This is a genomic window from Brevibacillus sp. Leaf182 (assembly GCF_001423865.2).
GTDB classification, from domain to species: domain Bacteria; phylum Bacillota; class Bacilli; order Brevibacillales; family Brevibacillaceae; genus Brevibacillus; species Brevibacillus brevis_C.
Map to the genome: position 1 here is coordinate 113,303 of NZ_LMPN02000023.1, position 115,343 is coordinate 228,645.

Consider the following 115,343-nt stretch of genomic DNA (forward strand, 5'->3'; position numbering starts at 1 on the left):
TCGGAATCTTTAATGAGTACCTCTTCTGTGGAAGAAAAGGGACGACTTAAGAAAATATCTGGGTCCATCTCCATAAAGTTTAATATTACCCTACAAGATGCAGTTTGTTTGTTTTCATGCGCGTATAAAGTCTCACGAACTTTGTTGCAATCAATTTTTTCACCAATGACAAAGCCTAGTCGCAGTTCGATTGTTACTCACTCCTTAAAGAAGAAGAGAAATCGGGCTACCACGATTTCCTATCCATTAATCTTCTCCCCAATGTTCTGGAAATTGATTTTTACTTTTAATTTTAATCTGACCGTGATGCCATTCAAAATTATCATCTTTTTTATGCCAATGGAAGTCAATACTTCTCCCATTATCTACTCTGTTCATGTGAAATCTTAATAAGTGTTTTTTGTTCCTCTTATTAATAATATTGAAAACTTTCTCACCTTGGTTAATGCCATTTATTTCGCCTTTATCCTCTGGCCCTTCATAATCGATATCACCATTATATTGTTCGTGCAAAGCTTCAACTTCTGCCCATATCTCAGGCTCTATTCTTTCTTCAAATTCGTCATAAGCCATTCTTTTTATTTTCTTCCCCATTTTTTTCTTAACCGCTTCTTTAAGAGCCAGTCTTAGGAGAATAGGTAATATAGTAGCTTGAACTTTATCTTCGCTTTTAATGCTTGAGTTACTTTGCAACAGCAGGACTTCTGTTATTTCGGGCAATACCGAATGATTTTCAGCTATTTGGTCTTTTACATCACGAATTAAATTGTTCAGCTCTTTTTCATCATCGTGATTAGCGGAGAAATATTCCTCCAAATTTCTTTTAACATCATCTTCAAGTGTAGTCTTTTCTAAAAATGTTTCTTGAAGATCCCTATCGGATTTCATACCTTTTAGAACAAGGTCTAGGTTGTCGAAAGTATCGGTAAGTGATTTTTCAAGAGTATCTTTGTCTTCTGACATGACCTCACTTGAAAATTCGTATTGAAGCATTTCATTCACGGATGATTTGGTTAATACATCTGTCTCAGCAGCAAAACTAGAGGTAAGAACAGTGCTGAATAGCATCATGGAGGCAAGAGAGGTTAAAAACAACTTTTTTCCTTTTTTGATAAAATCAATCATTTTAGTCCTCCCATTTCAAATATTTACCAATTAATAAGATAATATAAGTTCATGATTATATCAATTGCTTTTTGAAGATTTTGTTCGAAGCGAAATAAAAATCACTGGAAAAACTAGTAAATAGATATTGTCTCGAATACCATACTTAGTATATAATTATGTTGTGAAAGTTATTTTGGAAGGGAGAGATTTCTTTGTTTGATATCGTAATTATTGGAGCAGGCCCGGCAGGAGGAAGTGCAGCGTTGTTTGCTGCAAAAGCAGGTAAGAAGACGTTGCTGATTGATAATGACAAAAGCATGACCAAGCGCGCGTGGATGGAAAATCACTACGGCATCATGGAAATCTCAGGCCCAGACCTCATTGAAATCGGTAAAAAGCAAGCAGCGAAATTCGGTGCGGAGCTGGTAGCCGACCAAGTAAGCAACATTACCAAAACAGAGCAAGGCTTACTCGTAGAAACAGCGGAAAAAGGCAGCTTCGAGGCCAAGCATGTGATTCTTGCAACTGGAGCGCTCGTGACTTTGGCAGAAGCGATTGGGGTAAAAACCAAAGAAGGTACAGAGCCACGGATCAAAACTGTTGTCGATGTCGATGCACAAGGGAAGACGAACATCGAAGGAATTTGGGCAGCAGGTACGTGCGCAGGAGTAAGCGTACATACGATCATTACTTCTGGTGATGGCGCCAAGGTTGCAATCAATGTCATCAGCGAACTGAATGGCGAGCGTTATGTTGATCACGATGTTTTGAAAACGAACTAAATCAGGTCTGAAACACCTTCTTACCATTTTCAAGAAGGTGTTTTCTTTTTCCTTCCAATCGATGATACCTTGTATCGTGATCTTGTTTTTGACATAATGAAGAGCGTTCCTGTTGCTCTGGAGAATTGATATCGATTCTATTTTTATCTAGATTGCCCTATGTAAGAAGGGAGGGGGACAGGTAGCATGTTCGTTAATCATGTGGTGATAAGCGTGATCGTTTCTTCCTGCACGATCGCCCTTATTTTCTTGATTCGAAAAGTATTTCGCTCCCAGTTGTCGGCTAGATGGCAGTACAATTTGTGGTTTCTCTTGCTGGTCGCTTTGACGCCAGTTTTTATCCCGAATTCCTTTTTTGATTTTGGAAATCTGTTTGCTTCAGGAATGAATCAGCGCAATGAAGCAGGCAGCTCGATGCTCGCTGCGCAAGCTCCTGTGTTTGAAAATGCGAATTGGGTACAGGATTTAACGTTGTCGGTAAGTCGCTATACACCGGACTCCTTTCCTACGATTTTGGCCATCCTGTGGGTAGTCGGCATGATCGTTTGTGCTTCGATCACGTTATCAGCCTGGTTAAAAATCCAGCAGATCAAGCGATCGGCTTCTGTGATCACCAATCAAGAAATCATCGATATATTTGAACAATGCAAGAAGGAAGTAAAAATAAATCGGCACATCGTGTTGGCAGAATCCAAGCAGATCAAATCTCCGATGACGTTTGGCGTTTTTACGACGTATGTTGTCCTTCCCAGTCATTTTGACGAGTGGCTGTCAAACAGGGAAATAAAGTATATCTTTTTACATGAGCTCATGCACCAAAAAAACCATGATATCGTCACGAACTATGTGACCGTCATGTATCAGCTTTTGTATTGGTTCCATCCATTGGTTTGGCTGGCTTTTCGGGAAATGAGAGTAGACCGTGAAATTGCTTGTGATGTAGCTGTACTGAACCTTTTAGACAAGCGAAATTATCAGGAATATGGCCATACCATCATTAAGTTTTTGGATAAAGAAAGTCGGGTCGAAAATGTCGTTTTGGCGAGTCAGTTAAACGGTTCCAAGAAGGCAGTTAAAAAACGAATCGAGAAAATCGCTTCCCACAAGGCAGAATCAAAGCTGTTGCAGTTGAAAAGTACCGTCATTTTTTCCATGATGGGTGTCTTGGTTGCCAGTCAGGTTCTTGTTGGTTCCGCATTAGCCGACGATCGCAGTCGCTATCATTTTCAACATGATCGAACCATTTACGAGGATTTAGACAACTATTTCCGTGGCTTTGAAGGCAGTTTTGTCTTATATGATTTGAAAGCCGACCAGTATCGGATTTACAACGAGGCAGGAAGTACACAACGAGTTTCACCGAACTCGACCTACAAGATTTTTCTCTCCTTGTTTGGTTTGGAGGCCGGTGTGATTTCGAGAGAAGATTCCCTGTTAAAATGGGATGGAATCCACTATCCTTATGAGCAGTGGAACCGGGATCAAGATCTATTAACAGCGATGCGAAACTCCACAAATTGGTATTTTAAAGAGATGGATAAGAGCATCTCTCCGGATATGACGCAAGCTTTTCTGGAACAATTGAACTACGGGAATTCCAATACATCTGGTGAAATCGGCGAATATTGGATAGAATCTTCCTTGAAGATTTCTCCGGTGGAGCAGGTACAATTATTAAAAGCGTTCTATACGAACCAGTTTGGCTTTCAAGAAAACAATATCCTGGCGGTGAAAGACTCCATCCGGTTATCGGAAAAAGCGGGTTCGATTCTTTCCGGGAAAACAGGTACGGGCACCGTCAATCAAAAAGATGTGAACGGTTGGTTTGTCGGATATGTAGAGAACGAGGAAGGCACCTACTTCTTTGCTACAAATATACAAAGCGAAGACGACGCGAATGGACCTGCAGCAGCAGAAATCACCTTGTCTATTTTGAAAGCGAAAGGTCTTTACTAGCCTTTGTTCTTTCAGTCATGATTATCGAAAGGGGGAGACTTCATGTCTACATCCATGCCAAGTATTTCAGAAGCGGAATGGCGAGTGATGAATGTGCTATGGGAAAAGTCACCGCTAACGGCCAACGAAATTATTTCCTCCTTGGAAGGTCAAACGGATTGGAACCCAAAAACAGTACGTACTCTTTTGAATCGTTTGGTTCAAAAAAATGCTGTTGGAGTCAATCAAAACCAAAGAGTCTATACGTTTTATCCGTTGTACTCACAAAATGAATGCCAGCACGCCGAGGCACAGTCCTTTCTCGAGCGGATTTACAGCGGAGCTCTAAAATCGATGCTGGTTCAGTTTATCCAGAAGGAATCCTTATCCGACGAGGAGATTCAGGAGCTGCGTTCCATATTGGATGCGAAACAAGCATCGACTGATCATCCTAAAAAATAAAGCACGCCCTTTCAAGCTGACTTGGAGAACCCATTTACGGTTATCCAGTTTTATTGAAAGGGCGTCTTTTTTTCAAGAAAGGACGGATGCAGCTCTTTTTCTTGCATAAAAGGAGATTGACACAAGTGGATTACGCGTGTAATATTATCGTGAAATCAGTTGATTACAAGCGTAATATAATATTACGAATGTGATCCTTAGCTGTTATCTTCCCAGAAAGAGGTTCGTCATCTATGAAAGCTCACTATTCTAAACGAATCGGATTCACAGTGAAAACGATTTTACTCACGCTTTTCACGCTCACTGGTTGCTCTTCTCCAGAAGCCCCTGTCCAAAAAACGGAAACACAAGCATCTGCCATGGATCTAAAGTTCGATGCGCTGGAAAAGAAGTTTAATGTGAGGCTCGGCGTATATGCGATTGACACCGAAACAGATTTGGCAGTTGCTTATCGCGAAGATGAACGATTCGCTTTTGCCTCTACGTACAAGGCTTTAGCCGCAGGTGCAGTCTTGCATCAGAAGCCGTTGGAAGAGCTGGACAAAGTCATCACCTACACCAAGGACGATCTCGTTACTTATTCACCCGTCACAGAAAAACACGTAGCGACCGGAATGACTTTACGCGAGGTTGCAGATGCCGCGGTTCGCTATAGTGACAACACGGCGGGAAATCTGTTGTTCAAAGAATTGGGCGGACCTAAAGGCTTTGAATCAGCTCTGAGACAGATTGGGGATAGTGTGACGACATCCGAGCGCTATGAGACGGAATTGAATGAGGCTAAACCAGAAGATATTCGCGATACCAGCACACCGAAAGCACTTGCAACGAGCCTAAGAGCCTATACAGTAGGGGATGTGCTGTCGTCAGACAAGCAGACGATTCTTATCAAGTGGCTGCAAGGCAATACGACGGGAGACAAGCTGATTCGGGCGGGCGTCCCCAAAGACTGGAAGGTCGGAGATAAGACGGGAGCCGCAAGCTACGGAACGCGAAACGATATAGGTATCATATGGCCACCGAATAAAAAGCCCATTGTCATTGCAGTGCTGTCTAGCAGAGATAAGCAGGACGCTACTTATGATGATGCGCTCATTGCTGAAGCTACCAAGGTTGCTGTTGACGCACTGACGGCTGCAAAACCGTAATAGATCAACAAGTGAGGTGATCACCGGATGATAGACAACGGTGCGTACTTACTCGTAAAAAAAGGAGACCCCAACCCATTTTCCACACGCAAATATCTTACCAAGGATCGCTGTACAATCGGGCGGAGAGGGACTAGTTTTCAACTAGACATCACATTTTCCAGTCCGTACATTTCGAGAATGCATGCAGCCTTTCAAAGGCTCGGGAACGATTACAAGATTATCGATCTGGAAAGCAAGCATGGCACAGAGGTAAACGGGACGCCCCTTCATTCCTCTCACATTCTTCGTCACGGGGATCAAATAAGCTTGTCAAAAGGGGTGGCGGAGCTCGTCTTTTTACGAGAGGTCAATAGACTGGATGATACGGTGGAGCTCCCTTTCACGCAGCCAAAGAACACGTCGGTTTTGCCAGGTTTGGAGATTCATTTGGAGAGAAGAGAAGTTCGTCTCGACGGGAGTAGACTGCATATGACTGGAAAAGATATGGATTTGCTGAAGCTTCTCTACCAAAAGGCGAACAGGGCCGTTAGTTTTGAAGAAATTATGCTGACAGTCTGGCCAGAGCGAATGCTGCACGAGGACAATGTCCCAGATGTTGGACGAGTGGAAGTCAATGCGCTCGTCTATCGATTAAGAAAAAAGCTTCGGTGCTACGGGCAGCAAATCACGACGATTCCGCGATATGGATATCGCTTAGATGTTTGAAACAGCGAAAAGCAAAATCCACGGTTGAAAGGTGAGATTCGTTTGAAGAAACATAAGGGTTGGATAGTGAAAGCTGTATCTAGTTTGTTCCTGACAGTTGCCGTTGCCCTGACATCTTTTTCTGATCAAACGATTGCCCAAGCTCCATCATCAACTCCCACTCAGATTACCAATCCAGGGAAAAGCATTGTGTTAACAAAATTAAATGACAAAGTATGGTTACATACATCCTATCATGAATGGAATGGCATAACCTATGACCACAATGGCTTAATCGTTTCTACGTCCAAAGGAGTCGTCCTGATTGATACAGCATGGGGAGACACCCAAAAAACGGAAGAGCTATTGCAGATGATCAAGAAGCATTGGAAGAAAGACGTTGTTCTGGCGCTGATTACACATGCACATGATGACAGCATTTCAGGTATCCGTGCGCTACTCGATCAAAAAATAGATGTACGCAGTACACGTTTGACGGCAAAATTAGCGAAAGAATATGGATATCCTTCGCCCAATCCGACACTCGATGAAAAGCCAGTAATCAAGGTAGGCGACACCGTCTTAGAAGCCTATTATCCTGGGGAAGGGCATTCGACAGATAACATTACTGTTTGGCTTCCCCAATCCAAAATATTATTCGGTGGATGCTTCGTCAAAGAATTGGGTGCTCAGGACCTCGGAAATCTTTCAGATGCCAATGTAGAACAATGGGATGACTCCGTTCAGAAGGTAATCGAAAAATATCCACAGGTCGAAACCGTTGTACCTGGACATGGGAAATCGGGAGGCAAAAACTTGCTTGATCACACCATGGAACTAATCAAACAACATTCCCAGAAGCAAGAAGCTGCTCTGAAATGAATCTCCTTTAAAACAAACTCCTTCTCAAGACCAACCTGAGAAGGAGTTTGTTTATGTAAGGTGTTTTCTTTTTTCTTCCAATCGTCTAAACTTTTGATATAGGCCAGAAGTCATTGCTCTATTACCACAATCATTCAGTCATAGGAGTCCTTATTATGAAAAAAATCGTAGGTATTGCCTTGATGGTCGCATTACTAGGCTTCAACGCCTATTTGTGGCCGACACTGATTCATGCGGTAAAAACAGACGGACGAACGGATACGAAAAAAACGGCATCTCTCTCGCAAAAAGCAGGTACTGCAAAGCCAGCTATGGATTTGGCCAATCAAGGTCCACGCGCCGCAAACGTTTCCGCCTATCCGGTTGAAAAGTCTGTGGCTGTGTCAGCATCCGTACCAGCACCAGCGCAGAAACAAAGCGAAGGAAAGCCAAAAACAAAAGCGATAGCAACTGCTAAAACGAACACACCGAAGAAGAAAACACAAAAGACGAAAACCGCGACAAAACCAGTCAAGAAACAGACGGCACGTCCTCCGGTAAATAACGTACCGACGTATCCGGCCTGGGATGATAACGGCCTTTATGTCGTAGACGATGGGGGACCAGGAAGTAGTTGGGTGAGGCTGTCGGACGGTTCTTTGCTGCGTAAGAGCGACGGGACACGGACATTTAACATGCCCTATGATAAGAATCCATTCACCGGAGAGATTAAGCCGACAGTGGAGCCGATGTCAGAGGCGGCGTATAAAATGTGGAAGGGCAATCAAGCCCAGCAGCCATCGCCATTCAGCCCGTCACCGTTCGGACGATAATCGATTGCGAAAAATTGCTCCGCGAAATGGAGCAGTTTTTTTCGATAAGTAGTCAAATTTGAATATAATAACGTATAGTACTTTGATTTGACCACTCAGGAGGGTGAAGCAATGATTGCAAGAGAAAGTAAAGTGAATATGGTGGTAGCGGGGCTACTGCTTGGTCTCCTGATGGCTTCCATGGACAATACCATTGTTGCAACGGCGATGGCTACGATTGTCGGTGAGATGGGCGGCATGGATAAGTTCGTTTGGGTGACATCAGCGTACATGGTCGCTACGATGGCGGGGATGCCGATCTTCGGTAAACTCTCCGATATGTATGGGCGAAAACGTTTTTACGTATTTGGTCTCATTGTATTTTTGTTAGGGTCCATTTTATGCGGGACGGCAAACAGCATTGTAGAGTTGAGCATTTATCGGGCGATTCAAGGGATTGGCGGCGGAGCGCTGATGCCGATTGCCTTCACCATTATTTTTGACGTATTCCCGCCGGAGAAGCGTGGAAAGATGACGGGACTTTTCGGGGCTGTATTCGGTACGTCCAGCGTATTTGGACCTTTGCTGGGGGCGTATATTACCGAATATGTCAGCTGGCATTGGATCTTTTACATCAATGTACCGATTGGTGCTGTGTCCCTCTGGTTGATCTCGATGTATTACAAGGAGTCTCTGGAATACCGCAAGCAGAGCATTGACTGGTGGGGAGCGATTACGCTAGTCGGTGCTGTAGTGAGTCTGATGTTTGCACTGGAGCTGGGCGGCAATCAATACGCGTGGGATTCGATGCAGATTATTGGATTGTTCTCTTCCTTTTTCTTGTTGTTTGTGATTTTTCTATTTGTCGAGAAGCGGGCATCTGATCCGATTATTTCGTTCTCCATGTTCAAGAAGCGGTTATTTGCCACGACAAATGCGATTGCACTGTTGTACGGAGCTGCTTTCATTATCGCTACGGTGTACCTGCCGATTTTTATCCAAGGGGTATATGGCGGGTCAGCGACGAATGCAGGATTGCTGTTGACACCGATGATGCTCGGCTCTGTTGCTGGTAGCCAGCTAGGCGGATTTTTGACGACGAAGACCAGCTTCCGCAATATTATGCTTCTGTCCGCAGTCTTTTTCATACCAGGTATTTTCCTTTTGAGTACGCTGACGCCTGATATTCCACGTTCGATCGTTACGCTTTATATGGTGATTGCAGGGTTTGGTGTGGGTTTCTCTTTCTCCACCTTGGGAATTTCAGCGATTCATGGCTTTGATATGCGTCAAAGAGGATCGGCCAGTTCGACGAACTCTTTTTCTCGTTCCTTGGGGATGACATTGGGAATCACTGTGTTTGGTATTCTGCAACGGAATTCGTTTGAAAACGGCATGTTCTCAGCCTTCGGGGGTCAAGGGATGACGAATGCCATTACAGATCCGCGAGCGATTTTGACACCAGAAGCGCGCGAATCCATTCCGGCACCTGTCTTGGATCAAATGATCGATATTCTCGCTTCTTCCATTGCGAATACGTTTATGTGGGCGCTCGTTCCTGCTGTTCTTGCTCTCGTGTGCATTTTGCTGATGGGAAATGATCGGGCGCTGGGGAAATCGCCTTCCGCACCGAAACCGGAACGCGGGTAGAGGAGAATCGTCATGAGTCTAAAATTGCTTGTTCTGGGATTGCTGATGGAAGGGGAGAAGCATCCCTACGAGGTTCAGCAGCAGGTGAAGGCTAGAGGGATGGATTGTTACATGAAATACGCCAAAGGCTCCCTCTACTATGCTTTCGACCAACTGGAAAAGAGCGGGATGATTGAGGTCAAAGAAGTCATTCGTGAGACTAGCCGCCCAGATAAAACGTTGTATGGGATCACGCAAAAAGGCGAAGCGCAATTTCAACAGCTTCTCTTGGAAGAAATGCAAAAACCGATGCAGCTCACCAATCCGATCTACGCGGCTCTTACTTTTGCTTCGTACGGTGATCCAGAGAAAATGGATGAGGCCTTGGAAGGTAACATCCAGGAGGTAAGACGATTAGCTGGAGTATTGGAATCGATCCAGGAGGAAAAAAGAGAGAGGCTTAGCTGGGGAGCACGAACGATTTTGATCGGTGCCATTGAGCATTTGCACGCAGAGATGCGCTGGATGGAACGCATCCGAGAAGAAGCCTGGGGCCGTTGATTTTGAATATATTATGAACATTGGACTATTTTCATCATTATGATAGTTTTTCGTTTATAATAGTGGTAATTTCAATGGCAAGGATGGTACCCACACATGATGAATTCTGCCCTCGGACGCTTTCGTCTCATCGGCCTGATCGAAGGTATCTCGTATTTGGTACTTCTCGGGATTGCTATGCCGCTTAAGTATTTTTGGGATTATCCAGCTGCAGTAAAAATTGCCGGATCGCTTCATGGATTGTTTTTTGTCCTGTATATTTTGGCGTTGGCACATGTTACAATGACCAATAAGTGGTCCTTCTTGAAGGTAATCGGGGCATTTATCGCTTCATTACTGCCATTCGGCAACTTTGTTCTGGACGCACGTCTGAAAAAAGAGCAGTAAGTATACACATTACACATTAGGTAAGGCACTAGAAGGCGGGTCATTGTACCCGTCTTTCGTACATATTCAAAAGAGAAAAAAATGGAGGGGATCTGTGTGGAGACCAGAATTTTAGCAGGAATTCTTTTGTGGGACGAAGAGGAACAATACGTTCTTGAAACCGTGATGGAGGACCGTTACAAGCTGGTTCTGCCGCAGATTATCACGCTTGCGAGCACAGAAGAAAAGGTAGCGACAGATGAATTGAACGAGCAATATGTCGGTCAAAATGTGATTGCCAGATGCTTTGTCTAATGTGAACAGATAATTCGGAAAAAAGGTGTGGATAGGTGTGGAACTGCGTGACCGCTATGCGGGAAGTTTGCTAGGGTTGGCCATTGGAGATGCACTCGGCACTACTATAGAATTTCGCAAACCAGGTACCTTCGAGCCGCTTACAGAAATGGTCGGGGGAGGACCATTCGATTTAAAGCCGGGAGAATGGACGGATGATACGTCGATGGCGCTGTGTCTGGCTGAGAGCTTGATTACGAAAAATGGCTTCGATCCAGTTGATCAGATGAACCGATACGTAGCCTGGTTTCGAGAGGGGTATATGAGCTGCAAGGATCATTGCTTCGATATCGGGAATATCACCAAAGAAGCGCTGTGGCGTTTTGAGCAGACAAAAAATCCGTTCAGCGGATCTGACCATCCGATGTCGGCAGGGAATGGCTCCATTATGAGGCTAGCACCTGTCGCGCTCTATTATGCCAATCAACCGGAACTCGCTATTGATTACTGCGCGCAAAGTTCTCGTACTACACACGCGACGGCAAAGGCAGTAGACGGCTGTCGTTTTTTTGGGGCATTGATCCTGGGGGCTCTACAGGGTATTTCCAAAGAGGAGTTGCTTGATGATTCGTTCTCTCCTGTCGCCGATCTATGGGAAAAGCAACCACTTGATCCTGATATCGCCCGTGTCGCGAATGGCTCCTACAAAGAGAAAACAAGAAAAGAGATCAAAGGATCAGGGTATGTCGTCGATTCGCTTGAAGCGGCGCTTTGGGCTTTTTATTCCAGTAGTTCTTTTGAAGAAGGCTTGTTCCTAGCGGTAAACCTCGGAGATGATGCGGATACGACGGGAGCAGTCTACGGTCAATTGGCAGGTGCTTATTACGGAGTAGAGGGTTTGCCCAAACGGATGCTTGCGCTGTTGGCCAAGCGAGAATTGATGGAGGAGTTCGCGCGGAAATTGTACGAGCAAGCTATCCGCTAACCGACAAAATGGAACGTCTTATAAAAAACGATAAGCACTACCCATCAGGCAGTGCTTATCCTCAAGTTTAGGCATGGACAAGTTCTGGCGCTTGCATATGAAGGGGCGGCGGAACTAACCAGCCTTTTTCTTTTAAAATGCGCAGCAATCTGAGGCCAAATTGAGCTTTTGCAACATGGTACTGACCAAACAGCATCCCGATGTCTTCCCGGATGGATTGAGCCATTATTTGACTGCAAGAAAGCAGACCGGCTGCAATGTCCCTTGACACACCGGTAGCAATTTCGGGGTCGTTGATACGAGCACCGGCAGGAATGCTCTCCAAATTAGCTACAGGGCGATCCGGTGGTGTAGGAGGTAATCCAATGCCGTTGGCTTTGAGTAATTCCTCAAGCTGTTCCACTTCTTGTTTCATGCCTCGCGTAATGTCTTCGAGGAAGCTTTTCAGGTCATGATCACCAGTATGGTTGAGCGCTGTTTGGTAACTAGCAAGCAAGCCCTTTGTCGTTGCCAAATACATCCATACTCCAAATACCTCGCCATAATGCATGGGTTCATTTTGTGGATTGCCTGATAAAATACCCATTAGTGTCCTCCCGGTACTTAGTAAAGTTTTTAGATCCATTTGGGTTCTCCTAACTTTGTGATGTAACCCAAAGATAAGGTTAGCAAAGGGGGACGGATATATCCCCTTTTCGGAAGATACATATAAAGGGTGATCAGGTGTTATTTCCCAGGTTCCTTGTTAATGCGATTGTTGTCGTAAATCCCCAAAAAGCGATGGTACACAAGTTCTGCTACACCTAAAAGGGCTACCGTAATCATTAACTCTCCAAAGCTTAGTGGCCAATCCATCCATCTGGCAACTATCCATAAATAAAAACCAGCAATTACGGCATCTGCAATTGTAGCCGTAATATTATTGGTAGCGCGCAATATCAATTGATCTCCAATCAGGTAAGCGATAACGCTCAAGCCCAGCGCCGTTAAAATAGCGGAAGTCCAGGATGTATTTGCAAACCACCATAAACAAGCGACAACAATAATGCCGTTAACAGCAGCCTTGATTAAAAATCGAGTCATTTTTTATTCTCCTTTAGAAATACTCAGTATGTAAGAGTTCCTATGTGAAACAAGCTTACTGTTTTACAAAATAAAAAGGATTATACACGCAAGGCCCAAACAAATCAGACATCACATGAAAGAGCATTGAACTGTTTTTTTTATTTTTTCCTGTAGACCCGCATTTTACCGCTGTTATAAAAATACCTTCAATTATATGATTATCACGATTACAAAATCATCATGGTACCCGGTCTGGGTGGGGGTAGGAGAGCAATGGGCTTGGCGTTTGTTTTGATCATCATCGGGATCAACATTTTGTATGTTTCGTTTTTTACGCTGCGACTACTGATGGTGATCAAGGGCTATCGGGTGTTGGCATCCCTAGTGGCGATGGTGGAAGTATTCGTGTACTTGAAAGGGTTGGAGATTGTACTGGACAACCTGGACAATCCGATCAATCTCGCAGCCTACTGTATCGGTTGGGGAATGGGTGTATTCATCGGCAGTAAGATCGAGGAGTATTTGGCCTTGGGCTATGTCACACTGCAAGTCGTTGTGGATTCCGTTGACTTGGAGGTTCCTGCGAAGCTGCGTGAACACGGCTTTGGCGTTACTTCCTGGGTAGCAGAGGGACGCGACGGACATCGTCTCATGATGCAGGTGTTGACGAAGCGCAGCAACGAGAAAAAGCTGTGGAACCTCATTCATGAGATCGCACCAAAAGCATTCGTGATCTCTTTTGAGCCGAAACATTTGAAGGGCGGCTTCTGGGTGAACCGCCTGCGGGGATAATCTCTTCTGACGAAAACAAAAAAGCAGCCAGTCCTCTTTAGCGAAAACAAAGCAAGAGAGGACTGGCTTTTCGTATTGTTATTGCTGGCTTGCTTTTGCAGCTTGTAGCAGCATTTCTTTGGAAACGGTCGGCGAATCGGTAGCTACCCGATACATAATCGGTTGTTCTCCATCTTGATCCAACCAAGACAGCTCTTGATACTGACCGGATTCGCTAAACAAGAACTGGTCGTTTTTCGTGTAATGCGCTTTTTTTCCGCTGACAGTTACTGCGTCGTATTTCGTTGTTTCTGGCGTGCTCAATTGTACATCTAACTGTTCTTTCGGGAATTTCTCTACCGTGACAAAGATGCGTTCTTTTTGCTCGTTCTCATACAGGCTCGTATACGCCTTGATAGGTGACGTTTCTTGTGGAACGACTTTCCATACGACTTTTTTACCTGTTTCCTTGCTTTCTTCTTGAAGCTCATGCAGCCACTGCTGCCCTTCTTGGCCCATCATGACACCGTAGGGGGTACCTTGTTTACCCTCAAGGAATGAAAAGCTGTTAGGAAGCTCGTGTGGCATGACATGTGAGAGAGAAGCTTCTTCACTGAGGACGGCAGTCCATGCTTTCCAATCTTTCACGACATCCGGCTTTTCTAGACCGATCATGGGGTTTTGTTGAAAGAGAGGGTGTTTCTCTTTTTCCAGCGCTGCGAAATAGACGAGGGCGGTCTCGCCTGTTGCCAGTTTGTTCTCTACGTTTGCCAATTCCAGTCGTATTTCTTTAGGCGTGATTTGCGTCAATGTAAAATCCTTTCGTGCTTGAACTTCCATACGGACAGAGCCTTCATCAATTTTGTACAACAAGCTGTGTGTGGCATAGCCAAAACCGGTGAGCAGGGCGAATGCTGCTGCAACATGTACCAGCTTTGGACGAAAGCGCATGCCTTTATGCAAACGCCATTTGCCAGCCAACTCACTTTTGGCAATTCGTTCGATTTTGCTGTCCAGTGAAGGATTAATGTGTAGCCACCCTGCTGCCTGTTCGTATTCTTGTCTCAACTTTTTCTCAATGAACATGAAAAGATGCCTCCTCACGATTGATTCGTTGCTCAAAATGCTCTCTCAACTTTTTCATCGCCAAGTGATGTCTCGATTTCACCGTTCCAAGCGGGATTTGAAGAATCGCGGCAATTTCCTCCAAGGAACAGTTTTGATAGTAACGCAGTACGACGATTTCCTTGAGCTTGAAGGATAATTTCTCTACGGCGGGAATGACATCCAGCTCATCACTGATCGCCCGCAGCTTATCCTCCATCCCTGCGACAGGTGCTTCGTAGCCTTTTTCCTTTACCCGCTCCAGCAGGCGGAATCTTCGCCAGATGCTTCGATTCCAGTTGCGAACCTGCCGCACAATCAATCCGTTGAACCATGGGATAAAGCGCTGCTCCACATCGTACCTGTCGATGCTTCGAATCAACTCTACGTACACTTCACTCATCATGTCGTCTACATCCTGTTTGTGCGGCGCCAGAAAATAGATCAGGTTGTAGGCGTACGTACGAGTTGCTCGATAAATTTCTTGAAAAGCTTCTTCCTCTCCTTGGCGCATCCGGATGAGCCAAGGCTTTACATGTTCCTCTTTCATAGGCCGGCCTCCATTCAGGTCTTACATGATATATTGGCTCTCATTTGCCTGGTAGGTTCACTTCGTTTTTTATTGTGTGTTATTAGAAAATTGTAAACAGAAAAACTTTTCTTTGTCTTTTTCAGTAGTTTTGAGTAGTTCGACATTAGTATACAAAATAAGACATAGAGCAAGGGGGATTTAAGGTTGATTAGTTTTCATCAAGTAAATAAACATTACGGAAGCTTTCATGTCCTCAAGAACATCAACCTGCATATCAACCAGGGAGAAGTCGTCGTGGTCATTGGCCCGTCAGGATCGGGTAAAAGCACGATGGTTCGCTGCATCAACAGATTGGAAACGGTTACAAGTGGAGAGCTGGTGGTAGACGGGGTGAAAGTGAACGATAAAAACACCGATATCAACAAGCTGCGTCGGGACATCGGCATGGTGTTCCAGCACTTCAATCTATACCCGCACAAGACCGTACTGCAAAACATTACGCTGGCACCAACCAAGGTACTCGGTGTATCGCAAAAGGAAGCCGAAGAAACCGCTCTCTACTATTTGGAAAAGGTAGGGATTCCGGAAAAGGCAGAAATGTTCCCAACGCAACTATCTGGCGGTCAACAGCAACGCGTAGCGATCGCACGCGGACTGGCCATGCGACCAAAAATCATGCTGTTTGACGAACCGACCTCTGCACTTGACCCCGAGACGATTGGCGAAGTGCTCGACGTCATGAAGAAGCTGGCGAAGGAAGGTATGACGATGGTGGTCGTGACGCACGAAATGGGCTTTGCCCGCGAAGTGGCAGATCGCATCGTGTTTATGGATCAGGGAACGATTCTTGAAGATTCTACACCAGAGGAGTTTTTCGCAAGTCCGCGTGAAGAACGTGCGCGTTTGTTCTTGAGTCGGATTTTGAATCACTAAAAAAGAAAACGATAGAGAAAAGGGGAATTCAGATGAAAGCAAACAAGCTTTGGAAAAAAGTAGCAGGTATGGGTCTTGTTCTTATGCTGAGCGCAACGGCGTTGGCAGGCTGTGGTGGGGGTAGTACAGCAGAAGGCGGGGCAAAAGGTACACCAGCAGCAGGTACAGGCACATTGGCAAAAATCAAAGAAAGAGACAAATTCGTAGTCGGAGTGAAGTACGACCTGAACTTGTTCGGCTTGAAAGACCCGGCAACCGGAAATGTAGAAGGCTTCGATATCGATATTGCGAAGGCAATTGCGAAGAAAGTACTCGGGGACGAAAATAAAATCGAGTTGAAGGAAGTAACCTCCAAAACGCGTATCCCGATGCTGAAAAACGGAGAAATTGACGCGATCATCGCAACGATGACCATTACAGAAGACCGTAAAAAAGAAGTAGACTTCTCTGACGTGTACTTCCTGGCAGGTCAATCTCTCTTGGTGAAAAAGGACAGCTCAATCAACGGTCTGAAAGACATGCAAAAAGGCATGAAAATCGTGACCGCAAAAGGTTCTACTTCTGCGAAAAACATCAGAGCGAGTGCTCCTGACGTAGAAGTACTGGAATTCGAAAACTACGCGGAAGCCTTCACAGCACTCAAAGCTGGTCAAGGTGACGCGCTGACAACTGATAACGCTCTCCTGTACGGCATGGCGAAGCAAGATCCGAACTACCGTGTAACAGAAGAGACCTTCACCGAAGAACCATACGGTATTGCAATCAGCAAGGGTGACGCTGAATTCGTGAAAACCGTGAACGATCTGATAAAAGAAATGAAAGAAAACGGTGAATACGACAAGATTTATGAAAAATGGATCGGAACAAAACCTAAAAAATAATGCGGTTCGACTCCATAAAGAATGAGCGGTTTACTCTGCCGCTCATTCCCTTATATTCCTAACAGAATTTTGCACACAAGGGGGATCGCATAAGAGATGATCGATTTTTCTATCTTGTTTGATCACATGGATATGTATCTCGAAGGCTTTTGGAACACCTTGCAGGCGAGCCTGCTTGCTCTCGTCGGGAGCTTTGCACTGGGGACGCTCTTTGCGATCTTTCGGATTTCTCCGATTCGACCACTCAAGTGGATCGCTACGGCTTACGTTGAGTTTGTGCGTAATATCCCGCTGATTCTCGTTGTTTTCCTCTTTTTTGTGGGCTTACCGGCAATGGGTATCGTGCTGGAGCCTTTCATTGCAGGTACGCTCGGCTTGACAGTGTATACGGCAGCATTTATCGCGGAGACAATCCGTGCAGGTATTCTGGCGATTCCAAAAGGACAGACAGAAGCTGCTCGTTCCTCAGGATTGACGTACGGACAAACGATGCGCTATATCATTTTGCCGCAAGCGATCAAGGTCGTCATCCCGCCAATGGGCAACCAGTTTATCAATCTCGTAAAAAACTCCTCGGTATTAGGCGTGATTGCAGGTCTTGACCTGATGTACTTTGGAGACCTGATCGCCGCTGATACGTTTGTTACCTTTGATGTGTACATTTTTGTAGCTGTTTTCTATCTGATTCTGACCCTTCCGTTGAGCGCGTTCGTCAGTTATTTGGAGCGACGCTTGGCTGGAAGCCGCTAAGAAGGAGGGGACATCATGGACTTTATCGGAGCCTATACGCCCAGTCATTTGACCTTCCTGCTCGAAGGGTTTTGGGTCACTTTGCAGGTCGCTTTCTTGTCAATTGTCCTCAGCTTTTCCATTGCGATTATCGTAGGTGTTTTACGTTTCGCAAAAATTCCTGGAGTTTCACAAGTCCTCGGGACAATCGTAGAACTGGTTCGCAATTTGCCGCTCTTGTTGATTATTTTCTTTACGTATTTTGCTCTCCCGGAAGTGGGAATCAAGCTGGACAAGTTTTGGGCTGCTGTTCTGGCATTGGTTATTTTTGAAGCAGCAATGTTGTCGGAAATCGTGCGAAGTGGTTTAAATTCGGTCGAAAAAGGACAGATTGAAGCTGCACGTTCTTCTGGTTTGAATTATGTCCAGACACTGTGGCATGTTGTCCTTCCACAAGCGCTCAGAAGAATGGTTCCGCCGATTGTGAGCCAATTCATTTCGCTCTTGAAGGATACGTCACTCGCCGTCGTAATCGCTTTGCCAGAGCTGATGAACCATGCGCAAATCATCAACGGACGCAATGTTAACTACGTCATCCCGACCTTCCTGATGGTGGCAGTGATGTACTTTGTCGTCAACTACGCGTTGTCAGTCGTCTCCAAGCGATTGGAAAACAAGCACGCTTAAGCGTTCTATCTTTGCAGATCTCCGATTCTTAGTAAAATAAGAATAGGAGATCTTTTTCCGTGTGAAAGGAGCAGCTATGCGAGAACGCCTTTTGATCCTGTTTATTATCATGCTGGCAACTGCTTTTTTTGGAGAGATGAAGGTAAACCCCGTAGGAGGGTCTTTTCGTTTTTCCTTGGGCATCGCTGCTTTCTTTTTCGGGTTGTTGTGGTTTTCGTCCGTACCTGTTTTGTTGACGGGATTTTTTACAGGGACGTTTATCTTTGGATTTCGTGTCGGAATGGATGTCTTTTTTGCGTACCGTCCGTACATGGAGAGTGTGGCTGCGCATCTTCCCTCCGCCTTTTACTATTTCAGCTTTACCGTCCTGTTTTATTTGCTTCGTGCTCGTAGCTTTCGGGAATTTCCTTTGTGGCTGGGACTGATAGGTGCATCCATTGATTTCGTCTCCAATGTGGTAGAGATCCAGGTACGACAGTATTTCACTGATTTTCCCCCGATCACCTGGCAAAGCTTTTTGATGCTTCTCTTCTTTGGGGTCCTGCGCAGCTTTTTTGCTGTTGGCTTGTACAACAGTTTTTCAATCAGGCAGTTGCGGGCAGTAGGTGAGGTGCGTCAGCAGGAGTTGGAGCGTCTGCGGATGATTAATACGGAGCTGTATGAAGAAGCTTTTTACTTGCGCAAATCGATGACGCATCTGGAGGAAATCACGCGCGAGAGCTACCAGCTCTACAGGCGTCTTCTCACCTCGGATCATACGGAATCCCCGACGGCCTTGTCGATAGCCGAGAATGTGCATGAGGTGAAAAAAGATTCGCAGAGGATGCTGGCGGGCATTTCCAAGCTGATTAATCAGGAGGGACTAGCACCACAGTTGCCGATCAAAGAGCTGTGTGAGTTGGTTGCACGCGCGAATCAGAAATACGCAGAGATGTTGGGAAAAGATATACGAATAGAGTGGAGCTGTAACATCAATCTGTCGACCAGCCAAATCTATGCGCTGCTCTCCGTGCTAAACAACCTGGTAGCCAATGCGGTAGAGGCGATTCCCACGTCGGGACGGATTGAGCTGAATGTGAAGCTGATTCATCGTCATCTGGTGTTCAGTGTACTTGACAGCGGTCCAGGAATCCCGCTAGAAGAGCAGGAATGGGTGTTTCAGCCCGGGTATACGACCAAATACGATGAACAGGGAAATGCATCTACCGGAATTGGGCTGACGCATGCACGTGGAATTGTTCAAAGTTTGCAAGGAAGCTTGCGTATTTTACCTGATCAGAAGCAAATGACGCACTTAGAAGTACAAATTCCGACCGACCAATTGCTCGGAAAGGAGGGAGTGTAAGCAATGATACGTTTCTTTTTAATTGAAGACGACGCTGTCGTGCGCCGCATGCTCGAACGGATTATTCAAGACAGCGGGTTGGGCGAAATTGTAGGGCAAGCTAGCGACGGCAGTCACGTATCGATTGATCAACTGTATGGGGTCGATGTCATTTTGATCGACTTGCTAATGCCCGGCCTAGATGGCATCCAAACGATCAAAAAGTTGCAGGCAGATGGCTTCACGGGCCGCTTCATCATGGTGTCACAGGTGGAAAACAAGGAAATGATCGGGGAGGCATATTTACAGGGAATTGATACCTTTATTCAGAAACCGATCAACCGCTTGGAAGTCATGGCTGTACTAAAGCGAGTATCGGATTACTTGTCGCTGGAAGCATCTCTGCAAACCATCCGCAAGTCATTGCAAATCCTGGATGTCAAAGCAAAAGAACCGCATACCAGCGGCTTGAAAAGTCAGTCTCCCGATCAGGACAACCTAGCACAAAAAGCGAGAAAACTGTTGTTACAGTTAGGGATCGCGAGTGAAGCCGGGGCTCCCGATCTGCTAATGATCATAGAATGGCTCGTACAGGATGAGCGACAAGGAGACAAGCTGCATGAATGGCAGCTCAAGGAACTGTATACACAAATTCTGTTGAAGGTGCATGCCAACCTGGATGAGCATGGAATTACCAAAGAGGTGCGTGCCATGGAACAACGGATTCGCCGGATGGTCCTTCAAGCCTTTACGCATCTTTCCTCCTTGGGATTGACCGACTATGCCAACCCTACCTTTGAACACTTTGCACCACGACTGTTTGACTTTCAAGAAATTCGTCAACGGATGCAAGAGCTGGAGGCGGGCGAAAAAACGACGAAGTGCCGGATTAGCGTGAAAAAGTTTTTATCTGTCTTTTATATGGAAGCAAAGGCGTTGTAACTGAATAGCGAACATTACATGCGAGCTGGTTCCTGTCGGAAAAGGATCAGCTCCTTTTTTTATCGTACAATCAGGTATGGAGGTGTCCGATGAAATTAATGAAGACTGGAGAAAAATGTTTGAAAAAGAGCGCGCGTATCTAATGAAGTTAATTACCGAGACCGATTATGAGATTCAGCATGTAGGGAGCACCGCTATCAATACCCTATCAGCCCGTCCAGTCATTGATATACTGATTGGCACAAAATTAAAGTGGTCAACTGAAATGATTGTAAATGATCCGTTGAAATTGGCGTAGGATAAACATGAGAAAGCCCTGTTACCGAAATAAAATGGTAACAGGGCTTTTGCCATGCCAAACAAATCTTCATTTATTACGCCTTTGCCTGATGAACAAGCTCGGAAAAGGCACCGTACAAACCAATTGCCCCGTACTGCTGCTGGTACTCCTTTATCATCCCATCACGAACGATTTTCCCATTCATCAAGAAAATCGCCCGATCCGCTACCGCATCTGCCACCTGCAACTGGTGTGTCGTAAAGAGAACGGATTGACCCGCGAGCTTTACTTCGCGCACCAGATCGACAAAGGCATCCATCCAATACGGATCGAGTCCGTTGGTCGGTTCATCGAGGACGACGAGTGCAGGCTTGGCCAATATCGCTTGGGCAAACAAGAGGCGCTGCTGCATACCTTTGGAGAACTGAGACACCCGTTTGTTTCTCACTTCATGCAGTCCCACCATTTTCAGCAGTCGATCTGCCTCTTCTGGGGTGCGATTGCGCAGGGAAGCGTAAAATTCGAGCGTTTCTTTGGCAGTAAGTCCGGCAGAAAACGTAAAGTGATCCGGCATATAACCGATTTCTTGAAGATACTCTACGCGATTATCGTTCCAGTTTAACCCGTTTAGCTGAATGGTTCCCGAAGAAGGTGGGAGAATACCGACGAGCATCCGCAGGATCGTACTTTTCCCTGCACCGTTTCCGCCGCATAGGGCGACGACCTGACCGGGTGCAATATTCATACTGAATGGGTGGACGATTGTTTTTCCATTGATTTCCTTGGTGACCTGATCGATGGCAAGTCCTAACGTATTCATCGCATTACCTTCTTTCCCATACCCGGATGGCTATGAACAAGGTCGCACTGATCCAGAGCAGACTGAGTGCGACAAAAATGAGATCACCAAGCGGAGAATCAGCCCAGTACACCCATTTGTAGTATTCAGGCCCAAAGATCGAGCCTCCGCCTAATCTGGCAACGGAAAAGATTCGTACAAACTCCGCGGGGTTGAGAAATGTTGCGAGCTGAAGCAGAGGCTTGATCCATGTATAAGGGACGAAGCTGAGCACAGAGATGAGCAAAGTAGGCCATGCCAGAATATAGAAGAACCAGACGCTGACCCCCATTGTCAAAGCTTGCCAACGGTTTTTACTGATGGCGCCAATCAGCATGGCTAGACCTAAAAATAACAGAATGAGACAGATGGAAAAGGCAAGCAGAAACAAGAGAGTCGAAAAGGCAAAGCTTTTTCCTAACAGCATGCCAGCTACACCAGACAACCCATACCCAAAGCTAACAATCGCAACTAACACGAGTGCTTGTCCCAAGTATTTCCCCACCAAGAACGAAAAGGTCGTCATGGAGTAGGTAGAGAGGAGCTGCCAGCTTCCCTCTTCTTTTTCGGCCGTCAAGGAAAAAGAGGAGAGAAGCATCGTCATCAGTGGCAGCAAGTATAAAATCAGATTCAGCATGGTACCTGTCGTATACGTATAACCCTTCATGTAGGACTGCGATTGGATGATCAAGAGTCCCAAGCTAAACAGGGAGAACAGAGCCATAAACGAGTAGGACCATGGATTGCGAAAGCCTACCTTCACTTCTCGTTTGGCAATCAGATTGATGTGCAAAGACTCCACTCCCTCTGTTAGTTATGTGTGGTTGGGGTAGTACTGTTGCTTCCATGATCGGCTGGCTTCTTGTCGTGACCGCCATTATGTTGACCTTCGGAAGACTGTCCGTCTTTGTTCATGTGCTTGCTCATGCTATTTTCCCAGCTATGATTTTTCAACTGTTCCGCACTCATGACAATGCCTTTCTTTTGTTCCTGAACGAAGCTGTCAGCAGCAGACTTCTCTTTAAAGGAATAGATGCCATATGTCATTGGTGTTTTGAAATCTTTGTCATAAGCGTAGGTAGCTTGCTCTGCTTTTGTCCATTCTGCTGTGTAGTAATCGCGGACAAATTGGACAGCTACGTTATCGGTTCCATTCTCTTTCATCCAGTTGTTCATGCAGCCGAGATCATCGAACTTCAGTGCTTTTCCATCTTTTAAGACGATTTCAGTAGCATTGTGATCGTTAGGGACATGCATCTTGCACAGGTCGCATTTGTCTACACCTTCCGCGATATCTACTGGTTTCGGCTCTTCGCTTCCGCAGCCGACCATAAGCAGGCTAATGCCGATAATTGCTCCGATTGATGTGCACCATTTTTTCATTTTGTTCATGATTTTCTCACTCCTATATAAATGATTGAACAGCTTCCTATTAACAAGATAAGTCCAAGAATGCCTGCACCCCAACCGCTCGTTTGCCCGGATTCAAGTAGCACGGTGTCCGAGGGTTGCATTAAAGGAGATGCGTCCTTGATTGCTGAACCGGCCCCACTTGTAAACAAGCCTTCCAGAAACACGAATCCCGGGGCTTGGAAAAACAGTTGGTAGGCAGGAACCGCATCGGTTAATCCCAGGTAAAAAGGATTCATCTCGTACGGCAAATCACTGCGGGAATCCCCGTTCACATCGAGTCCTTGCAAATTGTCCCAGTAGTTTTTGTTTAAGTTATTGTTCTGACTATCCTGGGCTTGCGCTTGGATGACGTTGGAGACAAATTGGTTATCGGTCAATACGTTGTCAGAAGAGGACAAAAACTGCATGCCGATAAAGTTGAGACTGAGTAAATTGTTTTTGACCGTAATGCCGGATGATTGCTCTAAATACAGTCCAACGCGGTTCCCCTCAATCGTGTTGTTTGCAATCAACGTATCCTGAACGGTAATGAGAAGAATTCCTTGCGAACCAGGATTTTTTTGCTGTTTCAAAAATTGATTCCCGGTAACCGTCAATTTGCGCGACTCCATAAGCTGGGAGCCTGTCACATTTTCCGTTCCAATGTTGTTGATGACCGTCGTATCAGAGGTGCCCATGAAATGATAGCCGTACCGCGAGCTCGTCACCAGATTTTGTTCCAGATGGTTTCGATCGCTATTTTCGACGTAAAAGCCATCTTCGACATTCGTTACTTGGTTTTTAATGAAACGGTTATGATCCGATTCACGCACGTCAATTCCGTTTCCTCGTTTCGCTTTTTCCGTTTGCTTTGGCTTTACTTCAGGCTGTGCTCCGTGATTATGTCCAGAACTGGTCGTTGGGCTGCCATCGCCTTTGATTTTTCCGATGACTTGAACGTTGTGCAGCGTGTTGTAGTCTGCTTGCCGTAATTGAATACCGATCCCTTTCGTTTCAACGATGACATTCTCCAGGAAGTTTTGGTCGCCACGGATGACAAGAGCGGCTACGTCACTGTTGATTCGCTTGTCCACGATATGGATTCCTTGCACGCTCACATTGTCGCTTTCAATCGTGAGCGTTGCCTCTTCCTCGGTCGGATTGATGATCTTCACTGGATCATTGGCTACCAATTGAATCGGCTTGGTAATACGGATAGGACCTTTGTACAAACCATACGGGATGGTAACGGTATCGTTTGGGCGTGCTTGATCAATCATCGCCTGCAAGGAGTCAGAATCCGCAGGCGTCGCCTTGGCTGTGATAGGCAACTGTAGAGCAACGATACAAATGACGGAGACGAAAAGTAGCGGGAGAGATAATTTTCGATTGTTCCATCGTAATGACAGGGTGCATCCTCCCCTATTCCACTAGAGAGCTCTCTTGTTTATTGCCGGATAATCGGCTGCTAGCTACATTTAGGATAACAGCCTCTTTTCATTTTCGTATGACTCAACCGGGCTATAAAACGTGTCAAAAAACGCAACGATTTTTAAAAAATGGAAGGATGCGAGAGGCTTACGTCTGAGGTGGCATTGTGCAATCAAAGCGGTCATACTAAATGGTGGCGAAGGTCGAGACGAAAAGGAGAGACAATAAATGGATACAAACATAGAGAAGGCACTGCGCACGACGCTGGAATATTGGGAGCGGATGAAAAAGAGCCACGAGGACGACGCGGAGGACGATGCGAATCAGTTTGAGGCTTCGTTTTACCGCATGATGGAGCAAATACGCGAGTGGTACGATCAACTGGAGACGAAGCCTGGTACGTTAGAGGATGCACTGCTTCTTCCGGACATGGCAGAGGTTGCAGAACAACTGCCTGTAGAGATCATGCTGAATTTTGAAACGGAGCTGGAATTGATCGTAGATGGGCAAATACGGGAGGATGATGAGAAATACGATTAAAAACAGAGAACTTGTTGCATCCTATCCTTGACATGATTTACTAGAATATTGTGTTTGGGGAGGGTAAGCACAAGTGGTACCTACTCTGTTATGCGTCATTATCATCATCCTTCTTCTGCCACCCATTGTATTTTTTAGTTATATGTACGCCCTGTCTAAACAGCCGAAGCATTCCATTATTCGTTCCCATCCTTTTTTGGGGTGGATGCGTTATTTGCTGGAAAAGCTCGGGCCTGAGTTTCGCCAGTATTGGTTTGAGTCGGATACAGAAGGGAAACCGTTCTCCCGTTCTGACTTTGTCGGTATGGTTTATGCGGCCAAATACAGGACTGACCTGATTTCGTTTGGTGGAAAACGCGATTACGAGAAGCCCGGCTTCTATTTGTCCAATGCGATGTTCCCGAGGCTGACGAGTGAGCTGCGGGTAGATAACGAGAAAGTCGTCCCTGGAAAAAAGTATGAGATTACCCATGAGGGGCTGTTTACAAGAAGAGAAAAGTTAATCGAGGAACAAGAGGTTAAGCCATGGATGCTGCATGACGAGGATGTCATTGTCGTGGGCGAAAACAGAAGGCAGCCCTGGCGGCTAAAAGGGATGTTCGGAGCTTCTGCTACCTCCTTTGGAGCAGTGGGAGAAAACTATATCATGTCCACGGGGTATGGGGCACGTATGGCAGGTGGCTCTTGGATCAATACAGGAGAGGGTGGCGTTGCAGAAGTTCACGTCTCAACAGGCGTAGATATTATTTCGCAAATTGGGCCGGGGATGTTTGGCTTCCGTGATGACAGTGGCAAGTTTTCGATCGAAGAATACAAGAAAAAGGCAAGCATCCCGAACATCAAAGCGTTCGAGCTGAAGTTTCATCAAGGGGCAAAAATACGCGGTGGGCACCTCGAGGGCTCCAAGGTCACGGAAAAAGTCGCGGCAGCAAGGCTGGTACCTGTGGGACAAACTGTCAATTCACCGAACCGCTTCGAATTCCTCACCAATCCGGATGAAGCCTTGCGTTTCATAGGCAGTTTGCAGGAGGCGGGAGGCAAGCCGGTTGGAGTAAAAATCGTCGTCGGCGATCCAGAGCGGTTGGAGCATTTTTTTGAGAAAATGCTGGAGTTGTCCATTTACCCAGATTTCATTACGGTTGACGGCTCTGAGGGCGGTTCAGGAGCAATGTTCAAGGCTATGGCAGATGGCATGGGCTTGCCTCTTTTCGCCGCGCTCATCATCCTCGATGATACGATGCGGAAATTCGGGGTACGGGACCGCATCAGGATTTTTGCTTCCGGCAAACTCGTTACCCCTGACAAAGTAGCCATCGCCATGGCATTGGGAGCGGATTGCGTCAACTCCGCGCGCGGCTTCATGATTGCAACTGGTTGTATCATGGCGATGCAATGCCATACGGGTAAATGTCCGACAGGAGTCACTACGACGGATTCCAAATACCAGGAGGCGTTGGTTCCGGCAGAAAAGCAGTGGCGTGTCATGAACTATATTTTGCAGTTGAGGGAAGGCTTGTTCTCGCTGGCGGCAGCATGTGGCTTGGAGAGTCCAACAGAGCTTCGGAGAGAGCATGTCGTGTTTACCAACGAAAGCGGGGAGACCGTGCGTGTGGTTGACTTGTTTCCGTACCCGGTCGCATCCAGATAAGTATTTACAAAGAAGATAAATAATGGTAAGGTGAATAAATCAGGCTATCGTACACCTTCCTTCTAACCTAACTTGAGATTAGGGGTACTGCTTTCCTGATTTTTTTATGCCTATTAAAAAATGAAAAAGGCCGTATGATCCTGTGCAAGCGATCATGCGGCCTTTGTTTATGTTTATCGATTAGGATATCGTGTTTTGCCCAGGCTTCCAGTCCATTGGGCACAAACCGCCTGATTGCAAAGCTTCGATCACACGGAGTGTCTCATCTACGCTTCTGCCCACCTTGGAGTTGGAGATGACCGCATATTGCAGGATGCCTTCCGGATCGATGATGAAGCTGCCGCGTAGCGGAGCTTTGGTTGCTTCGTCCAGCACACCGTATGCAAGGGTCGCTTCTTTGCTGTAATCGGCAGCGAGCGGGAACGAGAGTGGACCGATGCCTTCACTCGATCTCATCCAAGCTTTGTGTGTATGTATGCTGTCGCCGCTGATGCCAAGCACCTCGACATTCAAATCCGCGAACTCCTTGATCCGGCGGTTGAGGCTAAGGATTTCCGTCGGGCATACTTTCGAAAAGTCAAACGGGTAAAAGAACAAAAGAAGCCATTTTCCACGATAGTCTACCAAGCTCTTTGGCAGGGGAAATCCGTTGTCAAACGTAACGGTGTCCATCGTAAAATCAGGTGCAGGAAGTCCAATACGTGCTGTCATAAATCGATCTCCTCGTTTCTGATACCGTATGTCAGGTACTGGTAACAAAGTATCACGAATGATAAGGAGAATCAATTAGTTCGGAATATCAGAAGTATTGTGGAGCTTTTTTGCAACGTTCTTTTGTAGAAGGAAGAAAACGATTGGAATGAAGGCGACCAAGAAACAACAGGCGGCGAGAATCGGAAATACGGATATTTCCAAAACAGCACGACCGAGATAGGTTTGCCAGCCGATTGCTGCTAAACCGAGCAAGTAGGCGATACCTGTGAGATGGATGAATCCAGTCCGAGCAGTGGACACGTGGTGTTTACGTTCCGTTAACCAAGCGACAAAAGGCACTGCTTGCAGAGCATGAAAACCAATACCATGGAGCCAAATGATATTCCCTTCCTGGCCGACCACTCTACCGTTGTTGAATGATATCCAGAGGCCTGCCGCAAACGATAGCATAATCGCAATCATTGCATAGCGGATGCCAACGGCCAGCTCTGGGTGTAGTGAATAAGCTTTTCTGCGGAAAAACTGAATGGCAATGAATACATAAAAGAGGACCAAGAGAAGAGCCACAAACGTAAAAATGGAACCGACAGCGACGTCGAAGGGTGTGCCATTTTTGACGAACCTCGGGTCCACGCCACGAAAGTTTTGTACGGTTTCTGCTCCGTAAGAATAGAAAGCAAGCAAGATATAAGACCAGCGAAAGAAAGCTTTACTTCGCGTGCCCAGAGCAGATAACGGCATAATTGCGGCTGTCGACAATAAAAATATTCCGAGTGCGGCATTAAAGGAGAACGCTTTCGAGACATCGCCATTAGGAGCGACGGGTCCTCCATACAGCATGACCCAGATTGCGCATATGGCAGCGAGTAAGAAGCCAAGCAAGCCGGTATACACTAACCATTTCTCCCCTTGAAAGAAAGGGGGTGCTGGATGACTTTTCATAACAGATTGATTCATGAATCGAGTTCTCCCTCCAGTTAAGTTTTGGTAATCTGCTACTCACTTTACAGGGATGAAGAATGCAGAATAACGGGCAGCGGAATGAAATCGAGTTAGGTCCGGGGACGGATTTATAGCTCGTTCCTGAGGGAAAGCTTTACCATCAGGAAAAATTGAAGTAAACTGTATAAAAATTACAAAAAGGAATAAAAAATCAGGCTATCGTACACCTTCCTTCTGAGCTAAAGGTTTGGTTCACCATTAGGGGTACTGCTTTCCTGATTTTTTCGTGATGCCAATGAAAAATCAAATCTACCTTCGCCGGAAAAATAAAATCATCGTACATCAGGGGCAGCATGAACTGCCTACCTCTTATTTAGCTGCGGCTTTGCGTAATATAGAGAGCTTGGGCTATACCTTTTCACTGGAATTGCTAGAAAGAATTCGGACGCTGTCGGAAGGAGAGTTTTTTGCGCTCTATTCGGACGTGGTAGCAGTACTCAAGGTAAAGATCGGGGCATCCCGCCAATACAAGCCGATGTATCCGAATTTTCCTAAGCAAGTCATGGATGCTAGCGAGGGTGAGCTGTTTGTAAATGCGATCATTCATTATTTGACATTGGACCTTCCTGTGCACGAAGTGAAAAAACGTTTGCCATTGCTGAGAGAATCTCGCCTGAAGCTGATTCATCTGGGCACAGACGAAGAGCTACTACAGATAGGAATGAACTTGCTGCGCTCCAATAGCTCGCTTTCTGTTACTGACAGGGAAGACTTGGAGGGCTTGATTCAGGCCTATGAAGACATCGCAGAAGCTCTGCCTGCGGAGATTCCCCAGAAGGAAAACGTGGCGATCGCTGCTAGCTTGTTGCTCAAGTATGACAAGCTTCCTGCTACTTTTTTTGCCCACTTTTGCAAGACTGCGACAGATGTATTGCGACTGGCGGTGGCGATGTCTGACGGGGATGTGAGCTTGGCAGAGCCTGCGAAATTTCGCAAGTTCAAACGCGGGGAGAGGAGGCTGCTCCTCAGCCTGCTGGAAGCCAGCTCGAATATTGTAGAAGACATGAATCGTTACAAAAACAGATGGATTCGTCTCGGGGAAATCTTGCATCCGTTTGAATATAAGGATCGTTATCCGAAAGCGGCAGAAGCATTCGATATTTTGCGCAACAATCACAAGGTCGAGACGTTCAATAGCCAAGTAGAGCAGGCGCTGGTCCGTGCGGACGTGAATGCGGCGATTAAGCTGCTCGAACAACGTCCAGGGGAATTTGCCCGTCGTCTGGATCATTTGTTGCGTTTGACGGAGCAGGGGAATCCAGTCCTTTCTGCCTTCGAGAAAATTGCGGATGGTGTATCGACTCCCGTTCTTTTGCAAGTTATGAATCACTTTGACAAACGGGATAGCTATGGGGAATGGCGGACCTTTTTTCCGAAAGGGCAAGTGGCGAAAGTACAGGCAATCGAAAACCGTGTGCCAGGGCTGCAAGAGGACATTAGGCAGAAGGCAGCGGATATTTGCCGGACATCATTGTTGAACCGTTTTGCCCAATTACCGTCGCTAGGTAACGTCTATATCGACCCGCGGCTGCAGGAGCATCTCGTTCCGTTTTCGATGCGATCCGCCAGCAAAGCACTACGCACGATTGCACGCGGCTCCCGGCTATCGATCCCGGATGGAGGAACGATTCGCTTTTTCCTGTGGTGGAGGGAAGGGATCGTCAACGATGTCCCTACAGGCAGAGTCGATATCGATTTGTCTGCCGTGCTATATAATGAAGACTGGAAATACATGGAGCATATTTCCTATACCAATCTGCGTTCCGACAAGTATCAAGCGTGCCATAGCGGGGATATTGTGGAGGCTCCCAAAGGCGCGTGCGAATTCATTGACATCGATATGGATTCTGTCATCCGCTATGGCGGTCGATATGTCGTCATGAACCTGTATTCGTTTACGAGTCAGCCTTATTGCGATTTGCCTGAATGCTTCGCAGGCTGGATGATTCGTTCGGCGCCACAGACAGGAGAAATTTTCGAGCCGCAGACAGTACAGGACAAGATTGATCTCGCCGCAAACACGCGGATTTGTATCCCGGTCATTCTGGATCTCGTGGAGAGAAAAGTGATTTGGACGGATATCGCCCTGAATTCCGATCCGCGGTTTGCCAACAATGTGGAATCCAATGCCGGAGGGGTGGAGCTGATGGGAAAAGCGCTCACCTCGTTGGTGAAGCCTACCCTGCATGAGTTGTTCATGCTTCATGCAGAGGCGAGAGGAACGTTGACTGATCAAGCAGAAGAGGCAGACACGGTATTTTCCTTGGAGAAAGGAATTACACCGTTTGATACGGAGATCATCATGGCGGATTTTATGCAGTGATGGTTTCATAAAGGAATAAGCAAGACCGTCAGGCAGTGTATGCTGACGGTCTTTTCATTTCTTACATCGACAAAACTCCGCCATAGATCGGCTCCTGCTGCGTTTTTTGTCCCCAAGTGCGCGTACCATACTCGAAATGCCACCACTCCTGCGGATAGTTGACGAATCCGGCGGTGGTCATCAAATGATAGAGCAGTCGGCGATTGTTTCGAATCTCGATGTCTTTTTGGGTAGGCTGTACGAGTTCTTCATAATGGCGAGTCTCAGCCCTTTCACTGAAATCATCGAAGGCTGTCCCCATCTCCAGCCAGCCATCAGGTCCTGCGATAGTCAGATCGACTGCGCCACCGGATAGGTGAGGGGACGGTTTGGAGAGGTCTGTTGTTGGATAAGCGACGAATTTGCTCAATTCTTCCGTGAGGGCAGGTCCTTCCTGCCAGCCTTGTAAAAGCAAGGCTTCACGAAAACGTTCATACAATGATGCCTGTACCTCGAATGAGCGCCAGCCGTCCAACACGACGAGCTTGTAACCAACTGGCAGTTGCGCGGCTGCCGTGGCGAGCTTGCGTGCTGCCCCTTCTCGCAAAAAGGCTTCTGGCTGCGTTCCGGCATAGCCCTCGTGGTAGTAAGCTGGATAGACTGTGATTTGTTCACAAAGGGATGAGAGTCGGATCATTGGTTCGCCGCATTCCTTAATCGGCTGTGGGCTGGGCAGGACCATGTCTGGTATTTTTGGAATCGGAGGAATTAGCATGACTGCACACCACTTTCGATTGTTTTGCCAATAGGGTAACGAAAATTTTCAAGTAAGTAAACGGTGTTTATCTTCAATTTTCTGCCAATGACACCTGCATGAATCAGCAGCTTTTGCTTGAATCCTCGGTAGCTTTTGCTATTATTAAAGCAAGTGCTTGTCAACGAAACGAATGACATTTACATATGAAAGAGAAACAGGTCCTTGTTTTTGCGAAACCGATTCGCAGGAGCAAGGTTAAAAGGGAAGTTTGGTGAAAAGCCAACGCGGTCCCGCCACTGTAAGAGAGTAGCTGTTCTTCAAGGCACCATGCCATCCACTGCCCATCCGGGAGCGGGAAGGAGAAGAAGAGCGATGATCCTCGAGCCAGGAGACCTGCCTGTTTTATGTTTACACTGATTTCCTTCGGGTCAAAGGAAGAGGTGAGGATTGTTGCTTCTCAACTATCCGCGCTTTGTTTTTCCTTACGTACTGGGGGAAACAGAGCGCTTTTTTTCTGTGAAAAACGTCTCGACGTTTTTCATAAAAGTGGATGCGACCGCTTGCGGTCAACAAAACGGTCATGACCGTTTTGTTGCTTCAGAAAGTATGGATGGAACAGCGGAGTAAAATACGTTACTTCTTGAGGTGGTCACGATGGAGAAAAACGATAAGAAGCGGGGCTTGACCCTTGTTTACACAGGAGACGGCAAAGGAAAAACAACGGCAGCAGTCGGATTGGCTGTACGAGCGACAGGGCGCGGGAAAAAGGTGCTCATGGTTCAATTCATCAAGTCGCCGGAGCGTACATACGGAGAAAAGATTATTTTTGATAAATTGGGCATTGAAATTGTGCAAATGGGCGTTGGCTTCACATGGACGAAGACACCGGAGGAGCATCGGCAGGCATTGAAAGAAGCTTGGGCGTTTGCGAGCGAAAAGCTCTCTTCCGGAGCGTACGACGTGGTCATTCTGGATGAGCTGAATAATGCATTGGCGATTGACCGCTTCCCGATTGACGATGTGTTGCCATTATCCACAGTGTTGGAAGCGATTCAAAACAGGCCAAGCCATATCCACCTCGTGATTACGGGACGGGCAGCAAAGCAGGAGATTTTGGACATCGCAGATTTGGTGACAGAGATGAAGCCAATCAAGCATTACTACGATGAAGGGATTCCAGCTGTTCTGGGGGTAGAGTTTTGACAAGTGCAGGGGTAATAGAGACGTACGGTCATGGCGGAGATCTGCTGACCGCAGCCCAGCGCTTTGGTCGAGAGCCTGGGCAGTTTCTGGATTACAGTGCCAATATTAATCCGCTGGGGATGCCAGCAAGTGTTCGTGAGATGCTACTGGCTTCGCTGGCTGCTGTCGCGCATTACCCAGACCCTGGCCATCGTGTGTTTCGTCGGGCTCTGGCGAAGCGGCTACAAGTGCCGGAGGAATGGTTGCTGCCTGCCAATGGTGCAGCGGAGGCAATGGCATTGGCCATCCTCGGTCTTTCACCGCAAACAGTTGGTGTGGTATATCCTTGCTTTTCGGAATACGCGCAACTTTCCGAGCAGTATGGAGCCAGTGTCATTGGATGCTTCGGGAAGGAAGCGAACGGGTACAAGCCCGATCCTGCGGAGCTGTACACGCTTTTTACACAATCTGATCTCGTATTTGTCGGGTCGCCAAACAATCCGACAGGAATCCTGTATCAACCAGATGAACTGCGCCAAATGGCGGAATGGGCGAAAGAGACCAATACGTGGCTTATCGTGGATGAGGCTTTCCTCGATTTTGTGGAGGAAGAGCGGCAGTATACATTGGCGATGCAGTTAGAGCGCTATCCTCGTGTGATTTTGATGCGTTCGATGACGAAAATGTACGCGATCCCGGGATTGCGCCTGGGTTATGCGATTGCCCATCCGGATGTCATTGTGAAAATGCGACAGAAGCAAGTGAGCTGGAGCGTGAATGCACTGGCCCTTTTAGCTGGAGAGCTGTGCTTGCAGGAGCAGGCATACGAGGAACAGACGCGCAGGCTCATAAAAGCAGAACGTGCGTATTTGACTGATTGTATCCGTAATGAGTTGGGCTGGCAGGTATGGCCGGGTGAGGCAAACTTTTTGCTGCTGCGTTCGCCAGAAGGATTGTCAGCCGAACAATTGCAGGCACGGCTTGGCAAAAAAGGCGTTCTGATCCGCAACTGTGCGATGTATCCCGGTTTGACGGCGCATGATGTGAGAATCGCAGTGCGTGGACGAGAGGACAATGAACGACTTCTGGCAGCGCTTCGCGAGGTTCATGCGGAAGGAAGTGAACAGCGATGAGCTTGGTACTGGTAACGGGCGGTGTCCGTTCAGGAAAAAGCCGCTACGCGGAAGAGCTGGCGATGACGTTGAGCAGTCGAGTCCTGTACGTGGCGACAGGCAAGGCCTGGGATGATGAAATGAAGCAGAGAATCGAGCTGCATCAGGCACGTCGTCCGCTGGACTGGGGCTGCGTGGAGGTAGGAGAGAGATTAACCGATTACCACGCATTTAGTGAGCAGTATGATGTGGTTTTGATCGATTGTCTGTCCACCTGGGTGAGTAATCGGTTGATGAGCGTCGATGAGTCTGAATGGAGAAGTCCTTCACACACGAAGGCACTGTTGCAGGAGGCAGAGGCATGGCTGTCCCTCGTTCAGAATTCCCCGCAAAAAGTTATTGCTGTCACAAGCGAGGTCGGATTGGGCGGTGTAGCCTTGAGTCGTTTGGGCAGATGGTTCGCGGATGTGCTGGGCGATGTCAATCAGAGAAGTGCGCGACAAGCGGACGCCGTCTACGCGGTTTTGTCGGGGATACCGTGGAGGATCAAAGGATGAATGCATTTTTACACGCGATCTCGTTTTTTACCCGCATTCCGGTTCCGTGGCTTCGTCCTTCAGAGGAGGCGTGGAGAAAAAGCGTCAACTGGTATCCCGCAGTTGGTTTGGTCATCGGTTTCTTGCTATGGGGTGTACATCAGGCAGGCCTGCTGTTGTTTAGTCCTTGGATCGCGGCTATTTTGACGTTGGTCGCATGGGTATACGTGACTGGTGGTCTTCATATGGATGGGTGGATGGACCTCGCGGACGGTCTTGGCAGCAGCAGACCGAGGGAGCAAATACTTGCGATTATGAAGGACAGCCGCGTAGGTGCGATGGGAGTACTTGCTGCGATTATGCTGTTGCTGATCAAGGCGGGTGCAGTCGCAGAGCTCGCACATCCGGGATGGGGCAGTTATTTGATTATGGCACCAGTAGCAGCGCGGACACATGTGCTTTTGTCGATCAAGCTCTGGCCTTATCTTTCGGCAGACAAAGGGATCGGAAAAGGCATCAGTGCTGGGCTTTCCGTTTCCTCTATCATCGTGAGCTACATCATCTTGTTTGCCGCAGGTTGGTATCTGGGGGGATTGCAGGTCATTACAGCCATTTTCCTGTCGCTGTTGTTCGCTCTATTGTTTTCACGCTCGGTTGCAAAAAAACTGGGCGGTTTAAATGGAGACTGCTACGGGGCTGTTATCGAAAGCAGTGAAGCGGTCGTTCTGCTGGTGTTAGTCGGGAGTTGGTGGTTATGAAGCTAGTTTGGATACGTCACGGGGAGACAGACAGCAATCGTGAGCATCGATATTTGGGGCATAGTGACGTTCCTTTGAATGAACACGGGCATTTCCACATGAGTGAGTTGGCAAAGGAATTACCTGTACTCATCGGGCAACCTGCTGCAATCTACGCAAGCGATCTGCTCAGATGCATCCAGACTGCCGAACCGTTCGCAACTGCTTGGGGGTTATCGGTTATTCCGGAGCCAGTACTGCGAGAGCTGTCTTTTGGCGAGTGGGAGCTGATGACCTACGATGAGCTGATGCAAACGGACCCTGTGCGAGCCACAAGGTGGTACGACGATCCTTTTCGAAATCGACCTCCACAAGGGGAGAGTCTGGAAGAGCTGGGGATGCGCGTGGATCATTGGCTACGTTCCTTGTTGGAGAGAGCGGGCAAGGAGGAGGCATCCGATACAGTCGTCATCGTCACACATGGCGGCGTGATCCGTTGGTTCCAGGCTGCGTGGCTCGAAAACAATCCTGACCGATATTGGCAGGTCGATGGCGTGAAGCATGGGGAGGCTCTAGTGGCGGAATGCTTGGATGCGCAAGGGCAGAGCTGGATGCGACAACCCCTGAAGAGTAAGAGAGGGACAACATGACAGAAGTATGGATATTATGCGCGGCCTACTTGATTGATCGGGTGGTAGGAGACCCCCGGAGCCTGCCGCATCCAGTGATCATCATGGGCTGGTGGATTACACGATTGGAACGGGTCATACGTTCTCTCGTTAAAAGTGAGTCGCATTTGAAGCTGGCAGGAGTCCTATTCCCGCTCGTGATCGTTGGTGGCAGCTACGCTGTTGTTTGGCTGCTCCTGTGGGGAGCGATGTTCATCCATCCGGTGCTTGCCTGGATATTGGGTGCCTGGCTGATTTCCACGACGATTGCGACAAAAGGCTTGGCCGATGCCGGGATGGAGATTGCCCGTCATCTCGTGGCTGGGGATATGAAAGCGGCGAGACGCTCCTTGTCCATGGTAGTGGGACGCGATACAGAGCAGCTAGATGAACCGGAAGTATGTCGGGGAGCGGTAGAAACCGTGGCGGAAAACATCGTCGATGCGATCGTCTCTCCGCTGATTTACGCAGCGATTGGGGGAGCACCGTTGGCAATGGCGTACCGTGCCGCCAACACCCTCGACTCCATGGTTGGCTATAAAAACGAGAAGTATAGGAATCTCGGCTGGGCATCTGCCCGCTTTGACGATGTACTGAACTACATCCCAGCCCGGTTGACAGCTTTGTTGCTCGTTGCCGCAAGCTGGCTGCAGCGATTGGATGGGAAGCAGTGCTGGGGAATGATCCGAAGAGATGCGCATTTGCATCCGAGTCCAAACAGCGGTTTGCCGGAAGCCGGAGTCGCTGGCGCACTAGGCGTGCAGCTCGGTGGGCTGAACTATTATCAAGGTGTTGCGTCGAATCGGGCAAAAATGGGAGATGCGAAGCGACCATTGCAGGCAAGTGATATTGTCGCGACGATTCGTTTGATGTATCTCGTTTCGCTCTTATGTCTGCTCGTTAGTGTGATGATATCGATTTTATTATAAACAGGAAGCGAAAAGGGGAGGGGCCTTATGAGCGGCAAGTTGTTTGTGATCGGGTTTGGTCCAGGAAGTTTTGAGCATATCACCAAGCGAGCACGGGAAGCCCTGCAGGAGTCCGATGTCATTATCGGCTATTCCACGTACGTAGATTTGATCCGGGGACTTTTAACGAATCAGCAAATCGTCAGTACAGGGATGACGGAAGAAGTGACACGTGCACGGGAAGCCGTACGTCAGGCAGAAGAGGAAGGTAAAAAGGTAGCGGTCATTTCCAGTGGAGACTCAGGTGTTTACGGGATGGCAGGTCTCGTATACGAGGTGTTGGTGGAAAAAGGCTGGACAGAAGCAACTGGCGTACCCATCGAAATCGTACCGGGTATCTCAGCGATCAATTCCTGTGGGGCAATCCTCGGTGCGCCTATCATGCACGACGCATGCACGATCAGTCTGAGCGATCACTTGACGCCGTGGGAACTGATTGCCAAACGGATTGACGCAGCAGGGATGGCTGACTTTGTTATCGCGTTGTACAACCCGCGCAGCGGACGACGCACACGTCAGATCGTCGAAGCGCAACGCATTCTTTTGCAGTACCGCTCACCAGATACGCCAGTCGGTATCGTGAAAAGTGCATATCGAGAACGCGAAACGGTTGTCGTGACTACTCTGGCGCAAATGCTGGAGCATGATATCGGCATGTTGACCACCGTGATTATCGGAAATACATCGACGTTTGTATACGACGGCAAAATGATTACGCCGCGCGGATATCAGCGCAAATACACGCTGTCTGCCGACGAGCAGCCGCTGAAGCCGCATCAGCGTCTGCGTGTAGAAAATGAGCCTTGGTCGCTCGAGGCCTCCGAGGAGAGCAGCCTTGCGTCAGCTCCGGCAGCACCAGCAACACCGAAGGCAGAAAGACCAGTAGCCGTTACCGAGGACAGAGAAACTGCTACAGAACCAGCAAACCGTGCAGCAACAAGCACGGCAGTACTGGAAGCGCCGCCTGTAACAGAGGTAGAGGCACCGAAAGCTCCTTTCGCATGGGCTATGGAGGCGTTGACTGCTATCAATGTGGCAAAAGGCATTGAAACCAAGCCAGTCGGGGGGCAGGTCCATCGTCCGGTATCTACCTTTACGCCAGAGATGATTTTCGAATGCGCGATAAGTCCAGGGGTTGCCAACAAAAAAATCACGCCGCTGCAAATGATGGCGATTGCCGAAGTGGCCGGCGAAAAAGGCGAGATCGAATACACCCCACACCACCAAATGATTTTACGCGTGCCGACTGCAAACCCCGAGAACATTACTAGCCGCTTGCGAGAGCTTGGATTGATTCTCAGCCCGATAGGAGACGTTTTGCAGGTAAAAGCGTGTGATTTCTGCGATGGAGAGAAAAAAGACAGCATTCCTTATGCCGACGAGCTGCACCAAAAGCTGGGTGGAAAAGAAATGCCGAAGGAACTGAAGATCGGCTTCAACGGCTGCGGGATGGCGTGCTATGGCGCGGTTCAAGAGGATATCGGGATTGTATTCCGCAAAGGAAAGTTCGATTTATTCCTGGGAGCAAAAACGGTGGGACGCAATGCACACTCCGGTATTCCGGTAGCAGAAGGCATCGAAAAAGAAGAAATTGTTCCACTTGTGGAGCGAATCGTGAACCGATTCAAAAAAGACGCGTTTCCAAACGAGCGGTTCCACAAGTTTTTCCAACGTGTAGGTGAGCTGGAGGGCTACGCATGGTACGAGCCAGCAAAAGCTGAAATCGAGAATGCTGCATGCGGAGATTAATGCAAGAACACCAATAAAAACGAGGGGGACATAAAATGGACGCAGTATTATTTGTAGGTCATGGAAGTAAAGACCCGGAAGGCAATGAAGAGATTCGCCAGTTTGTAGCGACGCTTACACCAGACTTGGATGTACCGATTATCGAGACGTGCTTTCTAGAGTTTGCCCGTCCTGACATGCTGCAAGGCTTGAATACATGCGTGGCACGGGGGGCAACCCGCGTGGCGGTCATTCCAATCATCCTGTTCTCTGCCGGTCATGCGAAAATTCATATTCCAGCTGCTATCGACGAGGCCAAGGAGCTGCACCCGCACGTTCAGTTCATCTACGGACGCCCGATTGGCATTCACGACGAAGTCATCAACATCTTGACCGCTCGCATGGAAGAGGCAGGCTTTGCCTCCGAGGAAGAGCATGATGACCTGGCAGTACTCGTTATTGGACGCGGCAGCAGCGATGCAGATGCCAATAGCGATATTTACAAAATGTCCCGATTGTTCTGGGAGCGCTACAAAGCCAAGTGGGTAGAGACTGCCTTTATGGGCGTGACGTATCCCTTGTACGACGAGGGCGTTGAACGTTGCCTGAAGCTGGGTGCGAAGCGTATCGTTCTCTTGCCGTACTTCCTGTTCACGGGTGTGCTGATCAAACGGATGAGCGACCAGCTAGAGAAATTCCGCGAGCAATATCCAGAAGCCCAGTTCGAAATGGCCGAGTATTTTGGGTTCCATCCGTTGTTGAAAGAAGTGCTCAAGGATCGTGTGGAGGAAGCGTTGCACGGTGAAGTGAAGCTGAACTGTGATACCTGTCAGTACAGGCTGGCAGCGATGGAGCACATCGACCATCACCATCACCACCATGATGACGAGCATGGACATCACCACCACCATGGTCACCACCATCATCATCACGACCACGACCACGACCATGATCATCACGACCACGATCACGACCATGACCACAAGCATGATCACAAGCACGACCACGTTACCAAGTAGGAGGAAGACTGCATGATTCTGGTACTGGCTGGAACGAGCGACGCACGCGAGTTGGCTTTGCAAATCAAGGACAAGGGCTACGAGCTGTTGACAACGGTCGTCACTGACAATGCTGCGAAAAGTATGGAGGAGGAGGGCGTGCCTGTCCAGGTCGGACGCCTGACCGCCGAAGATATTCAGCAGTTGATCCAAGAGAGAGCCGTGCAATGCGTGGTCGACGCGAGTCACCCCTTCGCAGAGGAAGCCTCCAAAAATGCCATGGCAGGTGCACAGGGCGCGGGAGTCCCCTACATTCGCTACGAGCGGGAAAGCCTCTCCTCACCTGGCAGCGAGAAGCTGATTGTAGTAGAAGACTATGTCCAGGCGGCTGAGCTGGCGGCAGATAAACGCGGCGTCATCATGCTAACGACAGGAAGCAAGACGCTGAAAACCTTCACGGATCGGCTGTTGGGCCTGCCGGACACGACCCTGGTAGCACGCATGCTGCCGCGTCTTGACAATATGCAGAAATGCGAAGAGCTCGGTGTCGAGCAAAAAAACATCGTCGCGATGCAAGGTCCCTTTTCCAAGGAGCTGAACAAAGCGCTCTACGCTCATTATGGTGTCACGCTGATGATTACCAAGGAGAGCGGCAAAGTAGGTGCTTTTGACGAAAAGGTGGAAGCGGCACTGGAAATGGGCATCGAAACCATCGTAATTGGTCGTCCGAAGATCGATTATGGAACGAAGTTTTCGGATTTCGAAAGCGTATTGACTCAACTTAAACAAGTGACTGGAGGAAATTAACCATGGATTTCAAAACGGAATTTAAACCAATGACCGTACAACCGCAAGAGATTGAGGACTTGAGCTTTCAAATCATTACAGATGAGCTGGGCGAGCATCCTTTTACAGAAGAACAATTTCCGGTAGTACAACGTGTCATCCACGCATCCGCAGACTTTGATCTTGGACGAAGCCTTGTTTTCCACCCGGACGCAGTAAAGGCGGGAATCGAAGCAATCCGCAGCGGCAAAATCGTCGTAGCAGATGTACAGATGGTGCAAGTCGGCATCAGCAAAAACCGCATTGAAAAATTCGGTGGAGAAGTAAAGGTGTACATCTCTGACCGCGATGTGATGGAAGAAGCGAAGCGTCTGAATACGACCCGCGCGATCATTTCCATGCGCAAAGCGATCAAGGAAGCAGATGGCGGTATCTTTTGCATCGGAAACGCACCTACAGCACTCCTGGAGCTGATCCGCATGGTGAAGGAAGGCGAAGCAAAGCCAGGTCTGGTGATCGGGATGCCAGTTGGCTTCGTATCTGCGGCAGAATCCAAGGAAGAGCTGGCCAAGCTCGATATCCCATTCATCACGAACATGGGACGTAAAGGCGGAAGCCCAGTAACCGTAGCAGCATTGAATGCGATTTCGATCATGGCGGAACGGTTGGGTTAAGCAGATGGCAGCCAAAGCAGCAACGGACGAAAAAGAGGCAAAGCCCCTCCGCCACGGATATACGACTGGATCATGTGCAACGGCGACGACTAAGGCTGCTTTGATCGCGCTGATTACTCAGGAAGAGCAAAGCCAAGCGACGATTCGCCTGCCAATTGGCGAGGACGTCTCCTTTCAGATGGAGAGCTGTGAGTTTTCATTGGAGAAGGCGACCGCAAGCACGATCAAAGATGGGGGAGACGACCCGGACGCGACACACGGTGCCCTTATTCTCTCTACCGTGGAATGGTCGGATGAGCCCGGCATTATTTTGGATGGCGGACTCGGTGTGGGACGGGTGACCAAGCCAGGGTTGCCCGTTCCGATTGGCGAGGCTGCGATCAATCCCGTCCCGCGCAAAATGATCAGGGAAACTGCGCAGGCTGTTCTGGATGAGTACGGGACGCAGCGCGGGATCAAAATCGTCATTTCCGTGCCTGCTGGCGAGGAAATCGCCAAAAAAACATTGAATGGACGACTCGGCATACTCGGCGGCATATCCATTTTGGGGACGCGTGGAATCGTGGTGCCGTTTTCCACTTCTGCCTACAAGGCAAGCGTGGCACAAGCGGTCAATGTCGCCAAGGAAGCTGGCTGCGATCATATTGTGTTGTCGACGGGCGGAAAGAGTGAATCCTACGGGGTCGCTACTTATCCAGAGCTGTCGGAAGAAGCGTTCGTGGAAATGGGCGATTTCGTCGGGTTTTCCCTCAAGCAGTGCAAGAACAAGGATATGCGCAAAGTGACCTTGGTCGGGATGATGGGCAAGTTTTCCAAGGTGGCGCAGGGCGTCATGATGGTTCACTCCAAAAGCGCACCCGTCGATTTCGGCTTCCTTGCCCAAATGGCAGCAGATGCGGGAGCTTCTCAGGAGCGTATTGACGAAATTTTGGGAGCCAACACCGCTTCGCAGGTAGGCGATATGATGGTGGACACGCCCGCCTTTTTCGAGATCATGTGCGAAAACTGCTGTCGCGCTGCTCTAAAGGAAGTGGGCGGCGGCATCGAGGTCGAAACCATCATCATCACAATGAAAGGGTCCCTGTTGGGAAGGGTGACGATCAATGACACAGGCGATGAAAGTAATTGGAATCGGGGATGATGGACAGCAGAGCCTGCTGCCGTTGTACCGGACGTGGATAGAGGAAAGTGAGCTGTTGGTTGGAGGAGAGCGACACCTCAGTTTCTTCCCGGAGTATACAGGGGAAAAGCGTGTACTGAAGGGCGGTCTGACTGCCATGGTGGAGGAGCTGCGTACGGAGACGCGCAAGACGGTCATTCTGGCGTCAGGCGATCCGCTCTTTTACGGGATTGGCAGCTTGCTTGCAAAAAAACTGAACGTGGAGATTTATCCGCACCTGAGCTCCATCCAGCTCGCTTTTGCCAAAATGGGGGAAGCATGGCAGGATGCGACACTGGCGAGTGTGCACGGACGCAGTATCAAAGGTCTGGCACAGCGGATCGACGGGAAGGATAAGGTCGCACTGCTGACGGATCGGGAAAACTCGCCAGCAGCGATCGCCCGCTATCTCCTTTCGTTCCAAATGACTGAGTACGATGCGTTCGTGGCGGAGAATCTCGGCAGTGCCGAAGAGCGGACAGGCTGGTATTCCCTCGAGGAAATGGCAGATGGTATCTTCTCTGATCTGAATGTCGTGATTTTGAAAAAACGCCGTCCAAGCCCAGTATGGCCGTTTGGAATCGCAGACGAGGAGTTTTCCCAGCGCAAGCCGGACAAGGGACTCATTACGAAAAAAGAAGTGCGCATTTTAAGCATCGCACAGCTGCAATTGCATGCCAAAAGCATCGTTTGGGACATCGGCACCTGCACAGGCTCTGTCGCCATTGAAGCGGCACGAATTGCACGTAAGGGTGAAGTGTACGGCGTAGAGAAGAACGCGGACGATCTGGAAAACTGCCGCCAGAACATGGCGAAGTTTCGCACGGATTTGACAGTGATTAACGCACGTGCCCCACATGGCTTGGATGAGTTCCCGAATCCGGATGCCGTATTTATCGGCGGCAGTGGCGGAGAATTGCGCGAGCTGTTGAACATCTGCTGCACACGACTGCGCCCGAATGGCCGGATTGTGGTGAACGCAGCGACCATTGAGACATTGTACGAAGCGACACAAGCATTCGCACAGGAAGGCTTCGAGACATCGGTGACACTGGCGCAGCTATCGCGCAGCAAGCCGATTTTGTCCCTGACGCGCTTTGAAGCATTGAATCCGATCTACATCATTACGGCTTGGGCCAAGCAGACAGAAGAACAAGGAGGAGACAGCAAGTGACTAAGATCGGAACATTGTACGGACTGGGCGTAGGTCCCGGCGACCCCGAATTGATTACCGTCAAGGCATTTCGTCTATTACAGCAATCACCAGTGGTTGCCTATCCGAAAAAACGGATGGGCAGCAAAAGCTACGCGCATCAAATCGCAGAGCTGTATGTGCAGTCCCCAGACAAGGAAATGCTTGGACTCGTATTCCCGATGACGCGGGACAAAGAAATTTTGGAGCGCGAGTGGAACAACACAGTGGAGATCGTTTGGGAGCGTCTGTCTGAAGGCAAGGACGTTGCTTTTGTAACGGAAGGCGATCCGATGTTTTACAGCACGTTTATCCACATGATGCGCGTCATGCATGAGGAGCACCCGGAAGTGCCAATCGTGACCGTACCAGGCGTCTCTTCGTTTCTGGGAGCAGCGTCCCGCTTCAATCTGCCACTGGCGGATGGCGACGAGCAGATCGGTATCATTCCGGCAACAGAAGACAAGGAAGCCATGCGCAAAGCGCTTGAGAATCACGATACCGTCGTGTTCCTGAAGGTAGCAAAAGTACTGCCAATGATCATTGGCTTGCTGAAAGAAATGGGGCTGGCTGAAAAGGCAGCAGTAGCGACCAAGGTCACTTCCTCCGAGGAAATGGTTTGGACCGATATGCGTGAACTGGAGCGGGCTGAGCTCAGCTATCTTACACTGATGGTGGTGAAAAAGTAATGAAACTGTACATAGTGGGAGCGGGTCCTGGCGACCCAGATTTGATTACAGTAAAAGGCTTGAAGTTGCTTCAAAAGGCAGATGTCATTATGTATACCGACTCTCTCGTGAACGAGGATTTGGTAGCAATGGGCAATCCCGATGCAGAGGTACTGCAAAGCTCGGGTATGGCATTGGAAGAAATGGTAGAGCTGTTGGTAGACCGGATTAGTAGCGGAAAAACAGTCGTACGCCTGCATACAGGTGATCCCTCCATTTATGGCGCGATCATGGAACAGATCGCCCTATTAAAAGAAAAAGGCGTCGAGGTAGAAATCGTTCCTGGTGTGAGCTCCGTATTTGCGGCAGCGGCAGCAGTAGGAGCCGAGCTGACGATTCCTGATCTGACACAGACGATCATCCTTACCCGCGCAGAAGGTCGCACACCGGTGCCTGAGAGAGAAAAGCTGCGTGCACTCGCTGAGCATCATTGCACGTTGGCTCTGTACCTTAGCGCGACTTTGACGAAAAAAGTAGTCCGCGAGCTGGTCGATGCAGGCTGGAGCGAGGATACGCCTGTCGCAGTCGTACAACGTGCAAGCTGGCCGGATCAATTGATCATTCGCACCACGCTGAAAAATTTGGACGAAGACATGGGCAAAAACGGCATTCGCAAGCACGCGATGATTTTGGCTGGCTGGGCATTGGACCCGAACATCCACGACAAGAGCGAGCAATACCGTTCCAAGCTGTATGATAAAACCTTTACACACGGGTTCAGAAAAGGTGTGAAGGAATAATGAAGATCATCGAACTGATCGAGGGAGAAATCCCTGTTATCGAGCAGCGCGGAGATTATGCTATTGTCGCGATCACGAAGCACGGGGTAGAGATGGCGCGTGATTTGGCGCAAAAATTCCCTGGAACAGACCTGTACTACATGAGCAAATTCGAGCGCGGAGATGAGGATGCGCGCGGCATCCAGTTGTTTTCGAACAGTGTACGGATGCTGTTTCCCGCTCTCTGGCCTGCTTATAAAGGTTTAATCATCATTATTTCTCTGGGTGCGGTTATTCGGATGATTGCACCTTTGCTCGAAGATAAAAAGAAAGACCCGGGTGTCGTCGTCGTCGATGACCGTGGGGAGAATGTCATCAGTGTACTGTCTGGCCATTTGGGCGGTGCCAATGAGCTGGCTCGCGAGGTAGCGGCAGTCATGGATGCTCGTCCGATTATCACGACAGCGTCTGATGTACAAAAGACGATTCCGGTCGATCTATTCGGTAGACGTTTTGGCTGGGAGTGGGATTCCGCTGAAAAGCTGACCCCTGTCAGTGCTTCTGTCGTAAACGAGGAGCGCGTAGCTGTCATCAATGAATCCGGCGAACGTGACTGGTGGATGCATGACACACCAATGCCACCGTCCATCAAGGAATACGCGACAATCGCTGAGGCAAAAGCCGATCAGCCGCAAGCTGCTCTAGTCGTCTCTCATCGCTTGCTCACACCGGAGGAACAATCGATTTTGGACAACGGCGTCCTTTATCGTCCGAAGGTAATCGTGCTCGGAATGGGCTGCAATCGTGGAACCTCCGCAGAGGAGATCGAGGCAGTCATCAAGGAAACGCTGGATGAACTGCAATTTTCAATCAAAAGCGTAAAAGCACTGGCGACCATCGAGTTGAAAAAAGATGAAGCGGGTCTGATCGCCGTTTGCGAAAAATACGGCTGGCCGTTCGTCTGGTACTCGCCAGAAGAGTTGAATCAGGTAGAGATCAGCGATCCGTCTGATACTGTCTTCAAGTTCACCGGAGCGTACGGAGTGAGTGAGCCTGCCGCGAAGCTGTATGCTGGCGCGGGCGAACTCGTTTTGACCAAGAAGAAGTCGGGCAACACCACCATTTCGGTCGGTTTGATGCCCTATCATGAGGAGGAGCGCGCATGACGGACAGCCGCCGTATTGTGATTGCCGGAACAGGCAGTGGAGCGGGTAAGACAACCGTTACCATCGGACTGATGGCTGCTCTGAAAAGAAAAGGGCATACCGTACAGGGCTTCAAGTGTGGACCTGACTACATCGATCCCACGTATCATACGGCTGTGACGGGCAGAGCTTCGCGCAATCTGGACAGCTTTATGCTGGAGCACGAGATCGTGAAGGAGATTTTTGTCCGCGGTAGCGAGGGTGCAGACATCTCGATTATCGAGGGTGTCATGGGTATGTACGATGGCAAGGAAGCAACCAGCGATAAAGGCAGCACGGCCGAAATCAGCATCCTGACTGGCTCTCCGGTTCTGTTGGTGGTCAATTGTCAGAGCATGGCACGCAGTGCGGCTGCAATTGTCAAAGGCTTTCAACTGCTCAATCCACAGGCGAGAATCGTCGGTGTCATCGCCAACAAGGTCGGCAGTGAAGGGCATCACAAAATCGTGAAGGCAGCGATTGAGCAGGAGTGCGGGATTCCGGTCGTGGGCTACCTGAAACGGGAGAACGAGCTGGAAATACCGGAACGTCATCTCGGATTGGTGCCATCCGTCGAACGAGGAGAGCTGACACCACTGTTTGAAAAGCTGGCTGATCTGATTGCAGAGACCGTGGATTTGGAGCAAATCTGGGAGCTGGCAAAGGCAGAGCCGCTGCAAGCGGAGCCTACGCTGTTTGCTCCACGAAAAGCATCTGCCAATGTCACCATTGCTGTAGCGAAGGACCCTGCTTTTCATTTTTACTATCCGGAAAATTTGGAGCTGCTCGAAGCATATGGCGCGAAGCTCGCATTCTTTTCTCCACTGGCCGGTGAGGGAGTGCCTGAGGACGCAGATGGCTTGTACATCGGGGGAGGCTTCCCCGAGGAATTTGCAGCAGAGCTATCGCAAAATGAAACGGTGAAACAATCGATTCGAGCTGCGATCACAAAAGGCTTGCCTACTTTGGCCGAGTGCGGTGGCTATATGTTTTTGACAGAGGCAATCGTGACGACAGAGGGCGACAGCTATCCGATGGTAGGGCTCATCCCAGGCAAGGTGACCATGCAGAAAAAGCTCGCAGCGCTTGGCTATCGGGAAGTGCGCGGCAAGGAAGGTAATTTCTTGCTCGGCACCGAGGAACAGGCAAAAGGGCATGAATTCCACTATTCTACGTATGCTTCGGATCAACAATTGCCAGCAGCATATGAGACAAAAGGGCTTCGCGGTACGAAACCGGAGGGCTATGCCCAAGATCATCTGGTCGCAGGCTATACTCACTTGCATTTTGGCTCCAATCCCGACCTGGTTGAGCGTTGGCTGAACCGTTGCGCGGAGGTGGCCGCTCGTGCCTAAAGCCCTCCCGTTGATGGTGCAAGGTACCAGCTCGGATGCAGGAAAAAGTGCGATTGCAACAGCGCTGTGCCGGATTTTTGCCCAAGATGGCTACAAGACAGCTCCGTTCAAATCGCAAAATATGGCGTTAAACTCCTACGTGACGCTGGATGGAAAAGAAATCGGCCGGGCACAGGGCGTTCAGGCGGAAGCAGCAGGAATTCTGGCGACGACCGACATGAACCCCATTTTGATCAAGCCGACACGAGATTCCGAATCGCAAATTGTCGTAAACGGCGAGCCATACGGCAACATGAAAGCTTTTGCTTATCGGACGGAGTTTTATGACAAGGGCTTACGGATCATTGAGGAAGCGTATCAACGACTCGCCAGCGCCTATGAGCGGATCGTCATTGAAGGGGCTGGCAGTCCGGCAGAGGTTAATCTGAATGACCGTGAGCTCGTCAATATGCGAGTCGCTCGTCTCACGAACGCTCCCGTCGTTTTGGTGGCAGACATCGAGCGCGGGGGAGTTTTTGCCAGCTTGGTCGGTACCCTCCAACTGCTCGAGCCCGAAGATCGGGACCGCGTGATCGGCGTCATCATCAATCGTTTTCGCGGTGATTTGACACTTTTGCAGCCGGGACTCGACTGGTTCGAGGAGTATACGGGAAAGCCGGTACTTGGTGTCGTGCCATTTATTCCAGATTTGTGGATCGATGCGGAGGATTCGCTGATTTTGCACCGTTATCAAGGGCAGCGTGAGACACCGCGAGAGATTGACATTGCGGTTTTGCGCTACCCGCGAATTTCCAACTTTACAGACGTGGACCCGTTTTTTGTAGAGCCGGATTGCCGGATGCGCTTTGTGACACGTTTGGAAGAGCTGGGTGAACCTGACCTGATTGTCTTGCCGGGCAGTAAGAATACACTCGAGGATTTGAGTTTCTTACGAGAGACAGGTCTTGCCGCGGCGGTCAAAGACCTTCATCATAAAGGGAAGACATATATCGTCGGCTTGTGCGGCGGCTATCAAATGCTGGGAGAATCCATTCACGATCCGGCTGGGGTCGAGTCTCCGTTGCAGCAGCTTGATGGGCTGGGTCTCATCCCGATGATCACGACGATGGAGCAGAAGAAAACGACCGTTTTGTCCCGCGGAGAAGCGGTATTTGCGAAGGAAAAGCTGACGGTAGAAGGCTACGAGATTCACATGGGACAATCTGCTCATTCAAGCAATGATTTTCCTTTTATCCAGATGGAGGGGCGCACGGAGGGCTATTGTCAGGAGGAGCGGCAGTTGATCGGTACGTATTTTCATGGCTTGTTCCACAATGACCACTTCCGCACGCTGTTGCTGAATACCATCCGTGAGAAAAAAGGTCTTTCACCCATCACGGATCGCCCATCCTTTGTCGCTCTACGAGAGCAGGGGTACGATCTGTTGGCGGATACCGTTCGTCGCCATGTGAAGTTGGATACGATCGAAGAGTACATGAAGGCTTTTCAAGAAAAAGAGGTGCAAATTAATGTCAGTCATTTATCCGGCGATTGAGCCACGAAATCAGGAAGCAAGTGAGCAAACGAGGCAGCATGTGGATCAGTTGACCAAGCCGCTTGGCAGCCTTGGTCGCTTGGAGCAATTGGCTATTGAGCTGGCTGGGATGACAGGTGAGACAATGCCTGTTGTGACACCGCCGGGCGTGCTTGTTTTTGCGGCCGATCACGGTGTGGCACGAGAAGGTGTCTCTGCCTATCCACAGGAAGTGACAGCGCAAATGGTGCTGAATATGGTTCATGGTGGAGCTGGAGTCAATGTCTTCGCCAGACAAATCGGAGCCATTCAAAAAATCGTAGATGTTGGTGTAGCGGTCGAGGTCGACGCACCGGGTGTTTATAACAAGCGAATCAGAGCAGGCTCGGGCAATATGCTGAAAGAAGCTGCGATGACCGTAGACGAAGCGCAGCGCTCCATCGCAGTTGGTTTTGAAATGGCAGAAGCGATTATTGAAGAAGGCGCCAAAGTCCTGATCGTCGGTGAAGTAGGGATTGGCAACACGACAGCCAGCAGTGCGATCCTGTCAGCCTTAACCGGAGCTGATCCTGAACAAATCGTCGGACGAGGAACAGGGCTGGATGATGCAGGCTGGCAGCGCAAAAAGGCAGTTGTTCGTGACGTGCTTGCGCTGCATCGCCCGGATGCAAACAATCCGTTGGACGTTTTGGCAAAAGTCGGCGGACTGGAAATCGGAGCAATGGCAGGGGCGATTATCGGAGCAGCCACTCGTCGTGTCCCTGTGCTGCTGGACGGCTTTATCGCTACGGTAGCGGCTCTGCTTGCTGTTCGAATGGAGCCACTCGTTGCTGATTACTTGATCGCGGGTCACCGTTCTGAGGAGCCGGGGCATGATTTTGTCCTACAAGCATTAGGCAAGGAGCCATTGCTCAGCCTGAAATTGCGACTGGGTGAAGGAAGCGGAGCAACATTGGCGTTTCCAATCGTGGAAGCAGCGACACGGATGGTTCGTGAGATGGCGACATTTGCATCAGCAGGAGTGAGTGACCGATGAGCGGCGCGGGCAAAGTCTATCTCGTAGGAGCTGGCCCTGGCGATCCAAAGCTGATTACCGTAAAAGGAATGGAATGCCTGCAAAAGGCAGAGGTGGTTGTGTATGATCGTCTGGCAAATCCAGCCCTGCTGGAGTACGCGCCACAGACGGCAGAACGTATCTACTGCGGCAAGCTGCCGGATCATCACACGATGAGACAGGAATCGATTAACGAGCTGTTAGCGGAAAAAGCGCTGGAAGGAAAAGTCGTCGTTCGGCTAAAAGGCGGCGATCCTTGCGTGTTTGGTCGTGCGGGAGAAGAAGCGCAGCATTTGGCCGAGCGAGGAATTGCCTTTGAAATCGTCCCGGGAGTAACAGCTGCAATTGCAGCCTCAGCGTACGCGGGTATTCCGGTGACACACCGCGATCACGGCTCGTCATTCGCTGTCGTGACGGGACATTTGCGCGAAGACAAGCCAGAGCTGGCGGTAGAAAAATGGCGTGCTCTCGCGAATGGCATCGACACGCTTGCCTTTTACATGGGAGTAGCCAACCTGCCGTTGATCCGGACCCAATTAATCAAGCACGGACGCGATCCGCATACACCTGTAGCCGTTATCTCTTGGGGAACACTCCCGCAGCAAGCGGTACTAACGGGTACCTTGGCTGATATTGAGGAGCGTATGGCGGAAAACAGTCACATCACCAATCCAGCTATCATTCTGGTTGGCGATGTCGTGAAGATGCGTGAGAAAATCAACTGGTTTGAAGCTACGCTTGCAATGGAGCAAGTGCAACAACAATAGGAAGCCGAGGGAGGGAACGCTGGTGACGCACTATGCCATGATGGTCAATCTACAAAGCAAGCGTTGCTTGGTGGTCGGTGGCGGGCAAGTAGCCGAGCGGAAAATCGGCAGTTTGCTTGCTGCTGGTGCGGATGTCACCGTTGTGAGTCCCTCCTGTACGGCAACCATCCTTGAATGGGCACACGCCAAGAAGCTAATGGTAGCACTGCGCCCCTTTATCCCACAGGACGTAGAGGAGGCAGTGCTCATCATCGCGGCGACGAGTGATCCCGCCGTCAATCTGACTGTATACGAAGCGTGCCGTCCGCATCAGTGGATCAATATCGTTGATCGCCCAGACCTCTGTTCTTTTACCGTTCCATCCGTCGTTGCGCGTGGTGACTTGCAGATTGCGATCTCTACGGGTGGGAACAACCCGGGTCTGGCAAAGAAAATGCGCCGCCAGCTCGAAGAGTGGGTGGGACCGGAATACGAGGACTACACGCTTTTTCTCGGCAGCATGAGAAGACAAGTGCTCTCGCTGGCGGTGAGCGAAGCGGACAAACGGGCAATCTTGGCAGAGCTTTTGGACGACCGATTCTTACAATGGACCAAAAATGGCGAAACCGACCGAAGAGATCGGGAGGTCAAAGCGCTGCTTAACAAAAGAGTAGATCAACACTGAAAATAGGATGGCTCTCACTAAGCTACTTGGTGGGAGTTTTTTTCTAGTTTTTTAGCCAGATCATTTCCAAATGCCTCGCGACCTCTTGAAAGCCGAGCTTGCTGTACATTTCTTGCGGCGTATCATCTGCATAGGTCGTTAAGTACATATGGGTGGCGCCGAGTTTTTTGGCGTCCTGCATCATGACCCGAATGATTTCCGAGCCAAATCCTCTACGCTGCCACGCATCCAGTATAAAGAATTCCTCCATACGAACGAGCTCCTTGTAATGATGCCATTCACATGCACCGACTGGCTCCTGATCGACAAAGCACACATACGGAATGATCTCACCTCGTTCATAAATTTCTCTTTTCCGGTTCGCTTTACGGACAGCAAAATCAGGATTGATCATGACGGAATCACTAGCGGTAAGGCAGCGAATGGCTGCTTCCAGGACGTCAGTTGAATCTCCTCGTAAAACGGAGCACTTTGGATTCGGCTCCAGTTGATCGGCAACATCCAGCGGAGCAAGCATGTACAGCATCGTGTTTACTTCAAACCCAAGCTGGGTAGCAAAAGACACTAACTCTTCTGAAAAAGGTAGCGACGGGTGCAGTTCCAGCTTCAAGTGGCCGAGCTGTTGCTCTTTGGCATGTCGAAGCTCTTGCTCGATATAAGCTTGCACCCAGTCTTGAGTGGGAACCGACATCACTTCTGTAAAATTATGACTATACATGTCCGGGACGGATTCATCGCGATATACGCGTACTTGTGGATGCTCCGTTCGCGTAGAGAAAGCAAGGGCATAGCGCTCCTGCAAAGTAAAAATATTCGTGAGCATTCCTTTATTCCCCATTTCCTGATATGGTGATAGTTGTTTGGATACTTGTCTTCCTAGAGTAAGCCATTTTCCTAAAGGAGGAAACGAAAATGTCGGATGCTTTTCAAATGGGCCCCTTTTTGTTGAAAATGAGCATGCTGGCGGTCATTGTTTCGCTTTCGCTCGGCTTTGTGGCCATATCCGTTCAGCTTACACATAACAGGGAAATGAAATCAGCCGTTATTGAGCTGTTGAGTAATGCAGTGGTGCTGGCATTTCTCGTTTGGAAGTTCAGCTATGTCCTGTTTTATTTTTCGAAAGCGGTGGAGAATCCCTCATCCATTCTTTATTTTTCCGGGGGGGAAAACGGAGCCATGCTGGCAGGCGTGGCAGTTGTCGTCTACCTCACCAAGACGGTACGGAAAAAAGCGATTCCTGTTCATTTCGTCGCCTTGGGAATGGCGACAGGCTTTCTAGCTGCAACTGGTGTTTACCAACTGCTCACGGTCGTGTTAGAACAGATCAGCATGTGGTACCACGTACAGCAGGTCGTCATATGCGCCTTGTTTCTTTGGTGGCTGCAAAGGGAAAAGGAAGGACTCATTCATCTGGCGGCTTGGCTTGCAACCGTCATGTGGTTTGCCATTAGCCAAGTCTATGTGCACTTTTTTATACCGAATCGAGAAGCTGTATTTGCAGGACTTTCCGCCGATCAGCTCATGTACTATGCATTCGCTCTCTTGCTGCTCTTTTTGTCCAGACGAGTGAAGCCGATAGGGGGAACGACCGATGAAGAAGCATCATAATGTTTGGGCGATCGTCGTACTCCTGGCGCTTTTAGGATGGGGCGTTTTTGATGCGGAATTCTTGAATAGGCAGGAGCCCATCGCTTCATCTGGAGAGCAGGGCAACGGGCAGATTGGAATTGAAAAAGGAAATACCGCTCCTGATTTTGAACTTCAGCAGATAGGTGGCGGTACGGTCAAGCTGTCCGATTTACGGGGGAAAAAAGTGATTCTCAATCTGTGGGCGACGTGGTGTCCACCTTGCCGCGCAGAAATGCCGGACATGCAGCGTTACTACGAAGAGAACAAGGAAAAAGGGGTAGTAATTCTCGGTGTTAATCTGACCGATACGGAGACGAGCCCGGAAGTTGTGGCAGATTTTGCGAAGTTGTATGGCATTACCTTCCCAATCTTGCTCGATCCTGATAAAGAAGTGGCGAATGTGTACAAAGCCATTTCGATTCCGACCAGCTACATCATTGATTCGAACGGCGTGGTTCAGAATAAATACATCGGCCCGATGAGTGAAGAAATCATGGCAAACATGCTGTCTGCGGTAAAATAGAAAAACCGACAGCAGGCAATATGTGCTGTCGGTAGTGATATCGCTTCTATTATCCAGCGTCTGCTTTGTTCTCTGTTTCTTTGAGTGGTGCCTTTCGATCCAGACGAAACACAGCATTGAGCAATTTGTAAATATGCTTGGATTCCTTGGTCAGCAATGGACCTAAAATGGCGAGAATCAAAACGTAAAGAGCCGCAAATGGTTGCAAAATTTCCATGAGTGCGCCCGCTTTTCCGAGATTAGCCATGATGATGGAGAACTCACCGCGAGATACGATGGTCAGTCCAATATTGGTAGAAGCCTTGGGAGACAATCCGGCACTTCGCCCAGCCAAAAGTCCGGCGACGACGTTACCGAAAAGGGTGAGGGCAACTGCACCAATGGACAACCATACGGCTCCACCTAATGACAATGGATCAATTGTCAAACCGAAGCTGAAGAAGAACATGGCTCCGAAGAAGTCGCGAAACGGCAGGATGAGATGCTCGATGCGCTTCATGTGTTGTGTTTCTGCCAAGACGAGACCTACGAGCAATGCTCCGATGGCTTCGGCAACATGGATCGTTTCGGAAAAACCCGCAATCAGAAACAGAGCGGCAAACACCGTTATCATGAAGACTTCGTTTGATTTGATGTTCAATGCCCGATTCAGGAAAGGTACGAGCTTGCGGCCTACGATAATCAGGAGAAGCATGTAGCCGAGTGCAATCAATGCGGATGAGAGCACGCCAGCAAGAGAAGTTGCACCGCTTAACACCAAGCCGGACACGATCGAAATATAGACGGCCAAGAATATGTCTTCGAACATGATGATCCCCAAGATCATCTCTGTTTCGCGATTTGCTGTACGTTTGAGATCCACCAGTACTTTTGCCACAATGGCGCTGGAGGAAATCGTGGTAATACCGGCGATAATCAATACCTCTTTGAGAGGGAAGCCAGCGGCCCAACCAAATATGAGGCCGAGGGTAAAGTTGATGACGATGTAAATGGTACCGCCTACGGCAATGGATCGACCAGCCTTGATCAGACGGCCTACCGAAAATTCCAGTCCGAGGTAAAACAACAGGAAGAGTACGCCAAGTCTGCCCATAAATTCGATGAGCGGGGCGCTTTCAATAAAGCGGAGATCAAACAAGCCGATGTCGGGAGCGTGTGGACCCACGATCATCCCGACGAGAATGTAGAAGGGGACAATGGAGAATTTTAACTTCATGGAGAGGAACCCCGCAATTGCTATGAGTGCGAGGGCAAGACCAACTTCAAAAACGATGTGCTCCAATATCACTCACCTCCGTTGCTGAGAATAGTCTTGAGAGCCTTCACCTGCTTCCGTTCACCTGCAACGACCAATGTAGATCCTGTACAAAGGACATACTCGGGGCCGGGATTAATCGTTTGTTTATGGTCTTTTTCGATAACAGCGATGATGGTAGCGCCTGTTTCTTGACGAATGTTGAGTTCCCCAATCGTCTTGCCAATGGCAGGAGCGTTCGATTCAATCTTGTACCATTCGATCATGAGTTTGTCTAACGCAACCTCGACTGTTTCCAGTGCAGATGGTTTGTACGTCAAGCCGCCTACGATGGCAGCAATTTGTCTCGCCTCATCATCGTCAAGGGTAATCATGGAGAGCGTTTCGTCTATATCATCACGGTCAAAGTGATACATTTCACGGCGGCCGTCATCGTGAATGACAATAACCAGCTTGTCGCCACTTCTGGTTTCGATCTGGTACTTCCTGCCAATTCCTGGTAAATCGGATTCTCTAATAGAGAACATGTAAGATCCTCCTTCGCGCAAAACACTGTATTGGCATAGATAGCTGCTCTATTCTCCCAGTGAGCAACAAGTCGTCAATAATTATTTGGAATTATATCCATTCCGGTGATATTTTAGTAATAATCCCCCCTGTTGTGCGGATTATTGTCGACATTCATACCTACATCAACTATTATACACGAAATGACGTCATTTTTCTTCAAAATGAAACATTTTTATTAAAAAATGACACACTTATAAACGAACAGGAATGTCAATTTTCCTCTAAAACGTGGTCGCTCCTCATGAGCGGGCTTCGATAGAGGTTATTTTAAGGATGATGAAACATGGCGAACAAACAGTATCGATTAACAGAAGCGGAATGGGTCTTTATTCAAGACATGCGGTCCATGGATATGGATGAGCTATTGGACATCGTGATCGCATTGCGTAATGAGGTAAAGGAGCTGGAGAAAAAGGCGGAGCTGATCAGAGAGCGCGAAAAAGAGGGCTGGCAGGAGGAGTATCAGGCAGCACAGAAGCGAATTAATCATCTGCGCCAATTCGAGGCTGAGCTTCGTAAAACATGGCCAAATGACTAAAGCAAAAAGAGGTTCTCTTTCCATAGGAGAACCTCTTTTTATATGGACTAGGCCGTGATCGGCTTTGTTTCCGAATCGTTGTCCGACTCGATGGCGGTTTCATCTGCTTGCTGGATTCGTCCCGGATGGAACTCATTTTCATGCTTGGCTATGACCACAGCAGCTACGCCATTTCCGATCAGATTCGTGATGGCACGAGCTTCTGACATGAATCGATCAACGCCGAGCAAGAGGGCAATGCCTTCGACCGGAATGATAGGAAAGGCTGCCAAGGTAGCGGCGAGTGTAATGAAACCAGAACCTGTGACACCAGCAGCCCCTTTTGACGTAATCATCAGGATTCCTAGAAGGGTGACCTGTTCCCAGAAGCTGAGCTCAATGCCATACGCCTGGGCGATAAAAATGGCGGCCATGGATAAATAGATCGAGGTACCGTCCAGGTTAAACGAGTAGCCCGTCGGTACGACCAGACCGACAACGGATTTGGAGCAGCCGTACTTCTCCAGTCGATCCATCATTCTCGGAAGAGCGGACTCTGAGGAGGAAGTACCGAGCACGAGCAGGATTTCCTCCCGAATGTATTTGATAAACGAGAAGATGTTGAATTTGTAGTACCGCGCGATCCCGCCCAATATGAGAATAATGAACAAAAACATCGTGATGTAGACAGCCGTCATCAAAAGACCCAGTCTTGTCAATGAACCAATGCCGAATTTGCCAATCGTGTACGCCATTGCACCAAATGCAGCTATTGGAGAAACCTTCATGATCATGTTGACGACACCGAAAAATCCGTGTGTCAGCTTGTCAAACAGCTTGATGACGGGCTGGGATGCTTGCCCCATGGCAGCGAGTGAGAGACCAAACAGGACAGCGAAGAACAGGATAGGCAACAGCTCGCCTTTTGCCATCGCCCCGACGACGTTTTCCGGGATGATCCCCGCAATAAAGTCAATAAAACCGTTGTTACTCTGTGCAGCAGCCTCCGTGTATTTGGAGACGTCCCCGCTGGTCAGGCCCGTTTTGTCAAAGCCTACCCCAGGCTTGATCAGGTTGACCACGAGCAGTCCGATTGCCAATGCAATTGTGGTAACGATTTCAAAATAGAGCAGCGCTTTGCCGCCGATCTTACCGACCTTTTTCATGTCTCCCATACTGGCGATTCCATTCACTACAGTGAAGAAGACAATTGGTGGAATGACCATTTTGATCAGTTTGACAAAAATATCGGCCAACACCTTCAGCTCTGCGCCAAATTTGGGTGCAAAATGACCAACTAGAATACCGAGAATGATGGCAATAACGACCTGTACGGTCAGATTTTTAAAGTTGATCCGCATGAAATTCGTTCCTCCTCCAGATTTTGAAAACGCTTTATTCTCTCCTTCGCATTGTATAAATTGTGTGAAAAATTGAAAATGATACGGTCATATTGGTTGTTTTGGTCCTTTTGGTCATGGAATTCCCCTCAAATTGGAAAGGAAAAAATCGATTGTTGACATACTCTCGACACGAAGGATAGGTAAAGTAAGAGATGTACATAGTGACACGAAAGAAATAGACAACCGGGAGAATGGAGGATTTTCTATGTTCAAGAAGCAATATCTGGCAATTGCCTCAGCGTTGATTCTGACTACCACACTTATTCCGACGAGCTCTCAAGCAGCGACTGGAACGAAGAATCTGCAAGCTAAGTACAACAACATTAAAGTTATTTATAACGGCGCAGCTGTTCCAACTACAATCGAACCATTCATCGTAAACGGAACCACGTACATTCCACTTCGCATGATGGCAGACGTGTTCAGCAAGGATGTAGCATGGGATGGCACGAAGTACACCATCACGGTAAAAGACAAGCCGAACTCCCAGCACGCATCAGAGTTGGCTGCACGTGATGCTCAAATCAGAACCTTGCAAGGCACAATTGACAGCCTGAACAAACAGATTACTGATTTGAAAAACAGCAAGAGCAGCAGAGATGATGACGATGATGTCCAAGATGACCTGGACGACCTGGAAGATCAACTCGAAGATGACTACGATGACTACGAAGATATCGAGTGGAAGTTCACGCTGAGTGGCGACGAAGATGATATCGATGTAGAAATCGCGGTCGACAAGGATGAATTTGAAGACGAGTACGACGCTATGGATGATTCCGATTTCGAAGATCTCGTTGAAAAAGTAGTAGAAGATATTTGGGATGAGTTCGAAGATGCTGACATTGAAGGTGAAATCGTAGACAGCAGCGATGATGACGATGAGCTGTGGGATTTCTCCGCGGATGCTAGCGATGAAGAAATCACTTTCGACGGTAGCGTTATTAACTAAATACCACTCAAAGTGGGGACGTTTCTCACAAAAAAAGCCTTGCTCCTTTACATGGGATGCAAGGCTTTTTTCCTATTTTCCAAAAACATCAAAGGCAAATTTTAATACAAGGTTGTAAACTGATAGAATAGAAGTACGTAGAGTATAGAGGGGACCATGCGAGAATTCGCGAATAGGAATGATTATATGTCTGTAAATCAGGTAGGGAAGATATGAAAAGCATTTTATTGGTAGAAGATGAACTGGTGATATCGCGCGTGCTGAAGGCTTACTTGCAAAAGGCAGGGTATGAGGTCTGGCAAGCGAATGACGGGATCGAGGCCATGCAGCTTTTTGATGAAAAGAAGCCGGATTTGGTTCTATTGGATGTCATGCTCCCTGAACGCAATGGCTGGGAAATCCTCCAGTATATTCGCGAAAAGAGTTCCTGTCCGGTCATTATCATGACCGCGCTCGGCCAGACAGACCAAAAGCTCAAGGGACTGAATCAAGGAGCAGATGACTACATAACGAAGCCTTTTGTCGCGGACGAAGTAGTTGCGCGAGTCAATGCGGTGCTGCGCCGCTCTGTTATTTTGGTGAAAGATCAAGAGACTCGACTATTCGGAAGCTTGAAAATAAACTTTCAGTCCCATCAAGTAACGCTGCACGGTCTCGAACTGACGTTTCACCCGCGTGATCTGTCCTTGCTGCTTTTTCTGGCACAAAATCCGAATCAGACCTTTACCCGTGAGCAGTTGATTGAACAAGTTTGGGGAATAGATTACGGGGGGAGTGATCGCGCCGTAGACCTGGCGATCAAGCGGGTCAGAAAGACGCTGGAGAATTGGCCGGTTCATGAGGGCGAGATCAAGACGCAAAGAGGGGTTGGGTATCAATTCTGTGTTTATAAAAAATGAGCCCGTATCGCTGCTGCGCTATTGGACCACACGCTATCTGCTCACCCTCGTGATTGGGTTGCTCATCATTGGGGCTGTCTCTGCTTATTGGATCAAGTACGCTGCAATTGAAAAGCAGGTCGAGGTGACGCGACTGTTTGCAGAGGAAGTGGCTGATCGAGTCGTCGATGATGTTGGAAATATTTTGGTGGGGGAAAAACTTCATCAGGTATTGGATAATCGGCGTAAGTTTATGGGTGTTGATCGCAACCTGATTTTGTTCATTGAAGATGTAAAAGGAGAGGTCGTTTACAGTCGGCCAACTAAGCTGCCACCTCCCTTGCAGCAGGCGGCACCTGAGTTGTTGGATCAGGCGAATATATGGGATAAAGTGAGGCATCCGTCAGGTGAGACACTGTATGTAGTGAGGAAAAATTTGGAATACAATGATCAAGTCATTGGCAAAGTGATCTTGCTTTTCCCAGAAACAGATATCAAGGTAGGCAAAGAAGAAATCCAGTATTTGGTCATCATGCTGGGCAGTTTGGGTGTGCTTGGCTGGGCGGTTATTTATTTTCATGCGCGGAAGCTGTCTGAGCCAATTCAAAATGTGGTGATGTCCGCTCGCCAGATCGTAGAAGGAAACTACGACGTCTTGATCAATAAAACGATCAAGGAAAAAGAAATTCACGAGCTGGTGCATACGTTTGCGGAAATGGCAGACCGTCTTCGCCAGTTGGAAAGCATGCGAACAGAGCTTTTGGCTGGAGTGACACACGAGCTGAAAACCCCCGTAACGTCGATTAGCGGATTAATCCAGGCAATTAACGACGAGGTGGTTTCCGGTGAGGAGCAGAAGGAGTTTTTGGAAATCTGCTTGAAGGAAACGAAGCGCCTGCAAAAAATGGTAGAGGATTTGCTAGACTTCAATTCATTTGCAGTAGGAGCGATCACCGTTTGTCAGGAAGAGCAAAACGTGAACAAGCTGATCCGCGAGATCGCCTCACAATGGCAGATTGTCCACGACCTCGGTCATGTCACATTTACCGTTGGGGTTCTGGAAAAGCAAACGATGATCTATGTCGATCCAGGCCGTGTTCAGCAAATCTTGATTAACCTTTTGAACAACGCGAAACAGGCTGTCGGTGAGGCTGGAAACATAGCGCTTACTCTCTACAAAACGGACACCGATTTACGAATCGACGTCAAAGACGATGGGCCAGGGATACCCGCAATGGAACAGCCTCTTGTGTTCGAGCGTTTCTTTCGCGGAAGCAATAAAAAGGATAAAGTACGTGGACTCGGTTTGGGGCTGTCCTATTCTCGCATGATGGCAAAGGCTCTTGGCGGAGATCTCCTCCTCGCAAAAAGCACGTCAGAGGGATCTGTATTTACGCTGATTTTGCCCATGCGCAAGGAGCAGACCGAGGAGATTGCTTGAGAGCTTCACCTGCGTTGGTGGAGCTCTCTGATTTTCTGCATCAAGGGTTCTCCGATACTCGGAGCGAATTGATCGTAGACTGGCTGCAATGCTGCTATCCAGGCCGCACGTTCTTCTGCTGTCTGAATGTGGATGTGCATTCCCCCATTTTCTTGGAGCAAGCGCAGTTGTTTGTCATTCATCGAAACAGCCAATTGATTATTGTAAGCTGTCGCTTCCTGCATGGCTTCCGATATGGCCTGCTGAATATCGGTGGGGAGGTTGTTCCAAAACGTTTTATTAATCACGACGGCGTAGCCCAGATAGCTGTGATTGCTGATCGTCATGTGCTTTTGTACTTGGTAGAGCCGTTTGGTGTACACATTGGAGATCGTATTTTCTTCGCCGTCTACTTTTCCGGCAGCCAGCATGCTGTATAATTCATTGAAGGAAGAGCCTACAGGGATTGCCTGGAGCGTGCGAAACTGAGCTTCGATCACGTTGCCTGGAATAATGCGCAAACGTTGACCGACAAAATCGGAAGGCATGATCAACGGGCGGTTGGCTGTCACTTGCTTAAAGCCGCTTGCCCAGAAGGCCAGCCCTTTCATGTCGGAATCTTCAAGCTTATCGAATAGTATTTGACCGATTTCCCCATTGAATACGGTTTCGACATCCTCTTGCGATCGAAACAGATAAGGCAGATCAAGCACAGCCCACTCCGGAATGCTGTTGGAGAGATAGGAAAATGCGGGTGCGATCATCTGGATTTCGCCGTTTTGCAAAGCAGTCATCTCGGTTTTCTCGGTGTGAAGGATACTGTTGGGAAAGACTTGTACCTCTACACGTCCGTTTGTCTTTTCCTTCACTAGTTGGGAAAAGCGTTCGATAGTCAAACCCTTTGGTGTGTTTTCTGCGATTACGTGGCTGAACTTGATGATAATTTGATTGGACAGCCCTACCTGTTCTTCGTCGTATCCTCTGTTTTCCATCAGGAAATCTTGTCCGAAGCCTATAATGACAGCGCTCACAAGTCCGAGGAGGACAATGAATGTACTGGTTACCAACGATTTCATTTTCAAACACCTGCTTACGTTGAATGAATTTGAGTTGCAAACCCAATGGAAAGGAAAGAACGAACCTGTTCGAACGCTTAACAATCAAATGGAAGATTATGCTACTCTCCGTCGGAATCGTTCTTTTTTCCTTGATCATCGGAAACTTGATCATGGCCGGAGGGATTATTCGGATTACGGAAACCCAACTGGGACAACGGCTGATGACCACAGCGCGCACAGTTGCGACGATTCCAAATGTACAAAAAAGCATTCAGGAACCAGACGGGTGGAAGGTGATCCAACCGACAGCAAACAACCTGCGCGTCGTCAATGATGTGACGTATATCGTCGTGCTGAATAAGGAGCGTGTCCGTTACTCAGACCCGCTAGATGCGCGGATTGGTACGGTGTTTATGGACCCTGCGGTTGATGAGGCTTATGCCGAGCACTCCTATTTTCAAAAAGTAAAAGGAGAGATGGGAACGGCTCTGCGGGCCTACGTACCGATCATGGATGACCAGCATCAGCAGGTGGGCGTCGTTCTGGTCGGACGTGTAATGCCTGATGTCTGGGGGATCTTGTACAGCGAGCGAAACAATATCGCGCTGACCTTTTTCTTCTCCTTATTGTTCGGGGTGTGGGGCTCCTATCAGTTGGCCCGTCACATGAAAAAGCAGATGCTCGACCTGGAGCCGGACGAAATCGCGCGAATCCTGGTAGAGAGAACCGCAACCTTCCATGCCATGCATGAGGGAGTCATCGCCATCGACAATCGGGAGCGAATTACGATCTTTAACGACAGGGCGAAGCAAATTTTTGGCATAGAGGGAGAGGTGCTGGGCATGCACATACGGTCTGTCCTGCACGACACCAGATTACCAGAAGTGCTGGAGCTTCGCCAGAATTTTACCAACACCGAAATTCACGTCGGCAATACACTGCTCTGGTCGAACCGTTTTCTGATCAAGGTCGAGGAAAAGATCGTCGGCGCAATTGCGATTTTTCAGGACAGAACAGAAGTGGCGAGAATGGCGGAGGAGCTGACGGGCGTAAAAGAATTCGTCGGTGCGCTGCGGGTACAAAATCACGAGCACATGAATCATTTGCATACCATCGCAGGCTTACTCCAGCTCCATCAGCATGAAAAGGCACTCGCGTATTTGTTCGAGGTCAACGAGCAGCAGGAGGAGCTCACCTCCTTTTTAACAACACGGATCATGGATGAGAATTTATCTGGGCTCTTGATTGGCAAAGTAAGTCGCGGAAGAGAGCTGGGCATCCGTGTTGTCATTGATCGCAGGAGTCATCTGGAACATTTTCCACCGTACATGGATCATCACAATTTCGTGCTCATTATGGGAAATCTGATCGAGAATGCCTTTGATTCACTCGAGCGAATCGAACGCGAGGAGAAGGAGATCATGATCAGTATCGAGCAAGACGAAGAGATTTGCTCCATCCTGGTGGAGGACAACGGAATCGGTATGGACGAAGAGACGCGCCGACACATGCTGGAACGGGGATTTTCTACGAAAGAACGAGCGCACCGTGGACTTGGTCTGCATCTGGTGCATCAGTTGGTCAATAAAGGGAGGGGCGAGCTGGTTTGCCATTCGGAACCCGGAGAAGGGGCCAGTTTTCTCATAACGTTTCCGATGGAGGAGGTGGAGAGTCATGGAGAAGGATAATGATAACGTTCGCGTACTGATTATGGAAGACGATCCGATGGTACAGGAAATCAACAAGCAGTTCATTGAGCGCGTCCCGGGCTTCGTCGTGGTCGGAATTGCAGCCAATGGGGCAGATGGACTCAAGTTAGTGAATGAGCTTACTCCTGACTTGGTGATCATTGATATTTTCATGCCAATCCAGGACGGGGTGAAGGCTCTGATGGAGCTGCGTGCCGCCAAACATGCTGTGGACGTCATCGTCGTGACAGCTGCAAAGGACAAGACCACGATCCAATCCATGCTGCGCAACGGTGCCATGGACTATATTATCAAGCCGTTTCAATTCGAACGGATCAAGCAGTCGCTGGAAAACTACCGGGAATTTCGACGACGGATTGAGTGGGAGGGCACCGCATCTCAGGATGAGGTCGACCAGCTACTATTCCGCAAAAGTCCAGAAAAAGAACAATCCGATACGAATCCAGGCAGGGCAGTACTGCCGAAGGGACTGCACGCTGTCACCATGGAGCAAATCATGCGTCAAATCGAGAAAGAGAGTCAGCCACTATCGGCAGATGACGTGGCCGAACGCGTAGGGATCGCGAGAGTGACGGCCAGAAGGTATTTGGACTATCTGGAGAAGAGCGGGAGTGTCAGAATGGATGTCAGCTATGGTGGGGTAGGCAGACCGACGAATCGCTATGTACGTGTCACTCCACAAGATACGGGGGGCAGAGAGCGCCATGATCGATTATGAAGTGTTATTAGGCTCGCTGTTTGATATCGTGCACGTAACAGACGCAGAAGGCAGAACCTTGTTTTGCTCAGGACGATATGAGGAATTTTTCGGAATCGATCCCAAGGAAATGATGCGCAAGCCGATTGAGGAGTTTTATCATCTTGGTTATTTTGCCCCAACGATCACGAGGCGGGTCATTCGTGACAAGAAAAAGATACATACAATTCAAACCACCCGCAAAAATCGGAAGCTTTTTGTGGAAGGCACACCGATTTGGGATCAGGACGGGAATTTTAGCGGAGTGATCCATACGTTCATTGATATAACGAGCCAGGAGCAATTGCAGCAGGAATTAAACGAAGTCAAGTACGTCGGGACGGTCTTGCAGAGTGAAATGACCAAGGAGAACAACAGACAAAAAGGAGAGACTAGCTTGATCTACCGCAGTCAGTCCATGGAGCAGGTTGCCCTGTTGGCCAAAAAACTGTCGCAGGTAGAATCATCTATGATCCTGTTGGGAGAATCAGGCGTCGGAAAAGGCGTGCTGGCAAAATACATCCACGAGTGCAGTCCGCGGGTGGACAAGCCATTCGTGCACATCAACTGCGGAGCCATTCCTGAGACATTGCTGGAGTCAGAGCTGTTTGGCTATGAAAAGGGTGCTTTTACAGGAGCGTTCAAAGATGGGAAGGCAGGTTTGATTGAGAAGGCAAACGGCGGCACGCTGTTTTTGGACGAGATCGGGGAGATGTCACTCTCCTTGCAAGTGAAGCTGTTGAATGTGTTGCAAGAAAAAACGATTACGCCCGTTGGCAGCTCTGTTTCGCGAAAAGTTGATGTAAAGCTGATCACGGCCACGAATAAAAACCTGCGGCAAATGGTCAAGGAAGGCAAGTTTCGCGAGGATTTGTACTATCGCATTCACGTCGTCCCGTTGGAAATTCCACCGCTGCGCGAGCGGCAGGAAGAGATACCCGTGCTCGTTCATTACTTTCTCAATGTCTTTTCGCAAAAGTACTGTTTGGAAAGACAGCTCGCAGATACCTGCTATCGCATCCTCAGTGAATACGATTGGCCTGGCAATGTGCGAGAGTTGGAAAATGTGGTGGAACGGCTCGTCGTCACGTCTCACGATGTCCTCATTACACCCGCGCAAATTCCGCGTTACATTCATAACCAAGAGTTCAGTGAACATAAAGGGATCAAGGTCGATCGTGTGATGGCGATGCAGGATGCAATGGATGAGGTGGAGCGCCAGCTCGTGCACCGGGCCTATGAGCAGCATAAAACGACGACAAAGGTAGCCGAAGCGCTCGGAATCAGCCAGCCGTCTGCAAGTCGCAAGCTGCGAAAATGGCTATGCACCATTTGACACAGATGTACGATAATGGGGAGAGAAACCGGAGGAGGAGACTGGACAGATGAACAAAGGGAAAGCATTGCGAGCGGGAGATACAATCGGAGTAGTGGCAACCTCTAGCCCTGCTACAGAAGAAGTGCTGAACAAAGCAATGGCAGAGCTGCAAGGTATGGGATACAAGGTAAAAATATCGGATACGTGCCGGGAATCCTACGGTGGGTATTTGGCGGGAACTCCTGAGCAACGGGCGGCTGAGCTGAATGCCATGTTCGTCGACGAGGAAGTGGACGGGATCATGTGCATGCGCGGCGGTTACGGTTCCCCGCAAATTCTGTCCTTGCTCGATTATGACCTCATCGCCCAAAACCCGAAGCTGTTTATCGGCTACAGCGACATCACGGCGCTGCATACCGTTTTCGGACAGCGGGCGAATCTGGCTACCCTTCACGGACCGATGGCTACCTCGGACATCGCGCATGGACTGGATGACTGGTCCAAGCAATATTTGCTGCGCGCCATGACTCGCCCAGAGCCATTGGGAGCAATCATCAATCCGCCTGGAGAAGAAATCGTCTGTCTCGTCGAAGGTCAGGCAACTGGACCCGTAGTCGGCGGGAATCTCGCCCTCGTCTCCGCGTTGATGGGGACGCCTTACCAGCTCGATACGAGAGGCAAGCTGTTGTTTCTGGAGGATATCGACGAGGAGCCGTACCGGATTGACCGCATGCTGACACAGCTTGCTCAGGGCGGCTTGTTTGATGATTGTGCGGGCGTCGTCATCGGGACATGGACCGATTGTGAGCCGAAAAAGCGCGAAGGCTTCTCTGTCTGGGATGTGTTTCAAAATATCGTCGTCCCGTACGGAAAACCGACCATCTGGAACATCCAGATCGGACATGGCGCGTGCAACATCGCTCTCCCACTGGGCGTAGAGGCTAGTCTCGATACGACTAACGGTGAACTGGTGATCGAAGAGAGTGTAACGATATAGGGAGAATGAGTGAGAATCCGTCTTCTATAAGCGGATTCTTTTTTTGGACGAAGAAAGACTGCCGAGTTTCTCGACAGCCTTAAAGTGGGAGACAGTAGTTATTAATCTTTCAGCTCAGTAATCACTTTTGAAGCCCGTTTTTCATCAGGGGTAGGGAACATTTGAAATTGATGCTGAAGCTCGATTTCCTTCTCATTCAAGTCACTTGAATTTTTTTGCTCAGCTTGTCCCCTGTGTTTATCGCTAGTTTCCACGACCAGTCACCTCCCTCAAAGGAGTAGGGTATACAACAAGTTCCTACTTTATCCCAAAAAGAGGAAAAGGATGCTTATCGTTTAATCGGCAATGAATAGTAACCAAATGCTAAGTCAAGCAAGGCACTGGCTTCTTGACGCTTCAGTAAATCTTTTGCGCGGAATGTGAAAGAGCCATCTGCGTTTACCTTCGTGTCAGGATCGACGATGCCTTGTGAAACAAGAGCAGTGATCGCATCTTTTGCCCATGCGTCGGCTGTGTCTTGCAGCGTCACTTTGCTAGTTGCCACTGGTTCAAGCTGCTTTAAATTTTGGATCATGGCAGCAGCGACTTGTCTTGTGATTGGTGCCGATGGGTTCAAATTAGGGATGCCTGCGGCAAATTGCTGTCTAAGCCCGTTTTCACTCCCGGCCATTACGTAATGGCCCTCTGCTTTGATCAGGGCGTCAGCAAATTCGCCTTGTGTCATGGTCCCTGTAGGATCAAATTTACTTCCTGATTTCGCTCCCATAATGGAAAGGGCGCTGAGGTTGTTGATATGGGTCTTATAGCTGCTAGTGTTAGGGACGTCTGAGTAGGTCTTTTCCATTTCCATTTTTTGTGAATGGGCAACAAGGCTCAAGCCGTTCATCGCTGTATAATAGAAGTATTTGATGTTACCGTTTTTGTCTTCCTTGAACGCGACTTTTTCTCCTGCCTCATCTACAAATAGCAATGGGCGAATCATTCGCAGCTTTTGTTTTCCGGTTGCCTCACCCTCAAGCACGAGTGATCCATTCTCATAGGTAATAGAAGTGCGTGTCCAATAGGCACGTGTATTTTGATACAGCCCGAAATATTTTTGCGCATCCGCTTCACTCAAGGGCAAGTAAACAGGCTCAGCTTTTTTTTCTGTTTCTGGGAAATAATGATCCATGAATTCTTTGTAAATATCAGCGCTAACCATAGAATCATTGTTGTAGGACATGAAAAAGCCGGTTTTATGTTCCGGGATCAATACCATCAGGGAAGAATGGCCTGGCATGTTTCCGCCCTTCAAAACAACGTGCTGACCATTTGTATACTCTGGAAAATAGTTTTCAAAGCCTATGGTTGTGATCGGGATGTCATCCGCGAAAATCTGGTGCGTATGCATCAAGTCCAAGCTTTTCTGGCTGACGATTTCCTTGCCGTCAAATTTTCCGTTTTGCAGGTGCATGATCATGTACTTTGCCATGTCTTCTGCTGTTGATATGATGCTTCCCTGCGGACCATCAGTTGGAGCGTGTCCTTCTAGCGGACGTTGCTCGCCATTAAGATCGTAATTGGCAGCCATTCTCTTCATGAGCTCAGGCTTCAAACGTACACTGGTCGAGGCCATTCCGAGAGGCTTGAACACTTTTTCATCCATATACTGGGCAAAGGGGATTCCACTTGCTTTTTCCACGGCGTAGCCAGCGAGTAAGAATCCTGTATTATCATACGTATAGACTTCGCCAGGTGGTCGGATGATGGTCGGCATGTGCTTTGGAAGGAATTCATCCATAGAGATGTCCTGCCCGATGTATTGTGGACTGGTAAAGGTAGTTTCGTCCGGAAATTCGAAGCCGGGTGTGTAGGTGAGCAAGTCGTACATGGTGACTGGTTTTCCTGTCTTATTCGGAATTTTTAGCCCACCGAGATATTCCTCTATATTGGCATGCAGGTCAATTTTACCCGCATCGACTTGCTGCATGGCCGCCAAGGCGGTAAAGGTTTTCGATACTGAGCCAATTTGGAACACCGTGTCTTTATCAACAGGGATTTTCTTTTCCTTGTCAGCAAAGCCGTAGCCTTTGTTCACGATGACTTTACCATCACGGACGACCACAAAGCTGGAACCAGTCACATTATGTTCTTTCATTTTTTTTGCAAACAGTGGATCGGCAAACGCTTCTATTTCTTTGGCATCCACCGGTCCTTGGGCAGCAATGGAAGCGGTCTGAGTGGATTCCACAGCACCGAGCGACTGTGTGCATGCGGTAATCAAGGTTGTGGAGAGAAGAAAAATGACGAGACTCATTTTTTGTATCACTTTTTTCATGTGCGATTCTCCTTTTTGTGTTGGCAACACGGTTTGACGCACCGACTTTGAGAGTGAGCGCTTGAGCACAGTATGGCAAAGCTCGTGTCATACTCGGTAGTTACTTCCTGTCATCACTTTTCCGACTGACAAATTGATTTTGATGAAATGACATGACCTAGCCTGTCATATGACATTTTGATACTGGCTCATATGACGCGCAGTGGTTTACGGTAATGGCAGACCGTCATCAGTGTGTCGGAAAAGGTATAGATGGGAGAGTTAGCTTAGATGAAAAGAGCGATCATGCGTAACGTTCAAAATGTTGTCTTTTTGCTGTATACATTTGTCTCGGGAGTATTTTATTTATGTTTTTACTTGGTCAGTATCGTGCTTGGCTTGGCCTTGTCATTTACCGTAGTGGGAATTCCATTGCTCACCAATGTGTTGCGTACAACTCAAACCTTTGCCCAGCATGAACGTATTCAGACGAAGATTTATACGGATATTTCCATAGAACCGTTGGCAATGAGAGAAAGAGCAAAGGGAAATCAATGGATGCAGGCAAAGGCGGAATTAATGAATATAAGAAACTGGCTATCCGTTTATTGGCTGATGCAAAAATTTGTCCTAGGGTGCATCTGCCTAGTGATCGGAGTACTCATCTACATTGCACCCGTATGTTTTGCGTTCATACCATTGCTCTATCCTTTCGTGGAGCTACATTTTTTCGGGAGCGTAGTGGATTCAGAGCTGAGGGCATTGCAAATTATGAGTTTAGGATTCATACTCATGATCGGATGCTCCAAGCTAGGGAACGGTCTGGTACAATTAGTTGGTGGGTACACGCGCTTGATGTTCAAAGCAATTAGGGGATGATGGTTTGTTAGATATCGTGAAACAATGGGCCTGGTATGACTGGGTGATGTTTTTTTTACGTCTGATCGTTTGCTTTTCACTAACCGTTACGACTGTAACCTTTGGAGAATATCTCACGCTGCCCTTATGGCTGGTTATACTTTGGGAAATGATGGTTTTTTCCGTCCCGTGGATTTGTTTAATGCTGAGCTATCGTTACTATCTGATAGCAGAAATGCTCTTGTTTGGCGGATTATCGATTTATCTCACGTCTATGTTTCCGGAGGCGTACCTTACTTTATTGATGCCTGCTTTTTTGATTGCCGCCAATAGTGCGGAGAAATCGTATCGCTGGGCGGCTCCCATTACGATTGTTTTCCTTCCACTGCTGATTGTACTTTTTTCGCGGGAAATTGATGTCTTCGTGATTTTTCCGCAAGTCGGGCTTGCTTATGTGATAGGGTTTGCTTTTCATTTGCTCATCGTTAATCATCGTCAAAATGAAATTATTCGCAAGCAAAACAGTGTGCTGGAGCAATACCTCACTCAAATCGAGAGAGTGACTCTGCTGGAGGAGCGGGACCGACTTTCCAAGGACCTGCATGATACGATGGGGCATTCCTATGTCTCGATCATCATGGGGATGGAAACCTTACGTCAGGATATAGCGTCGCAGGAAGGGTTGCAAAAGCTCGAATCCCTCTTGCAGCTTGCACGAAAAGGCATGAAGGAAGTGAGAGGGTACTTGCATCAGATGGGGTCACCGCAAGAGACGCTTCCCTTGGGTCATTCGTTGAGGCAGCTTGCGGAGGAGTTTCAGACACATGCAAAGGTAAATGTGCGGTTTCGTGCGATCGGAGAAGAGTATCCTGTTGGTAAGCAGGTGAAAATGACCTTGTTTCGCTGCTTGCAGGAATCTTTGACGAATGCCGTACGCCACGGGCACGCTACGGACATCGTCGTTTCCTTGCATTTTGAGCAGCAACAGACGAGGCTGGAAGTACAGGATAACGGTCACGGGGTGGAAAATTGGGAGGATGGCTTCGGGATCACGACGATGAAAGAGAGAGCCGCTCATTTGCAAGGAAGAGTATCCGTATACTCAGAGCGGGGAGAAGGAACGCTCGTTACTTGTTTGGTGCCGAGGATGGTAGAGAGCGCCGATGAAATCATTCGTTTGTTTATCGTCGATGATCACTCGTTTATTCGGGAAAGCTTGCGCTCCATACTTGAGGGACAGCGGGACCTGCGGGTAGTCGGGTTAGCCGAGGATGGGGCGCAGGCTGTGGAGCTGTGCGAGGAGCTGGAACCAGACCTGGTGCTGATGGACTTGGAGATGCCGAATATGGACGGGATTACTGCGACAAAACGAATAAAGGAAAAATGGCCCGGTATTCGTGTCCTTGTCCTGTCTACGTTTCAGGATACTGAAAAAGCCAAGGAAATCATGCGCAGTGGTGCAGACGGCTATCTTTTGAAATCGATAGAATCACGCGAGCTTGCAGAAACGATTCGCCTCGTCCATCGCGGCGGTACGATGATTGCACAGGACCTGTTTCATAAAATGCTGGATGCACAGCCAGTAAACGAACAGACAGATTTGCTCGGTGCACCGAAACTAAGCGAAAAAGACGAGAATGCTTATGGTTTAACGAAGCGGGAGCAGGAGATTTTGCAGATGCTTTCCCAAGGCATGCGCTATAAAACGATTGCTTCCAAGCTGTATTTGTCAGACGGGACCGTGCGTAACTATGCGTCTGCTCTGTATGACAAGCTCGGAGTGCGGAATCGGGATGACGCGGTACAAAAAGGGAAAAAGGAAGGACTTCTGTAACGTATGACAGCCAGGGAAAGTAGGCCCTGGCTTTTTTGCTTTTTTATTCTGACTAAAATAGCTCGTTTATTGTAAATATTTCTTGTTCTGTTAATATAAAGTTTAGCCTAGATTATGGTATACAGAAGACAGAGCAAGGAGATTGCGACAATGAAACGATTCATGGCAGCATTGCTAAGCGTTATGTTAATCCTAACGGCCCACCCTACTACGCTCCAAGCCAAAGGGGACGACACAACAACCGTATACGGAGAGCAATATACACGTATCGGGGAGGATTACCATATCCTGAACGATAATGTGCTACTCTCGAAAAAAGATGGAACTGTATGGACGTGGTACATCCACGACTATCCGCTTAGTTCTTCCGATCCCTTCTATAAAGCCAAGAAGGTGCAAATTCCGGGCTTGCAGAATGTGAAGGAGATGACGGTAAGAAGAAAGACGGCCACCGGAAACCATATTGGTAACTATGTGGCGCTCAAGAAAGATGGAACTGTGTGGTATTGGGACGCCGATCCTAGCGCCACCCTTGCAACTAGTCCTGCCAGTGTTCCGCGACAGATCAAAGACTTGAAAAATGTAACATCACTAGACGCCCACTATAGCGGTTCCTACAAGGTCTTCTTCGTATTGAAATCAGATGGTTCTGTTTGGAGCTTGGGAAGTGAAGTAGGCACGACTAAGGGTGTCTCACCCGTTCCTGTCCGAACAAAGCTGCTAGATGATGTCGTATCTATAGGAATGGCTAGAGGCTTTGGTTTCGCTGTTAAAAAAGACGGTTCAGTTTGGAGATGGAATGCAAATTTGTATCTTCCGAATAACCGCTCTAAAAACAAAAGTCCTGAGAAGATGAACGGATTTGATAATATCGTCAAGATAGAGCCAGGCATGTCTACCAGCTATGCCTATAAGAAGGATGGCAATGTCTTGTCCTGGTCAACAACTGACGCTAAAAAGTTTCCTTTGTATTTACATGCAGCAAAAGACGCGCGAACGATGGTTCATTTCAACTCCATTCGTGATCGGAAAATCGACGAAGCTTATGCCTTCCGAGAGGACGATCAGCTTTGGTCTGTGGAAAACAATAAAGTTTTCCCAGAGCTTACGGAAATCGCTTCTATCCACCATAGGGACTTTTCTTCCAAAGAAAGATTTTACTATGTATTAAAAAAGGATCAGACTTTGTGGGCTTGGGCAGATGCAATTGCCTTACCGAAGCTTGTTGTTTTCACGGAAGAAACGGTAGCTCGTAATCGCCCTGGGACAGCAGCTAAACCGACTGGCGATCGTTCTGGGACAACAGACAAACCCACTAGCACTCGCCCTGGGACAACAGCCCAGGCTGTGATACGAACTTCGCCGGAAATCAGTCTTTATCCGTATATCACGATGCTGCAACCTGGCGGAAAACAGTCAATTATGGTAAATAATTTGCTTCCCGGGGCAAAAATGACGTACACCATTGACGATCCGAGCATAGGAACCTTATCGAATGTGAATGGCACACAGGTCGTAAAAGCGAACAAACCCGGGCAGACCATTGTACGGGCTACTGCAAGCAGAGCAGGTTATCCGGACGTGACCGCTTACTTTTTGTTGTACGTCGTCGATAGCAACATGCTGTCCGAGACGTATTACACTGCCGTCCGATCTGTACCTGTCGCTGACAGACAGCGTCCGTTTATTGTGGAGGGACTGACCCAAGCAGGAGAGCTTGTTATTACAGCAGCAAGCAGCGAAAAGCCGGAGCTTGTTAATGGCCAATTCGTCATCACTCCCGAGTTGGTTGATCGCGTAGCTGACAATGCACGAAAGACTAAGACAGCGGTAGAACAGACGCTGTCGGATAACAAGATTGTTCTTGCGAGAGAGTTAGTCGTGAATGGGGAAATTTTGTCTTCGCCTGATCAAAATGGTTATACATTCAAGCTGGACAAGGATAGCTTCATGAATCGTAAGGATGCCGACTATCTTACCCTGCGTGCGGGGGATGCAAAGCTGGTGCTTAATTTTGCGACTGTAAATCAACTGTTCCATTCGTTCCCCGTTATCGTTATTCGCCTGGTCGAAAGCAATAATGGCAAATATCATGTGCAATTTTTAGATGAACATGGCCAGGAGCTTTCGAACGTATCTAGCAACATCAGGCTCATTCTGCCTGCCAATCAGGCGGACGCGACCCATAATAGCGTGTTCTATACGAATGGGAAAATAACGCAGCCGATCGGAGGAAAGTTCAATCCGTATAATAACGGCATGGAAGCCGAAATAAACCGTTCTGGAACGTATTTCTTGGACAATAATACCAAAACGTTCCCTGATGTTGACAATCGGGACCCTGAGTTACAGCAAGCCGTACAGTTTCTGGGATCGAAAGGAATCGTAACCGGGAAAGAAGATGGCAACTTTGAGCCCGATTCACCGCTTACCCGTGCAGAGTTTACGGCGATGCTTGTAAGAGCTTTTTACGCTTTGGACGAAACGGCGACGGAGAGCTTTTCAGACGTGAATCCGCCGCAATGGCATGTTCCCTTTATCGCTTCATCCGAAAAAAAGGATATCGTCAAAGGTTATCCGGACGGCACGTTTAGGCCGGATCATACCATATCCCGGGAAGAAATGGCTGCGATTGGTGCGAGAGCATTGCATGAAAAGAAAAATTATTATTACCCTTCGAATACGGAGGACTATTTGAGTCAATTCACTGACCAACAAACGATTTCCGATTGGGCGAAACCAACGATGGCTTTGGCTGTGAAACAGCGTTTGATCGATATTCCTGCTGATAAACAGATTAGAGCTGGGGAGGCCGTCACTCGCGGGGAAGCTGCCCGCATGCTATATCGACTATATTTGCAGCTTTGATACTGTTAATAACGAGATAAACTTTCCAAGGCTCATTTCAACCTGACTATAGGGAGGAATGAGCTTTTTAAAATAATGGAGAACAGGAGAAGTGAGGGCATGGACTTTGAAATTGAAGAGATCCGCGATTATTATGGCGCTGAATTACAGGCCTACGAAGTGGCAATGAAGATGAGACAACAAGGTGAATACACTTCATATAAATATGCGTGTGAGCTGCGTAGGCTATTTGAACAAATCGATCCTGCACCAATGAAGGATGCTGAAAGTTACTGGTCACATCTGGTAGAAGATTATGAAACTGGGTTATGAAACAGTGCGAATGAAGCGATCGATAATAATAGGAGATAAAGGGTGATTTCATAGAAACTAATTTGACAGCCATTTACATATAGTTGTATATTAAACTACCAAATGTACCCCCTATATACATAAACAATTCTTCTATCAAAACTCCACGAGGAGGAATGACACGATGGAAATGTCTATCACAAGAGGACTCTCAGAACTAAAATTACTCGATAAAAGAATTCAAAAAGGCATCAATGAAACGACTTTTATGACTTCGGCCATTGGGCATAAACCAGTGTCTGGCTATACATCCACAGAACTCTATGAGGAAACGACAGAGCGCAACTACCAATCAGTCGTTGATTTAATAAAAAGAAGACAAAAAATTAAGTCCCTGATCGTCGAGTCCAACGCAAAGACGATGGTTACGATTAGCGGCAAGAGCATGACAGTCGCCGAAGCAATCGAACGAAAAACGTCCATTCAATATGAGAAATCACTGCTGGAGAAAATGAGAAGAGATTACAACCACGCTGTTACGCAGGTAGAATCAAAAAATGAAGAAGTACAGATGCGATTAGAAAAGCTACTCGAAGCGAACTTTGGCAAAGACTCCAAGGTGAAGGATACGGAAATGGAGGCAATCTCCAAACCGTTTAAAGAGCAAAATGAAGCGAAGCTTGTAGATCCATTGAAATTAAAAGAGAAAATGGATACGCTTAGTAAAGAAATTGACGAGTTTGAGTGTGAAGTCGATTTTATTTTAAGCGAATCCAATACCATTACCAAAATTAATCTTGTAGATTAATAGTGTGATTTGCTAATCATTTGAATGCTGATAAACGAGAGTCCCTTGCCTAGTGGGTTAACTAGGCCATCCTAAAACTATTTGGTAAATATGAGGATGAAAGCTCAAAGATGAGAGCTCAGCTTTCAAATCTTACGTATCAAAGCTCTTTAGGCTCAAAGCTCAGAACTTAGGCTTTAAGACTCGATGAAATCTTGGGGCATTGGTCCATAAAAGTACACTCTCTGGACTTTTCAGCAACCACCAAGCTAGATGGTTAGCAACTAGCACTCATACAAAGTAGAGATATGTTGAGAAAAAATTTTCAACGTACCTCTACTTTTTTTATTTGATGAAAAACCAATAGGTGATAGGATTCAGGTATAATATGACAAGGAAAGAAATGGTTAGGGAGTGTGGCAATGGAATTTGAATTTCACATTACACTAAATGATATGAGTCTGGGTGAAAAAGAAGTGTTCATCGATATTTGCAAGGCGGAACAAGTGAAACCGGTCATGATCGTCTTGGATCAGGGAAATTACATCAATCAACCGATGATAACAGGAGTAATCCAACGACCAAATTTTCATGAAGCCAATAAAGAGATGGAAAAGATTGCGGCTACGTTTCAAAACAACGGTTTTAGCATCGTCCGAAAAAAAGTAGAGATTTCTCCAAAGGAAGAAAAGTTCTTTTACCAGCCCATCCTAAAAAACTCGAAGCCTTACTTCGAATGGCATGGCAAAGTAGCGGTCGATGATGTCGCCGCATTACGAAATTTATGTGAAGGTCATGGCGGGCATATTTCCAGAAACTCTTTGAATGTGAATGGAAAAGTGAGATTTATTACCGTCCGAGAATATGAGAGCCCAAAACAGTTTTACGATCGAGTAGAAATGATACATATCATTTTGCAAGCAAATCAGATCGAGCTAATCAAAGAACAATATGAACTATGTATTTATGACAGCCGCGAAGAACTGGACAGCGGTTGGATTTCCTAATTTGTAGAGGGGGGCTCATGATGATTACGTATGAAGATGTAGCAGAGTTGGAATATGAGGCGAGAGAGCTCGTTGTTTTGGAAGCACTATTGAGAAGAATTGCTCTGGTGAATATGCCCTTTGTATTAAAAGGCAGCCTGCTAACCAGACAATATTTGGACAACCGAGAGATTCGGGACGCGGATGATATCGACTTATTGTATGCGGGGAAAATCAGAGACGTCGAACATGCACATGAAGTATTTACACAATGGATGATCCAAGTAACTGAAATGGATCTAAACGATGGCGTTGTGTTTAGAAGCTTTCGAAAAAATGCCTTTTGGAGATATATCGATTACGCAATGGCAGATGATTTTCCGACAATCAATACGGATATTGCCTATTATTTCACAGGTCAAACAAGGGAAGCGAATGACTATAACGAGCTGAATCTGGATATTTCGTTTAACCTGGAAATGGATGCAGACCCGGTTCCGCTAGAGTACCAACCTGTCTTTGGGGAAAGCTTTTTGGTTCCGTACACGGTCCCTCTGTCCATCCAGGTTGCTTGGAAGCTGCATCAAACGATTGTCAGGCCAAGGTTTAAAGACTTGTACGATTTGAAATTTTTACTCTCTCACCCGTCCTATGACAACGATGCGCTCAAGGAAACATTACAGGCGCTCGTGAACGAATGCAGTATCGATCCGTCTATTAAAAAAGCGGATATGAAAAAGGTGCTCGTTGATGATTTACATCACATATACGATTCATTATCCTACGATTACGACTTGAGAAAATATGCGGGCAGCATGGATCGTGGCCTCTATTTTACGCAGTTTGTCAGTGATTTGCGTAAAAAGATGGATTTTGCCGGGATTAATGGGTATGCGTTTGAAAGTTTGCCGAGCCCAACACCGAAAAAATGATAACAGCATAGTAAGTGAAGTAGGCTTGTTCCGTCTGTCGTGGTAGACGGAATGAGCTTTTTTTATAACATTCACCATCATCATTCATGAATAATACCCTACATTAACCCAATTTCTTTCGATATCAGGTGTCTTTCGAGTCAATGGGATGATCCAAACTGTACATGTAGGGGAGTAGCGAATGAGCAAAAGCAAACAAAAAGATGGGAAAATCATTTTTGATTACATTGTTGTAGGCACTGGTCCAGCAGGCTCTGTTCTTGCAAAGAAACTAACGGACGATAAAAAAACATCCGTTCTCGTATTGGAAGCAGGAGAAAATAATGATAGGGACACGCCAATTAGCAACTCAACGTTTGCTTTAGAGCTGGAGGAGCTGTATCTTCCTCAATATTTTTGGCAAGGAGAAGGAGTACCCCAGGAAAAAGTAAATGAACGAAGTTTTGAATGGACGACGGGTCGATTATTGGGTGGAGGCACTTCTATTAATACACAGCAGTATGTACGACCTACGTCAGCAGTTTTTCAACAATGGGAGAAGCTGCTGGGACCTCTTTGGTCACCAAAGAATGCAACTCGCACTTTCCGAAAAATGGAGAATTACAATGGAAAGACAAACAATAAAGAGGTTCATGGTTATAAGGGATTGATCGACATTCGGCAAGCACCTGAAAATCCAACGCCCATGTCCAAAAAGTTAGTGTCAGCCATTGAGAAAGCAACGGGATTTCGAAAAATTCTCGATTACAATGACCCGAAAACTCCCCTTGGACCCTTTACCCGTTGGCAATTATTTCAGCAACCGAATGGACGGCGAGAAAGTGCTTCCACCGCTTTTCTCTCATCAGATATCATGACTACTGCTGGTCAAGGAGTCAATGGTCGAAAGCTACAAGTTTTCTTTAAATCAACAGCTCTTCGGGTATTATTTAAGAATAAGCGAGCAATTGGCGTAGAATTTCTCAAAGAGGGTAAACGCGTGAGAGCCTACTCACGGAAAAAAGTAATCATCTCTGCAGGCATCAATAGCTCTCAGCTTTTAATGCTTTCTGGAATCGGTCCCGCCCAAATGCTTAAGGACGCAGGAATCCCTGTTGTTTTCGCCAACCCCCACGTAGGCAAAGGCCTTAGAAACCACACGCTCAACTTTGCTGAGTTTAGTGCCAATCCGAAAGATAACCCATTGCCTGATGATGATCCCAATGCGCTTTTTACAGGTGGGGCCTTCTTGCCAGATCCCACTCCAGGCTCAAACAAAGCACGTCGTGCAGTCCAACTAATTGGAATCGGCTCAAAAGGGAAACTGATGATAGCGATCCTTTTCCTAAAACCAAAAAGCCGTGGTTCCATAAAAATACAAAGCAATGATCCGTTGAAAATTGTGCTGGCTGATGAAGGATATCTCCATAATCCCGCTGATCTTGAAGCCGTTAAAAATTGCTACAAGGTATATATCAAGAAGATTGCCGCACAATTAACCGCGATTGACCGATCATACCGGCTTACTTCTCCAACGCTAGACATCATCAATAATAATCGCAAGCTTGAAGAGTTCATCAAAAATAATTTTGACCATAATCATCATGAACAAGGTACGCTTCGCATGGCGCCTCTTAGCAAGGCGGGAGTGGTGGATAGCTATGGTCAAGTCCACGGAGTAAAGGACTTAATTGTTGCTGATGATTCGATTATTCCATTCACGGTGGATGGCAACACGTCTGCACCAGCCTACCTTATTGGTAATACAATTGCACAGCAGCTCTTGAAACAAAACTCGCGAGATAATAAGAAAATGTGAAAGTAGTAATGAAAATGGTAATATCCCGTGAATCCGCAATTGTACGGAGATTCAAGAGATACTATTCATGGATTGCCATTGTACGAAATCTCTGATTTTTGGATTGAAGCTGAGCGGCAGCCTAGGACGATATTACCACGTCATACTGCCGCTGTTTTCTGTTATCAATACCAATGATTAGCCCAAAAAAGCAATAGAACGCTTCACTTTCCTGGCGAATGCAATGGGATTATCAATCGACTCCCAATGAATATACATAAGACGCGGGTTGTCAAAGAGCCAGTGATTATGGACTGCTGTTACCTTTATCCCGTTTTTGCGAAGGTTTGACAGCAAACGGTTTACTTGGTTTTGAAAGAGAGCCGTTTCCCCTAAACATAGTGCACGTCCCGAACTGTTCAAGGATTCGAATGAGAACAATTGATAGCGGACTAATGGGGATGTCGTTTTTCTGCCTAATATGGACGCATTGAATACTCTATTTCTGGAGACGAAACAAACGGGACCTCTTGTAATTTCATGCTCTGTTCCACCTAAAATGGCTGAAAATCGGTTACACAGTCTTCTAAATTGGGGACTTGCCTTTGCTTTTGCCTTTACATTGCCCATATCCGTCATCCTTTCGATTATGATGAAATGTAAACTTCATGGCTCCACCATGTTAACCCAGGAATGCGATGGACTCTTTGGTTTTCCTGGCGAATACGATAGGATTCTCTATCGCTTCCCAATGCATATACATTAAGCGCGGGTTTTCTTTTAGCCAGTGGTTGTGAAGGGCCGTCACTTTAATCCCACGTTTGCGGAGATTCGACATCAAACGGTTCACCTGATTTTGGTGAACGGCAGTCTCGCCCAAACAAAGGGCACGACCCGACTTATCAAGGGATTCAAATGAAAACATTTGAGCGCGAACTAAAGGGGAGAGCGTTCGTCTGCCCAAGATGGTTTCTCGAAGATTTGTAAGCCGCATGACAAAACAAACCGGCCCACTGTCAATTTCAGACTCGCCCCCTAATATTTTTCCAAATCGGGCACAGAGCCTTTTGAATTGTGGGCTAACCTTCGTTTTCGCTTTATGCGCCATAGTAATCCTCCTTTTGTCAATCTAGAAATATCTTATGAATGACAGTAAAAAGGGAAATGAGTAAATGGTGGTTTTTTCACATGAAAAAGACACAGATTTCATTCTAGTTTAGTAGCGTTAGATGCGCTCTGTTTCGTCCGGCCTGTAGAAAAGATGGACTGACGTGAAAAGAATAGGAACGCCCGATTCACCACATACTACAAACGCTATATCTATACCATGAGAGGTGGAGCGTCCGGATGAGTATGACAATGAGTCGGCCCGTGACCGACGTACTTAATAAACAGGTTGCCAACTGGTCTGTGCTGTATATGAAGCTGCATCATTATCACTGGTTTGTCAAAGGCCCGAATTTTTTTACCCTGCATGAAAAATTTGAGGAGCTATACAACGAGGCAGCCAAAAATGTAGATGAGCTGGCAGAGCGGCTGTTAACGGTTGGAGGCAAGCCTGTTTCGACGTTGAAGGCCTGTATGGAGCAGGCTTCTATTAAGGAAGCGACAGGTGGAGAGTCTGCGGATCAGATGGTAGAGGCAGTCGTGAGCGATTTTACACTCCTGATCAAAGAGCTCAAAGAAGGGATTACAGCCGCGGAAGCAGGGGACGATGAAGCGACTGGCGATATGTTCTTGGGGATCATGGACAGCTTGCAAAAGCATGTGTGGATGCTGCAAGCTCACTTGGGAAAATAACGAGAAATTCTTTTGCAAGCAAAGCTGATGCCATGGGGTATCGGCTTTTTTTCTATGTCCTCATGAAGGCAAAGTGCAGAGCTGGTCTGATTTGGGGCAACGCCCTTGTTCCCAAGAAAGACATGCTGGTGTAAACTAACCTTGTGTGAAATAAAGAAAGCACTTTCATGATGGAAAGGATGTACATTCCCATGGCATCACCCTATGCTACATTTAATCGCGAGCAGTGGAGTGCTCTGCGGGCTTCCACGCCGTTGACCATATCTGATAACGAGCTTTCCCTTTTGCAGGGCTTGAACGAGAAAATGTCCATGACCGAAGTCTCTGACATTTACCTACCGTTGTCCCGTCTGCTGAATTTGTATGTCGGAGGCACGCAGGAGCTGTACCAGGCAACTCACACTTTTTTAGGGAACCAGGATGGCAAGGTTCCATTCATTATCGGAATCGCAGGCAGTGTGGCTGTAGGCAAAAGCACAACGGCTCGTATTTTGCAGACGTTGTTGTCCCGCTGGCCGAATCATCCGAAGGTCGATTTGGTAACGACAGATGGATTCCTGTATCCGAACAAGGTTCTAGAAGACAGAGGGATCATGAAGCGCAAGGGATTCCCTGAGAGCTATGACTTGCGCCGTTTTATCAATTTTTTATCCGATGTAAAATCGGGCTTGCCCGAAGTGAAAGCGCCAGTTTATTCTCACCTTGTGTATGACATCGTGCCAGATGAATGGCAGACCGTCAGACAGCCTGACATTTTGATTGTTGAAGGCTTAAATGTGCTGCAACCACCTAGAGGTGACGACAATGATGCTCGTATTTCCGAGGTGATTGTTTCCGATTTCTTTGACTTCACGATCTACGTGCACGCGGAAGAGAAGCACATCCTGCAATGGTATGTAGAGCGGTTCAAGCTGCTGCGCCAGACCGCGTTCTCCGATCCATCCTCGTATTTCAAGCGATATGCGAGTCTGTCTGACGAGGAGGCGACTGAGGTAGCCACCGGTATCTGGACGGAGATCAACGGAGCTAACCTGCGCCAAAACATATTGCCGACGCGTGTTCGCGCGCAATTGATTTTGGACAAAGGGCAGGATCATATGATACAAAGTGTGAAGCTGCGCAAGCTGTAGATAAAAAGGTGGGGGATGGTTGTCATGAAAGTGATTAGTGCCTGTTTGATCGGCTGTGAATGCCGTTACGATCAGAAGTCATGCTTGGACCAAGAGCTGGAGCAATTGCTCCGGGAAGGGAAGGCTATCCCCGTCTGTCCTGAACAACTGGGAGGTTTGCCAACACCACGACCGCCAGCAGAAATCATCGGGGGGACGGGAGAAGATGTTTTGGATGGCAAAGCACGCATCATAGACAATACAGGCCAAGACGTCACCGAAGAATTTTTGATGGGGGCGAACCAAGCGCTGAAGCTGGCGAAAACGGTTGGAGCCACATCTGCCATTTTAAAAGAAAACAGCCCGTCCTGTGGAAGCTCCTTTGTTTACGATGGCAGCTTTTCCGGGAAAAAAGTTCCGGGTGTCGGGCTGACGGCGGCGCTGTTTCGCAGAAACGGGATTGAGGTAACATCTGAGTCTATAGTATCCAATGAATAACAAGGGGGGACGCGATGGATAGCGTCCCCCTTTTTACAACTCCTTCAACAACCTCTCCAGCTTCTTCTGTTGATCCTTCCGTTTCTTTTTCGCGATCCGGTCTTCTTCTTGCAGGGCCTTGACAAGAGAGAAGCACATCAGGACCATGATGACGGTAAAAGGCAGCGCTGCCACAATGGAGGCTGTCTGTAGGCCTTCTAAGCCGCCGCTTAACAATAGAACGATTGCGATTGCGGATTGGAGGATGCCCCAGGTGATTTTTACCCGATTTGACGGGTCCAGGTTGCCATCAGAGGACAGCATGCCGAGCACGAAAATAGCTGAATCAGCCGATGTGATAAAAAACGTGATGATCAACAGAATCGCAACGACAGCGAGAATGTACCCCATGGGCAACTGCTCCAGTGCGAGGAACAACGCAGTCGAGATGTCACGTTGCACCGCTGCCCCTATAGCCGCTTGATCAAAAATCTCGAGGTGAAGCGCTGTCCCGCCAAACACCGAAAACCAAATAAAGCTCAACAAACTCGGTACGAGCATCACGCAAATGACGAATTCCTTGATCGTGCGACCTTTGGAGACGCGTGCGATAAACATGCCGACGAACGGCGCCCAGGCAATCCACCACGACCAGTAAAACAGCGTCCAGTTGGCTACCCATGTCCCTTGTGTAAACGGGGTCAGCCGCAAGCTCATCGAGATGAGATTGTTCAAATAACTGCCCAGTGTGCTGGTGAAGGCGTCAAATATAAACGAGGTTGGTCCCAATGTGAGCGTCAGCAGGAGGAGCAACAAGGCCAAAACCAGATTCGTATTGCTCAAATACTTGATTCCCCGATCCAGTCCTGTCGTAGCCGAGAGCAAAAATAGGACCGTAATAATGGAAATGATCACGATTTGCACGGTGGTGTTGGACGGCAATCCAAAGAGGTGAGACAAGCCTCCGTTTATTTGCAGAGTTCCAAGACCAAGTGAAGTTGCGACACCGAATGCTGTGGCGATGACAGCTAGAATATCAATCCCTTTTCCAAGCGGTCCGTGTATGCGTTCACCGAGCAGTGGGCCAAAGGTGGAGGAGATCAAGCCCTTTGTTCCTTTGCGAAATTGAAAATACGCGAGAGCGAGAGCGATGAGAGCGTAGATCCCCCAAGGATGCAGACCCCAGTGAAAAAATGCATACCGCAGAGCAGTTTGTGCGGCTTCGGTCGTTTGTCCAGTCACGCCTGCTGGCGGAGAAAAGTAATGAGAGACGGGCTCCGCCACTCCCCAAAAGACAAGACCAATCCCCATCCCGGCAGAAAACAACATAGCAAACCAGGTAGGCAGTGAATACTCCGGCTCATCATCGTCGCTCCCCAAGGGGATTTGTCCGTATCTGCTAAAGGCAAGGAAGATGCAGAAGATCAGAAAACCGAAAGTCACGATTAAATAAAACCAGCCAAAATTCGTCGTGGTCACTTTTAGTACTTGGGAAGCCGCTGAGGCGAAAAGCTCAGGAGAAATCGCGCCGAACAGCACAATGACAAATACAATGACCAAGGATATCAGGAAAGTCATCTCTATCCTCCCGGGAATCTACAAGAAATGGTAATAGTTTATCATCCCGCGGGATTTCCAAGATTATTCCGGATGTGACCGCCCCTGAATGGAGTTACGATGAAAACGTCTCGATAAACCGATTCGCTGCTTTGGACAGATGACGTCCAGACTGCCAAACGACAGCAGCGGAAGAATAAATGGAAGTTCCGGAGAGTCGAATCCCGCGAATTTGTTCGCTCTGATGAGTCTCCCATGCCGAGATGGGGACGATAGAAGAACCGACCGAGGAGGCGACCATGCTGACAATGAGAGAGATGTCCGGGCACTCGCAGATGACGTGCGGTTCCACACCTAGACGGGAGAATTCCTTGATAATCAAGTCGTAGATGCCCAATCCTGGCGTGCTCGGCATGATGAGCGGAAGCTCCGCGATCTCGCGCATTTCGATTTCCTTGCGATCGGCATAGGGGGAGGTGGCAGGAACGATGAGCACAAAATCCTCTTCCTCCAACGGAATCATGGTGCAGTTGTTCAACGAGTGGGGAAGGCGTACGATAGCGACTTCTATGGTTCTGCGCTCCAGCCACTGATTGAGGAGCTGCGTATCGCCTTTCCAGATTTTATACGTAATGAGCGGATACTTTTGCTGAAACACACGAATTTGTTCTGGCAGGCGATAGGCCGACAGTGCACTGACACCGATGGACAGCGTCCCACGAATGCCTTCGCCTGTTTCTTTGACCTCGGAGAGAGCTTCCTCCATTTGATGAACGATATTGAGTGCCTGTTTATAGAGAGTGACTCCTGCTTCCGTCAGGACCATTTGTTTTCCAGAGCGCTCAATGAGCATGATCCCGAGCTCCTCCTCCATTTGCTTCAATTGCTGACTCAACGGCGGCTGAGCCATGTTCAGCCTTTTAGCCGCCCCCGTTATTTGACCTTCCTCTGCTATGGCGATAAAGTAACGCAGTTGCCGAATATCCACACGCAATGCCTTCTTTCCTTACGAGAATAGATCCATATGAAAACGATATGAAAATTAGATTATATGGATATTTTTCATATTGATGAAGCTATGATAGCATGTTTCCTGTGAATCTTCACTTCAAGGAAAAGACATAAAAGAAAGAAGGGAAATCCGTGCGTACGTGGATGGAAAAGCTATTTCACTTGCGCGCTTACGACACGACGTTTCAAAGGGAACTCATCGCCGGATTTATTGGCTTTGTCACCATTGTCTACATTGTTGCCGTAAACGCTTCGATTTTAAATGATGCTGGAATACCGATGGAAGCAGGCATTCTGGCGACTGTATTGACGGCATTTATCGGGTCACTTCTTATGGCCTTTTGGGCAAATGCTCCAATTATTCTGGTTCCCGGAATGGGGATCAACGCTCTGTTTACGTTCACGTTATGCCAATCGATGGGCCTTACTTGGCAGGAAGCGTTGGCTGCTGTTTTTGTTTCGGGTCTGATCTTTACTGTGATTGCCTTTACCAAGGCCGCGACGATATTGTCCAATGCGATTCCCGCTTCGCTAAAAGAAGCGATTACCGTAGGGATTGGGTTGTTCTTGACCTTCATCGGTCTGCAAAAGGGCGGGTTGATCGTCATGAATCCGTCTACATTTGTCGCGCTGGGTGACTTGTCCAGCCCGCATGTGATCGTCACGCTGATTACTTTGATTGTTACGTTGATTTTGTTTGTTCGCAATGTGCCGGGCAACTTCTTGATCGGAATTGCGGTTGGTACAGGACTTGGCTTTTTGTTCGGGATTGTCGAGCCAGGAGGGGGAGGAACGTTTTCGTTCGCGGATTACGGAAGCGTTTTTGCGGGTCTTTCCTTTTCTGCCATTTGGGCGTTGCCATTTTGGGTCGCGACCTTCTCATTGGCGATGGTGATCGTCTTTGAAAATATTGGCTTGATTCATGGACATACCTCGATGCTTGGACAGCCGCAGAAGTTCGGCCGCTCGTTGCAAGCGAACGCGTTGTCGGCTGCCATCTCTGGCATTTTGGGAACCAGTCCGACAGTTTCGACGGTGGAGACCGCGGCAGGAATCGCAGCAGGAGGACGGACGGGACTGACCGCACTTGTAACAGGCACCTTGTTCCTGCTCTCGCTCGGTTTGCTTCCTGTCATCAAAATGATTCCGGATGGAGCCATTGCTCCGGTGCTCATCATCATTGGCGCACTGATGCTGCAAAACGTACAGAATATCAATCTGAAGGACTTCTCTGAAGGCTTCCCTGCCTTTTTGATCATCGCGATTATCCCGCTGTCCTACAGCATTGTAGATGGAATTGCGTTTGGATTCGTGGCGTATCCGCTCATGAAGCTGGCATTGGGCAAACGTCGCGAAGTGCCTGCGCTGATGTACGTCATCGCGGGATTGTTCTTGCTGAATCTGATGCTGCCGATTTTCGCATAACGAGTAGTCTTCCCTCGACTTGGGTCGGGGGTTTTTTGTTCTGTTCTCTAGAAAGTGGCGCAAGGATTGTGAAATAATGGATGGAAAGTTTGAGATTTTCCAACGAGAAGAGATCCCGGTCAAGTGGGGGACGTTTGCCTGTGCATGCGGGAATCGTCTTGGGTTGTTCGAGTACCTGGATGCGGTTGAAAAAGAGGAGAAGCAAAAAAGACTTGCAAAAAAGTCCCTTTGCCAATGAGAGTGGCAAAGGGATTATTCGTGGAGAGATGCGTAAGAATTATCGTTTTACCAGCGTAAACGCTTGTTTTACTTGGTCAAGAGACATCATCAGAGGGATGAATTTCTTCCCTTCTTTGCTTGCTGGATCAAATACCGAGTCTTGAGGCAAGCTTGCTACATATACCGTGTTGGTTGCTTGGTTACGTGCAATTTCAGTACCGACTGGTGGCTCGTCCGGGTTGTTCAGTTTTTTCCAGTCATTCAGGTCAAACGCAGTAATAACCACAACAGGTGTACGATCCTCCGCTTTGTCAGCATTGAAGATGAAGCGGGTTACACTCTTTGCTTCTGGCAAGTATTCGTCTGCATTTGGTCCAGTTTTTTCCTCAACAAGGATGTTGCCGTTCCAAGATTTTGGTCCTTTAAAAGCAAAGGCAGAGTCTTGGCTTTTGAACGTATCATGATAGACTTCGAGTGGTTTTACGGCTGGTTCGAAGTTGGCACTCATCAATTCCCATTTGGTTTGGTTCCACTTCCATTTGGATTTGAGGTAGCCGCGAACATCTGCATTGTAATCGCCAGTCAGACGCTCTGTGCCTTCCAGTACGTAGAGACCATTTTTGTTTAGATCGATTGGCTTCAGTTCCACGAAGTCCGCCCCGACTACACCTGCTTTGTTGTTATCCAGACCTGGCAGGCTGAGCTCTTTCGCTTTTCCATCCTTGATGGTGTAGATGTGATTGGTTGTGTAGCCGCCGCTTCCGCCAGTGCTTGCAGTAACCATGATCTCGCCTTTTTTATCGTAAGTGAAATCTTGAACGGAGAGCTTCGGCTCGTAGCCGTCGTCCTTCACGTCGATGTTAAAAGATTTCTTCGTTTTGCCATCTGTTACTTTGATAGTGAGGTCCTTAACATATGGGCTGTTTTTCTCTTTTTTCCCGTACAGAACGACTGTGTCTGCGGCCTTGTCACCCGTTACGTCTGCTGTTTTTTTCGTAATCTCTTGCAAGCCTTTTGTTGTAGCAGTTGTGTTGCTTGCATCTGCTGTAATGGCATACCCACCAGTGAAAAGTACGGAAGTAAGTACTGTTCCTGTTACGAGTTTGTTCAAGTGTTTCATGTGTTTCATGTGATGAATCTCCTCCCCAGTCTTGTTGACTGTTCATGATGAAATGTGTAGTGTGCTGTATTTTGTGCTTGTCCTTGCTACACGTTCATTATGTACGATAGCGTGGATGCATTGGTTACAGACTATCGACATAAATCCTACAAATCGGTAACAGGTAAATATTAGTGTGCGAGGAGGTGGCTCGCTTCTTTTAGTAGTGCCTCGCTGCTTTGCTCCAACAGCATGGGGTAGAGACGAGTTTTGTCTGGAGCTAACGCGAGGAGCTGATCATATACCGCAGCGGAGGCATAGAGCAGGTCAGAATCGTGAATAATCTGCTGCAAGGAGCGTTCATCAGCGAATCCCGCGGTCATATGTTGAATCTGTTCGATACCTGCCTCTTGTACACGTCCCGCCATCCATTCCCCGCCCTTTTTTCCGAGACAAACAAACCCAACTGCACGGCCTGCCTCCAAGCGAGCGATCTCCAGAAGCGTGCTCGTCTGGGCGTTTGCTCCAATGATGAGGACCGATTTATGATAACGAGAAGCTAATTCTTTTACTTCCACTGCATGGTTGACGGTGGTGACAATTTGGTCGGCATCTTGTAAGGCAGAGAGGACATCTGAATGGTTTTCAAGATAGGCAACCTGAATGGGCTGACCGATGATCTCTTCTATTTTTCTACGATAAAAAGGATGATCATGCTCGTGACATTCCACCAAGAGCCATCGAGCTTCTTTTTTGGAGCGGGAAAGAAATAAATGTCCGTAAGCAATGGAAGCAAGCATAAGCTCATCCAGCGAAAACGGAAGCTGCTGCTGTGCCGCGGTCATGATTGTTTTGGCGTGATCATAAAGCGATTGCTGACGCATGCGAAAGGCAGTAATTGCAGGTTGGTCAGCGATAGAAGTACCGCGCCCCTTTTGCATATGGACGAGCCCTTCATCCCGTAGCTGTGTGTATACAGCATTAATGGTGTTGCGGTTGACTTGTAACTGATCGGCTAATTGGGCAGCAGGTGGAAGCATTTCCCCCGGTTGAAGGTGGCCTAGGCCAATGAGAAGCTTCAATTGTTCTTTGATTTGCACATGGATCGGGATTGGAAATTCCGCATTTAGCCGCACAAGTGATTGAGTCATGGATATTCGCCTCACAGTTTGGTGTTTGTATTCATTTTACTAAATATCTAGGTAACTAGCTATTATTTATGTTTTTGTAAGATACCTTACAGAACAAGAAAGGGTCACTTGCTACGATGTGAATAGGGGGTGGCTGTGATGAATAGTGGATGGAGCATAAAAGAATTTGTAGCCAAAATGAAAGGGAGAAGCAGAACGCCCTTGAAAATATCTGGCTCGGTGGCTTTGATTGGGGGCCTTGGCGGGTTAGTGACGATAGGGGTACTGGGCATGCTGACGGAATTAACTACCGCTGTCTGGTTGATGGCTTCCTTTGGGGCGAGTTGTGTGCTTGCTTTTGTGGCCTGGGATTCGCCGTTATCTCAGCCGCGCAATATTATCGGGGGGCATTTTTTCACCAGCTTGGTTGGCGTGCTGCTCTATCAAATAGGCGGTTCGCAGTTGTGGGTCGTAGCAGTTAGTGTCGGTCTTGCGATTGTCGCCATGCATGTTACGAAAACGACGCATCCTCCTGCTGGTGCCAATCCGATTGTCATTGTCATGGATGGCAAGGGGTGGGAGTTTTTATTGTCTCCGGTACTCATAGGTGCAGTAGTGGTGGTGCTGATTGCTCTGTTCGTCAATAACATGCATAAGAAACGTGCGTATCCTGTGTTTTGGGTATAGCAGTATCACGGTAAAAAATGGCCGCCTTTTAGTAGGTGGTCATTTTTTCATGTGGAAGGAAGAGGGGAGGGTAATTGACAAATGAATTTAAATACATAAAAGTATAGGTAACTAGGTATTTGGAGTGGCGAGGGATGTATCATGAATGAGCCGATCAAGCATGAGGGAATGGGGGAGCAAATCGTTCTTGCCAAGAAAACGGTGTTTCAGACACCGGCTGACACGCGAATGGGCATTTTCTTCATTCAAAAGGGACTCCTGCGTTTCTCTCGGCTGAACGAGGATGGAAAATCCTTTACCGTGGGATTGCTGGGACCTGGAGCTGTATTTGGCGAGATTGAGGAAATGGTGCTAGGGTCACGCGCTGTCTACATTGAAGCGATGCAAAAAACGACCCTTACTCATTGGAGTGCGACTCGGATGGTAGAAATGCTGCAAGCATGTCCACCAGACTTGAAAGAAATGATGTTCCAGTTGTCCAAACGATTGGCCGAACAAGAGGAGCGGATGGAAAAGCTCGCTTTGGAATCGGTTAGGGATCGCGTACTCCATCTGTTGGTTCAGTTGTGTCAGCGATTTGGAAAAGTAGAAGAGCCATTTTGGAAATTGACCGTATCTCTCTCCCATCAGGAAATTGCCAATATGGTGGGGGCGACCAGAGAAACCGTTTCATTAGCTTTAGCCAGTTTGGTCGATGAGGGAATGGTGTTGGTGTCCCGCATGTCGATTGCTGTGCATGCATCGAGAATGGTTGATAAAAAAAGAGAATGCAAGTAAAATGATTGAATGCTCAAAACGGGCCGCGGTTCGTAAACTCCCGCGTTATCAAAACTAGGAGGAAATCATATGTTTAATTTTTGGATCGGAGTTCTTTTTGCTCTGGTGAACTTCGGGCTGTTCCTGCTCTGCTACCGATTATTCGGCAGAATGGGACTGTACGCGTGGATTGGGATGGCTACTGTGCTGGCCAACATTCAGGTGGTCAAAACAATCGAGATGTTCGGATTGGTCATGACACTCGGCAATACGATCTATGCTTCTATTTATTTGGTAAGCGATCTATTGAACGAGAAGTATGGGGAAAGAGAAGCGAAAAAAGCCGTGTGGTTCGGCTTCTTTACCTTAATTGCGGCAACGATCATCATGCAGCTCGTATTGGTGTTTGAACCACAGGAAACAGATATCGCCCAAGGTTCCTTAGAGACGATTTTTGGCTTGATGCCAAGAGTGGCATTGGGTAGCTTGTGTGCGTATTTTGTCAGCCAATTTGTCGACGTGAAAATCTATTCGTGGTTGAAGAAAAAATGCCCAGGCCCAAATCAGCTCTGGATTCGCAATAATGGAAGCACGCTCTTCAGTCAATTGCTCGACTCCGTTACCTTTTGTACGATTGCCTTTTTGGGCGAATTCCCGATGGACGTATGGTGGCAAATCCTGTTGACTACCTACCTGATCAAGTTTATCGTATCGGCAGCTTCGACGCCGGTTCTTTATATCGCACGCAGTATGAAAGTAGACGAAAGCTAATTGACAAAAACAGAGAAAAACCGCCAAGGACGATGGAGCTTGGCGGTTTTTGTTTTTACAAGTTTAGAAGGATTATACAAACTTTACATCAAATTTACATAAGGTTCAGGTTATACGTTTACCATCTTATAGTAGTTACTTCCGAATGATGTGAGGAGGAATGATGCAAGAATGTTGAAAAAAAGAGGGAATACTTCCCGATGGCCGAAGCTGGCGTTAATAGCCGCGGTCATGATGGGAACTGTTTTGCCGACCGGGTGGATGCCACAGGCAAAGGCTGCGCGGGCTGATCATGTGGTGATCAGTGAGGTGTATGGGGGTGGTGGGAACTCCGGTGCCCTGTACAAGAATGACTTCATTGAACTGTATAACCCGACAGACACGGCTGTTTCGGTTGGAGGCTGGTCCGTGCAGTATGCTTCTGCTACGGGAACGAATTGGGCCAAGACAGACCTGACAGGAAGCATTGCCCCTTACGGCTTTTATTTGGTACGGCTAGCATCATCGGGTGCAACAGGGGGTGAACTGCCAACTCCTGACGATAGCGGGACACTGAACTTGTCAGGGGCGAATGGGAAGGTTGCGCTGGTCAAGGATGGTGTCCCGTTGACAGGGGCGGATGTCACCTCCCAGGCAAATGTCGTGGATATGGTCGGCTTTGGTACTGCGAATTCATCTGAGGGCAACTCACCAGCACCAGCTCCCTCGAATACGACCAGCGCCCAACGCATTAGCGAAGCCAGCGGCATGGTACCGAACGGAGGAAATGGCTGGGATACCAATAACAACAGTAACGATTTTATCACAGGGGCACCTACCCCGAAAAACACGCAAAGCCCGGTAGAACCGCCGCTACCAACAGATGTGACCGAAAAGCTGAATGCCACAGAACTTATTTTTGATCTTACTGATCCTATCCAAGCAACAATTCGCGGCTATGTCGGTCAAGGGCGGACGATTAAGGTTTATGCGAGTCAGCCTACAGGAACAGGTAGCGACACCCCTTTAGCACAGCAAGATTCGGATGCTTCTGGACGAATCGAGCTGACTTTTGCCAATCCCGATCCAAATGCGCAGGGAGTCTATCTCACGGCAACGGAAGGGAGCAAGAAGGAGAGCGCAAGTATTGAGCTGAGGCCAGCGGTAGCCAGCCCAGCTTTGATCCAGGATAAAGTCAGCCTGCAAGTATTGAACGGTGTGGGCGAGCTGCGAGGAGAAGCAGGTGCGGCAGCAGGGAATGCGATACTGCGCGCATACGATCCCCAAAAACAACCGCTGATGCTTAGTAACAAAGAAACAGGAACGGCACACGCAAACGGGTCATTTTCTTTTACGATTCCAAACATCGATCAGTTTGATCATATTCTCGTAACGCAGCAAACAGTTGGGGAATATGGCAAGTCGTTTGAGAGCTCAGAAGTTAGCGTCACCAAGTCAGCCGTAGGTTCGACGACGATTGCTGAAGCAAGAAGCACCCCCGTAGGAACGAACGTGATTGTCGTCGGAACGGTGACGGCGATGTTTGAAGCGGGCGGACAAAACAACGTGTATTTCCAAGATGAGACGGCGGGACTCGTACTTCGTGCGCCAGGGCTGACTGGCAAAATTGAAGTGGGAGACAAGATCCGAGCAACCGGAAAAATGAATGATTATTATGGACTGGCTCAACTTGAGGCGCTCACCAATAACGTGGAAATCGTGCAAAAGCAAGCAGGTGTGCCTAACCCGCAAGTCGTGACTTCCACTGATTTTGCGGCTGCTACAGGAGAGGCTTTGGAAGGCAAGCTGGTGACGGTAAAGGTAGTTACGATCAAATCGGTATCAAGCGGCAACTACACGCTGGAGGATCAGCACGGTGCGTTTGTGTCTCGACCGGATGCTTCTCTTCCGCTCCCAGTGAACAAGAGCTATGCAGCTATTACAGGCGTGGTGAACTACGACCGCAATGTATACAAGCTGGTGCCGCGCACTGTCGCTGATCTCGTAGAGGACGAGAATAAAGTCCCCATGGTCACAGCGAGTCCGGCAGGTCCTATGGTGACAAAAGGAACAAATGTCACGTTCTCAACGACGATGGCTGACGCCACGATCTTCTATACAACAGATGGTTCAATGCCTAGTAGAGCAAGCATCAAGTATACGAGACCAATCCCGATTGACGCAGATACGACCCTTTCAGCCATAGCTGTCAAGGATGGTTACACAGACAGTAATGTAGCGACCTTCCGCTACGTGATTCAAAAAGAGAATGTTCGGATTCATGATATCCAAGGAACGTCCCACCGATCAGTGATGGCGGATGGAACGGTGAATAATGTTCCGGGAATCGTAACGGCTATCGTCAGAAGCGGCAGCAATGTACAAGGCTTTTATATGCAAGACCCGCAACCGGACGCAGACCCATTTACCTCCGAAGGTATTTACGTTTACGAGCCAAAAGCAGCGGTCAACCCTGGCGATGAAGTAACCGTCAGCGGAACCGTCAAGGAATACGTGCCATCGAACAGAGCGGGTACAGACCTTACCCAGACGCAAATTGATGCGACCTCTTACGCCGTTGTCAAGCCAGGCCAATCACTCCCAGAACCACTCATCCTGGGCAAAGACAACTATGAATATCCAAAAGGGATCATCGACAACGACAGCCTTGGCAAATTCGACCCAGATCAAGACGGCATCGACTTCTGGGAAAGTCTCGAAGGCATGCTGGTACAGATCGACAATCCAATCGTCGTTGGCGAAACCAAGACGTTTACGAATCCACGTGCAACGGAATTTGTCGTTATCGATGATCGGGCCCATCCGAATCAGCCACGTACGCCAACTGGCGGTGTGGTACTGGAGGCCAATGATTTTCACCCTGAGCGCATCACAGTATCGGACAAACTCGAAAGGATTACTGGAGAGGTAAAAGTCGGCGACAAATTTGACGGACCACTGGTAGGCATCATTGACTACAGCTTCGCGAACTACAAGCTGTTCCATACACGCGAATTTACGGTACAGGCAAGCCATTATGAGCCGCCAGTGACAAGTATTTCCCCAAAAGAGGACAAGCTGACAATCGCTACGTACAATATCGAGAATTTCTCGGCTAAAACCGATTTTGCCAAAATCAATCGCATCGCCGAGACGATCGTGGACAACATGAAGGGGCCGGATATTATCGGTGTGGTGGAAATGCAGGACGACAATGGGCCGACGGACAATGGGCAAACAGATGCTTCACAGTCTGCGGATGCATTGATCAAAGCGATTGAAAACAAAAATGGCCCGACTTATGGATACACCGATATCGCGCCACAGAACAATCAGGATGGTGGACAGCCAGGAGGGAATATCCGTGTTGGGTTCTTTTACAACCCAGAACGGGTACAACTGGCAGCAGGAACGCCAGGAGGCGCGACAGATGCAGTGCAAATCGAGACAAGAGATGGCGTGGCGCATCTTTCCGTCAATCCAGGGCGGGTAGATCCGACCAACGAGGCGTTTGCTTCGAGCCGTAAGCCACTGGCAGCGGAATTCATTTTCCAAGGCGAGCCTGTCATTGTCATCGCCAACCATTTCAACTCCAAGGGTGGAGATCAAGCACTGTTTGGAAAAGATCAGCCGCCACAGCTAGTGAGTGAAGTACAACGCATGAAAATTGCCCGTGTGTTAAATAACTTTGTAAAAGAAATCCATGCGGCGGAAGCGAAAGCAAATGTTGTGGTGCTGGGCGATCTCAACGATTTCCCGTTTTCGAATCCGGTGCAGGAATTGGCTGATGGCTTTTTGACCAATATGGTGGAGAAACTGCCGAAGGGTAAGCAGTATACGTACGTGTACCAAGGGAACTCCCAAGTCTTGGATCAAATTTTGGTCAGCAACCATTTGGAGGATGACACGAAGGTTGATATCGTTCACATCAACGCTGGCTTGACCGAGAGCGAGGGACGTGTGAGTGATCATAATCCTGTCCTTGTACAGTTGGACTTGAAGGATCGAGGCACGCCGGAAAAATCAGCACAAGAAGTGGCAGAAAGCATCACGCAGCTTACACAGCCAGCAGCGGGTGAGAAGCGCTTGAAGCTGCCAGAAGTACCTACAGGCTTTACCATCGCGATCAAGTCGTCTAGTGATCCAGCGATCATTGCGCTAGACGGTAAAATTACGCCGCCAAATCGCCAGACGAATGTAGACCTGATTTTGGAGGTCACACGATTATCTGATCAATCGACAGCAGTTACTAAAGCATTGACAGTAAAGGTTCCAGCCAAGCCGGACTCACCGCCGCCAGTTACACCGCCGGACAGAACACCGACACCGGACTCGCAGCGAGAGTTGAACAAGCAAGCCGCTCAGGTCATCTCCGCAAGTAACGAGGAGAACAGCATTTTGGGACAGGTGGATCAAGTTCTCAGCCATCTGGAAAAACTTCTGGATGCCGAGCAATGGACGTCGACTGAGAAATGGGAGACAGTCACCGATACGATCACGACTGTACTCGAGGCAGTGGCCGAGCAGGCCGAGCTAGGAATCATTAGTGAAGAGACACTCCAAGATGTGACGAAGAGCTTTTTGGACAAAGCATTTGACCCGCTCACAGAAGATGGCATTGAGGATGAAGAGATTGCCCGCCTGGCACTCGCCTCCTTGACAAGCTTGGCGAAAACAGCGCTGGAGCCGCTCGATGAAAAGAATATTGCCAAAGAGGTAGCCAAGCATGTCCGTACGCTGGCGGAAGAGCTTTTGAAAAAGCTTGGCACTGTCGTCATTGAAGATGGGGATGAGATCAAGGCAGATGACGAACAAGTAGATGAGCTTCTAGACGTACTCGGGGAATTCATGAAAGCAATCGAGTCCGTGAAAGACAAGATCGGCTTTGCTCCGGTACTGTTCGTTCAAGTGGAAGAAAGCGATGACGATTCGATCGATACGCGTTCTCGCAAGGAAGAATCAAACGAACCGACGGTAACCTTGGAGCAGAAGCTGGTTGAGCAATTGAAGGAAAAAGAGGTAGGAATCCGAGTCACCTTGGACAGTGAAGCATGGGTAGAAGTGCCGGGCGCATACTTTGCTGCTGAGCGTGCACGAGAGTTTGCTCTCTCCCTGACAGAAGCAGATGGAAGCGGCTGGAAGGGCGTGCCAAACCCGGGCGAAGCTTATCAATTGCAAGCGTGGAGCAAGGGTAAAAAGCTGACAAGCCTCGGAAAAACAGGCTTTACACTCGGGCTACCAGTCGCAGAAGACGCAAGCGAAAAGCTCCAAGCCTACGTGTTCCGAAGCAATATGTGGAGACCAGCTATGGGGCTTAAGGGAAAACCGATCAAAGTGGTAAAAGAAGGCGATGTAGGGATTTTTACAGTGGCGACGTCTTCCTCTTATGTTGTCGGTGAGACTGCCCTGAAAAGGATCGAGATCAAACCGAAGTCTCTCAAGCTAGCACAGGGTGAGGAAGCACAGCTCGAGGTTACAGCTATTCTCGGAAACGATGCAGAAGAAGACGTTACGGATGCAGAAGGAATCGAGTTCACATCGAGCAAGCCCGATCAGGTAGAGGTAGATGAAACTGGCCGGATTCTCGTTTTGGAGGATGCCAAACCAAAGACGAGAGTAACCATCACGATCAGCTATGCTGGCAAGACGGCCAAGGTAACCGTTACAGTTAAGTAGCAACGAGTAAAAAAACGGGGTGGGAGATAGCTTCCCAGCCCGTTTTTGTTGTGGAAAATGGATTAGATACGTGCCATCCCCATCGCTTTTTCAACCTTGTACAGCATCTCGTTCGCGACCTTATTCGCTTTGTCTGCCCCGGCAGTCAGGATATCATCCAGCTCAGAGGAGTGGAATAGCTGCTCGAAGCGTTCTTGAATCGGACGGAGTGTTTCTACGACAACTTCAGCCAGCTCGGTTTTGAATGCGCCGTAGCCCTTGCCCTCGTACATCGCTTCGATCTCATCCAGTGTTTTTCCGGAGCAGAGGGAGTAGATGGTCATGAGGTTAGAGACAGCAGGCTTTTCTGCTTTGTCATATCGCACAACGCTGTCGGAATCCGTTTGCGCGCGCTTGATTTTTTTCGTGATGGTGTCTGCATCATCCAGCATGGAGATGAAGGCGCCTTGGTTTGGATCGGATTTGCTCATTTTCTTGGTGCCTTCAGCAAGGGACATGATGCGTGCACCAGTCTCCGGCAGGCGAACTTCTGGAATGGTGAAAATGTCGCCATAACGGTTGTTAAAACGAGCAGCTAAATCACGAGTCAGCTCCAGATGCTGCTTCTGGTCCTCGCCCACAGGGACGAAATCAGTGCCGTACAGCAAAATATCAGCAGCCATCAATGGAGGATAAGCCAGCAGACCGCCTGGAATGGATTCGCCGCGACCATCGGATTTGTCCTTGAATTGAGTCATGCGCTCCAATTCACCCAAGTAAGAGGTACACAGCATGATCCAGCCGAGCTTGGCATGGGCAGGTACTTCCGATTGGACGAACAGCGTCATTTTGTTCGGATCGAGGCCAACGGACAAATAGAGGGCCGCGAGACGACGGATGTTTTCGCGCAGGACAGCAGGCTCCTGTGGAACGGTGATCGCATGCTGGTCTACGATGCAGTAAAAGCAGTTGAACTGATCTTGAAGCGGAACGAAGTGCTTCATTGCGCCCAAGTAGTTGCCGAGAGTCAGAATACCGCTCGGTTGAATGCCGGAAAAGATGGTTTTCATGGGAAAGCTGCTCCTTTCAATCGTGAAATATGGATTCAAAAAGTCGATTTTTTGAATGTCCGATTAAATACAAAAAGGTCCATCCGCCCTGGACAGGGACGAATGAACCGTGGTGCCACCCTTGTTATTTCACGCAAGGAATCATCCATACGCAAAATCTCTTTGATCCGTACCGTTTCTGTGTAAGACAGCTTGATACGGTGTCCATTGTAACGTACGGACGTAACGCCAAAGCCTACTGCCGCCATGAGAGCGGGTTCGGTTTGGAGCTCGGAAGCCCATTCATCATTTCCTTAACACTGATTCGCACCAACCATCAGCTCTCTGAAGTCTCGCAAAATGACTACTCTTCTTCCTCATTGCCATCAAATGATACCCTTTGAGCAAACATTTTACATAGAGTGGAATAAAAAAGCAAGTGGGTCTTGACAAGAAAAACCAAAAGTTGTAAAAGTAACTCAATAGTTATATAACTGACGAGTTACTTTTGGGGTGAAAAAATGACCAATGACAAATTGTCAAAAGGGGAGCTGAGTCGCAGTCGGTTGCTTGCGGCGGCAGCTTCTGAGTTCGCGGCAAAAGGCTTTCATCGTACGCGGGTGAGTGACATCGTGAAAGCAGCAGGCCTGACACAGGCGTCGTTTTATCAGTACTTCGACAGCAAGGAAGGTCTGCATCAGCAGTTGACGGACACATTCATCACCAAGCTGTGGGAATTGGCGGACAGCGGTCAAAAGGTAACGGCCTTGACGAAGGCAGATGCCTTCCATCAGGTACGGGAGAATCTGCTCGCTTTATTCCGATTTTTTCAGGAACAGCCTGACTTGACCCGGATCGTGCTGTATCAGGCAGAAGAGGGCGAAGAGCTGCATCGCAAGCTGGCTTCGATTGTTGCTGTCAACTTGCGACAAAATCAGAATGCCGGGCATGTCCGTATCGAGTTGTCAGTGGAGGTGGCAGCAGAGGCAATGATCGCAGTCGTAGACCGTTTGACGACACGGTATTTGCTGACGGGGGAGAAAACGGCGGAGAAGCTTGCGGACGATGCGGTATCTTTTTTGGCATATGGAATTTTGCAGGCAAACGAATAGGAGGAGGGTGCGTGTATGCTGGAGCTGTCCCATCTGATTTGGCTGTTTTTAGTCGTTTTCATGTTTCATGATTTCGAGGAGATCGTGATGGTAGAAGGTTGGGTGCGAGCTAAAAAAGACATCATTAGACAGACCGTGCCAGAACGGCTTATAAAGCTCATAGAGCCGTCACTTTCGATGAACACGGCGCAATTTACCATCGCAGTCTCTTGTATTTTCGCGGTTTTATCGGCAGCGGTCATTCTGACTGTCACGACACTTTCGGCTGGAACGTACCTCCCGTTTTTTCTGGTTTGTCTGCACGTGATGTTTCTCCATGTGTTCATGCATGTTGGGCATACCATTGTCCTTCGCATGTACACACCAGGTGTAGTGACGGCTGTGGCATTGGTTTTGCCGTATAGTTTGTATACGTATGATCGATTGCTTGAGGCTGGGCTTGTGATGTGGTCGTTGCTATGGAGCACGTTGCCGTACAGCTTGCTGATCATACCTGTTTTGTACGTGGCACACCGGATTGGGGAGGCAGCAGGTAATATGATCCCTCGATGAGAAAAAGAGAGGGAGTATGTTATCCTAGTAGGAAGAGATTGGTGTGAAAGAGGGAATTTTGTTGAAGCTGCGACTAGGCGTAATAGGCGCGGATGATTCACTTGCCATCATCGAATCAGTCATGCGAGAGTTTCCCGAAATTGAATACTTGCCGATTGTCTATTGGAAAGAAGAAGAAATCCTCGATCTGATCTTGCCGCATGTGGATGAGGTGGACATGTGGCTTTTCTCCGGACAGGTCCCTTATGCCATGGTGAGCGAGTCAGGCAAGGTCCAAGTGCCGATGGCTTATGTGCCTCATCTCGGTGCGAGCTTGTACAGAACCTTGCTTCACCTGTCTCATCAATTGGGAATCCGGGTGGATGAAGTGAGCTTTGATACATTTTCGCCAGAAGAACTGGAGCATTTTATGGACGAGGCGGGTATCGCTGGTGGATACAAATGGCTCAAGCATTACGAGGGAGCAATCTCAGCCGATGAACTGGCCGATTACCACGAACAGCTTTGGAGGGCAGGCAAGACAAAGGTGGCTGTCACCTGCTTGCGGACAGCAGATGTAGAACTGGCACGCAGAGGTGTCCCTGTACATCGGGTCGTGCCGACACGTGCAGGCGTGATTTCGGTCATTCACATGCTTTTGCGAACGCACGAAATGCTTCACTTCAAAGATACCCAAATTGCCGTGCAGATGATGGAGATCGATCCATTTCGCGAGCTTGCCGGTGGCAACTTTTCCACAGATGAATGGCAAAATGCCGAGATCAAGACGATGGAAAAGCTGTTGCGCTACGCGAAGCATTTGCAAGGCTCACTGAAGACAGCGGGTCCCGGACGCTACGTCATTTTTACAACGCGGGGCAACCTGCAAGAAGTGACCCGTGACTATGCGACCATGCCGGATTTGGAAGAACTGTTTGGCATTCGCGCTGATCTGGTGACGTGTGGAATCGGGATCGGCAAGACCGCTTATGAAGCAGAAATCCACGGTGGCGCGGCTTTGCTGCACGCCAAAGAGCGCGGGACAGGTAATTGGATGGTCTTCTTTGATGACAAAAGCGTCGTAGGGCCGCTTGGTCGTGATGAACAGATCACCTATCGGTACGACTCAGAAAAGCTGCAAGAGCTCAGCCAGCTAACCTCTTTGAGTGTCATGACGCTCGCCAAGCTTTACTCCATACTCAAAAAGCGAGGTTCTCAGGAAATTCATGCGACAGAATTAGCCTCATATCTGCAAATTCTGCCACGAAGCGCCAGACGAATTCTGATTGAACTGGAGTCAAAGGGACTAGCGCAAGTGATCAGAGAAGAAAACCCGCACCCGCGCGGAAGACCGCGAAAGGTGTATCGGATCGTATGGCAATCGCAATTGTAATAAATTTACCAATTAATCATTTCTTTCGGGAAATGATTTTTTTGTCGTTAAAAAATTGTTCTCAAATTCACATTTATGACAAATAATAAGAGATGTAAACAACTATGAACTTACATAAAAAACAATATTTTCCAAGGAGGAGTTAACGAGTATGAAGAAATCGGTTTTTGCAGTAACACTCAGCTTCGCATTGGGTACTTCTACATTCCTGCCGCTTGCTGCGCAGGCAGAATCCGAAAGCATCGTCTATAGCGCTGAGTGGGATACCCCCGAATTTATCGGAGAAGAGTTCGAGGCAGAAGACCTGGATGGCGAAGACAAAGTTTGGGGATTCCTGGAGCAACATCAAGATTCCTTCCGCATTGATGGAGATGTGAAAGATCACTTTAAAGTGCTAGATGAAGTGACAGACAAAGAGACAGACATGACTCACTACCGCGTACAAGAAATGTACGAGGGCATCCCGGTCTATGGTTATCAGCAGACGATTCACGTAAACGAGGATGGAAATGTAACAGCATTCCTCGGAAACTACGCGCCTGACCTGTCAGACAATGATAAGCTGACGAAAAAACCAAAACTCAAGGCAGATAAGGCAGTCAAAGAGGCCATCAAGGATTTGGAGGATGAGATTGACGAAAAAGTGGAGAAGTTCGAGGTGAAGCCAAAAGGGAACCTCTATATCTACATCCACGAAGATGAATCGTACTTGGCTTACGAAGTGGAGCTGAATTTCCTTGATCCGCTGCCAGGCCGTTGGAAGTATTTCATCGATGCTAATTCTGGTGACGTGATCAACAAATACAATATGCTCCATGAGATTACAGGAACTGGTACGGGGGTACTTGGTGACTCTAAGTCCTTCGAAGTAACGAAAGTAAGCAATACAAACTACACGGCGAAAGATACGACGCGCGGTAAGGGAATTGAGACGTACACGGCACGGAACAGATATACCCTCCCAGGCACTCTTGGCTCTGATACCGATAACAAATGGACAGATGGCGCACTTGTTGATGCGCATGCCTATGCACAGAAAACCTACGATTACTACAAAAACGCACATAACCGCAACAGCTATGACAACAATGGAGCGAAAATGATTTCTACTGTCCATTACGGTACCAGCTACAACAACGCATTCTGGAACGGCGTGCAAATGGTATACGGGGATGGAGATGGAAGTGTATTCCGCCCATTGTCTGCCGGCTTGGATGTCGTTGCACATGAATTAACACATGCCGTAACAGAAAAAACAGCCAATTTGATCTATCAAAATGAGTCCGGTGCGTTAAATGAATCCATCTCTGATATCTTCGGGGCAATGATTGACGACGATGATTGGCTCATGGGTGAAGATGTATACACACCAGGAACGCCTGGAGATGCACTGCGCTCTCTCGAAGATCCAACAATTGCTGGAGATCCTGACCACTACAGCGATCGCTACACGGGTCCAAATGACAATGGAGGCGTACACATTAACAGCGGTATCAACAACAAAGCGGCATATCTCCTCGCAGAGGGTGGTTCACACCACGGTGTAACGGTCACAGGCATTGGTCGCAATGACACAGCAAAAATCTACTACTACGCTCTAACTAACTACCTCAATCCAAACTCTAATTTCTCCGCTATGCGACAAGCAGCTATTCAATCCGCAACAGTTCTTTTCGGTGCTAATTCCCAACAAGTAGAATCTGTAAGAGATGCGTATGATGCAATTGGTGTGCAATAATCACTAAGATATTTCGTATCACGAAATACTTGTCATACTATTATAAATTGTCTTGCTCCTATTGTGGGGCAAGGCAATTTTTTGTATGTTGATGGTTAACCGCGTGTGTATATGAAGTTAGAAAGGAGTACCCCATGGATCATTTCAAAACCATATTGAGACACCAGTATGATATAGAGGCTGTTGATGTTACCCCTCAGCAAGGAGGATGGTCGGCGCTTGCTTATAAAGTCAACAGCGACCTGCATTCCTATTTCTTGAAGGTCTATGAAAAAAGTAGAGCATCTACGCCCAAGTGGACAGCGTTGATTGACAAGTATGTTCCCATTATCCAGTGGCTATCACGCGAGACCAGACTACAAGGCAAACTTCCAGTTCCACTACTGACTAGAAACGCAGCGTATAAACATGAAGACGACATGGGCATCTATCAACTGTTTGCATATATTGAGGGGAAAACCATTGGGAGCCAAGCGTTAAACTCGATGCAAGTTCGCCAGCTAGCTGAAATCATAGCGGAGTTGCATTTGTACGGGGAAGAAATCCCGGTTAGTACGTCTGCAATCAAGGAAGACTTCCTCATTCCATTTGCCGAGCAGTTTAGAGAAATGCTGAATGACGATATCCATCGTCTGCCTGATGATGTGAATGAAATCGTCCAACCTTTTGCCAATATACTGGCTACCCGCATGAATGATTTGGAGATGATTGCAGAGGAATTGCGAGGCAGTGAGGTAAAAATGAAGCTTTGCCATACGGACGTTCACAACTGGAACCTGATGCAATCTGGTCAAGAGCTCATTCTCATAGATTGGGAAGGATTGAGGCTGGCTCCGGTAGAAGCCGATCTGATGTTCTTAGTAGATCAGCCTTTTTTAGAGGAGTTTATGGCTACCTATCGGAAGACACATACAAATTATGTGGTCAATCGACAAGCGCTGGAATTCTATCAAATCCGGCGTAGGCTGGAAGATATATGTGAACTGTTAGAGCAGCTTTTGTTTGATGAGCAAGAGGAGAAGGATCGAGTAGAGACGATCGCGCATTTGAAAGGGGAATTGAGTAAGGTTGATAGGAGGTTAATATGATCGACGTTGCTTACCTGAAAGGGTTATTCCTAAATAGAAGGGAAGATCTGGATCTCAGATTGGGTGATATTGGTGATTTGCTTGAGTATGGAAACCCTAATCGGAATGACGTATAACATTTACAAAGTATGCCCTAGAACTTGCGATTGCAGAAGAAAACTTTGATATAAAGGAAAGTTTGTTTTATCTACTCATGAATGCAGTAACCTTTCAAGGAGTCGCAAGAAATGTAGAATGGGATCCATTAGCAGATGTTCTGCCAACACTAGACGACGCTATCCTTGACTATGCATTAACTATCCTCGGGTGTTCAAAAAATCGAAAATTTATAAAAGTAATTGAGCCGTACTTACAATCTCCAAACGATTCTATTAGGGAAACTGCGGAGGAAGCATTGGAGGAAATCAATTATAACGTAGAAGGATCTTCATAAGGAAATCAGCGAAGGTAGACGAGTAAATCTGAACCAAAAATCGAACAGCTATTCCGAGAAGCTGGCTTTACGAATATAGGCAGGTTTCATTCTACGGGACTTTTTGGGGGATGGATTTGCCATGCGGAATGAATGGTTGCCGCCTTTTCAAAATAGACAGACTATTATACAATTAAGGACATAACCGTTAATCAACCGTTATTGGTTCTGCATAGAAGGAGGAGTGGCACGTCATGATCAATTCGGATCGATTGTGGGATCGATTGGGACAGCTTGGCAACATTGGGAAGCAAGAGGCGGGCGGCATCACGCGGTTGTCTTTTACGCCTGAGGAACGGGCGGCAAAAGATCTCGTCACAGGCTTTATGAAGGAAGCAGGTCTCTCCGTTCGCGAAGATGAGGTTGGGAACTTGATTGGGCGAAAAGAAGGGAAAAATCCGGCCGCTCCTGTCGTTTTGGTTGGCTCGCATATCGACTCCGTACCAAATGGCGGCGATTATGACGGCCCACTTGGCGTACTGGCTGGCGTAGAAGTTTTACAGACGATGCAGGAACTTGGGATCGAAACAGAGCATTCGATCGAAGTCATCGCGTTCACGGATGAAGAAGGAACGCGTTTTGGTTACGGGATGATCGGGAGTCGAGGTATCGCGGGTCTGATCAAGCGGGATGAGTTGGAACAAGCAGACAAGAATGGGGTCTCGATTGCCGAAGCAATGCGGCAAACGGGGCTTGATCCTGAACGCACCAGTCTCGCCGCGAGAACTCCCGGAAGTGTGAAGGCATATGTGGAGCTACATATCGAGCAAGGCAAGGTACTGGAGAGCCGCGGGCTATCTGTTGGGATCGTGACAGGCGTGGCGGGCCCACTCTGGCTGAATTTCGTGCTAGAGGGAGAAGCCGGTCATGCCGGGGCAACGCCGATGAATTTGCGCCGTGATCCGATGGCAGCAGCCGCTCAGGTGATGCTTGCCATCGAGGAAGAAGCCGGACGGACAGGAACTAGTGTAGGGACCGTTGGAAGGCTGCAAGCTTTCCCAGGCGGAGTGAACGTCATCCCTGGACGAGTCGAGTTTTCGCTTGATTTGCGTGACGTGGACGAAGCGATCCGCGATGAAGTGGAACAGCGCATTTACGAACGGGCAAAAGCGATTTGTGCTGAGCGCAATGTGACGTTGAAAGTAGAGCTGCTGCAACGCATAGCTCCTGCTGTATGCTCGGATGATATCCAGAATGCAGTAGCCGAAGCGTGTGAGGCAGAAGGCTTGGAAGCATTTAGACTGCCGAGTGGGGCAGGGCATGATTGCATGCAGCTAGTTGAGCTGTGCCCGGTTGGCATGATTTTCGCCCGATCCAAGGATGGCATTAGTCACAACCCGGCAGAATTCACGACAAAAGAGGATTGTGCAAACGGAGCGCAAGTACTGTACCGCACCGTTTTATCCTTAGCAAAATAGGCATAAGAGATAGTAAGTGGGGGAGCCACGTAAATCAGGAGGAGAGCGGCATGACAGCAACGGCGGTGGTAACGCTTAACAAGGCGGTCGAAGAAATTAAGGATCAGGTAATCGCGTGGAGACGCTATTTGCACGAGAACCCTGAATTATCCTTCCATGAAGAAAAAACAGCACAGTTTGTGTATGAGACACTGCTTACCTTTGGGAATCTGGAAGTGTCCAGACCGACGAAAAACAGTGTAATGGCCAGATTGATTGGTTCCGAGCCTGGGAAAGTGCTCGCCATGCGCGCTGACATGGACGCATTGCCGATTACGGAAGAGAATACGTTTGAATTCGTATCGAAAAATCCAGGCGTCATGCATGCGTGCGGACACGACGGACATACTTCCATGCTGCTCGGAACGGCAAAGCTGCTGTCCGGGATGAAGGATCAGATCAAGGGAGAGGTTCGTTTCTTCTTCCAGCACGCAGAGGAAGTATACCCGGGCGGAGCGGAGGAAATGGTACAGGCAGGCGTCATGGACGGCGTAGACATGGTGATTGGTACACATCTGTGGTCGACGATGGAGTTTGGGACAGTGGGTATCTGCCCAGGTCCAATGATGGCAGCGCCTGATACATTCTGGATCACCGTTCTTGGAAAAGGCGGACATGCGGCGCTCCCGCATGAAACGATCGACAGCATCGCGATTGCGGCTCAAGTGGTGACTAATCTCCAGCACGTCGTATCCCGCAATGCCGATCCGCTCGATAATCTGGTTCTCTCTGTCACACAATTTGTGGGGGGAACGACACATAATGTCATTCCGGGTGCTGTAGAGATTTGCGGGACAGTCCGCAGCTTTGACAAAAATCTGCGCGAGTCCGTTCCGGGACTCATGGAACGCGTGATCAAAGGCATTACAGAAGCACACGGCGCGGGGTACAAGTTCAAGTACGAATTTGGTTATCGCCCGGTTATCAACGATGCCGAAGTGACGAAATTGATGGAAGAGGTCGTGGAAGAATCACTGGGAGCAGAGTGGGTAGAGCATATGCGTCCAACCATGGGTGGCGAAGATTTCTCCGCCTTCCAGCAAAAAGCACCAGGCTGCTTCTTCTATGTCGCTGCCGGAAACAAAGAAAAAGGCATCACCTATCCGCACCACCATCCACGCTTTACGATCGACGAGGATGCGCTCGAAGTTGGCGTAAAAATGTTCGTCAACGCAGCAAGAAAAATCGTGATGTAACCAGAGTGGCACACAGGCAAAAAGAGCTTCCAGTCAAGAGAGACGAGAAGCTCTTTTTGGCGTGCGAAAGGCGATATCAGACCTTAGTGGGTGAGCTCTTTTTCTTTGGTGTGAAATGATTTTTGAATCTGCGAAATTTGTCCGGCATGGATACCCGTGTGATACATGAGGCGACCCAATGCTTCTAATGGAGTAGAAGACCCCAATGGCGTTTCGACGGGCTTGTGCCAAGCGTCCTCCGGTAAGTCACGCATCGCATCGATCAAGTGTTGGTTGGAAGCGGTCATAAAATCAGCGAGCTCTTGCAGGTTGGTAAATGCAACTTTGGTTCCGACAGGACCGTTTTTCGTCAACAATTCTACGTCCGCTGGGATGCTCCGACCGAAAAACCATTCGGCAAACATGTACTCGACCTCAGCGCTATGGCGCAGCATATACCCGATGGAGACTGCATTCATGCTCAAACGCAAATCTTGTTCGGGCAAGCTTTTCGCAGTCTTGTGAAAACGTTCCTGGATGGTGAGCCAAAGTGTCAATGCGGTTGAATAGGTCATGAAAGATGCCCCTCCGTTAAGTGAAAAACTTCTCGACGTTTTTCATAGAAAGTGGATGTGACCGCTTGCGGTCAGACAAACCGCTCAAGACCGGTTTGTGGATGTGTGACCATCACGGTTGACGTGGACAAATTTATCGGCTGTCAGGTCAATGTCGTAAGCCTGACCGAACCCAGCTACATAGCGTCCCTCTGATGGTGTCAATTCGAACAAGGAAAAATCAAGGCCGCGCAGCATATCCATCATGTTTTTTCCAAATGACTGTGCAAACAGCTCGAAAATCTCATCGTAACCGGCATTACCCAAATTCAGGGCTGAACACACGAAGCGAGCGCGTTGGCGAGCAAATAGATTGGTGGCTTTCGACTCGTCTTCAATGAGCATGGCGTCGACTGCCGGATTTTCTTCCATGTAGCGATAGTGATTCGCAATTTTACTAATGTAGATGTAGAACTTTCCATCGTATTTGACGAACGGGGCGTAGGAGAGAAACGGTTTTCCATGCTCGTCGATCGTGCTTAACATGAGTGTCTTCATGTTCGCAGCAAACGATTGGTACTGGGCCTTCATCGCTTCCTTATCCATCGCTTTCATACGAGCACCTCACTTGTTTAATTTGCTTTTTTCAAAATGTGAATCCGCGGGCTACCGCTGTCTGACGTGTACTGAATCTCGGTTTCGACACCGTACACGCTTCGAATCATTTCCATCGTAAGCACATCTTGAGGTTTTCCGAAAACACGCAGGCTTCCGTCTTTCATCACACAAATTTTATCGCTGTAGGCGCTGGCGTGATTCAAATCATGCAGCACCATGACAACCGTTAGCTTCAAGTCCTGATTCAGCTTGCGAACGAGCTCAAGCACATCCAGTTGATGGGCGATGTCCAAATAGGTAGTGGGCTCATCAAGTAACAAGATTTTCGGTTTTTGAGCCAAAGCCATCGCGATCCAGGCACGCTGTGCTTCCCCGCCAGACAGAGAGACGAGGTAGCGGTCCTTGTAGCTGAGCATGCCGGTTTGTTCCAAAGCCCACGTGACGATCGCATAGTCTTCGCCACTCAGGCGCTCAAACCATTTTTTATGGGGAACGCGGCCGTATCCGACTAGCTCTCCTACGGTTACGTCTGACGGGCACGTGTTGGATTGGCAAAGCATGCACATGATGCGAGAGATTTGCTTCATACTCAGGCTGTTCAATTCTTGATCTGAAATACATACACGGCCGCTTTCACAAGGAATCAGCCGTGAAATCGCTTTGAGAATCGATGATTTTCCTGAACCATTTGGACCAATGATCGAAACAACCTCTCCTTCTTGGATATCGAGAGAAAAGTCATGGACGATTGTACGTGGACCGTAGCTGATGTTCAACGATTGCACCTGTAACATGTCACATGCCCCCTTTTCGCATCAAGTAAAGGAAATAAGGTCCTCCCACGATTGCCATCACAATCCCGGCAGGAATCTCCAAGGGAGCGAATGCCGTTCGACCAAACGTATCGGCAACAAGCAAGACAAGAGAGCCAAGCACGAGGCTAAATGGCAAGCCCAGACGGTAATCAGAGCCGACGAGCATGCGAGCCATGTGCGGCACGACTAGTCCGATAAACCCAACAAGGCCGACAGTCGATACCGAAACGGCTGCCAGATAGACCGCGATGATCGAAAGAGAGAGGCGCAAGCGATGCAAGTTTTGCCCTAAATTGTGAGCAACTTGTTCTCCAAGGCGTAAAATGTTTGCCTGCCTGATCGATAACAGCGCTGCGATCCACCCGACGATCGAATAGGGAAGCATCATCATGACATCGCCCATGCCTTTTCCGGACAGACTGCCATTCATCCATTGCAGCGCACCAGGCAGCTTGTCACTGTACAGGATGGACAATAACCCGATTGCTCCACCGAAGACAGCGTTGACGGCAACCCCCGATAGTATGATGCGCACAGGTGTTAATCCGCCCTGTTTTTTCCATGCCATGGAGTAGACCATGCCTGCTGCTACCCCGCCGCCAATGATGGCAGCTAAGGGTATCAAGTAAGAATAGTCGGGCACGACCAGCATGATGAACAACACCGTAACGGCTGCCCCGCTGGATACCCCCGTCAAACCTGGATCGGCAAGCGGATTTTGCATGACTGCTTGCAGCAGGGCACCCGATGCAGCGAGATTGGCACCAATCAATAGTGCGAGAAAAACACGCGGAATCCGGATATCCCACAGGATGGTTTGACTGGCGGCATCGCCGTGTCCGAGGATGGTTTCTATTGTTTCGGCAAGCGTGAGGCGTACGCTCCCCAGACCAATGGAGAGCAGTACAGCTACACCGAGCATGATGCAAGCTGTCACCAAGAGAGCAGCTTTCCTGTTCGGAATGTGCTGGGTCACAGAAAAAACTCCTTAATCGTTATACAGGATGTTTGCGAGCTCCTTGTAGGCAGCCGGAACTTTTACCAGTGAGGCGATCCCGAATGTGCTGTAATCGAGTGCTTTCATTTTGCCATTTTTGAATGCGTTCAGCTTTTCCCATGCGCCGTTTTTCTTCACGTCTTCTTCGAACTTTTTGGTCACTGCGCTCGGATCGCCATGCGCTATCAGTAAAATGACATCGGGATTGGCAGCTACGATCGATTCCATGTTGAGCGGCACGTATGTTTCGGTTTGTTTCAGAACATCGGAAGCGACGTTGGATGCGCCGAGATTACGGGCAAGGCTTCCGACAAATGTATTTTCATTCATGACCATAAGGGCTTCGGCAGAACCGAACAAGAACAATACTTTGGGGGCGGGCTTCCCTTTGGTTGCATCTATAATCGTTTGTTCTTTTTCCGTGATGGATTGGAGAAACGCTGTTGCTTTCTCTTCCTGCTTGAACAGGCGTCCGAGTGCGACAGTAGACAGTTTGAGCTCGTCGATTGAGTCTACAGGCAAGTACGCGGTAGGCAGCGCTGTGGGTTTGAATTTTTTATCGATGCTCGCTTGGATTGAGGTAGGTCCGAGAATGACGTCAGGCTGAAGCTTCGCGACCTGCTCCAAATCAGGCTGGTGAGAAGTGCCGATACGCGGAACATTGTCGAGGGAGGATGGTAGCTTGCTGCTTGTCGTCGGTACGCCTACCGGAGTGACACCCAGTTCGTTCAGTAACTCGGTAATCGCTACGGAAACGGTCACGACTTTTGTAGGTGGCTGGGCTTTGAATTGGGTGAGTAGCTCTTCTACCTTCTTTTCATCTACGCTGATTGTATGGACGGCTTGTTTGCTTGATGTCGACGAGTCCGACTGTGAGCTGGTTGCAGCTTGTTGTGTGACAGCTTCAGGGGACGCGGAATTGCTGCATCCAACTACACCTGTTAATAGCAAAGCAATCATCCCGGTTTTCCATCCTGCATGTTTCAATGTACGAAGCCTCCTGAGAATTTATGATAATGAGAATCAATCTCTTTTGCGTTGATTATGATTATATAGAGAATGATTACTATTATCAATGAAAAATTTCCATAGAAAGGAATGGTGAAAACAGGAGGAAAGCCGCGGAAAAAGAGGAAAGTAGAGGTGTTTTGTGCTAAGAGCGAAGGCTGCCCGGAGTAACTGAATGGACGTATATCGTGCGAATCTGGCTATTTCGTAAGCGAGGCGTCCGGGCATCCCAAGTCAGTTGGCTGCGAGAAAAAAGAAGGCAACAATGTAAATCTTGCAGCCGTCTAGCGAATCCGAAAAAGCTTCTGCCAGATCGAAGTTTTCCGTTCAGCGTCCCTGATTTTGGCTAACTCGATTTTGGCATCCATAATGTCATTCATTGCCTTGGTCAAGCGGCGATCACGTTCTTTCAGGTTGTTGGTAATATAGGTTTCCTGCTTTTCTACACGAGCTAGCAGCGCTAAGTAGGCGGCGTCTTGTTGCTGGACATGGGAAGCCAAGGCATGCAGCTTTTCATCCAGCTCTTCAAGGGCAGCAGTATGATTCAAAGCCGGATGTGAGGAAACAGGGGGGAATGCAACCGCAAGGGCCGTTTCCTTACGAGCGGGTTCAGTGGAGCTTTGCGTAGCCACCATTTGGGCAGCTTCATCTTGCGGAATGAGTTGATCCTTTGTTAAACGATAAAACCGCTGGAGACACGTAATATCTGTCTGCCTGTACTCCCGACGATTCTGATTATCCCGCAAAAACCAGTAGCCGTGCTGTTCCAAGAGCATGCTCCACTTGCGCAAGGTGCTCGCTCCGATGCCTAACAGTCCCGCAACTTCTCTGCCACTGTATGTTCTCTCCCGTGCCAATAACTCGATAACCTCTCCCATGGAAATCCCTCCTCTGGCGTAAGTCCGCTCATCTCTTGCTATACCGTTTCTGTACGTGAAAATGGTTTTCCTTTTGGAATCGTGCGACAAAATCTCACAGTGTTCGTAAGCAGAGTGCTGATTTTGCGTCAATTTGTCACCAGACGACAAAGTTGTTGGCAAAATGAGGACAAATGACGGACGGGTACAAGTACATTTTCTCTTTAACTCCGCATGTGCTCAGTAGGGCTATGCCAAATGTTCATAGGATGCATGAGAAGGAGGGATTAACCATGGCATTCAAAGATCAGGTAAAAAAATTCGAAGGTAGAAATGTTAGGGTTGTCACTGTAGACGGCACTTTTTTTGGTCGTCTAGTACAAGTAAAATCGACCACCATTATTTTGGAAGAGCGCAATGGTAATCGCCGCACCATTATTCGTGATTCGAAAATTGTTGCCGTTACAGAGCATGACGGCGACGATTGCTAAGTACGATTGTAGAAAAACAGGATTTGTTTCTCAGGCTGTCGAGTGATCGACGGCCTTTCCTATTCTTTACACCCTGCGGCATGGTAACATGAAAGGGACTGAAAAAACGCTGCGAATAGAGGAGGTACCACTATGTTGGATATTCGGTTTCACGGACATTCTTCCGTGCAGGTAACAAGTGAAGGGCATTCGATCATGATTGATCCATTTATTTCAGGAAGCCCAGTGGCAGCAACCAAGCTGGAAGACATCTCAGTTCAGTACATTCTTCTAACACATGGACACCAGGATCATATTTTGGATGCGGTAGAGTTGGCCAAGAAAAACGATGCGACAATCGTTGCAACCCATGAGCTTGCTACCTATTTGAGCTGGCAGGGAGTCAAGACCATCTCGATGAATCTGGGAGGCTCTATCAAACTGCCATTTGGAAAAGTGAAAATGACACAGGCGTTCCACAGCTCCGGTGTCGTGCTGGATGATGAGAAACAAATCGTGTACATGGGGATGCCAGGGGGCTTTGTGATCGAGCTAGGTGGAAAAACCCTCTATCACGCAGGGGATACAGGATTGTTCGGTGACATGAAGCTAATCGGAGAGCGTCATAACATCGATTTGGCGTTCCTGCCGATTGGAGATGTGTTCACAATGGGACCTGAGGATGCACTCGTAGCTGCCGAGTGGGTACAAGCCGATTTTGTTGTCCCCATTCATTACGATACATTCCCGCCGATCAAACAGGATGGGGAAGCGTTCGTAGCCGAGCTGGCTGAAAAAGACATCAGAGGCAAGGCATTGAAGCCAGGGGAGACATTGCGTTTGCCATAACACGATCTTGATACATAGAACCGCTAATCTACGGAGGGTGAGATTAGCGGTTTTTTTGCTACGGTGGGGAGAAGAATATTTCCAGACTAGGCTCCAGGCTCCGCCCCGCTGGGGGTTGAGACTGTCCGCTTCGAAGGGATTTGCGGGGAAACGCAAAAGTGGTAGCCGCTTCGTCGCAGGGGCACGTTGCGTTTCTTTTGCCCGCAAACCCCTTCTCCGCTGGGTAGGACTTCACAAGTCGCTACGTCTGGAAATATTCTTCTCTGTCGGAACTAATTACATTCTTCCATCTTTTCAGGCATTTAAGACCCGGTTAACACGGAAAGCTCGTAGAGGAAACAGGAGAAAAAAGCGAAGATCTTAGGGACACCGACCGAGGCGCAATGAAAAAAAGAGAAACAAGCCCTTAGCGTCCACCTCTGAGAAGCCGCCTGAATGGACGACTTTGGACGCGGGTTTCGCTTTTTTTCATGGAGCCGGGCAGTCAATCCCACAGCGGGTGGACCTAGAAGCTGAGCGTTTTCTCCTGTTTCCTCCCCACCACTACAGCAACAAACAGGGGTTTCCGTTATGTAGCTGCGGTGGGGAGAAGAATATTTCCAGACTAGGCTCCAGGCTCCGTCCCGCTGGGGGTTGAGACTGTCCGCTCCGAAGGGATTTGCAGGGAAACGCAAAAGTGGTAGCCGCTTCGAAGCCCGAGCACGTTGCGTTTCTTTTGCCCGCAAATCCCTTCTCCGCTCGGTAGGACTCCACAAGTCGCTACGTCTGGAAATATTCCCCTCTGTCGTGACTGATTACGATCTACCATTTTTTTAGGTATTAAAAAATCGGATCACACGGAAAGCTCGTAGAGGAAACAGGAGAAAAAAGCGAAGATCTTTGGTACACCGACCGAGACGGAATGCAAAAAGCGAAACACGCCCTTAAGCGTCCACCTCTGAAATACATCCTGAAAGGACCACTTTGGACGCGGTTTCGCTTTTTGCATGGAGGCGGGCAGTGAATCCCCCAGCGGGTGGGACAAGAAGCTGAGCGTTTTCTCCTGTTTCCTCCCCACTACTACAGCAACGTACCAAAAAGTTTTTTATACCAAAAAAGAAATCTCTGAAACTAGCATGAAAAGAACAGGACCACTCATAGATATAAAAGAGTAAAGGAAAGAAGAAAGGGTGACTTCCTGGATGAGATTGGTGCACAATAGTCTTCTATTTCTTGCGGGAGTGGTCCTCTATTCACTGGGTGGTCTTGCTTTTCCAGACGGTGGGGACTGGTATGATTCCCTGGCCAAGCCCGATGGGACACCGCCAATTTACTTGTTTCGTATCATCTGGCTCATTTTATATGCACTCATAGCATGGTCGTTCCTGATCTTGATTCGAACCAGGCAGATAGACCGCGAGCTTTTGCTTCTATATGGAATCAATTGGTTTTTTCATCAACTTTTTTTCGTATTGTTTATCGGCTATCAACTGCTCGTGTTGGCTGCGCTGGATACCATTCTGGTGATGTATTCCACATGGGTGCTGATTCGCGCCATTCGTCCCCACCACAAAATTGCATCCTCGCTGCTCATTCCCTCTTTCATGTGGAGCGTGTTTGCGATGTGTCTCGCGGTTGGCTTCTGCCTACTCAACCTGTGAAAGCACAAAATAATTACAGGCCCTCTACGAGTCGGCTGGCTCGCGCTGTCGCTTCTCTCTTTATTTCCTCCCAATGAAGGGTTTGGAATTGGCGCTGATGCATCAAAATTTCTCCGTTCACAATAGTTGTATCCACATCGGCTCCCGTTGCGCTGTATGCAAGCAGGGCAGGGATGTCATGGACAGGCTGCAGGTGCGGTTTATCCAGATCGATCAGGATGAGATCAGCTCTCTTCCCGGCTTCTAGAGTTCCGACCTCGTGATCGATTGCAAGCAGCTTTGCACTTTCGATGGTAGCCATGCGCAAGGCTGCTTCGGCAGGAAGAACCGTCGGATCGCCGTGCTTGAGCTTTTGCATCCAAGTTGCGGCTTTGATCTCGGCAAACATATCGAGAGTCGTAGCACTGCCAGCACCATCTGTTCCCATCCCGACAGTGACCCCGGCCTCGATCAGCTCTCTGACAGGGGCGATGCCGCAGCCGAGCTTCAAATTGCTGACAGGATTATGTGCGACACCGCCCGTCATCCCGCGAAGTAGCGCGACATCGGATTCATTCAGATGAACAGCATGCGCGAGCAAGACGTGGGTGTCGTGGAACATGCCCAGTTCATGTAAATACTTCGTGGGAGTCTGATTGTACTTGGTCCGGATTTTTTCTCCTTCCTCAATCGTTTCAGCCAGATGGATGTGGAGCGGGATTTTGCGCTTGCTGGCAAGCGCGATGACTCCTTGCAAAGGCTTCGGCGGGCACGTATAAGGAGCGTGCGGACCGAGCATCGTCGTGATTCTGCCATCGCCGGCCCCCGTCCAGTTGTCGATGAGGTCCAAGGCTTCGGCCATTCGTCGTCCTCCGTCATCTTCGAAAAAGACCATGCCACGAGTCAAGGAAGCGCGTATCCCGGAATCAAGTACCGCTTGGGCGACCGCATCCATATGCACGTACATATCGGCAAAAGCAGTCGTGCCAGAAGCAATCATTTCCGCGATTCCCAGTGTCGTTCCCCAGTAGACATCTTCTCTTGTCA

Annotated in this window: 115 protein-coding genes, 1 riboswitch and 1 other annotated feature (2 of these 117 running past the window's edge); of the genes, 81 read left to right on the forward strand and 34 right to left on the reverse strand. The window is 48.3% G+C overall.

All coding sequences use genetic code 11. The annotated features are described in order from the left end of the window. Positions 1–74, reverse strand: the start of a protein-coding gene (locus ASG16_RS13960; RefSeq protein ID WP_241970755.1) for a hypothetical protein. The gene continues 337 nt to the left of window position 1, outside the view; 74 of the gene's 411 nt are visible here — the first part of the coding sequence; its start codon is at positions 72–74; its stop codon lies off the left edge, out of view. A 172-nt stretch (positions 75–246) separates the two neighbouring features. Continuing rightward, positions 247–1,125, reverse strand: coding sequence for a YpjP family protein (locus tag ASG16_RS13965; protein WP_056497101.1), 879 nt, complete (start codon positions 1,123–1,125; stop codon positions 247–249). A 194-nt stretch (positions 1,126–1,319) separates the two neighbouring features. Here ASG16_RS13965 and ASG16_RS13970 point away from each other — a divergent pair, with 194 nt between their 5' ends. The 12 genes from ASG16_RS13970 to ASG16_RS14025 all read left to right on the forward strand — a co-directional run bounded on the left by ASG16_RS13970 (position 1,320) and on the right by ASG16_RS14025 (position 11,629). Further along, positions 1,320–1,889 (forward strand): FAD-dependent oxidoreductase, encoded by a 570-nt coding sequence (locus ASG16_RS13970; RefSeq protein ID WP_007722324.1) that lies wholly within the window; start codon positions 1,320–1,322, stop codon positions 1,887–1,889. Positions 1,890–2,075: 186 nt separating this feature from the next. Then, positions 2,076–3,845 (forward strand): BlaR1 family beta-lactam sensor/signal transducer, encoded by a 1,770-nt coding sequence (locus ASG16_RS13975; RefSeq protein ID WP_056497098.1) that lies wholly within the window; start codon positions 2,076–2,078, stop codon positions 3,843–3,845. A gap of 42 nt (positions 3,846–3,887) precedes the next feature. Further along, on the forward strand, positions 3,888–4,286 hold the full coding sequence (gene blaI, locus ASG16_RS13980; RefSeq protein WP_048031557.1) for a penicillinase repressor BlaI: 399 nt from the start codon (positions 3,888–3,890) through the stop codon (positions 4,284–4,286). 233 nt (positions 4,287–4,519) lie between these two features. Further along, the gene (gene blaBBI, locus ASG16_RS13985) at positions 4,520–5,434 is read left to right on the forward strand and encodes a BBI family class A beta-lactamase (protein WP_056497095.1); all 915 of its coding nucleotides are present in this window, start codon (positions 4,520–4,522) and stop codon (positions 5,432–5,434) included. 27 nt (positions 5,435–5,461) lie between these two features. After that, positions 5,462–6,142: an FHA domain-containing protein gene (locus ASG16_RS13990; protein ID WP_056497093.1), complete on the forward strand. Its 681-nt coding sequence runs from the start codon at positions 5,462–5,464 to the stop codon at positions 6,140–6,142. A gap of 42 nt (positions 6,143–6,184) precedes the next feature. Then, positions 6,185–7,003: a subclass B1 metallo-beta-lactamase gene (gene bla / locus ASG16_RS13995; RefSeq protein ID WP_056497090.1), complete on the forward strand. Its 819-nt coding sequence runs from the start codon at positions 6,185–6,187 to the stop codon at positions 7,001–7,003. A gap of 155 nt (positions 7,004–7,158) precedes the next feature. Beyond that, a complete protein-coding gene (locus ASG16_RS14000; RefSeq protein WP_056497086.1) occupies positions 7,159–7,815 on the forward strand; it encodes a hypothetical protein in 657 nt (218 codons plus the stop codon). Positions 7,816–7,926: 111 nt separating this feature from the next. Next, positions 7,927–9,444 (forward strand): MDR family MFS transporter, encoded by a 1,518-nt coding sequence (locus ASG16_RS14005; protein WP_056497084.1) that lies wholly within the window; start codon positions 7,927–7,929, stop codon positions 9,442–9,444. Between the two features lie 12 nt (positions 9,445–9,456). After that, positions 9,457–9,984, forward strand: coding sequence for a PadR family transcriptional regulator (locus ASG16_RS14010; RefSeq protein WP_056497081.1), 528 nt, complete (start codon positions 9,457–9,459; stop codon positions 9,982–9,984). Positions 9,985–10,080: 96 nt separating this feature from the next. Continuing rightward, complete coding sequence (locus ASG16_RS14015) at positions 10,081–10,371, forward strand: DUF3817 domain-containing protein (RefSeq protein ID WP_007715976.1); 291 nt, start codon at positions 10,081–10,083, stop codon at positions 10,369–10,371. A gap of 96 nt (positions 10,372–10,467) precedes the next feature. After that, positions 10,468–10,665, forward strand: coding sequence for a hypothetical protein (locus ASG16_RS14020; RefSeq protein ID WP_229087967.1), 198 nt, complete (start codon positions 10,468–10,470; stop codon positions 10,663–10,665). A 37-nt stretch (positions 10,666–10,702) separates the two neighbouring features. Then, positions 10,703–11,629, forward strand: coding sequence for an ADP-ribosylglycohydrolase family protein (locus ASG16_RS14025; RefSeq protein ID WP_056497078.1), 927 nt, complete (start codon positions 10,703–10,705; stop codon positions 11,627–11,629). A 67-nt stretch (positions 11,630–11,696) separates the two neighbouring features. Here the strand turns inward: ASG16_RS14025 and ASG16_RS14030 are convergent, their stop codons facing one another. Both ASG16_RS14030 and ASG16_RS14035 read right to left on the reverse strand, forming a co-directional pair. Then, positions 11,697–12,215, reverse strand: coding sequence for a DUF3231 family protein (locus ASG16_RS14030; RefSeq protein ID WP_056497075.1), 519 nt, complete (start codon positions 12,213–12,215; stop codon positions 11,697–11,699). 140 nt (positions 12,216–12,355) lie between these two features. Further along, the gene (locus ASG16_RS14035; RefSeq protein ID WP_048031567.1) at positions 12,356–12,712 is read right to left on the reverse strand and encodes a DUF2512 family protein; all 357 of its coding nucleotides are present in this window, start codon (positions 12,710–12,712) and stop codon (positions 12,356–12,358) included. A gap of 255 nt (positions 12,713–12,967) precedes the next feature. On the opposite strand from ASG16_RS14035, the gene ASG16_RS14040 reads away from it, so the two are divergent. Beyond that, on the forward strand, positions 12,968–13,486 hold the full coding sequence (locus ASG16_RS14040) for a DUF2179 domain-containing protein (RefSeq protein WP_048031568.1): 519 nt from the start codon (positions 12,968–12,970) through the stop codon (positions 13,484–13,486). A gap of 78 nt (positions 13,487–13,564) precedes the next feature. Here the strand turns inward: ASG16_RS14040 and ASG16_RS14045 are convergent, their stop codons facing one another. Together ASG16_RS14045 and ASG16_RS14050 are read right to left on the reverse strand one after the other, a co-directional pair. Next, the gene (locus ASG16_RS14045; protein WP_056497072.1) at positions 13,565–14,551 is read right to left on the reverse strand and encodes a histone H3 family protein; all 987 of its coding nucleotides are present in this window, start codon (positions 14,549–14,551) and stop codon (positions 13,565–13,567) included. Continuing rightward, entirely contained in the window at positions 14,541–15,119 is a 579-nt protein-coding gene (locus ASG16_RS14050; RefSeq protein WP_056497069.1) for a sigma-70 family RNA polymerase sigma factor, read from the reverse strand. The genes ASG16_RS14045 and ASG16_RS14050 overlap by 11 nt, the downstream gene beginning before the upstream one ends. A gap of 186 nt (positions 15,120–15,305) precedes the next feature. On the opposite strand from ASG16_RS14050, the gene ASG16_RS14055 reads away from it, so the two are divergent. The 7 genes from ASG16_RS14055 (at position 15,306) to ASG16_RS14085 (ending at position 20,895) form a co-directional block, all read left to right on the forward strand. Then, positions 15,306–16,034, forward strand: a complete 729-nt coding sequence (locus ASG16_RS14055) for an amino acid ABC transporter ATP-binding protein (RefSeq protein WP_007715956.1) — start codon at positions 15,306–15,308, stop codon at positions 16,032–16,034. A 32-nt stretch (positions 16,035–16,066) separates the two neighbouring features. Beyond that, positions 16,067–16,915, forward strand: coding sequence for a transporter substrate-binding domain-containing protein (locus ASG16_RS14060; RefSeq protein ID WP_056497067.1), 849 nt, complete (start codon positions 16,067–16,069; stop codon positions 16,913–16,915). A gap of 96 nt (positions 16,916–17,011) precedes the next feature. Then, a complete protein-coding gene (locus ASG16_RS14065; protein WP_048031573.1) occupies positions 17,012–17,665 on the forward strand; it encodes an amino acid ABC transporter permease in 654 nt (217 codons plus the stop codon). 15 nt (positions 17,666–17,680) lie between these two features. Then, positions 17,681–18,331 (forward strand): amino acid ABC transporter permease, encoded by a 651-nt coding sequence (locus ASG16_RS14070; protein ID WP_056497065.1) that lies wholly within the window; start codon positions 17,681–17,683, stop codon positions 18,329–18,331. 76 nt (positions 18,332–18,407) lie between these two features. Beyond that, positions 18,408–19,676, forward strand: coding sequence for a sensor histidine kinase (locus ASG16_RS14075; RefSeq protein WP_056497413.1), 1,269 nt, complete (start codon positions 18,408–18,410; stop codon positions 19,674–19,676). Between the two features lie 3 nt (positions 19,677–19,679). Next, positions 19,680–20,597, forward strand: a complete 918-nt coding sequence (locus tag ASG16_RS14080; RefSeq protein ID WP_056497063.1) for a response regulator — start codon at positions 19,680–19,682, stop codon at positions 20,595–20,597. A 76-nt stretch (positions 20,598–20,673) separates the two neighbouring features. Beyond that, positions 20,674–20,895, forward strand: a complete 222-nt coding sequence (locus tag ASG16_RS14085; RefSeq protein ID WP_082517329.1) for a GrpB family protein — start codon at positions 20,674–20,676, stop codon at positions 20,893–20,895. A gap of 76 nt (positions 20,896–20,971) precedes the next feature. On the opposite strand, the gene ASG16_RS14090 is transcribed toward ASG16_RS14085, so the two are convergent. Genes ASG16_RS14090 through ASG16_RS14105 form a run of 4 tightly spaced genes read right to left on the reverse strand, consistent with a single transcriptional unit; the run spans position 20,972 to position 24,396 of the window. Beyond that, positions 20,972–21,697, reverse strand: coding sequence for an ABC transporter ATP-binding protein (locus ASG16_RS14090; RefSeq protein ID WP_056497057.1), 726 nt, complete (start codon positions 21,695–21,697; stop codon positions 20,972–20,974). A 4-nt stretch (positions 21,698–21,701) separates the two neighbouring features. Then, positions 21,702–22,508, reverse strand: a complete 807-nt coding sequence (locus tag ASG16_RS14095) for an ABC transporter permease (protein WP_056497054.1) — start codon at positions 22,506–22,508, stop codon at positions 21,702–21,704. A gap of 17 nt (positions 22,509–22,525) precedes the next feature. After that, complete coding sequence (locus ASG16_RS14100; RefSeq protein WP_056497049.1) at positions 22,526–23,107, reverse strand: nitrous oxide reductase accessory protein NosL; 582 nt, start codon at positions 23,105–23,107, stop codon at positions 22,526–22,528. Then, positions 23,104–24,396 (reverse strand): right-handed parallel beta-helix repeat-containing protein, encoded by a 1,293-nt coding sequence (locus ASG16_RS14105; protein WP_056497409.1) that lies wholly within the window; start codon positions 24,394–24,396, stop codon positions 23,104–23,106. The genes ASG16_RS14100 and ASG16_RS14105 overlap by 4 nt, the downstream gene beginning before the upstream one ends. Before the next feature lie 370 nt (positions 24,397–24,766). Between ASG16_RS14105 and ASG16_RS14110 the strand changes: the two genes are divergently transcribed. Further along, positions 24,767–25,078 (forward strand): hypothetical protein, encoded by a 312-nt coding sequence (locus tag ASG16_RS14110; RefSeq protein WP_056497044.1) that lies wholly within the window; start codon positions 24,767–24,769, stop codon positions 25,076–25,078. A gap of 73 nt (positions 25,079–25,151) precedes the next feature. Further along, complete coding sequence (locus ASG16_RS14115; RefSeq protein ID WP_056497043.1) at positions 25,152–26,726, forward strand: FMN-binding glutamate synthase family protein; 1,575 nt, start codon at positions 25,152–25,154, stop codon at positions 26,724–26,726. A 180-nt stretch (positions 26,727–26,906) separates the two neighbouring features. Here ASG16_RS14115 and ASG16_RS14120 read toward each other — a convergent pair whose 3' ends face one another. After that, positions 26,907–27,437: a peroxiredoxin gene (locus ASG16_RS14120; protein WP_056497040.1), complete on the reverse strand. Its 531-nt coding sequence runs from the start codon at positions 27,435–27,437 to the stop codon at positions 26,907–26,909. A 75-nt stretch (positions 27,438–27,512) separates the two neighbouring features. Further along, the gene (locus ASG16_RS14125) at positions 27,513–28,397 is read right to left on the reverse strand and encodes a hypothetical protein (protein ID WP_056497038.1); all 885 of its coding nucleotides are present in this window, start codon (positions 28,395–28,397) and stop codon (positions 27,513–27,515) included. 280 nt (positions 28,398–28,677) lie between these two features. On the opposite strand from ASG16_RS14125, the gene ASG16_RS14130 reads away from it, so the two are divergent. Then, positions 28,678–30,765: a TerD family protein gene (locus ASG16_RS14130; RefSeq protein WP_082517328.1), complete on the forward strand. Its 2,088-nt coding sequence runs from the start codon at positions 28,678–28,680 to the stop codon at positions 30,763–30,765. 61 nt (positions 30,766–30,826) lie between these two features. Here ASG16_RS14130 and ASG16_RS14135 read toward each other — a convergent pair whose 3' ends face one another. Next, on the reverse strand, positions 30,827–31,519 hold the full coding sequence (locus ASG16_RS14135; protein WP_056497032.1) for a M15 family metallopeptidase: 693 nt from the start codon (positions 31,517–31,519) through the stop codon (positions 30,827–30,829). 181 nt (positions 31,520–31,700) lie between these two features. Continuing rightward, positions 31,701–31,916: riboswitch (cobalamin riboswitch) on the forward strand. 35 nt (positions 31,917–31,951) lie between these two features. On the opposite strand from ASG16_RS14135, the gene ASG16_RS14140 reads away from it, so the two are divergent. The 21 genes from ASG16_RS14140 to ASG16_RS14240 are packed head-to-tail and all read left to right on the forward strand — an operon-like array spanning position 31,952 to position 51,225. Then, positions 31,952–32,128 (forward strand): hypothetical protein, encoded by a 177-nt coding sequence (locus ASG16_RS14140; RefSeq protein ID WP_241970758.1) that lies wholly within the window; start codon positions 31,952–31,954, stop codon positions 32,126–32,128. Between the two features lie 27 nt (positions 32,129–32,155). Beyond that, positions 32,156–32,704 (forward strand): cob(I)yrinic acid a,c-diamide adenosyltransferase, encoded by a 549-nt coding sequence (cobO, locus tag ASG16_RS14145; RefSeq protein ID WP_056497026.1) that lies wholly within the window; start codon positions 32,156–32,158, stop codon positions 32,702–32,704. Beyond that, on the forward strand, positions 32,701–33,816 hold the full coding sequence (gene cobD, locus ASG16_RS14150; RefSeq protein WP_056497022.1) for a threonine-phosphate decarboxylase CobD: 1,116 nt from the start codon (positions 32,701–32,703) through the stop codon (positions 33,814–33,816). The genes cobO and cobD overlap by 4 nt, the downstream gene beginning before the upstream one ends. Beyond that, entirely contained in the window at positions 33,813–34,352 is a 540-nt protein-coding gene (cobU, locus tag ASG16_RS14155; protein ID WP_048031590.1) for a bifunctional adenosylcobinamide kinase/adenosylcobinamide-phosphate guanylyltransferase, read from the forward strand. Before cobD ends, cobU begins: the two co-directional genes overlap by 4 nt. Then, positions 34,349–35,089 carry an adenosylcobinamide-GDP ribazoletransferase gene (gene cobS / locus ASG16_RS14160; RefSeq protein WP_056497019.1) on the forward strand — a complete coding sequence of 247 codons (741 nt, stop codon included), beginning with the start codon at positions 34,349–34,351 and terminating at the stop codon, positions 35,087–35,089. The genes cobU and cobS overlap by 4 nt, the downstream gene beginning before the upstream one ends. Next, a complete protein-coding gene (locus ASG16_RS14165) occupies positions 35,086–35,718 on the forward strand; it encodes a histidine phosphatase family protein (RefSeq protein WP_056497016.1) in 633 nt (210 codons plus the stop codon). Before cobS ends, ASG16_RS14165 begins: the two co-directional genes overlap by 4 nt. After that, a complete protein-coding gene (cbiB, locus tag ASG16_RS14170) occupies positions 35,715–36,665 on the forward strand; it encodes an adenosylcobinamide-phosphate synthase CbiB (RefSeq protein WP_056497013.1) in 951 nt (316 codons plus the stop codon). The genes ASG16_RS14165 and cbiB overlap by 4 nt, the downstream gene beginning before the upstream one ends. A gap of 27 nt (positions 36,666–36,692) precedes the next feature. Beyond that, on the forward strand, positions 36,693–38,453 hold the full coding sequence (cobJ, locus tag ASG16_RS14175; RefSeq protein WP_056497010.1) for a precorrin-3B C(17)-methyltransferase: 1,761 nt from the start codon (positions 36,693–36,695) through the stop codon (positions 38,451–38,453). A gap of 35 nt (positions 38,454–38,488) precedes the next feature. Beyond that, on the forward strand, positions 38,489–39,451 hold the full coding sequence (locus tag ASG16_RS14180; RefSeq protein WP_056497007.1) for a sirohydrochlorin chelatase: 963 nt from the start codon (positions 38,489–38,491) through the stop codon (positions 39,449–39,451). Between the two features lie 12 nt (positions 39,452–39,463). After that, entirely contained in the window at positions 39,464–40,237 is a 774-nt protein-coding gene (gene cobK / locus ASG16_RS14185) for a precorrin-6A reductase (protein ID WP_056497004.1), read from the forward strand. Positions 40,238–40,239: 2 nt separating this feature from the next. Beyond that, positions 40,240–40,890: a precorrin-8X methylmutase gene (locus ASG16_RS14190; protein ID WP_056497001.1), complete on the forward strand. Its 651-nt coding sequence runs from the start codon at positions 40,240–40,242 to the stop codon at positions 40,888–40,890. Between the two features lie 4 nt (positions 40,891–40,894). Beyond that, entirely contained in the window at positions 40,895–42,031 is a 1,137-nt protein-coding gene (locus ASG16_RS14195) for a cobalt-precorrin-5B (C(1))-methyltransferase (protein WP_056496998.1), read from the forward strand. Next, a complete protein-coding gene (locus ASG16_RS14200; protein ID WP_056496995.1) occupies positions 41,994–43,223 on the forward strand; it encodes a bifunctional cobalt-precorrin-7 (C(5))-methyltransferase/cobalt-precorrin-6B (C(15))-methyltransferase in 1,230 nt (409 codons plus the stop codon). Before ASG16_RS14195 ends, ASG16_RS14200 begins: the two co-directional genes overlap by 38 nt. Next, positions 43,220–43,930 carry a precorrin-2 C(20)-methyltransferase gene (gene cobI, locus ASG16_RS14205; protein WP_047070510.1) on the forward strand — a complete coding sequence of 237 codons (711 nt, stop codon included), beginning with the start codon at positions 43,220–43,222 and terminating at the stop codon, positions 43,928–43,930. Before ASG16_RS14200 ends, cobI begins: the two co-directional genes overlap by 4 nt. Next, positions 43,930–44,709: a precorrin-4 C(11)-methyltransferase gene (gene cobM / locus ASG16_RS14210; RefSeq protein WP_056496993.1), complete on the forward strand. Its 780-nt coding sequence runs from the start codon at positions 43,930–43,932 to the stop codon at positions 44,707–44,709. Before cobI ends, cobM begins: the two co-directional genes overlap by 1 nt. Next, positions 44,709–45,854: a cobalt-precorrin 5A hydrolase gene (locus tag ASG16_RS14215; protein WP_056496990.1), complete on the forward strand. Its 1,146-nt coding sequence runs from the start codon at positions 44,709–44,711 to the stop codon at positions 45,852–45,854. The genes cobM and ASG16_RS14215 overlap by 1 nt, the downstream gene beginning before the upstream one ends. Then, positions 45,851–47,227, forward strand: a complete 1,377-nt coding sequence (locus ASG16_RS14220) for a cobyrinic acid a,c-diamide synthase CobB (RefSeq protein WP_056496986.1) — start codon at positions 45,851–45,853, stop codon at positions 47,225–47,227. Before ASG16_RS14215 ends, ASG16_RS14220 begins: the two co-directional genes overlap by 4 nt. Continuing rightward, entirely contained in the window at positions 47,220–48,761 is a 1,542-nt protein-coding gene (locus ASG16_RS14225; RefSeq protein WP_056496983.1) for a cobyric acid synthase, read from the forward strand. Before ASG16_RS14220 ends, ASG16_RS14225 begins: the two co-directional genes overlap by 8 nt. After that, positions 48,736–49,776, forward strand: a complete 1,041-nt coding sequence (gene cobT / locus ASG16_RS14230; protein WP_056496980.1) for a nicotinate-nucleotide--dimethylbenzimidazole phosphoribosyltransferase — start codon at positions 48,736–48,738, stop codon at positions 49,774–49,776. Before ASG16_RS14225 ends, cobT begins: the two co-directional genes overlap by 26 nt. Further along, positions 49,773–50,561, forward strand: coding sequence for a uroporphyrinogen-III C-methyltransferase (cobA, locus tag ASG16_RS14235; protein ID WP_056496977.1), 789 nt, complete (start codon positions 49,773–49,775; stop codon positions 50,559–50,561). Before cobT ends, cobA begins: the two co-directional genes overlap by 4 nt. A gap of 22 nt (positions 50,562–50,583) precedes the next feature. Continuing rightward, on the forward strand, positions 50,584–51,225 hold the full coding sequence (locus ASG16_RS14240; RefSeq protein WP_111914429.1) for a precorrin-2 dehydrogenase/sirohydrochlorin ferrochelatase family protein: 642 nt from the start codon (positions 50,584–50,586) through the stop codon (positions 51,223–51,225). Positions 51,226–51,268: 43 nt separating this feature from the next. Here the strand turns inward: ASG16_RS14240 and ASG16_RS14245 are convergent, their stop codons facing one another. Beyond that, positions 51,269–52,048, reverse strand: a complete 780-nt coding sequence (locus ASG16_RS14245) for a GNAT family N-acetyltransferase (protein WP_056496974.1) — start codon at positions 52,046–52,048, stop codon at positions 51,269–51,271. 89 nt (positions 52,049–52,137) lie between these two features. Here ASG16_RS14245 and ASG16_RS14250 point away from each other — a divergent pair, with 89 nt between their 5' ends. Further along, positions 52,138–52,833, forward strand: coding sequence for a hypothetical protein (locus tag ASG16_RS14250; protein ID WP_056496971.1), 696 nt, complete (start codon positions 52,138–52,140; stop codon positions 52,831–52,833). Continuing rightward, a complete protein-coding gene (locus ASG16_RS14255) occupies positions 52,817–53,377 on the forward strand; it encodes a peroxiredoxin family protein (protein ID WP_056496968.1) in 561 nt (186 codons plus the stop codon). The genes ASG16_RS14250 and ASG16_RS14255 overlap by 17 nt, the downstream gene beginning before the upstream one ends. A 49-nt stretch (positions 53,378–53,426) precedes the next feature. Here ASG16_RS14255 and ASG16_RS14260 read toward each other — a convergent pair whose 3' ends face one another. Both ASG16_RS14260 and ASG16_RS14265 read right to left on the reverse strand, forming a co-directional pair. After that, positions 53,427–54,659, reverse strand: a complete 1,233-nt coding sequence (locus ASG16_RS14260) for a cation:proton antiporter (protein WP_056496966.1) — start codon at positions 54,657–54,659, stop codon at positions 53,427–53,429. Between the two features lie 2 nt (positions 54,660–54,661). After that, complete coding sequence (locus ASG16_RS14265; RefSeq protein ID WP_056496962.1) at positions 54,662–55,159, reverse strand: cation:proton antiporter regulatory subunit; 498 nt, start codon at positions 55,157–55,159, stop codon at positions 54,662–54,664. A gap of 326 nt (positions 55,160–55,485) precedes the next feature. On the opposite strand from ASG16_RS14265, the gene ASG16_RS14270 reads away from it, so the two are divergent. Then, positions 55,486–55,740, forward strand: a complete 255-nt coding sequence (locus tag ASG16_RS14270) for a hypothetical protein (RefSeq protein WP_056496959.1) — start codon at positions 55,486–55,488, stop codon at positions 55,738–55,740. A gap of 47 nt (positions 55,741–55,787) precedes the next feature. Here the strand turns inward: ASG16_RS14270 and ASG16_RS14275 are convergent, their stop codons facing one another. Then, the gene (locus ASG16_RS14275) at positions 55,788–57,080 is read right to left on the reverse strand and encodes a dicarboxylate/amino acid:cation symporter (RefSeq protein ID WP_056496956.1); all 1,293 of its coding nucleotides are present in this window, start codon (positions 57,078–57,080) and stop codon (positions 55,788–55,790) included. Between the two features lie 247 nt (positions 57,081–57,327). On the opposite strand from ASG16_RS14275, the gene ASG16_RS14280 reads away from it, so the two are divergent. From ASG16_RS14280 to ASG16_RS14290, 3 genes are all read left to right on the forward strand, one after another. Continuing rightward, positions 57,328–58,074, forward strand: coding sequence for a stalk domain-containing protein (locus ASG16_RS14280; RefSeq protein ID WP_056496953.1), 747 nt, complete (start codon positions 57,328–57,330; stop codon positions 58,072–58,074). A gap of 212 nt (positions 58,075–58,286) precedes the next feature. Next, complete coding sequence (locus ASG16_RS14285; protein WP_048031614.1) at positions 58,287–58,973, forward strand: response regulator transcription factor; 687 nt, start codon at positions 58,287–58,289, stop codon at positions 58,971–58,973. Continuing rightward, positions 58,942–60,393 carry a HAMP domain-containing sensor histidine kinase gene (locus tag ASG16_RS14290; protein WP_056496951.1) on the forward strand — a complete coding sequence of 484 codons (1,452 nt, stop codon included), beginning with the start codon at positions 58,942–58,944 and terminating at the stop codon, positions 60,391–60,393. Before ASG16_RS14285 ends, ASG16_RS14290 begins: the two co-directional genes overlap by 32 nt. A gap of 5 nt (positions 60,394–60,398) precedes the next feature. Here ASG16_RS14290 and ASG16_RS14295 read toward each other — a convergent pair whose 3' ends face one another. Further along, on the reverse strand, positions 60,399–61,448 hold the full coding sequence (locus ASG16_RS14295) for a DctP family TRAP transporter solute-binding subunit (RefSeq protein ID WP_056496948.1): 1,050 nt from the start codon (positions 61,446–61,448) through the stop codon (positions 60,399–60,401). A 98-nt stretch (positions 61,449–61,546) separates the two neighbouring features. On the opposite strand from ASG16_RS14295, the gene ASG16_RS14300 reads away from it, so the two are divergent. From ASG16_RS14300 to ASG16_RS14315, 4 genes are read left to right on the forward strand one after another with little or no spacing between them, the layout of a single operon-like run. After that, positions 61,547–63,118 carry an ATP-binding protein gene (locus ASG16_RS14300; protein ID WP_056496945.1) on the forward strand — a complete coding sequence of 524 codons (1,572 nt, stop codon included), beginning with the start codon at positions 61,547–61,549 and terminating at the stop codon, positions 63,116–63,118. Further along, positions 63,105–63,857: a response regulator gene (locus ASG16_RS14305; RefSeq protein ID WP_056496942.1), complete on the forward strand. Its 753-nt coding sequence runs from the start codon at positions 63,105–63,107 to the stop codon at positions 63,855–63,857. The genes ASG16_RS14300 and ASG16_RS14305 overlap by 14 nt, the downstream gene beginning before the upstream one ends. Beyond that, on the forward strand, positions 63,844–65,211 hold the full coding sequence (locus ASG16_RS14310) for a sigma-54 interaction domain-containing protein (protein ID WP_056496939.1): 1,368 nt from the start codon (positions 63,844–63,846) through the stop codon (positions 65,209–65,211). The genes ASG16_RS14305 and ASG16_RS14310 overlap by 14 nt, the downstream gene beginning before the upstream one ends. Positions 65,212–65,260: 49 nt before the next feature. Then, the gene (locus ASG16_RS14315) at positions 65,261–66,190 is read left to right on the forward strand and encodes a S66 peptidase family protein (RefSeq protein WP_056496936.1); all 930 of its coding nucleotides are present in this window, start codon (positions 65,261–65,263) and stop codon (positions 66,188–66,190) included. 101 nt (positions 66,191–66,291) lie between these two features. Here the strand turns inward: ASG16_RS14315 and ASG16_RS30905 are convergent, their stop codons facing one another. Together ASG16_RS30905 and ASG16_RS14320 are read right to left on the reverse strand one after the other, a co-directional pair. Continuing rightward, positions 66,292–66,444, reverse strand: a complete 153-nt coding sequence (locus ASG16_RS30905) for a hypothetical protein (RefSeq protein WP_198674223.1) — start codon at positions 66,442–66,444, stop codon at positions 66,292–66,294. Positions 66,445–66,518: 74 nt separating this feature from the next. Then, positions 66,519–68,507, reverse strand: coding sequence for a serine hydrolase domain-containing protein (locus ASG16_RS14320; protein ID WP_056496934.1), 1,989 nt, complete (start codon positions 68,505–68,507; stop codon positions 66,519–66,521). A 270-nt stretch (positions 68,508–68,777) separates the two neighbouring features. On the opposite strand from ASG16_RS14320, the gene ASG16_RS14325 reads away from it, so the two are divergent. The 8 genes from ASG16_RS14325 to ASG16_RS14360 all read left to right on the forward strand — a co-directional run bounded on the left by ASG16_RS14325 (position 68,778) and on the right by ASG16_RS14360 (position 78,840). Next, complete coding sequence (locus ASG16_RS14325) at positions 68,778–69,365, forward strand: sensor domain-containing protein (protein WP_056496931.1); 588 nt, start codon at positions 68,778–68,780, stop codon at positions 69,363–69,365. Between the two features lie 4 nt (positions 69,366–69,369). Beyond that, positions 69,370–71,178: a helix-turn-helix transcriptional regulator gene (locus ASG16_RS14330; protein ID WP_056496928.1), complete on the forward strand. Its 1,809-nt coding sequence runs from the start codon at positions 69,370–69,372 to the stop codon at positions 71,176–71,178. Positions 71,179–71,328: 150 nt separating this feature from the next. After that, positions 71,329–74,046, forward strand: coding sequence for an S-layer homology domain-containing protein (locus ASG16_RS14335; protein WP_056496926.1), 2,718 nt, complete (start codon positions 71,329–71,331; stop codon positions 74,044–74,046). A 99-nt stretch (positions 74,047–74,145) separates the two neighbouring features. Next, a complete protein-coding gene (locus tag ASG16_RS14340; protein ID WP_111914431.1) occupies positions 74,146–74,358 on the forward strand; it encodes a hypothetical protein in 213 nt (70 codons plus the stop codon). 163 nt (positions 74,359–74,521) lie between these two features. Beyond that, complete coding sequence (locus tag ASG16_RS14345) at positions 74,522–75,145, forward strand: hypothetical protein (protein ID WP_048031627.1); 624 nt, start codon at positions 74,522–74,524, stop codon at positions 75,143–75,145. A 401-nt stretch (positions 75,146–75,546) separates the two neighbouring features. Continuing rightward, positions 75,547–76,131 (forward strand): hypothetical protein, encoded by a 585-nt coding sequence (locus ASG16_RS14350; protein ID WP_056496923.1) that lies wholly within the window; start codon positions 75,547–75,549, stop codon positions 76,129–76,131. A gap of 17 nt (positions 76,132–76,148) precedes the next feature. Then, the gene (locus ASG16_RS14355; RefSeq protein ID WP_241970759.1) at positions 76,149–77,042 is read left to right on the forward strand and encodes a nucleotidyl transferase AbiEii/AbiGii toxin family protein; all 894 of its coding nucleotides are present in this window, start codon (positions 76,149–76,151) and stop codon (positions 77,040–77,042) included. A gap of 181 nt (positions 77,043–77,223) precedes the next feature. Beyond that, positions 77,224–78,840: a GMC family oxidoreductase gene (locus ASG16_RS14360; RefSeq protein WP_056496917.1), complete on the forward strand. Its 1,617-nt coding sequence runs from the start codon at positions 77,224–77,226 to the stop codon at positions 78,838–78,840. Positions 78,841–79,017: 177 nt separating this feature from the next. Here ASG16_RS14360 and ASG16_RS14365 read toward each other — a convergent pair whose 3' ends face one another. Beyond that, complete coding sequence (locus ASG16_RS14365) at positions 79,018–79,449, reverse strand: DUF1259 domain-containing protein (RefSeq protein ID WP_056496914.1); 432 nt, start codon at positions 79,447–79,449, stop codon at positions 79,018–79,020. Positions 79,450–79,501: 52 nt separating this feature from the next. Further along, the gene (locus tag ASG16_RS14370) at positions 79,502–79,927 is read right to left on the reverse strand and encodes a DUF1259 domain-containing protein (protein WP_056496910.1); all 426 of its coding nucleotides are present in this window, start codon (positions 79,925–79,927) and stop codon (positions 79,502–79,504) included. A gap of 239 nt (positions 79,928–80,166) precedes the next feature. On the opposite strand from ASG16_RS14370, the gene ASG16_RS14375 reads away from it, so the two are divergent. The 3 genes from ASG16_RS14375 to ASG16_RS14385 all read left to right on the forward strand — a co-directional run bounded on the left by ASG16_RS14375 (position 80,167) and on the right by ASG16_RS14385 (position 82,226). Beyond that, positions 80,167–80,619, forward strand: a complete 453-nt coding sequence (locus ASG16_RS14375) for a Dps family protein (RefSeq protein WP_007726053.1) — start codon at positions 80,167–80,169, stop codon at positions 80,617–80,619. A 191-nt stretch (positions 80,620–80,810) separates the two neighbouring features. Continuing rightward, positions 80,811–81,749, forward strand: a complete 939-nt coding sequence (gene coaA / locus ASG16_RS14380) for a type I pantothenate kinase (protein ID WP_235617632.1) — start codon at positions 80,811–80,813, stop codon at positions 81,747–81,749. A 24-nt stretch (positions 81,750–81,773) separates the two neighbouring features. Further along, positions 81,774–82,226, forward strand: coding sequence for a 2-thiouracil desulfurase family protein (locus tag ASG16_RS14385; protein ID WP_048031635.1), 453 nt, complete (start codon positions 81,774–81,776; stop codon positions 82,224–82,226). 33 nt (positions 82,227–82,259) lie between these two features. Here ASG16_RS14385 and ASG16_RS14390 read toward each other — a convergent pair whose 3' ends face one another. Then, positions 82,260–83,783, reverse strand: a complete 1,524-nt coding sequence (locus ASG16_RS14390) for a glycine betaine uptake BCCT transporter (protein WP_056496907.1) — start codon at positions 83,781–83,783, stop codon at positions 82,260–82,262. Positions 83,784–83,877: 94 nt separating this feature from the next. After that, positions 83,878–84,750: a LysR family transcriptional regulator gene (locus ASG16_RS14395; RefSeq protein ID WP_048031637.1), complete on the reverse strand. Its 873-nt coding sequence runs from the start codon at positions 84,748–84,750 to the stop codon at positions 83,878–83,880. A 167-nt stretch (positions 84,751–84,917) separates the two neighbouring features. On the opposite strand from ASG16_RS14395, the gene ASG16_RS14400 reads away from it, so the two are divergent. Both ASG16_RS14400 and ASG16_RS30910 read left to right on the forward strand, forming a co-directional pair. Beyond that, positions 84,918–86,198, forward strand: coding sequence for an NCS2 family permease (locus tag ASG16_RS14400; protein WP_370444399.1), 1,281 nt, complete (start codon positions 84,918–84,920; stop codon positions 86,196–86,198). A 76-nt stretch (positions 86,199–86,274) separates the two neighbouring features. Beyond that, on the forward strand, positions 86,275–86,436 hold the full coding sequence (locus tag ASG16_RS30910; RefSeq protein WP_198674225.1) for a hypothetical protein: 162 nt from the start codon (positions 86,275–86,277) through the stop codon (positions 86,434–86,436). A gap of 39 nt (positions 86,437–86,475) precedes the next feature. Here the strand turns inward: ASG16_RS30910 and ASG16_RS14405 are convergent, their stop codons facing one another. Beyond that, the gene (locus tag ASG16_RS14405) at positions 86,476–87,546 is read right to left on the reverse strand and encodes a YybI family spore inner coat protein (protein ID WP_056496901.1); all 1,071 of its coding nucleotides are present in this window, start codon (positions 87,544–87,546) and stop codon (positions 86,476–86,478) included. Between the two features lie 161 nt (positions 87,547–87,707). Further along, positions 87,708–88,667, reverse strand: coding sequence for a GntR family transcriptional regulator (locus tag ASG16_RS14410; RefSeq protein WP_056496898.1), 960 nt, complete (start codon positions 88,665–88,667; stop codon positions 87,708–87,710). 138 nt (positions 88,668–88,805) lie between these two features. On the opposite strand from ASG16_RS14410, the gene ASG16_RS14415 reads away from it, so the two are divergent. The 4 genes from ASG16_RS14415 (at position 88,806) to ASG16_RS14430 (ending at position 96,515) form a co-directional block, all read left to right on the forward strand. Then, complete coding sequence (locus tag ASG16_RS14415; protein ID WP_056496895.1) at positions 88,806–89,333, forward strand: HPP family protein; 528 nt, start codon at positions 88,806–88,808, stop codon at positions 89,331–89,333. A gap of 141 nt (positions 89,334–89,474) precedes the next feature. Next, entirely contained in the window at positions 89,475–90,110 is a 636-nt protein-coding gene (locus ASG16_RS14420; protein ID WP_241970760.1) for a Crp/Fnr family transcriptional regulator, read from the forward strand. A gap of 69 nt (positions 90,111–90,179) precedes the next feature. Next, on the forward strand, positions 90,180–90,860 hold the full coding sequence (locus ASG16_RS14425) for a queuosine precursor transporter (protein ID WP_048031643.1): 681 nt from the start codon (positions 90,180–90,182) through the stop codon (positions 90,858–90,860). A 171-nt stretch (positions 90,861–91,031) separates the two neighbouring features. Then, positions 91,032–96,515 carry a DUF8508 domain-containing protein gene (locus tag ASG16_RS14430; RefSeq protein ID WP_056496893.1) on the forward strand — a complete coding sequence of 1,828 codons (5,484 nt, stop codon included), beginning with the start codon at positions 91,032–91,034 and terminating at the stop codon, positions 96,513–96,515. A gap of 62 nt (positions 96,516–96,577) precedes the next feature. Here the strand turns inward: ASG16_RS14430 and trpS are convergent, their stop codons facing one another. After that, positions 96,578–97,564 (reverse strand): tryptophan--tRNA ligase, encoded by a 987-nt coding sequence (trpS, locus tag ASG16_RS14435; RefSeq protein WP_056496889.1) that lies wholly within the window; start codon positions 97,562–97,564, stop codon positions 96,578–96,580. A gap of 91 nt (positions 97,565–97,655) precedes the next feature. Beyond that, positions 97,656–97,933, reverse strand: a binding site (T-box leader). 131 nt (positions 97,934–98,064) lie between these two features. Here trpS and ASG16_RS14440 point away from each other — a divergent pair. The 7 genes from ASG16_RS14440 to ASG16_RS14480 all read left to right on the forward strand — a co-directional run bounded on the left by ASG16_RS14440 (position 98,065) and on the right by ASG16_RS14480 (position 106,530). Beyond that, a complete protein-coding gene (locus tag ASG16_RS14440) occupies positions 98,065–98,655 on the forward strand; it encodes a TetR/AcrR family transcriptional regulator (RefSeq protein ID WP_056496885.1) in 591 nt (196 codons plus the stop codon). A gap of 15 nt (positions 98,656–98,670) precedes the next feature. After that, positions 98,671–99,207 (forward strand): HXXEE domain-containing protein, encoded by a 537-nt coding sequence (locus ASG16_RS14445; protein WP_056496883.1) that lies wholly within the window; start codon positions 98,671–98,673, stop codon positions 99,205–99,207. A gap of 43 nt (positions 99,208–99,250) precedes the next feature. Continuing rightward, positions 99,251–100,579, forward strand: a complete 1,329-nt coding sequence (locus ASG16_RS14450) for a helix-turn-helix domain-containing protein (protein WP_241970761.1) — start codon at positions 99,251–99,253, stop codon at positions 100,577–100,579. A gap of 151 nt (positions 100,580–100,730) precedes the next feature. Further along, the gene (locus ASG16_RS14455) at positions 100,731–102,317 is read left to right on the forward strand and encodes a M4 family metallopeptidase (RefSeq protein WP_056496880.1); all 1,587 of its coding nucleotides are present in this window, start codon (positions 100,731–100,733) and stop codon (positions 102,315–102,317) included. 134 nt (positions 102,318–102,451) lie between these two features. Continuing rightward, positions 102,452–103,405, forward strand: coding sequence for an aminoglycoside phosphotransferase family protein (locus ASG16_RS14460; RefSeq protein WP_056496878.1), 954 nt, complete (start codon positions 102,452–102,454; stop codon positions 103,403–103,405). Between the two features lie 666 nt (positions 103,406–104,071). Next, positions 104,072–105,295 carry a Zn-dependent hydrolase gene (locus tag ASG16_RS14475; protein WP_056496876.1) on the forward strand — a complete coding sequence of 408 codons (1,224 nt, stop codon included), beginning with the start codon at positions 104,072–104,074 and terminating at the stop codon, positions 105,293–105,295. Positions 105,296–105,345: 50 nt separating this feature from the next. After that, the gene (locus ASG16_RS14480; RefSeq protein ID WP_048031651.1) at positions 105,346–106,530 is read left to right on the forward strand and encodes a M20 family metallopeptidase; all 1,185 of its coding nucleotides are present in this window, start codon (positions 105,346–105,348) and stop codon (positions 106,528–106,530) included. An 83-nt stretch (positions 106,531–106,613) separates the two neighbouring features. Here the strand turns inward: ASG16_RS14480 and ASG16_RS14485 are convergent, their stop codons facing one another. From ASG16_RS14485 to ASG16_RS14510, 6 genes are all read right to left on the reverse strand, one after another. Further along, complete coding sequence (locus ASG16_RS14485; RefSeq protein ID WP_056496873.1) at positions 106,614–107,084, reverse strand: DinB family protein; 471 nt, start codon at positions 107,082–107,084, stop codon at positions 106,614–106,616. 84 nt (positions 107,085–107,168) lie between these two features. Beyond that, positions 107,169–107,678: a HugZ family pyridoxamine 5'-phosphate oxidase gene (locus tag ASG16_RS14490; RefSeq protein ID WP_056496870.1), complete on the reverse strand. Its 510-nt coding sequence runs from the start codon at positions 107,676–107,678 to the stop codon at positions 107,169–107,171. A 17-nt stretch (positions 107,679–107,695) separates the two neighbouring features. Further along, on the reverse strand, positions 107,696–108,475 hold the full coding sequence (locus ASG16_RS14495) for an ABC transporter ATP-binding protein (RefSeq protein WP_056496867.1): 780 nt from the start codon (positions 108,473–108,475) through the stop codon (positions 107,696–107,698). A 1-nt stretch (position 108,476) separates the two neighbouring features. Next, positions 108,477–109,472, reverse strand: coding sequence for a FecCD family ABC transporter permease (locus ASG16_RS14500; RefSeq protein ID WP_082517327.1), 996 nt, complete (start codon positions 109,470–109,472; stop codon positions 108,477–108,479). Between the two features lie 12 nt (positions 109,473–109,484). Next, entirely contained in the window at positions 109,485–110,480 is a 996-nt protein-coding gene (locus ASG16_RS14505) for a helical backbone metal receptor (protein ID WP_056496864.1), read from the reverse strand. 305 nt (positions 110,481–110,785) lie between these two features. Next, the gene (locus ASG16_RS14510; RefSeq protein WP_056496862.1) at positions 110,786–111,379 is read right to left on the reverse strand and encodes a MerR family transcriptional regulator; all 594 of its coding nucleotides are present in this window, start codon (positions 111,377–111,379) and stop codon (positions 110,786–110,788) included. Positions 111,380–111,651: 272 nt separating this feature from the next. Between ASG16_RS14510 and ASG16_RS14515 the strand changes: the two genes are divergently transcribed. The 3 genes from ASG16_RS14515 (at position 111,652) to ASG16_RS14535 (ending at position 114,317) form a co-directional block, all read left to right on the forward strand. Further along, a complete protein-coding gene (locus ASG16_RS14515; RefSeq protein ID WP_056496858.1) occupies positions 111,652–111,849 on the forward strand; it encodes a hypothetical protein in 198 nt (65 codons plus the stop codon). Positions 111,850–111,981: 132 nt separating this feature from the next. Further along, positions 111,982–112,677, forward strand: coding sequence for a metal-dependent hydrolase (locus ASG16_RS14520; RefSeq protein ID WP_048031657.1), 696 nt, complete (start codon positions 111,982–111,984; stop codon positions 112,675–112,677). Positions 112,678–113,858: 1,181 nt separating this feature from the next. Beyond that, positions 113,859–114,317: a TspO/MBR family protein gene (locus ASG16_RS14535; protein WP_056496856.1), complete on the forward strand. Its 459-nt coding sequence runs from the start codon at positions 113,859–113,861 to the stop codon at positions 114,315–114,317. 13 nt (positions 114,318–114,330) lie between these two features. On the opposite strand, the gene ASG16_RS14540 is transcribed toward ASG16_RS14535, so the two are convergent. Further along, a protein-coding gene (locus tag ASG16_RS14540) for an amidohydrolase (RefSeq protein ID WP_056496853.1) crosses the window boundary here: on the reverse strand, positions 114,331–115,343 show its 3' portion. Its footprint extends 280 nt past the window's final position; the window shows 1,013 of its 1,293 coding nt (coding positions 281–1,293); its start codon lies off the right edge, out of view; the stop codon is at positions 114,331–114,333.

Excerpts from the sequence above, each read along its gene's own strand:
- ASG16_RS13965 (WP_056497101.1), bottom strand. The coding sequence starts at position 1,125 with ATGATTGATTTTATCAAAAAAGGAAAAAAGTTGTTTTTAACCTCTCTT.
- ASG16_RS13975 (WP_056497098.1), top strand. The coding sequence starts at position 2,076 with ATGTTCGTTAATCATGTGGTGATAAGCGTGATCGTTTCTTCCTGCACG.
- blaI (WP_048031557.1), top strand. The coding sequence starts at position 3,888 with ATGTCTACATCCATGCCAAGTATTTCAGAAGCGGAATGGCGAGTGATG.
- blaBBI (WP_056497095.1), top strand. The coding sequence starts at position 4,520 with ATGAAAGCTCACTATTCTAAACGAATCGGATTCACAGTGAAAACGATT.
- ASG16_RS13990 (WP_056497093.1), top strand. The coding sequence starts at position 5,462 with ATGATAGACAACGGTGCGTACTTACTCGTAAAAAAAGGAGACCCCAAC.
- ASG16_RS14000 (WP_056497086.1), top strand. The coding sequence starts at position 7,159 with ATGAAAAAAATCGTAGGTATTGCCTTGATGGTCGCATTACTAGGCTTC.
- ASG16_RS14005 (WP_056497084.1), top strand. The coding sequence starts at position 7,927 with ATGATTGCAAGAGAAAGTAAAGTGAATATGGTGGTAGCGGGGCTACTG.
- ASG16_RS14010 (WP_056497081.1), top strand. The coding sequence starts at position 9,457 with ATGAGTCTAAAATTGCTTGTTCTGGGATTGCTGATGGAAGGGGAGAAG.
- ASG16_RS14015 (WP_007715976.1), top strand. The coding sequence starts at position 10,081 with ATGATGAATTCTGCCCTCGGACGCTTTCGTCTCATCGGCCTGATCGAA.
- ASG16_RS14030 (WP_056497075.1), bottom strand. The coding sequence starts at position 12,215 with ATGGGTATTTTATCAGGCAATCCACAAAATGAACCCATGCATTATGGC.
- ASG16_RS14035 (WP_048031567.1), bottom strand. The coding sequence starts at position 12,712 with ATGACTCGATTTTTAATCAAGGCTGCTGTTAACGGCATTATTGTTGTC.
- ASG16_RS14040 (WP_048031568.1), top strand. The coding sequence starts at position 12,968 with ATGGGCTTGGCGTTTGTTTTGATCATCATCGGGATCAACATTTTGTAT.
- ASG16_RS14045 (WP_056497072.1), bottom strand. The coding sequence starts at position 14,551 with ATGTTCATTGAGAAAAAGTTGAGACAAGAATACGAACAGGCAGCAGGG.
- ASG16_RS14050 (WP_056497069.1), bottom strand. The coding sequence starts at position 15,119 with ATGAAAGAGGAACATGTAAAGCCTTGGCTCATCCGGATGCGCCAAGGA.
- ASG16_RS14060 (WP_056497067.1), top strand. The coding sequence starts at position 16,067 with ATGAAAGCAAACAAGCTTTGGAAAAAAGTAGCAGGTATGGGTCTTGTT.
- ASG16_RS14065 (WP_048031573.1), top strand. The coding sequence starts at position 17,012 with ATGATCGATTTTTCTATCTTGTTTGATCACATGGATATGTATCTCGAA.
- ASG16_RS14070 (WP_056497065.1), top strand. The coding sequence starts at position 17,681 with ATGGACTTTATCGGAGCCTATACGCCCAGTCATTTGACCTTCCTGCTC.
- ASG16_RS14075 (WP_056497413.1), top strand. The coding sequence starts at position 18,408 with ATGCGAGAACGCCTTTTGATCCTGTTTATTATCATGCTGGCAACTGCT.
- ASG16_RS14080 (WP_056497063.1), top strand. The coding sequence starts at position 19,680 with ATGATACGTTTCTTTTTAATTGAAGACGACGCTGTCGTGCGCCGCATG.
- ASG16_RS14085 (WP_082517329.1), top strand. The coding sequence starts at position 20,674 with ATGGAGGTGTCCGATGAAATTAATGAAGACTGGAGAAAAATGTTTGAA.
- ASG16_RS14090 (WP_056497057.1), bottom strand. The coding sequence starts at position 21,697 with ATGAATACGTTAGGACTTGCCATCGATCAGGTCACCAAGGAAATCAAT.
- ASG16_RS14100 (WP_056497049.1), bottom strand. The coding sequence starts at position 23,107 with ATGAACAAAATGAAAAAATGGTGCACATCAATCGGAGCAATTATCGGC.
- ASG16_RS14110 (WP_056497044.1), top strand. The coding sequence starts at position 24,767 with ATGGATACAAACATAGAGAAGGCACTGCGCACGACGCTGGAATATTGG.
- ASG16_RS14120 (WP_056497040.1), bottom strand. The coding sequence starts at position 27,437 with ATGACAGCACGTATTGGACTTCCTGCACCTGATTTTACGATGGACACC.
- ASG16_RS14125 (WP_056497038.1), bottom strand. The coding sequence starts at position 28,397 with ATGAATCAATCTGTTATGAAAAGTCATCCAGCACCCCCTTTCTTTCAA.
- ASG16_RS14130 (WP_082517328.1), top strand. The coding sequence starts at position 28,678 with ATGAAAAATCAAATCTACCTTCGCCGGAAAAATAAAATCATCGTACAT.
- ASG16_RS14135 (WP_056497032.1), bottom strand. The coding sequence starts at position 31,519 with ATGCTAATTCCTCCGATTCCAAAAATACCAGACATGGTCCTGCCCAGC.
- cobO (WP_056497026.1), top strand. The coding sequence starts at position 32,156 with ATGGAGAAAAACGATAAGAAGCGGGGCTTGACCCTTGTTTACACAGGA.
- cobU (WP_048031590.1), top strand. The coding sequence starts at position 33,813 with ATGAGCTTGGTACTGGTAACGGGCGGTGTCCGTTCAGGAAAAAGCCGC.
- cobS (WP_056497019.1), top strand. The coding sequence starts at position 34,349 with ATGAATGCATTTTTACACGCGATCTCGTTTTTTACCCGCATTCCGGTT.
- ASG16_RS14165 (WP_056497016.1), top strand. The coding sequence starts at position 35,086 with ATGAAGCTAGTTTGGATACGTCACGGGGAGACAGACAGCAATCGTGAG.
- cbiB (WP_056497013.1), top strand. The coding sequence starts at position 35,715 with ATGACAGAAGTATGGATATTATGCGCGGCCTACTTGATTGATCGGGTG.
- cobJ (WP_056497010.1), top strand. The coding sequence starts at position 36,693 with ATGAGCGGCAAGTTGTTTGTGATCGGGTTTGGTCCAGGAAGTTTTGAG.
- ASG16_RS14180 (WP_056497007.1), top strand. The coding sequence starts at position 38,489 with ATGGACGCAGTATTATTTGTAGGTCATGGAAGTAAAGACCCGGAAGGC.
- cobK (WP_056497004.1), top strand. The coding sequence starts at position 39,464 with ATGATTCTGGTACTGGCTGGAACGAGCGACGCACGCGAGTTGGCTTTG.
- ASG16_RS14190 (WP_056497001.1), top strand. The coding sequence starts at position 40,240 with ATGGATTTCAAAACGGAATTTAAACCAATGACCGTACAACCGCAAGAG.
- ASG16_RS14195 (WP_056496998.1), top strand. The coding sequence starts at position 40,895 with ATGGCAGCCAAAGCAGCAACGGACGAAAAAGAGGCAAAGCCCCTCCGC.
- ASG16_RS14200 (WP_056496995.1), top strand. The coding sequence starts at position 41,994 with ATGACACAGGCGATGAAAGTAATTGGAATCGGGGATGATGGACAGCAG.
- cobM (WP_056496993.1), top strand. The coding sequence starts at position 43,930 with ATGAAACTGTACATAGTGGGAGCGGGTCCTGGCGACCCAGATTTGATT.
- ASG16_RS14215 (WP_056496990.1), top strand. The coding sequence starts at position 44,709 with ATGAAGATCATCGAACTGATCGAGGGAGAAATCCCTGTTATCGAGCAG.
- ASG16_RS14220 (WP_056496986.1), top strand. The coding sequence starts at position 45,851 with ATGACGGACAGCCGCCGTATTGTGATTGCCGGAACAGGCAGTGGAGCG.
- cobT (WP_056496980.1), top strand. The coding sequence starts at position 48,736 with ATGTCAGTCATTTATCCGGCGATTGAGCCACGAAATCAGGAAGCAAGT.
- cobA (WP_056496977.1), top strand. The coding sequence starts at position 49,773 with ATGAGCGGCGCGGGCAAAGTCTATCTCGTAGGAGCTGGCCCTGGCGAT.
- ASG16_RS14245 (WP_056496974.1), bottom strand. The coding sequence starts at position 52,048 with ATGCTCACGAATATTTTTACTTTGCAGGAGCGCTATGCCCTTGCTTTC.
- ASG16_RS14250 (WP_056496971.1), top strand. The coding sequence starts at position 52,138 with ATGTCGGATGCTTTTCAAATGGGCCCCTTTTTGTTGAAAATGAGCATG.
- ASG16_RS14255 (WP_056496968.1), top strand. The coding sequence starts at position 52,817 with ATGAAGAAGCATCATAATGTTTGGGCGATCGTCGTACTCCTGGCGCTT.
- ASG16_RS14265 (WP_056496962.1), bottom strand. The coding sequence starts at position 55,159 with ATGTTCTCTATTAGAGAATCCGATTTACCAGGAATTGGCAGGAAGTAC.
- ASG16_RS14270 (WP_056496959.1), top strand. The coding sequence starts at position 55,486 with ATGGCGAACAAACAGTATCGATTAACAGAAGCGGAATGGGTCTTTATT.
- ASG16_RS14275 (WP_056496956.1), bottom strand. The coding sequence starts at position 57,080 with ATGCGGATCAACTTTAAAAATCTGACCGTACAGGTCGTTATTGCCATC.
- ASG16_RS14280 (WP_056496953.1), top strand. The coding sequence starts at position 57,328 with ATGTTCAAGAAGCAATATCTGGCAATTGCCTCAGCGTTGATTCTGACT.
- ASG16_RS14285 (WP_048031614.1), top strand. The coding sequence starts at position 58,287 with ATGAAAAGCATTTTATTGGTAGAAGATGAACTGGTGATATCGCGCGTG.
- ASG16_RS14295 (WP_056496948.1), bottom strand. The coding sequence starts at position 61,448 with ATGAAATCGTTGGTAACCAGTACATTCATTGTCCTCCTCGGACTTGTG.
- ASG16_RS14300 (WP_056496945.1), top strand. The coding sequence starts at position 61,547 with ATGCTACTCTCCGTCGGAATCGTTCTTTTTTCCTTGATCATCGGAAAC.
- ASG16_RS14305 (WP_056496942.1), top strand. The coding sequence starts at position 63,105 with ATGGAGAAGGATAATGATAACGTTCGCGTACTGATTATGGAAGACGAT.
- ASG16_RS14310 (WP_056496939.1), top strand. The coding sequence starts at position 63,844 with ATGATCGATTATGAAGTGTTATTAGGCTCGCTGTTTGATATCGTGCAC.
- ASG16_RS14315 (WP_056496936.1), top strand. The coding sequence starts at position 65,261 with ATGAACAAAGGGAAAGCATTGCGAGCGGGAGATACAATCGGAGTAGTG.
- ASG16_RS14320 (WP_056496934.1), bottom strand. The coding sequence starts at position 68,507 with ATGAAAAAAGTGATACAAAAAATGAGTCTCGTCATTTTTCTTCTCTCC.
- ASG16_RS14325 (WP_056496931.1), top strand. The coding sequence starts at position 68,778 with ATGAAAAGAGCGATCATGCGTAACGTTCAAAATGTTGTCTTTTTGCTG.
- ASG16_RS14335 (WP_056496926.1), top strand. The coding sequence starts at position 71,329 with ATGAAACGATTCATGGCAGCATTGCTAAGCGTTATGTTAATCCTAACG.
- ASG16_RS14340 (WP_111914431.1), top strand. The coding sequence starts at position 74,146 with ATGGACTTTGAAATTGAAGAGATCCGCGATTATTATGGCGCTGAATTA.
- ASG16_RS14345 (WP_048031627.1), top strand. The coding sequence starts at position 74,522 with ATGGAAATGTCTATCACAAGAGGACTCTCAGAACTAAAATTACTCGAT.
- ASG16_RS14350 (WP_056496923.1), top strand. The coding sequence starts at position 75,547 with ATGGAATTTGAATTTCACATTACACTAAATGATATGAGTCTGGGTGAA.
- ASG16_RS14355 (WP_241970759.1), top strand. The coding sequence starts at position 76,149 with ATGATGATTACGTATGAAGATGTAGCAGAGTTGGAATATGAGGCGAGA.
- ASG16_RS14360 (WP_056496917.1), top strand. The coding sequence starts at position 77,224 with ATGAGCAAAAGCAAACAAAAAGATGGGAAAATCATTTTTGATTACATT.
- ASG16_RS14365 (WP_056496914.1), bottom strand. The coding sequence starts at position 79,449 with ATGGGCAATGTAAAGGCAAAAGCAAAGGCAAGTCCCCAATTTAGAAGA.
- ASG16_RS14370 (WP_056496910.1), bottom strand. The coding sequence starts at position 79,927 with ATGGCGCATAAAGCGAAAACGAAGGTTAGCCCACAATTCAAAAGGCTC.
- ASG16_RS14375 (WP_007726053.1), top strand. The coding sequence starts at position 80,167 with ATGAGTATGACAATGAGTCGGCCCGTGACCGACGTACTTAATAAACAG.
- coaA (WP_235617632.1), top strand. The coding sequence starts at position 80,811 with ATGGCATCACCCTATGCTACATTTAATCGCGAGCAGTGGAGTGCTCTG.
- ASG16_RS14385 (WP_048031635.1), top strand. The coding sequence starts at position 81,774 with ATGAAAGTGATTAGTGCCTGTTTGATCGGCTGTGAATGCCGTTACGAT.
- ASG16_RS14390 (WP_056496907.1), bottom strand. The coding sequence starts at position 83,783 with ATGACTTTCCTGATATCCTTGGTCATTGTATTTGTCATTGTGCTGTTC.
- ASG16_RS14400 (WP_370444399.1), top strand. The coding sequence starts at position 84,918 with ATGGAAAAGCTATTTCACTTGCGCGCTTACGACACGACGTTTCAAAGG.
- ASG16_RS30910 (WP_198674225.1), top strand. The coding sequence starts at position 86,275 with ATGGATGGAAAGTTTGAGATTTTCCAACGAGAAGAGATCCCGGTCAAG.
- ASG16_RS14405 (WP_056496901.1), bottom strand. The coding sequence starts at position 87,546 with ATGAAACACATGAAACACTTGAACAAACTCGTAACAGGAACAGTACTT.
- ASG16_RS14410 (WP_056496898.1), bottom strand. The coding sequence starts at position 88,667 with ATGACTCAATCACTTGTGCGGCTAAATGCGGAATTTCCAATCCCGATC.
- ASG16_RS14415 (WP_056496895.1), top strand. The coding sequence starts at position 88,806 with ATGAATAGTGGATGGAGCATAAAAGAATTTGTAGCCAAAATGAAAGGG.
- ASG16_RS14420 (WP_241970760.1), top strand. The coding sequence starts at position 89,475 with ATGAATGAGCCGATCAAGCATGAGGGAATGGGGGAGCAAATCGTTCTT.
- ASG16_RS14425 (WP_048031643.1), top strand. The coding sequence starts at position 90,180 with ATGTTTAATTTTTGGATCGGAGTTCTTTTTGCTCTGGTGAACTTCGGG.
- ASG16_RS14430 (WP_056496893.1), top strand. The coding sequence starts at position 91,032 with ATGTTGAAAAAAAGAGGGAATACTTCCCGATGGCCGAAGCTGGCGTTA.
- trpS (WP_056496889.1), bottom strand. The coding sequence starts at position 97,564 with ATGAAAACCATCTTTTCCGGCATTCAACCGAGCGGTATTCTGACTCTC.
- ASG16_RS14440 (WP_056496885.1), top strand. The coding sequence starts at position 98,065 with ATGACCAATGACAAATTGTCAAAAGGGGAGCTGAGTCGCAGTCGGTTG.
- ASG16_RS14445 (WP_056496883.1), top strand. The coding sequence starts at position 98,671 with ATGCTGGAGCTGTCCCATCTGATTTGGCTGTTTTTAGTCGTTTTCATG.
- ASG16_RS14455 (WP_056496880.1), top strand. The coding sequence starts at position 100,731 with ATGAAGAAATCGGTTTTTGCAGTAACACTCAGCTTCGCATTGGGTACT.
- ASG16_RS14460 (WP_056496878.1), top strand. The coding sequence starts at position 102,452 with ATGGATCATTTCAAAACCATATTGAGACACCAGTATGATATAGAGGCT.
- ASG16_RS14475 (WP_056496876.1), top strand. The coding sequence starts at position 104,072 with ATGATCAATTCGGATCGATTGTGGGATCGATTGGGACAGCTTGGCAAC.
- ASG16_RS14480 (WP_048031651.1), top strand. The coding sequence starts at position 105,346 with ATGACAGCAACGGCGGTGGTAACGCTTAACAAGGCGGTCGAAGAAATT.
- ASG16_RS14485 (WP_056496873.1), bottom strand. The coding sequence starts at position 107,084 with ATGACCTATTCAACCGCATTGACACTTTGGCTCACCATCCAGGAACGT.
- ASG16_RS14490 (WP_056496870.1), bottom strand. The coding sequence starts at position 107,678 with ATGAAAGCGATGGATAAGGAAGCGATGAAGGCCCAGTACCAATCGTTT.
- ASG16_RS14495 (WP_056496867.1), bottom strand. The coding sequence starts at position 108,475 with ATGTTACAGGTGCAATCGTTGAACATCAGCTACGGTCCACGTACAATC.
- ASG16_RS14510 (WP_056496862.1), bottom strand. The coding sequence starts at position 111,379 with ATGGGAGAGGTTATCGAGTTATTGGCACGGGAGAGAACATACAGTGGC.
- ASG16_RS14515 (WP_056496858.1), top strand. The coding sequence starts at position 111,652 with ATGGCATTCAAAGATCAGGTAAAAAAATTCGAAGGTAGAAATGTTAGG.
- ASG16_RS14520 (WP_048031657.1), top strand. The coding sequence starts at position 111,982 with ATGTTGGATATTCGGTTTCACGGACATTCTTCCGTGCAGGTAACAAGT.
- ASG16_RS14535 (WP_056496856.1), top strand. The coding sequence starts at position 113,859 with ATGAGATTGGTGCACAATAGTCTTCTATTTCTTGCGGGAGTGGTCCTC.